The organism is Lentzea sp. HUAS12 (assembly GCF_024125735.1).
Lineage (GTDB): Bacteria > Actinomycetota > Actinomycetes > Mycobacteriales > Pseudonocardiaceae > Lentzea > Lentzea albida.
This window is the reverse complement of record NZ_CP099738.1, coordinates 9,595,676-9,676,823: the sequence shown is the minus strand read 5'-3', so window position 1 is coordinate 9,676,823 and position 81,148 is coordinate 9,595,676. Positions and strand designations below refer to the sequence as shown.

Sequence of the window (81,148 nt, the reverse complement as noted above, 5' to 3'; positions counted from 1 at the left end):
GATCCAATCTCCGTTTCCGGAGAGTTTCACTCGGGGCTGGTGTTTCTGAAGCTTATTTGGTCTTGCTCGCCGGTGTCAAATCCGCCTCTGAGAGGCTTTTGTCTTCCGGCTTTGTGGTCAGGCCCGTTCCGGCTTGTTTTCCGGCCCGTGTCGCTCTGACTTGGAGAACATTACACGGGGCACTTTCGATCTCCAAATCGGGGGGTCCCCTAAGCGCCGGAACCGCCGCTGACCTGCATGTTCGTCACCGAGAAGACCGGGTGGCGGTCGGCCTCGGCCTCGAACGCCGAGACGGCGTCGCCGACCTTCGCGTCGAAGAAAGGCCTAGTCACGGGCTCCTTGCGCACATAGGCGGCCAGCACGGGCGCCGCGACGGACGCGGAAACCTCGTTCAAAACGACTTGACGTGACCTGCGTCCCCTTCGCAGGACCGCCGACCCGGCCGCCCGTGCGTTGTGCACCCAGTCCCGAACGCCGTACGGCGCGACGAGCCACTCCTGGCCGTCGTGCTTCATCAGACGAATCGGGATCGTCCGCTCCGCACCGGTGCGACGGCCTCGGATCGTCAGCAGCACGTAGTAGGAGGGTCCGATGCCCAGCGAAACGGCACGACTGATCACGACGTTGCCGACACGGCGGACGAGGTGCTGACGGTAGGTCCTGGCCACAAGGTCAATCATGGACCTCGTGATGTTCGACGTGGTGGTGATTGGCGGAGGTCCCTCCGGCCGTGCGCTCGCACGTGCCTGTGCACAGGAAGGACTGCACACGGCGATAGTCGACCGCCGTCCAGAACGTCCGTGGACGGCGACGTATGGCGCGTGGGCTGACGAGCTCCCACCGGACACTCCGGTGAAGACGACGAGCACGACTGTTCGCGCGTACGTGCGAGAGGAGCACCGGATCGAGCGCACCTACGTCATCTTGGACAACGCACGTCTGCACGAACTGCCGGAAGAGGTCACCGTCCTCCAACGGCCGGAGCCGGCCCGTCACACGTTCAACGCCACAGGCGCGCGCAAGGGCCGTGCCGAGCAGACGGCCGTGGGGACGGTCATCGAGTCGGACAGCACCGAAACCACGTTGATGGACTGGCGCGGCGACGGCGAGACGTTCCTTTACACGGTCCCCCTGGGCGATAACCGCCTTCTGGTGGAGGAGACGTGTCTGGCGCGTAGGCCTGGAATGCCGTTGAGCGAGCTCCGCGAACGCCTGCACGCACGGCTCGAACCCAGCGCCGAAGAAGAACGCGTCCGGTTCCCCCTCGACGCACCCCGCGCAGGCGGGGCGTTCGGCGCGGCGGCCGGCATCATCCACCCCGCGACGGGTTACAGCGTCGCCACGGCACTGCAGCTCGCCCCGCGGGTGGCCGAGGCGATCAAGGCGGGCAAGGACCCGAAGCACGTCATCTGGTCCCCCAAGGCGCGCCTCGTGCACGCGATGCGCAAGCACGGCCTGGAGGTCCTGCTCCGCTTCGACGCCGAGGAGACCAAGGACTTCTTCGAGGTGTTCTTCGGGCTCGCCCCCGAACTGCAGCGCGCCTACCTCTCCGGCCGCGAGGACTTGACGGGCAACGTCAAGGCCATGAACACGTTGTTCCTGACCGCTCCGGCACACCTCAGGTGGAAACTCTTCTTCTAGCGAACTCCCAGCGTGCACGCTGTGTCACCGAGCGCAGCGCCGGTGTGGCCGGTGGCCGCCAACATCGTGAACAGCTGGTGAACCCGCTTGGTGCGGGTCGTTCGCACCGGCACGATCGAAGGCGTGCCCGCATTGCTGGATGACGTCAGGTTCGCCTTCCAGCCGCTGTTCAACCTGAACACCGGGGGCGTCGTCGCGATCGAGGCCTTGGCCCGGCCGCACGACGGCAGCGTGCAGGATCTGCTCCAGGCCGCCTTCCGCGCCGGCCTGCTGGCGAACGCCGACGTCGGACTCGCCTGCCGCGCCATCCGGTCCGCGGCCGACTTCGACCTGATCCTGCCGCTGCACGTGAACCTGCTGGCGATCACGGTCGCGGACAAGCCCGAGGTCATGAGCCCGATCTACGGCGCTCTGCGCGACGCGGGCCGCTCGCCGGACAGCGTGGTCGTCGAGATCGGCGAACCGTACTCGCGTGCCAACCGCGCACGGCTCGCCCGTGGCATGCAGACGTTGCGGAACAACGGTTTCCGCATCGCGCTCGACTGCGTGGGCGAGGGCGACGTGCCGCTCGGGCTGCTGACGAGCGCCTCGCCGGACTACGTCAAGCTCGACCGCGAGATCGTCCGGTCGCTGCCCGACAACGCCGCGCGGGGCGCGCTGGTGAAGTCGTTGGTGCACCTCGGCGAGTACACGGGCGGCCAGGTCGTGGCCGAGGGCGTGGAGACCGAGGCCGAGCTGACCTACCTGCGCAAGCTGGGGGTGGGGTACGCGCAGGGCAGGTTCCTCGCTCCCCCGCAGCGAAGACCGGCGGTGAACGCCCGCATCGCGCCCGAGTCGGTCACCGAGACCGGGGAGATCCGCCGCGCCAGCACGGGTCCCCGGATCACGGCCTTCCTGCACCCCGCGACGGTGCTGCCGGAGAACGCCACCAGCGAAGAGGTGCGCGAGGTGTTCGCGACCCAGCCGTCGGTCACGGGTGTCGTGCTGCTCGACGACGAGGGCCGCCCGAAGTGGTCGGTGGACCGCAACCGGTTCCTGCTCGCGGTCACCGGGCCGTACGGGCACGCCCTGCACGCCAAGAGGGAGGCCGCACGGCTCGCGGACAAGCCGCACGTCATCGGCACCGAGTCGTCGGCGCTCGACCTGCTGGACGTGGTGGCGGGGGCGAACCGCGAGCGCACCAACGACGACCTCATCGTGGTGGACCACAACGAGCGGTGCATGGGCGTCGTGCGCGTGGCGGACGTCGTGCGCGGTGTCGCCGAGCTCAAGGTGGAGCAGGCGGCGGCGCTGAGCCCGCTCACCCGGCTGCCGGGTAGCGACGTCATCTCGGACGAGGTGGACCGGCGCATCGCGTCCGGCGAGATCTTCGCGATCTCGTGGTTGGACGTCGACGGCTTCAAGCTGGTCAACGACACGGTCGGGTTCGCGGCGGGCGACGACCTGATCCGCGAGATCGGGCACGAACTGGCGGACCTCGCGCACGCGTTCCCCGGCGTGCAGGTCGGGCACGTCGGTGGTGACGACTTCCTCCTCCTCGCGGGCCTCGACGAGACGGTACCGCTGAGTGCTCGTTTGCTCGACAAGCCGTACACGGCAGAGGGACGACACGTCACCCTCTCTCTTGCGACCCTTATCTGTGCCCCGGGATCAGTGGGCTCGTATCGCGAGGTGTCGCGGTTGCTGGCGCCAGTGAAGGAGCACGCGAAGTCGCTCGCCGGGTCCAGCTGGGTCATGGGCCGGCCGGGCACCGAACGACGTGACGTGCTGCGTGGAGTCGAGCAACGCGCGGTGAGCTGACAAGTACAACCGAACGCCTGCTGTGCGGCGCACTGATCACTCATAGCATCGGGAGTGCTACTCAGTGCACTGGAGGTTCGGCGTGCAGGTCGGCAGCAGAACTCAATCGGTACCCGCGCAGCGCAGAAGCATCGACGGACTCCTCACCGTTGGCGTGGAAGAGGAATTCGTGCTCGTCGAAGACTCCACAGGCCATTTGGCCAACCGTGCCAACGAAGTTCTCGCCGGCGCCGACTCCTTCGAGATCGACCTGCAGCCGGAAATCGCGCAATACCAGGTGGAATCGGCCAGCGGCGTGTGCACGGACATGGCGGTGCTGCGCGACCAGCTGGCCGTGGCGCGCAGGGCGTTGATCGAACGGGCGGCGCGGCACGACGCGAGGCTCGCCGCGACCGGGACGCCCGTGCTGGGCCTCACGATGCCGACCCCGTTGACGAACTCCCCGCGCTACCACCGGATGGCGCAGGAGATGGGCGCGCTCACCAACGACCTCGCGATCTGCGGCTGCCACGTGCACGTCGGGTTGCCCGACGACGAGTCGAAGATCTTCGTGAGCAACCACCTGCGGCCGTGGCTGCCGACGTTGCTGGCGCTGGGGGCGAACTCGCCGTACTGGCTCGACGGCGACACGGGCTACGCGAGCTGGCGTTACGTGGTCTGGAACCGTTGGCCCACTTCGGGTGCGCCACCGCTGTTCGACTCCGCCGCCGAGTACTACGCGGCACGGGAGGAGATCGTCGCGAGCGGCGCGGCGATGGACGCCGGGATGCTGTACTGGGACGTGCGGCTCTCCGCCAACCACCCCACGCTCGAACTGCGGGTCTCCGACGTCGCGCCGACGGTCGAGGAGGCCGTGCTGATGGCGGCGCTGGTGCGCGGGATCGCCGCCACCGCACTGAGTTCGGGCACGGCACCGCTCAGGTTGCCGCCGCACCTGCTGAAGGTGGCGATGTGGCGTGCCGCGCGCGACGGCCTGGAGGGCTTCGGCATCGACCCGGCGACCGGCTCGCCCACCCCCGCGTCGTCGATCGTGGCGTCGTTGCTGCGGTGGATCCGGCCGGCGCTCGAGCTCGCGGGCGACTACGAGCTGGTGACCACGGGCATCGACCGGCTGCTGCTCGACGGCACGGGCGCGGTGCGGCAGCGCAGGGCGTTCGCGCGCCGCGGCAGGCTGGCCGACGTGGTGGCGTTCCTGGTCGCGCAGACGTCACCGGTCTGATCTGCGCCCCGGTCCGCGCGGGGGGATGCTGGGGTCACGGGCCGGAAGGAGGACGTTGTGACTACAGCGCGCGACATCATGCACCCCGGCGTGCGGTGCGTGGACGAGGACGCGAACCTCGTCGAGGCCGCCCGCCTGATGCGGGACCTCGACGTCGGATCCCTGCCGATCTGCGGCAAGGACGACCGGCTGCACGGCATCATCACCGACCGCGACATCGTGATCAGGGCCGTGGCGGGCGGGCTCGACCTGGCGACGACGAAGGCCGGCGAGTTCGGCTGCCACGTCCACTGGGTCGACGCGTCGGACTCGATCGCCGAGGTGCTGCGGACCATGGAGGACAACCAGATCCGGCGGGTGCCGGTGATCGAGGACCACCGGCTGGTCGGCATGGTGTCGGAGGCGGACCTGGCGCGGCACCTGCCGGAGGACCGGCTGGCGTCGTTCGTCGAACGGGTCTACGCCTGAACGCCGTGCTCCAGGTAGCGCGTCTCGCCTGATTCCCTCGCTCGCAGCGCTTCGGTGACGCGGCGCGCGAGCCTGGGGATCAGGCGTTCCCGGGCCTGCTCCGGCGTCACGAACTCGTAGGACCTGAGTTCCTCCGGTGGCAGGCGGATGGGGTCGTCGGCCGTGAGCAGGCCGCCTTCGAACACGAACAGGACGCGGTCCTCGCCGTCGCGTGGCGCCCAGTCGGCCACGAGCAGCCGGCCGGGCTCTCTGGTGAGGCCGAGTTCTTCCTCGATCTCGCGGCGGCACGCTTCGCGCGGGGTCTCGCCGTGTTCGACCGCACCGCCCGGGATCTCCCAGTACGGCTTGTAGGTCGGCTCGACGAGCAGGACGCGCCCCGCCTCGTCGAAGAACAGGGCACCGGCACCGGAGAGCGCTCTGCTGCTGTGGTCCACGGTTCCTTTGTACGGCTCAGAACAGGGTCGCGGGCTCGACCGGTTCCGGCTCGGGCAGCGGATCGAGCTCGGGGACCAACGCGCGCACGTCGTCGTGGAAGCGGCGGGCCAGCGCGGGCGCGTCATCGTTGTTGGGCGTGTGCATGAAGAACGTCGGCGAGAGGCCTTCGCGGAGCCAGCCCGCGACCACCTCGGTCCACGGCTGCCACCCCCGCACCGTCTCCTCGACGGAGTCCCTGCCGAGGTACCGGACGACCGGCCGATCGGTCAGCGCGCGTGTCCGCCGCGGCATCCTCGGCTTCCTGGCCCACGCCTCCGCTTCGCCCTCGCTGGACGGCGGGCTCTGGAACAGGACCTCGGTGTCGAACGGCACCCACTCGGCGCGCGCGTCGTCGAGCGTGGCCTCGAGCAGTGACGTCGAGCGCGCGTCGGTGAAGAAGTCGAGGTGGCGCACCTCCGCGGCACGCCGGCGATCGGCGGGCAGTCTGCGCAGGAACCGGCCGAGGGCCTCGACGTCGTTCGGGCCGAACGACGAGGGCAGCTGCGTCCACAGCACGGCCCGCTCACCGAGGGGTTCGATCGCGTCGAGGAACGCCCGCATCTCCCGCTCGACCCCGGCGAGCCGGAGTTCGTGCGTGACGACCTTCGGCACCTTCACCATGAACCGGAAACCGGGGTCGACCTGCTGCGCCCACATCTCCACGGTGCCGCGGGCGGGGGTCGCGTAGAAGGTGGTGTTGCCCTCGACCGCGTTGCACCAGCCCGCGTAGGCCCGCAGGCGTTCCTTCGGCGGCAGGGGCTGCGGCAGGAACCGTCCGGGCCACGCCTTGTGGGTCCACATCGCGCAGCCGACGTGCAGACGTGCCACTCCACCCACTCCCGTCGGTCGTGGGTCCAATCTACTTCACTGGTTCGTGTGCGAACGTTGGTCGTCCCGCCAGGACTTGAACCTGGGACCTACCGCGTATCAGACGGACGCTCTCACCGGACTGAGCTACGGGACGTGAGTGGAAGACGAGGGTGTCGAACCCTCCAGGGCGATCTTGCAAGGATCACCTGCGCGCCGGCGCGTCCCCCGATTGAGTTGTGCAGTGCCGCGGGCAGGATTCGAACCTGCACTGGACGCGTTCTGAGCGCGTTGCCTCTTCCGTTGGGCTACCGGGGCGTGCGGATCCGGGGAGTCGAACCCCGACTGTCATGGCCCTCAACCATGTGCCTCTGCCTGTTGGGCTAGATCCACTTTCGGGACGAGCGGTCGGAGGGCATCGAACCCCCTGCTTCGGTTTGGAAGACCGACGTGTCCGCCGAGTTCACCACGACCGCATTGTTTTTCGGGCAGCACCGATGGAAGGAGTCGAACCCTCGGGAAACTGTTTTGGAGGCAGTTCCGCTTCCCAAGCTCACCGGCAGGCAAAAAGAAAACCGCCCACGTTGTCCGTGGGCGGCTCCGAGGTCATGACCTGGGGATCAGGTCATGGCGTGGAGCCCCACGCCACCGCCAGCAGACCGCCGGCGATGAGGGCGAGAATTCGCCATCCCGCGAGCTGCGCCTTGGTGAGCATGTCTTCCTCCGGTTGATCTCTGTCGTTCGTTGTTGGGACCAAGCTATGCGAGGGCCGCCGGGGGTCGCAACGCATTTAATCGAGTTCACCGGGATGTTCCAGATAGTGGATTTGTGTTTCGATGGTGGACATGGCGGGTAAGAGCGCGGGGGCGCGTCATCCACTGCTGGCGGCGTTGCTGGCCGAGCGCGAACCCGCCTTCACCGGCGACGTGTCGTGGCGGGGCGGCGCGATGCCGTTGCGGCTCAGCGCCCACACCACGCCGGCCGACCTGCCCGACGAGCTGGTCACGTCGGTGAGGTGCGTCGTGCGGGTCGGTGAGCTGGTCGTCTTCTGCGAGAACCCCGACGGCGGGCATCCGCTGCCCGGCGGCAGGCGCGAGCCCGGCGAGTCGCACGCGGACACGGCCGCTCGTGAGGTGCACGAGGAGACCGGGTGGCTGCTCGAACGCGACAGCCTCCGCGTCCTGGGGTGGCTGCACTTCGAGCACCTGGCCCCGCGCCCGCCCGGCTACGCGTACCCCTACCCCGACTTCCTGCAGGTCGTCTTCCACGGCACGGCGACCCGGCGCGACGGCGGCCCCGGCTGGGTCGACACCGACGGGTACGAGCAGAGCTCCCGGTTGGTCAGCCTGGCCGAGGCACGTGCGAGCACCTCGGACTCCCTGGCGGCGCCGGTGTTCCTCGACCTGCTCTGAAACGACGAACGGCGCGCACCCCGAAGGGTGCACGCCGTTCGATCCGACTCAGGGGTCAGACGGTGAAGCCCAACGCGCGCAACTGCTCGCGGCCGTCGTCGGTGATCTTCTCCGGGCCCCACGGCGGCATCCACACCCAGTTGATGCGGAAGTCGCTCACGAGACCGCCTCCCGTGCCGCCGGTGAGGGCAGCGCGGGTCTGGTCCTCGATGACGTCGGTCAGCGGGCAGGCCGCCGAGGTGAGCGTCATGTCGATGGTGGCGACGTTCTTGTCGTCGATGTGGATGTCGTAGACGAGGCCGAGGTCGACGACGTTGATGCCGAGCTCGGGGTCCACGACGTCGCGCATCGCTTCTTCCACGTCGTCCAGAGCGGCGACGTCAGCCTTGGGCTCGAAGACCGGCATGCCTTCGGCTCCCCGGACCACTTCTTCGGTGCTCATGCTGCTCCCTGGCTTCGTGCTACTGCGTCCTTGAAGGCCATCCAGCCCAGCAGCGCGCACTTCACGCGCGCCGGGTACTTCGCGACACCGGCGAAGGCGATGCCGTCCTCCAGCACGTCCTCGTCCGGTTCGATCTGGCCGCGGCCCTGCATCAGCTCGACGAACGCGTCCAGCTTCTGAAAGGCCTCGCCCACGGGCTTGCCCACGACGAGGTCCGTCAGCACCGACGTCGAGGCCTGGCTGATCGAGCAGCCCTGGCCGTCGTACGAGACGTCGGAGACCACGTCGCCGTCGAGCTTGACCCGCAGCGTCACCTCGTCGCCGCAGGTCGGGTTGACCTGGAACGACTCCGCGTCGAACGGGTCGCGCAGGCCTCGGCCGTGCGGGTTCTTGTAGTGGTCCAGGATGATCTCCTGGTACATCTGCTGGAGCTGCATCTCAGGCCACCCCGAAGAACTTCTGCGCCTCGCGGACGCCGTCGACCAGTGCGTCGACCTCGTCCAGCGTGTTGTACAGGTAGAACGTCGCGCGCACCGACGACTGGGCGTTCAGGCAGCGGTGCAGCGGCCACGCGCAGTGGTGGCCGACGCGCACGGCGATGCCCAGGCTGTCGAGCACCTGGCCGGCGTCGTGCGGGTGGACGCCCTCGATCTCGAACGGCACGGCGCCGCCGCGGTCCACGGCGTCGGCCGGGCCGATCAGGCGGACGCCCTTCACCGCCGACAGGCCTTCCAGCGCCGCCACGGTCAGCGCGTGCTCATGGGCGTGGATGCGCTCCATGCCCACGATGCTGAGGTAGTCCACCGCCGCACCCAGACCGACGGCCTGGGACGTCATCGGCGAACCGGCCTCGAAGCGCTGCGGCGGCGGGGCGAACGTCGAACCCTCCATCTTCACCAGCTCGATCATCGAACCGCCGGTGATGAAGGGGGGCAACGCCTCCAGCAGCTCACGCCGTCCGTAGAGGACACCGATGCCGGACGGGCCGAGCATCTTGTGGCCGGAGAACGACGCGAAGTCGACGCCCAGCCGGTGGAAGTCCACCGGGCCGTGCGGAACGGACTGGCACGCGTCCAGCACGGTCAGCGCGCCGACCTTCCGCGCGGCCGCGACGAGCACGTCGACCGGGTTGATCACGCCGGTCACGTTCGACTGGTGCGTGAACGCCACGACCTTCGCCCGAGGCGTGATCACGCTGTCCACATCGGACAGGTCGAGCCTGCCGTCCGGGGTCAGCTCGAACCACTTCAAGGTCGCGCCGGTCCGCGCGGCGAGCTGCTGCCACGGAACGAGGTTCGCGTGGTGCTCCATCTCGGTCACGACGATCTCGTCGCCGGGGCCGACCACGAAGCGCTCGGCCTCGGGGCCGGACGTGGCGGCGTTGCCCATCGCGTACGCCACGAGGTTGAAGCCCTCGGTGGCGTTCTTGGTGAACACCAGCTCGCCGAAGTCGGCGCCGACGAAGTCCGCGATGCGCTGACGCGCACCCTCGTACGCGTCGGTCGCCTCTTCCGCCAGCTGGTGTGCACCGCGGTGCACAGCGGCGTTGTGCTGCTGCAGGAACGCCTTCTCGGCGTCCAGAACCTGCGTCGGGCGTTGCGAGGTGGCGCCGGAGTCCAGGTAGACCAGGCGCTTCCCGTCACGAACGGTGCGAGACAGGATCGGGAAGTCCGCCCTCAGGGCGGTGACGTCCAGTGGTGCTGCGGTGGTGGTCACAGCGCCTCCTCTCAACCGCTACAACGCTAGGAAATGGCTGCGGCTTCCGTCTTGCCGGTGTACTTCACGTAACCCTCGGACTCGAGCACGTCGGCCAGCTCGCGGCCACCGGACTCGACGATCCGGCCGTTCGCGAAGACGTGCACGAAGTCCGGCTGGATGTACTTGAGGATCCGGGTGTAGTGCGTGATCAGCATGACGCCGACCTCACCGGAGGCCTTGTAGCGGTTGACGCCCTCGGACACGACGCGCAGCGCGTCGACGTCCAGACCGGAGTCGGTCTCGTCGAGGATCGCGACCTTCGGCTGGAGCAGGCCCAGCTGCAGGATCTCGTGGCGCTTCTTCTCACCGCCGGAGAAGCCCTCGTTCACCGAGCGCTCGGCGAACGCCGGGTCGATGTCGAGGTCGGCCATCGCGCCCTTGACCTCCTTGACCCAGTGGCGCAGGGCGGGGGCCTCGCCGCGGACGGCGGTGGCGGCGGTGCGCAGGAAGTTCGACATCGAGACGCCGGGGACCTCGACCGGGTACTGCATGGCGAGGAAGAGGCCCGCGCGGGCGCGCTCGTCGACGGACATCTCGAGGACGTCCTCGCCGTCGAGGGTGACGGTGCCCGAGGTGATCGTGTACTTCGGGTGCCCGGCGATCGCGTAGGACAGCGTGGACTTGCCGGAGCCGTTGGGGCCCATGATGGCGTGCGTCTCGCCGGCCTTGATCGTCAGGTCGACGCCCTTGAGGATCTCCTTGGGAGCGTCCTCGCTGACGACCGAGACGTGCAGGTCCTTGATCTCAAGGGTGGCCATGACTTGCCGTTCTCCTGGTGGTGTAGCTAGAAGTCAGTTCGTGGTGACGGTGACGTCGACGAAGACGTCGCCGTCACGGATGTCGACGGCGTAGACGTCGACCGGTTCGGTGGCGGGCGGCGACGAGGGCTTGCCGGTCTCGAGGTCGAAGCACGACCCGTGCAACCAGCACTCGATCCCCTTGCGGGAGACCTCGCCCTCGCTCAGCGACACCGCGGCGTGCGAGCACAGATCCGCGAGCGCGTGCACCCGCTCGCCCTCGCGCACCAGGACGACGTCGACGTCGTCCACAGTGGCCGCGAAGGGCTTGCGGTCGTCCAGTGAGGACAGTGCACACACCTTGATCACGCGCCGACCGCCTCGAGCTCTGCCTCGATGGCGGCCTCGAGGCGCTCGCGCACCTCGGGGACGGAGATCTTCGCGATCAGCTCCTGGAAGAAGCCGCGCACGACGAGACGTCGTGCCTGGTCCTCCGGAATGCCGCGCGCCTGCAGGTAGAACAGCTGCTCGTCGTCGAACCGGCCGGTGGCGCTGGCGTGGCCCGCACCCTCGATCTCGCCGGTCTCGATCTCCAGGTTCGGCACCGAGTCGGCGCGCGCGCCGTCGGTGAGCACCAGGTTGCGGTTCAGCTCGTACGTCTCGGTGCCCTCGGCCGCCGCGCGGATCAGCACGTCGCCGATCCACACGGTGTGCGCGCCATCGCCCTGCAGCGCGCCCTTGTAGACCACGTTGCTGCGGCAGTTGGGCTGCGAGTGGTCGATGAACGGGCGGTGCTCCTGGTGCTGGCCCGCGTCGGCGAAGTACAGACCGGCCAGGTCGGCGTCGCCGCCCCTGGCCGCGTACTGCACGACCGGCGTGATGCGGACGACGTCGCCGCCCAGCGTCACCACGGTGTGCTTGACCGACGCGTCGCGACCGAGCTTCACGTGGTGCTGCGAGACGTGCACCGCGTCGTCGGCCCAGTCGTGGATCGCGATCACCTGGAGGTGCGCGCCGTCCGCGACGACGAACTCGACGTTCTCGGCGTACGCGCCGGAGCCGCGGTAGTCGAGGACCACCGTGCCCTCGGCGAACTGCGAGGCTTTGACGACCACGTGGCCGTACGCGACCTGACCCTCGCCCGCACCGGTGACGGTGACGGTCGTGGGCTCGGACTTCGCGTCGCCGGGCAGCGTCACGACCGTCGCCTGCGAGAAGGACGAGTACGCCTGGGCCGCAACGCGGTCACCGGGGACGCCGGCCTTGCCGAGGCGGTCGTCGTCACGACCGACCGTCTCGACGGTGACACCGGCGGCGGCGTTCACCTCGACGGCAGCGGAACCCGTTGCCGCAGCGCCGGAGTGCAGACCGGCAAGACGCTTGAGAGGCGTGAAGCGCCAGATCTCCTCACGGCCGCCCGGGACCTCGAACGCGTCCACGTCGTAGGACGTGAAGTGCTCTGCGCGCGAGGCGACGGGAACGACAGCTCCGTGGGAGTGAGGTTGAGTCGACAGGGCGGCCATGTCAGCCGACGGCCCCTTCCATCTGCAGTTCGATCAGGCGGTTCAGCTCGAGGGCGTACTCCATGGGCAGCTCGCGCGCGATGGGCTCGACGAACCCGCGCACGATCATGGCCATGGCCTCGTCCTCGTTGAGGCCGCGCGACATCAGGTAGAACAGCTGGTCCTCGGAGACCTTCGAGACCGTGGCCTCGTGGCCCATCGCGACGTCGTCCTCGCGGACGTCGACGTACGGGTAGGTGTCCGAGCGGCTGATGGTGTCGACCAGCAGCGCGTCGCACTTCACCGTGGACTTCGAGTGGTGCGCCCGCTTGTTGACCTGGACCAGGCCGCGGTAGGACGTGCGGCCACCGCCGCGCGCCACCGACTTCGACACGATCGTCGAGGAGGTGTGCGGGGCCATGTGGACCATCTTGGCGCCGGCGTCCTGGTGCTGGCCCTCGCCCGCGAACGCGATCGAGAGGACCTCGCCCTTGGCGTGCTCGCCCATCAGGAAGACGGCCGGGTACTTCATGGTCACCTTGGAGCCGATGTTGCCGTCGACCCACTCCATGGTCGCGCCCTCTTCGGCCTTGGCGCGCTTGGTGACCAGGTTGTAGACGTTGTTCGACCAGTTCTGGATCGTCGTGTAGCGGCAGCGGCCGCCCTTCTTCACGATGATCTCGACGACGGCCGAGTGCAGCGAGTCCGAGGAGTAGATCGGCGCCGTGCAGCCCTCGACGTAGTGCACGTAGGCACCCTCGTCGACGATGATCAGCGTGCGCTCGAACTGGCCCATGTTCTCGGTGTTGATCCGGAAGTAGGCCTGCAGCGGGATGTCCACGTGCACGCCCTTGGGGACGTAGATGAACGACCCACCGGACCACGTCGCGGCGTTCAGCGCGGAGAACTTGTTGTCACCCGCGGGGATGACGGAGCCGAAGTACTCCTTGAAGAGCTCCGGCTGCTCCTTCAGGGCCGTGTCCGTGTCCAGGAAGAGGACACCCTGCTGCTCCAGGTCCTCGCGGATCTGGTGGTAGACGACCTCGGACTCGTACTGGGCCGCGACACCGGCGACGAGGCGCTGCTTCTCCGCCTCGGGGATGCCGAGCTTGTCGTAGGTGTTCTTGATGTCCTCGGGCAGGTCCTCCCAGCTGGTGGCCTGCTTCTCCGTGGACCGCACGAAGTACTTGATCGAGTCGAAGTCGATCCCAGAGAGGTCAGCGCCCCAGCTCGGCATCGGCTTGAGGTCGAAGAGCTTCAGCGCCTTCAACCGGTACTCGAGCATCCACTCGGGCTCGCTCTTCTTCGCCGAGATGTCGCGGACGACATCCTCGCTGAGGCCTCGGCGGGCGCTCGCGCCGGCAGCGTCCGAGTCGGCCCAGCCGAACTCGTAGTTGCCGAGAGACGCAATGGTCTCTTCCTGCGTGAGCGGAGACTGCACCGTGGTGGGCGTGCGCTGCTCGGCAGCGGCAGTCATGCGGGCTCCCCTCCATCATCTGGGATGAGCTTTCCGGCAGAGCCGGGTTGAACGTTCGGGATGTGCGTCGTGCACACGGCGTGGCCGCGGGCGATCGTCGCGAGGCGCTGCACGTGGGTACCGAGGAGGTTCGCGAACGTCTCCGTCTCGGTCTCGCACAGCTGGGGGAACTCGGCTGCGACGTGGGCGACCGGGCAGTGGTGCTGGCACAACTGCTCACCCACCCCGACGTTGCGAGCCGATGAAGCGTAGCCCTCCCTGGTCAACGCGGCTGCGAGGGCCTTCGCCCGTTCGGCGGGCGTGACCTGGGCCACGATCGCTGAACGGTGCCGGTCCACCAGTGCGTCGACGCGGCTCTGCGCGAAGGCGCGCACAGCCTCTTCCCCACCCGTCTGGGCGAGGAACCTGATCGCGGCGACCGCGAGGTCGTCGTAGGCGTGGCCGAACCGGGCGCGTCCGGCATCCGTCAGCAGGAAGAGCTTCGCGGGACGACCTCGGCCACGTTGGGTCTGCCGGGGCGCGTCCCTGGTCACCGCCTCGCCGTCCGCGAGCAGCGCGTCTATGTGACGACGCACGGCCGTGGGGCTGATGCCCAGTTCCTCCGCGACGGCTGCCGCGGTGACCGGGCCCTGCTCCAGCAGGAGCCTGGCGACGGCACGCCGAGTCTTGCCGTCGTGCTGCGGCACGGCGTCAAGGTGGGTCTCGGCGTTTTTCACAACACCAGTGTTGCGTATTTCGCCGGAGGTCGCAAAGATCGCGGTCACAGGGTGACCTGACTCACGGCTGAACGTGGCTCGATACCCTGCCCACATGCCCACGAACGGCGGAGCCGTGACTCCGGAGAGCGACCTCTTGAACGGCCGGGAGCGTCGCCAGCTGGACATCGTGCGTCGCTGGGGCACCATCGGCGCGCTGCTCCTGACCGTGGGCTCGCTGGGCGGCGGCGCCGCCCCCATCTACTCCCCGCTCTACGGCGTGCCCGTTCTGGGGCTCTTCTCCCGGATGCCCAGCGTGGCGATGGGTGTCGTGTGGACCGGCATCTTCATGATCGTGTCGGCCTGGCTGGCCCTCGGCAGGTTCGTCAAGCCCGGCAGGCCGAGGCTCATCTCGCGCGGCCAGATGGACCGCACGCTGCTGATGTGGACCGTTCCGCTGGTCTTCTGCGTGCCGATGTTCTCCCGCGACGTGTACTCCTACCTCGCGCAGAGCGAGATCGCCGCGCGCGGTCAGGACCCGTACGAACTGGGTCCGGCGACGGCGCTGGGCGTCGACCACGTGCTCACGCGCGGTGTGCCGAACATCTGGCGGGAGACGCCCGCGCCGTACGGGCCGCTGTTCCTCGCGTTCGGCCGGCTGACGGCGATGCTGACCGGCGACCACGTGGTGTCCGGCGTGTTCGTGCACCGGCTGCTGGTGCTGGTCGGCCTGGGCATGATCGTGTGGGCGCTGCCCCGGCTCGCGGCCCGCTTCGGGGTTCCTCCGGTGGGCGCGCTGTGGCTGGGCGCGCTGAACCCGCTGGTGCTGTTCCACATCGTCATCGGCGTGCACAACGACGGCCTCGCGCTCGGCCTCATGCTGGTCGGCTTCGAACTGGCGATGCGCGGGCTGGAACCGTTGAAGTGGTCGTGGATCGCCTTGGGCTCCGGGGTCATCGTGTGCGGCGCGATGGTGAAGATCCCCGCGATGGCCGCTCTGGGGTTCCTCGGCGTGCTGGTGGCGCGCAAGCTCGGCGGGCAGTTCAAGCACCTCGCGCTGGTGGCCGGGATCATGGCGGCGATAGCGGCGGCCGGGGTGGTGGTGATCTGCCTCGGCACCGGGTTCGGGTTCGGCTGGGTCGAGACGCTGAACGTCGCGTCGACCGTGAAGTCGTGGATGTCGCCGCCCACCGCGCTGGGCTTCCTCGGCGCCGGCACGGGCATCCTGCTCGGCCTCGGCAACCACACCGAGGCGATGATCTCGCTGACGCGCCTGCTGGGGCAGGCGGTGTCCGTGGTGATCACGGTCGTGCTGCTGTGGCGCAGCTTCAAGGGCCGGATCAAGGCGATGAACGGCCTGGGCGCGGCGCTGGGCGCGATCCTGGTGCTCGGGCCGGTGCTCCAGCCCTGGTACGTGCTGTGGGCGGCGCTGCCGCTGGCCACGGCGGTGGTCGGGCCGAAGTTCCGGATGTTCGCCATGGTGACGTCGGCGATCATCGCGGTCATCCTGCCGCCGACCGGGTCCGCGTTCGACGGGCGCGCGTACACGGTGCCGCAGGCCGTCGCGGGCGCTGTCATCACGTTCGCCGTGTGCGTGCTGATCGCGCGCAAGCGGGTGGGGCCGTTCCTCAAGTCCGACCCGGCCGGTGGCGGGCACGTCTGACAGCAGTAACCCGAAACCTCCGGCGGACGAGAAATGGTCAGAGGAAGATCGTCGCCGGAGGGGGGTGACGTGGCATGTCCGAGCAACCCATGTCGCGCGAAGAGGTCCGGTTCGCCGTCGTGCTCAACGGGGGCGTGAGCCTCGCCGTCTGGATGGGCGGCGTCGTGCTGGAGCTCGACCGGCTGACCAGGCCCGGATCGGTGTACCAGCCGCTGCTCGACCTCGTCGGCTGCACGGCGCGGGCGGACGTCATCGCGGGCACGTCGGCCGGGGGCATCAACGGAGCCGCGCTGGCGTTGTCGCAGGTCAACAGGAACGCCGACCTGAGCCGCCTGCGGGACCTGTGGGCCGAGCAGGGGCGGATGGAACAGCTGCTGCGGACCCCGTTCCGCGGCTCGCCGGCGTCGTTGCTGAAGGGCGACGAGTTCTTCCTGCCCCGCCTGCAGGAGGCGCTGGCCCGGCTCACCACCGACTTCGCGCCGACCGAGCCGAACGAGCGCCCGATCGACCTGCGGATCACCACCACGCTGCTCGGTGGCGTCCCCACGACCACCTACGACGACCTGGGCCAGCCGCTGTCGCAGTCGGTGCACCAGGGGTCGTTCTCGTTCCGCCGCGACCCCTACAAGTGGGTCTCCGAGCACACGCGTGACGACTTCACGCCCGACGTGCTGAACGACCGGGTGCTGCAGCTCGCGCTGGCGGCGCGGTCGAGCGCCAGCTTCCCGTTCGCGTTCGAGCCGAGCTTCATCCCCGTCGGTGGCCAGGCGACGCCGGACCGCCCGGACATGGCGGACGTCGCCAGCTGGGCGGGCGCCGGCGACCGCAGCCGGTTCGCGGTCGACGGCGGTGTCCTCGTCAACACGCCGACGAAGGAGGCGCTGGAGGCCATCGACCGGATGCCCGCGGACGGACCGGTGCGCCGCGTGATGCTGCTGGTCTTCCCGCACGCCGAGCCGCTGGGCACCGAGCCGGTGGCGGACATGCCCGGCAAGGGGCTCACGACCGTGGGGTCCGGCGGCAAGCTGCTGGGCGCGATGTCCAGCCAGGCCGGCAGGACCTACGTCGAGAAGATCGAGGAGCACAACCGCCGGGCCGCGAGCAGCCGGGGTGGCCGGATGGCGTTGCTGGAGCGGCTGCACACCGCCGGTGACGACGTCGTCGGTGAGGTGTACTCGTTGGCGGACAAGCTCTTCGGCCACTACGAGGACGTCGAGATCCGGCTCGCCGCCCGTCAGGTGACGGCGCAGCAGTTCGCGCTGCCCAAGGGGAACCCGGCGAACTGGTCGTTCGAACGGGCGCGCCGGGCCGCGGAGACCGCGCAGCGCAAGTGGAAGGCGCTGCACGGCGTCCTGCCGTACGTGCCGGGCGTGCGGCTGCCGGGCGCCGTGTGCCGCGAGGACGTGGGCTGGGAGTGGGGCATCACGATGGCCGAACGCCTCGGGGCGTCGGCGCTCGACCTGCTCAAGCGGCTGGTGTGGGTGGTGCCGGAGGAGCACGCCGAGCAGATCACGCGGGCGCGCCGGGAACTGCACCAGGTGCGCGCGGAACTGCGCAGGCTGCGGGAGGAGCTGTTCGACTGGAAGCCGTCCGACTCGCTCGGCGAGACCTACTGGACCGGCAGGCTCGCGAGCTACCACGAGCACATGGTCGACGGGCACGTCGGCCTGGAGGTCCGGGCGCAGGTCGGCGAGATCGGCCGGATCGTCGGCGAGGCGCAGCGGGTGATCGGCGGGCTGGACGAGCACCGGATGAAGCTCGGCGGGCTCGTCTGCTGGCACGCCCTGCTCGGCGCGCCGGCGGTCGCGTCCGAGGCCGGTCTCGACGACGGCGAGCGGTGGCTGTCGCGGATGCTGGCGCTGGAGATCGCCGGGACGTGCCTGTCCGACGACGCCTCGACCGGGATGGACACGCCGGTCGAGCTGGTGCAGGTGTCGCTGCAGACGCGCAACGCGTTCGCGCGGCAGTCGATCACCGCCGACGACAAGGCGGGCGGGGCGTCGCTGTCGCGCTTCTCCGGTTTCCTGAAGCGGTCGTGGCGGGTCAACGACTGGATCTGGGGCCGTCTCGACGGCGCCACCATGTTGTGCCGCGTGCTGTTCGACCCGCGCCGGCTGCGGCGCATGGACCTGCTGGGACGCCCGGCCGGTGACACGCGCACGGCCGATGCCCGCGCGAAGGCCGTGGTCGACGAGGTGGTGCGGTCCATGTTCGGGCTGGAGCTGCCGGTGCAGGTCGCCGCGTGCGCCGAGGAGGCCCGCGTCGAGCTCGCCGGCATCTACGAGACCGAGAACGAGCTGTCGCCGTCGTCGATGAAGCTCGCCGAACTGGCCGCGTGGGGCCTGCACTGGCGGATCATCTGCGAGGAGCTGCCGCGGCTGCGGGCCGCGATCATCGCCGACCGCGGTGACGGCGCGGACAAGCGCTCGCGGGGTGAGCTGTTCCTGGAGGAGCACGCGGACCTGTTGCGGCGCCTGGAGAACCCGGCCGAGCACACGGTCACGCTGGGCATGAGCGCGCTGAACGCCTTCGACCGCGCGGGCATCGGCCGCGAGCCGCTGACCCAGGAGGCCGCGTCGGACCAGATGATCCGCACGGCCGCCACCGCCGCGGCCGTCGCCGTGACGGTGGCCGACTCCGAACGCTCCGGGCTCGCCGCCGTCCGCCCCGTCACGCGGGTGGTGCGCGGCGCGGCCCTGCTCCCCTACTGGACGATCACCGGCCTGACGCGCGGCGGCCGGCTCGCGCAGTTCCTGGGACTGCTGGGACTCGCGGTCGGCGGCGCGCTGGTCGTGATGGCGATGTTCGGGATGCTGCCGGCGTGGGCCGCGGGTCCCGGCGCGGCGTTGGGCGCGGCCGGTCTGCTCGGCGCTTTCGGTTACGCGGCTTTGCGAAGCGGCACGATGCTGCACGGCCTGGTGTTGCTGTCGCCTGTGATCCCGTTGGGGGCCATAGCCGTCGACCGGCTGCCCGGTGACCGCGCGGAGATCACGACCGGCACGATCACCGTGGCCGGTGTCGCGTTCGTGGTGGCGGCGTTGCTGGTGCTGGGTTCCCTGCCGTCGCCGATCCGCACACCGCTGGCGGTGCTGGCCGACTTCCGGCCGCTCGAGATCGTGCGGCGCCGCTGGAAGCAGGCCGCCGTGGTGCTGGTGGTGGCGGCGGTGGCGTGGTCGGTGTGGCGGTTCGGGTTGCACACCGAGCCGTGGCTGGTGATCCCGGCGTCCGTCCTGTGTGGAGCGTTCGGGATGTGGATGGCGCTGACCGGTGGCAGGTCGCTCCAGCGGTGGCGCCGGGTCGAGGGCGTGTGGGGCACGGAACGCGCCGAGCCTCCCGCCGCGGCCACCGCGGGCTGGGCCGTCATCTACGGCATCGGCTACCTCGTCGTCGCCGACGTGCTGCTGGTCGTCGGGCCGCGCGGGTGGGGCTGGCAGGCGGTGATCGGCACGGCGCTGGCGTTCGGCCTGACGTTGCTGCTGATCACGCCCTGGTACGTGCCGCGGCGGGAACGCCGCCGGCTGCGCGACCAGTTGGTGGACGAGGCGATCCCGGCTGTTTATCCGCCGGGGTGCGATGTGGCGGCCGTGTTGAGGGAACGGCTGGAGGGGCACGCTTCGCTGTACCGGTTCCTGGTGGAGGGTGAGGGGGAGCACCCGGAGGAGTTGACGCTGTCGCCGGCAGGGCTGGCGGTGGCTCGGAGGATCGAGGCGAAGCTGTCGTGAGGGCCGACGCGACCCGCAACATCCAGGCCGTGCTGCGCGCGGCAGCCCGTGTGTTCTCCACGGACCCCCTCGCACGGATCACCGACGTCGCCGCCGCGGCGGGCGTGGACAAGCGGACCGTCTACCGCCGGTTCGACTCGCGCGAGGACCTGCTGCTGGCGGTCTACCGCGCACGGCTCGACGAGCTGGAGGCGTTGATCGACGAGACGCTCGTCGACCGGCCGGTCCGCGAGGCGCTGCCGGCGTTCTGCGAGCGCGGCATCCGGCTGAGTCGCGACTGGCCCGTCGACGTCCGCGCGGCGACCGATCCGGCGATCCGGTCGCGGCGCGAGGAACTGGACGCGCGAATGGACGACTTCCTGCGCCGTGCCGAACGGGAGGGCGTGCTGGCTCCCGGGCTGCCCACCGGGTGGTCCTTGCGGACGTTGCAAACGCAGCTGCACACGGTCGCGCAGGAGATGCCCGCGCTGGAGCCTGCCGAGGCCGCCGCGCTGGTGGTCAGGACGTTCCTGCACGGTGTCGGCGCCGTGTGACGAGGGCCATGCTCGCCGGCGGGCATTTTTCCGCCGCACCGGACGTCTTAAGTGTCACAAGTTGTGACACTTAAGGAGCTGGATCATGTCGAAGACGTGGCTCGTCACCGGGGCGTCCCGGGGGTTCGGGCGCAGGATCGCCGAGGCGGCGGCCGAAGCGGGCGACCGGGTCGTCGCCAGCGCCAGGAACCCGCGGCAGCTCCAGGACCTGGTGCTGCGGTACCCGGACCGGGTGCGCGCGGTGGCGCTGGACGTCACGGATCCCGAGGCCGCCCGCCGCGCGGTCGAGGAGACCGTCGAGGCGTTCGGCTCGCTCGACGTGGTGGTGAACAACGCGGGCTACGCCGACAGCGCGCCCATCGAGGAGATGTCCGAGGCCGACTTCCGCGCCCAGGTGGAGGCGAACCTGTTCGGCGTCGTGAACGTGACCCGAGCGGCGCTGCCGGTGTTGCGCAGGCAGCGTTCCGGCACCTTCGTGCAGTTCTCGTCGGTCGGCGGGCGCGCGGGAGGCACACCGGGCATGGGCGCCTACCAGACGGCCAAGTTCGCGGTGGAGGGCTTCTCCGAGGTGCTGGCGAACGAGGTGGCGCCGTTCGGCGTGCGGGTCGTGATCGTCGAACCGGGAGCCTTCCGCACCGACTGGCAGGGGTCGTCGATGGTCCGGCACGAGGTCGGCGCGGACTACGAGGAGACCGTCGGCGCGATCAACCGGTTCCGCGACGAGACGGACGGCAGGCAGCCGGGCGACCCGGTGCGCGCGGCGCGAGTGGTCCTCGACGTGGTGGGGTCCGACGAGCCGCCGCGCAGGCTGGTGCTGGGTGCCGCGGCGGTGGAGACGGTGCTGGCGGCGGAGGCCCGGCGGACGGCGGAGACGCGGAAGTGGGCCGCGGTGAGCGCGTCGGCGGACTTCCCTGCCGACGAGAGCTGAGAGCGGTCCCCGGAACGTCCGCTCACGGCACCGGCCCGGCCGCACGTCGCGACCGGACCGGTACTTCACCCCGCGGCTCCCCCGAACCGTCGAACTCCCCCTCAGGCCGCCAGCGCGATGACCGGCACCGGCTTGCCCATCGCCCGCGAGTACAGCGCCTCGAACCGCTCCAGCGTCGTCCCCAGCGCGTGGTGCGAGATGATCTCGCTGCTGGCCGCCCCCATCCGGGCCCGCATCGGCTCGTCGTGCACCAGCGTGTGCAGGCGCTGCGCCAGCTGGTTCACGTCGCCCGGCTCGAACAGCCAGCCGTTGCGGCCCGGCTTCACCAGGTGCGGCAGCGCCATGGCGTTGGCGGCGATGACCGGCTTGCCCGCGGCCATGGCCTCCATGGTGGCGAGGCTCTGCAGTTCGGCGACGCCGGGCATGACGAACAGGTCGCAGCGGGCGTAGGCGTCGAGCAGGTCGTCCTCGGACACGAAGCCGTGGAAGCGCACGCGGTCGGTGATGTCGAGGTCGCGGGCCAGCAGCTCCCACTCCGCCTTGCAGGTGCCGTCGCCGACGATCTCGCCGAACGCGCCGGGCACTCGGGCGAGGGCGCGCAGGAACTCGTCGACGCGCTTCTCCTCGTCGAGGCGGCCGACGAACAACGCCGTCGGGCGGTCGTTGTGCGTCACCGAACGCTGGTACCGCGCGATGTCGATGCCGCACGAGACCGGCACGGCGGTCTGCGGGAAACCGCTGTCGTGCAACAGCTGCACGGCACGCGGCGTCGGGGCGGTCACGACGTCGGCGCGACCGAAGACGCGGGCGAGGTCGCGGTAGGCCCACTTGCGCGCGAGGCCCTGCAGGAACGACGGGACGTGCGCGTGGCTGAAGAGGTTCTCCGGCATGAAGTGGTTCGTGGCGAGCGTGGGGATGCCCTCGGCCACCGCCGCGTTCAGGACGAACCGGCCCACCACGAAGTGCGCCTGCACGTGCACGACGTCCGGCTTCAGGGCCTTGACCAGCTCGGCGGCCTCCTTCGAGGCCTGCCACGGGAGGCAGAAGCGGAAGTCCGGGTAGAACGGCAGCCGGTGCGACCGGAGCCGGTGGACTGTCACCCCTGGGATCTCCGTGGCGCGGGGCGAGTCCGGGGCGATGACGTGGACGTCGTGGCCTCGCGAGGCGAGACCGACCGCCAGGCGCTGCGCGAAGCGCGCGGCACCGTTGACGTCCGGCGGGAACGTGTCGGCGGCGATGACGACGCGCAGGGCGCTGGAGGTGTTCACGGGAAGCTCCGTTCGGATGTGTTCACGAGGTTGGCGAGCGAGTGCGAACACGCCGCACACCGCGGCGAGGGCGCAGGCGAACAGCAGGACACCGGTCACGAGGGACAGGTGGGCCGCTTCGCCGAGCAGGAAGATGCCGAGGCCCACGGCGACCAGCGGGTCCACCACGGTCAGGCAGGCGACGGCGAGATGAGGAGGGCCGCCCGCGTAGGCGTGCTGGACGAGCCAGCCGCCGACGGCGAGCGAGAGGGCGATGCCGAGCACGGACGCGAGGTGCGAGAGCCCGAAACCGCCTTGCTGCACGGACTGGGAGACGGCGCGCATGAGCACGGACACGTAGCCGTATGCGACGCCACCGGCTGATGCGAACGCCACAGCGCGGATGCGTGCGTTGGACGTAAGGGCCGCGATGACGCCCGGCACCGCGATCAGACCGAGAGTGACGAGTCCGGCCGTGAGTTCGACGTCGGGCACGACCTTCGTGGCGGTCGCACTGCCCGAGGCGAAGAACACGAACGCACCGACGCCCACGGTCGTGAGCAGGATCGCCGGCAACTCGCGGAAGCGGCGGTCCATCAACGCGGTCATGCCGATCGCGAGCACGCCGATCGGCTGCACGACGGTCAGCGGTGCCATGCCGAGAGCGGCCGCGTGCACGCCGGCGCCGGCGACCAGCAGCGCGAGGCCGCCCAGCCAGCGGGGTTGCCGCAGGACGCTGGCCCGCGCGCCGTTCGAGGCGATCGCGTCGTGCTGCAGGCGGGCCGCGAGGGCGAAGCACACGGCTCCGAGCACGGCGAGCGTGATGGCGAGCAGTGTCATGACGTGCGCCTCACCTGTAGTGCCGCGATGGCGAAAAGGAGTACGTAAAGAGATGCGAACAAAACGCGTTCCGTAAGTCCGCGCGCCTCGAAACCGCCGAAGGAAACGTGGCTGACGAGAAACGCGGCGGACGAGATCGTCGCCGTTGTTGCGATACCGAGCAGGGCCGGAAATTGACGGGCGATGAGCACTCCCGCGGCCGGAAGCGCCACGAACATCACCGCGCCGGCGTACCGGTGGATGTAGCCCGACATCGTGGTCGGCGCTCCCGTCGGGTCGGTCGGGAAGATCGTGGCCACGGTCAGCCCTGCCGACCAGATGCCGATCAGCCACTGCGCTGACCTGCCTACACCCCGCAGGTTGACGGCGAGCAACGCCGAGACGGCCGCGAGGCTAAGAGACGTCGCCGCCAGCCAGCCCGTGCCGTTGTCGACGAACACGTAGTCGCTGATGACGTCCGAGACCGGGCTCAGCTGACCTGCCGACACGACATGCAGGTAAAGAATCGGGACCAGTGAGAACACCAGTCCCCCGACCACCAGACCTCGTCTTTTCGCCCCCGCTTCGACCACGGGAAAAGTCTCTTGTGAACGAGGTGATCAACCAATGGGGAACTCCCCCGAGGGGACCCTGAGGTGTCCCTGAGTCACCGGGGTAGGGCCAGCCCCACCTTTTTCAGCTCCACTTCAGGAATGGGCCGAATGACCCAACTGCGTGCGGACCGCCCCGACCGCCTAGGCTTCGTGCCTGTGAGCCCGAATCCCCAGCCTGCGGTGGAAGTGTCGGGGCTGGTCAAGAGGTACGGCTCGAAGACCGCCGTCGACGGCCTCGACCTCGTCCAGCAGCCCGGCACCGTGCTAGCCCTGCTCGGGCCCAACGGCGCGGGCAAGACGACGACGGTCGAGATCTGCGAGGGCTTCCGGCAGGCCGACGACGGCTCGGTGCGCGTGCTCGGCATGGCGCCCGGCTGCGAGGCCCTGCGCCCCCGCATCGGTGTGATGCCGCAGGGCGGTGGCGGTTATCCCGGCATCCGCGCCGAGGAGATGCTGAACCTCGTGGCGGCGTGCGCCGCCAACCCGCTCGATCCGAAGTGGCTGATCGAGGTCCTCGGGCTCGGCGGTGCCGCGCGCACCCCGTACAAGAGGCTCTCCGGCGGCCAGCAGCAACGGCTTTCGCTCGCGTGCGCGCTGATCGGCCGGCCCGAGCTCGTGTTCCTCGACGAACCGACCGCGGGCATGGATCCGCAGGCGCGCCGACTGGTGTGGGACCTCGTCGCCGCGTTGAAGGACGACGGCGTGGCCGTGCTGCTGACGACGCACCTCATGGACGAGGCCGAGGCGCTGGCCGACGACGTCGTGATCATCGACGAGGGCCGCGTGGTCGCGCAGGGCTCCCCCGCCGAACTGACCGCGCACCGGGCCGACGACCAGCAGTTGCGGTTCCGCGCCCGGCCGGGTCTCGACCTGTCGTTGCTGTCCGCCGCACTGCCCGAGGGGCTGAAGGTGCGCGAGGCGACGAAGGGCGCGTACGTCGTGGAGGGGCTGATCGACCCGCAGGTCGTGTCGACCGTCACGTCGTGGTGCGCGCAGCAGGGTGTGCTGGCCGAGGAGCTGACGGTGGCCAAGCGCAGCCTCGAAGACGTTTTCCTGGAGCTGACCGGCAGGGAGCTGCGCTCGTGACCACCTTCGCTCCCGGCACGTTCAAGCCCGCGCCCGGCCGCGGTTCGCTGCCGCGCATGCTCTTCGTGCACGCGCGCACCGAGGCGATGCTGACGTTGCGCAACGGCGAGCAGATCCTGCTCACCGTGATCATCCCGCTGGCGTTGCTGGTGGCCCTGTCGGTCATGTCGGTGATCCCGATGCCCGAGCCCCGCGTGGGGTCGGCGACGGCCCGGATCTTCGCGCTGGCGATCATCTCGTCGGCGTTCACCGGGCAGGCCATCGCGCTGGGCTTCGACCGGCGTTACGGCGTGCTGAAGCGGCTCTCCGCCTCGGCGCTGCCCCGCTGGCTGCTCGTGGCCGGACGGGTGTGCGGCGCGCTGGTCGTGGTCGCTTTGCAGATCTTGTTGCTCGCCGTCACGGCGTTGGTCCTGGGCTGGCGCTTCCCGCTTTCAGGGCTGCCGTGGGTCGTGCTGCTGATCGTCCTGGGCACGCTGACGTTCGGTGCTCTCGGCGTGCTGCTGGGCGGGGCGCTGCGAGCCGAGATCGTGCTGGCGCTGGCGAACATCATCTGGTTCGTGCTGCTGATGGTCGGCGGGGTGGCTTTGTCGGTGCCCGTCGGGTTCGTGCACCTGTTGCCGTCGGCTGCTTTGGCCCAGGCGCTCGAAACGTCTGTGGTGCACGGCACGGCACCCGGTGTGGGCCCCGTCGCAGTGCTCGTGGCCTGGGGTGTTGTGGCGGGCGCCTTGGCGACCCGGACGACGAAGCTGACATAACGGCGCCTACCATCAAGGCGTGTCGAAGCTGACCGCCTTCCTCGTGTCCTGGCAGCGTGCGTTCGCGATTGCCGTCGTCATCGCGCAGGCCGGAATCGCGGTCACCGGGTCGATCGTCCGCGTGACCGGCTCCGGTCTCGGCTGCCCGACGTGGCCGCAGTGCTTCGAGGGCAGCGTCACCCCCGTCGAACACCCCGAGGTCGCGACCCTGCACCAGTGGGTCGAGTTCGGCAACCGCACGCTGACCGGTGTCGTCGGCATCATCGCGGCCCTGTGCGTGCTCGCGGCGTGGTTCCACCTGCCGCGCCGCCGCCGGGTGCTGGTGCTCTCGCTCGTGCAGCTCGTCGGCGTGGCCGTGCAGGCGGTCGTCGGCGGCATCACGGTGCTGACGGGCCTCGCCTGGTACACCGTGTCGATCCACTTCCTGATCTCGATGGGTCTCGTGTGGATGGCCGTGCTGCTGGTGAGCTCGCTGTCCGAGGGCGACGGTCCCGCCCGGCTCAGGGTGCCGGCGCCGTTGATGAGGCTCCAGGTCGTCATGGCCGTCGTGCTGGGCGCCCTGCTGCTCGCGGGCACGTGGGTGACGGCTGCCGGGCCGCACGCCGGTGACGCGTCGACGCCGCGCCTGGACGTCGAGGTGGCCACCCTCGCGCAGATCCACGCGGACCTGCTGTTCCTGTTCCTCGGCCTGCTGATCGCGATCGGGTTCTTCACCCGCACCCGCACCTACTGGACGCTGGTCGCCGTCGTGCTCGCCCAGGGCGCGCTCGGCATGGTCCAGTACTGGACCGGTGTGCCCGAGGTCCTCGTCTCGATCCACGTGCTCGGCGCCGGGGCCGTCGTCGTCGCCACGGCGGCACTGTGGACGTCCTCGCGCGAACGCACGCACGTCGTCGAGGTGCCTTCCGACGACGATCAGGCGCTCAGCAAGGCCTGAGCCTCGCCCTGGTCGTTGTGGCCCGCCCAGTTCGCGGGCGTGGCCTCGAAGTTCACGTCGGTGATGGTCCGGTCGGCGCCCGCGTCCAGCAGGACCCGGATGACCGGCAGGTGGCCGCGTTCGGCCGCGAGGTGCAGCGCCGTCACGCCCTCACCGTGCATCGGGCCACCGAACGTCGTGCGCTGGTTGGGGTTCGCACCCAGGTCGAGCAACGTGCGGGTGGCCTTCTCGAGCCCGCACCAGGCGGCCCACGCGAGCGCCGTGCCGCGGTAGACGTCGGCGTCGATCCTGGCGCCGCGCTTGAGCAGGTCGCCGAACACCTCGGTGCGGTCGTTGCGGGCGGCCCACGACAGCGCCTCGTCGAGCACCTCCTGCGGGTCGTTCGTCGGCCACCAGCGCGGAAAACCGCTGTGCGGCCGGTAGTAGCCGCGCTTCGCCTCCGGCTCGGCGGCGAGGTCCAGGTCCCCCAGGCCGGCCGCGGTGCGCAGGTTCGGCGGCTGGACCCCGTGCCGCGCCAGGAGTTCCGCGGTCTTCGCGTTGCCCCAGAACAACGCCACGGTGAGCGGCGTGCCACCCTCGCCACGGGCCTCCAGGTCGGTGCGCGCACCTTTGGCCAGCAGCAGTTCGGCCAGGTGGGGCTGGTCCGCGTACGCGGCCTGGTGCAGCGCCGTCCAGCCGTGCACGTTCTGGTGGTCGACGTCCGCGCCCGCGCTGAGCAACACCTCGACGAGCCGCTCGTCGCACTTGGCCGCCGACAGCCCCAGCAGGTCGTTCCCGTTGGTGCCACTGGCCTTCACGAGCCACGGGTCGCGCGTGACGATCGCCTTGAGCTCACCGGGGTTCTGCATCTCGATGGCCTGGTAGGCGCGGGCGAACGGGCGCGGCTTGCGGATGTTCGCCCTCAACGCCCGCCAGTCCTCACAGCCGTGGGCCTGCGCGAGCACGATGTGCGCGCCCTCGTCCGTCAGCGGGACGTCGTCGAAGACCTCCAGCGCACCCGGCACGCCGTCCCACGCGGAGGCGAGCAGACCACGGGCTCGCTCCTCGTAGTACTCGATGTCATCGCGAAACGGGTGCCACATGGCACCACGCTACTTCGGTGAGGCGGGCCTGCGCTCCCACAAAGCGGGCAGTTCCTCCGAGAGCCAACCGTAGAGCCTGTCGACGGTCTTGAGACGCTGCGCGCGCTCGGGATCGCCGCTGAGCAACCGCATGCCGTCGTCGGTGAGGACCTGCACGCTGGCGATCGCGGTGAGCTTGCGCTGGATGAACTCCGTCCAGGCCTTCTCGTTGATCCGGTACTCGGCCGCCTGCCGCCCGCGCCGCGTCCGCTTGGTCACCAGGCCGACGTTGACCAGGTACTTGAGGTTCGTGCTGATCGACCCGCTGCTCGCCTCGAGCTCCTGGGAGAGTTCGGCGGCGGTGCGCTCGACCGGCTGGCACACCAGCAGGTAGCCGAGGATGCGGCCACCGATCAGCGGGATGCCCTCCTCGGCGAAGTGGGCCGCGAACCGCTCGATCCAGGCGGACAGCCTGGTCTCCCGCCCGACGCTCATCAGCGATCCCTTTCGGTCGACACTGAAGCCATCGTAGCGATCTTGTCAACGACGCCGTGCCGAACGATATGGACGGCGCCGGACGGCACCGCGCGTTCGTCTTGGCGTTCAGACGTTTCCGGTGAGCTTCACGCCGGCGAGGAAGAGCTCCCAGGACTCCGCCGACACCGGCAGGTGCGTGGCGGGAGCCTTGCTGTCCCGGACGCCGACCCCGTGCCCCACCTCGACGCAGTTGTTCGCGGTGCTGCTGTAGCTGCTCTTGCGCCAGTCGATCATTGGAGGCCCTCCAAGATGTTGTCGATCACCGCCCTCGATTGTTCCCGATCGAGAGCAACAGCGGCGAGACGCTTTATCCGATCCATGTAGAGGGCGATGGTCTCCTTGTCGTCGAAGAACAAGCCGCAGTTCAGGGTGTCCTGGAAGATCAGCGGCGGGAATTTGGGGAACTTCATCAGCCGGAAGTCACCCGCCGCACCCGCGTGCATCCCGATCGACCGCGGGACGACGTGGATGTTGATGTAGGCCCGCACCGACATCCGCATCAGATGGGCCAGCTGTTCACGCCAGACCTCCTCGCCACCTACGGGCAGCAGGAGCGCGTGCTCGTGCACGTAGAACGTGAACGTCCGGCCCGGCCTGAGGATCTCCGCTCGTGCGACCCTCGCGGCCACAACCTTCGGGATGTCGTCCTTCTCATGGGGCCCGGCCTCGGTGACGGCGTAGGCGTACTCGGGGATCTGCAGCACGCCTGGAACGACGGACATCGTCCAGTCGATGATCTCGTCGGCTTCCTTCTCGTGTTCGATCAGCGTGCGGAGCTGGTCCGGGACGCCGTCCTCGGGGAAGAGGATGAACCCCTTCTCCCCCGCCTCCAGGAACAACGCCATCAGGTGCCGCCGCTCGGCCAGTGACAACCTGCAGTAGGCCAGCAGCACCTCGACCTCGTGCGCGGTGACGCCGCCTTTGCCGTTGACGAGGTCGGACAGCTTCGACTCGTCCCAGTCGAGCTCTTCGGCGAGCTTGCGTTGCGTCAGGCCGGTCTTGGCGATGGCGGCGCGGAGGCCGTTGCCGAACTCGCGGCCCACGACGTTCGACTCTCTTTTGGGCATGGCGAGAAACGTAGGAGCCGAATGCCTTCCAGTTCTATCGTTTCATCTCAAAAAGCCCTGAAAGAGGCCTGCTTGGAGAATGTCCAAGCGACCAGACAGGCGTGAACGCCTTGTCAGCGGCGGCTACTGGTGAGATCGGCAGGATCGAACGTCACAGACACCGTGCTCGTGACTGCCACCGTCCCGGCAACACCGGCTGCCAATGTCGCGGTCAGCGAGTAGGCGCCAGCGTCGAGCTGATAGCAGTAGATGGTCGGACCCTCAACGTCGGCTGTCTCCACCCGCCAGTAGCGCTCCACACCAGCTGCGGCGAACGCTGCCGGCTTTTCAAGCCTGTCGTTCTTCTTCGTCGATGGGCTGACCACCTCGACGACCAGCACCACATTGCGGACATCAACGGAACCGGTGTCGAGAAATTCCGACGTCACCACGACATCAGGGATGTAACCGAGGTTCCTGCCGACGCGGACTCCGATCGCGGTCAACGCTTCCATCCCCTCCCGCGCCACTGCGGCGTCGAGAAGAGTCTGGAGGCGGTCCGCCACCCGCTGATGCCTCATGGCCGGAGCGGCGTTCACGACGAACCGTCCGTCGACCAGCTCGATGCGACGGCCTTCTTGCGGATCAAGGCTCTCCCAGTCGTCCAGGGTGTAGCCGTCCAGACGCCGCGCAGTGGTCACTTCATCACCCCTAGCCTGGCCTTCTGACACCGGTCGACCCACAGTTCCAGTCTGACACGTGTGGCGGCCGATGCCCCAGCCACCGAGGGCGACGCTAGACAGCGAACGGCCCCGAGTGCCAGTCACTCGGGGCCGAACAACCAGAAGGTGTGAGCGCTTGGACCAGGTCCAATTCAGCAGACGGGCGCGAGCGGGGTCGTCTCGTCGGGCCCCGCCTTCCGGCGCCACCGGTCCAGCTTCGCGTGCTCGGTCAGCGAGATCAGCGCCTCCCGCACGGACAGCTTCACCCGCGGGTCGCAGTGCAGCACCGGCACGTCGGGCGAGATGCCCATGCCGTGGATCACGGCCTTCACGTCACCCCGGACGGAGGCGTGCACGTTGTTCAGCGCCAGCACGTACGGGATGTTGTGGTCCTCGAAGTACCGCATCGCGTCCACGGAGTCCGCCGGGCGCATGATGTCGAACAGCACGACGGCGCCCACGGCACCGCGCACCACGTCGGTCCAGCCCGCGCGGGCGTCCTGCCACTGCGGCGCCACGAACAGGTGCAGGGCGAGGCCCGGGTCGAGCCACACGCGTCCGAACTGGATGCGGACCAGTTCCGTCACGCCGCCCGCGCGCTCCGGCGCGAGGGAGCTCATCGTCAGGAGATCGCTCTCCACGATGGACCTGATGAAAGTGCTCTTGCCCACGCCGAAGCCACCGGCGACGACAACCTTGGCCGAGGTCAGCTCCCGACCGGGGGGCCCGGGGGGCCCGAATTCGGGAAATCTAGAGCCGACGTAGTCCACTAAGCACTCTCTCCATCAACCCGAGGTCCGGCGTGTCACCGCCCGCGGAAGCGGTCTGGTGCACGTCCACCAGACCTCGTTCCGCCATGTCGCCGAGCAACACCTTCACGACTCCCAGCGGGAGTCGCATCAGTGCCGCCACTTCCGCGACGGATCGCGGGGTGTGGCACAGCTCGATGACGCGTTGGTGCTCCGCCTGCAAGATACCTGTCGACTGCCGACTCTGATCATTGGCGGAGACAAGTGTCTCGATCTCGAGGTTGATGTTCGACCGAGTGCGCCCGCCCGTCCAGGCATATGCACGAACGATCGAGGCGTCGGACGGCTCCGGGAAGACGGGCTCGAACGCCGGCACCTCGGTCCGCGGCACGACGGGGGTCGTGTCCCGCTCCGGCACCTCGTCCGGCGTGCGCGTGCGCTTGCGGCCCGAGTCCAGGGAGAACCCGTTCATCAGGTCGGCGAACGTCTGCTCGGCGGGCGTTTCGGCCCGCCTCCGCCGTCGGGGCGCGTCAGAGGACGAACTCATGGATCACCTCACGCTGTGCAGCTGCGCTCGCAGTTCGGGGGTGAGGATCTGGCCCACCTGGTCGACGACCACGGTCATCTCGTAGGCCACTTGACCGACGTCGCTGTCGGGGGCGGCGAGAACCGCCAGACAGGACCCGTCTCGAATGGACATGAGGAGCATGATCCCGTAGTCCATCTCGATCACGGTGCGCAACACTCCGCCACCTTCGAAGCATCGTGAGGCACTCAGCGTGAGCGCCACGACGCCCGAGGCGATGGCGGAGAGCTGGTCCGCGCGCTCGGGAGGCAGACCTGTCGACTTGGTGAGCAGCAGGCCGTCGACCGAGATCACGATGGCATGGGCGACACCGGCCACGCGATCGGTGAAGTTCGTGATCAACCAGCCGAACTGGTCGACCGGACGCGACTGCGGCGTGCTCATGCCTTCTCCCCGTTGTACTGGCCGTTCCCCTGGCCTTTTCCGTTCCCGCCGCCACCGAGCGGCGCCTGGCGCAGGCCCGTCTGGTAGCTCGCGAGAAAGCCCCGTGCTCGTTCCGGATCGCGCTTCGGGCCCGTGGCGGGACGCGCGACGGTCCCCGGTCGTTCCGCGAGATCGGGGAGCAGGTTCTTGCGCGGTGCCCGTTTCGGCAGCCCGGCGTCGGTCTCACCGGCGTCCGTCACGGGGTCTCCGGCCTGCTCCCACACGGTTCCGCCGGGCTTCTTGCCGAACCAGGATGCCACTACTGACGGTGACGACGTTGGGGAGGGTCCGAGGTTGGGCCCTGCCGACGAACGGTCGCCGTTGACCGATTCGTCCGAGACTCCGCTGCCGGCGAACCAGGAGGACGTCGTCTCACTCGGCGATTCGGCCGGCACACCGTTGTGCTCGGCCGCGGCGGAACGGGGGGTGCGCTGCGGCAGCGACTCGTCGATGGCGGCGCCGCGGAAGGACGTCCACTCGGCCGACTCGCGCGGCTGTTCGATGGCCGGGGCGGGCACGGCCGGCGGCGCCAGGTTCGGCGTCTTCACGACGACGTGCGGCTGCTTGGCGATCGGCTGCTTCGGCTGGGGCAGTGCGGCGTGGCGCGGCTGCGACGGTGCCGGGGCCTCCTGGTTCGACCGGGCGAGCTCCGCCGGCACGAGCACGAACGCGCGCAGGCCCTCCCGGCCCTCCCCCGCGCCGCGCAGCCGGACGGTGATGCCGTGGCGGCCCGCGAGCCTGCCGACGACGAACAGGCCCATCTGGCGCGACACGGGCACGTCGTCCTCGGTGCCGGACGAGAGCCGCTCGTTGGCCTCGGTCAGCTCGGCCGGGCCCATGCCGATGCCCTGGTCGGCGACCTCGACGAGGACGGAGCCCTGCTGGTCGAGCCGGGAGCCGATCACGACCTGCGTGGTGGGCGCGGAGAACGCGGTGGCGTTGTCCAGCAGCTCCGCGATCAGGCGCACCAGGTCGCTGGCCGCGTAGCCGACGACCTCGACCGACGGCGTCGACTTCACCACGACGCGCTGGTAGTGCTCGATCTCCGACGCGGCGGCGCGCAGCACGTCCGCGAGCGGGACGGGCTGGCTGAACCGGCGCGCCATGTCCGTGCCGGACAGCACCATCAGGTTCTCGTTGTTGCGGCGCATGCGCGTCGCGAGGTGGTCGAGCTTGAACAGGTTCGCGAGCTGCTCGGGGTTCTCCTCGTGGCGCTCCAGCTCCTCCATGAGCTTGAGCTGGCGCTCGACGAGGCCCTGCGAGCGGCGCGACAGGTTGACGAAGATGTTCTTCATGCCCGACCGCAGCGACGACTGCTCGACGGCGGAGCGGATGGCCTGCTCGTGCACGGCGTCGAACGCGCGGGCCAGCTGGCCGAACTCCTCGACGGAGTGCACCGGCACCGGTTCGATCTCGGTGTCCGGCTTGCGGTCGGCGCGGATCGCGGCGACGACCTCGGGGAGGTGGTGGTGCGCCACGTCGAGGGCGGAGCGCCGCAGCTCCGACAGCGAGCGCAGCAGGTAGCGGCCGATGACGAAGCCGAGCGTGCCGGCGATCAGCAGCATCGCGAGCAGCACGACCGCGGCGGCGCCCGCCTTGTTGGACGTGTCGTCCTGCAGCGCGGCGGCGGTGTTCGCGAGCTCGTCCTGCAGGCCGCGGCCGACCTGTTCCATCAGCCGCGCTGTGGCGCCGGACGACTTGTTCCAGTCGTCGACGGCGATGCCGAACTCCTGCGGCGGCTTGGGCTGGCCGGGGCGCGTCGCCGGCGGCGGGGTGCCCTCGGGCTGGGTGAGCGCGCGTTCCACGAACGCCGTGCGCAGCGCCACGCCGGCACCGGTGACGGTCTGGTCGTAGGCGCGGCGCTGCTCGGTGGTGCCGATGGCCTGGAAGTCGTTGAGGCGGTCCTGCAGGCGGATGTCGGACTGCTCCAGCGCGCGGATCTCGGGGCCGAGCAGCTTGCCGCGGCCGATCCCCGCCAAGACGAGCGCGTGCTGCAGTGAGACCTGCTCCTGCGCGATGACCATGTGGTGCAGGGCCTGCGCGGTGCCGGAGATGGCGTCGTCGTTGAACTGGCCGACGAGCGCCTGTTCGAAGTCCAGCAACGACTTCACGACCGCGGTGTAACCGGTGGTGCCGCCGGACGGATCGCCGCCGTCACCGCCCTGGACGACCTTCTCCCGCAGGTTCTTGAGCGTCTCCAGCTGGCCGCCGAGCTCGAGGAACCGCTGGCGCGCGACGTCGCTGACGCCCTCGGTGCGGTCGACGCGGCGGCGCACGGTCGCGGCGGCGTTGTCGGTGGCGCTGATCTGGTTCTGGTACGCGCCGACGCCGGAGCCGCTGGTGGCGCTCTGCGCGGCGAGCGTGCGTTCCTGCTGGACGCTCGAGATCAGGGGCGCGAGATCCGCCCTGAGACGAACCAGGCCCTGCATCTGCACGTAGTTGTCGGACCGGTCGACGTAACCGGAGATCTGCATCGCGCCCGCGCCGACCGCGACGGCCACCGGGACGGCGAGCACCACGCCGAGCTTGACGGGCAGGCGCCAGTTGCGCCAGTCGCTGATCTTTCTCCACTCGACATTCACGAAATGATCCCCAAGGCGCGCTCGAAGTGCCTCACTATCGGCTACCTCCTGGCCTGGCGAATCCCCGCGAGTCGATGTCCCCGCAGCTCGATATCTCCATCAGCCGTATCGGGTGTGAGCGGATAGTAGGCCAGAGAGCGTGACGCGACAACGACCTCGGGCGTGCACGATCGATCACCCAGGGTGACGAGCGACCTTTTGGGGTGGTCCTGCAGGTTCAGGGGATTGACTCGCCGCCACGCGTGGTTACGCTTGCGCCTCCCACCCCCGGACCGGACGCGCTGAGTGCGCGGAGCCTCGCCGGGCAACTCCCCGTAACGAATGCGAGCGGTTGATGACGAAGGCGCTGCCCTCCGTGTCACGCCCGGCCACCCCCGGTTTCGCGACCTTTGAAGAAGAGCCCCGTCACGCTTTGCTCATAGACGGTGACGGTGAGCCTGATTACGGCGCCATCCAGACGAGTGAGGATTTCCTCAACCTGAAGCGGCGGGTGAAGCGTTTTATTCTCCCGGCAACACTGGTGTTCCTCACTTGGTACATCACCTTCGTTCTGCTTTCCGCTTACGCCGCCGACTTCATGAGCACTCCGCTGTTCGGAACGGTGAACGTCGGCTTGACGATGGGATTCCTCCAGATCGTCACCACCATCATCATCACAATGGCGTATGCGCGTTACTCCAAGAGGAAGCTCGACCCGCAGGTCGACAAGGTGCGCGCACTCGCGGAAACCGACGAGGAGCTCGCGTGACCGGGGCGAACACCGCGATCAACCTGACCGTCTTCGGCGTCTTCGTGCTGCTCACGCTGTACGTCGTGTACCGGGCGTCGACGCGCAATGTCAGCGCGTCGGACTACTACGCGGCGGGCAGCAGTTTCACGGGCACGCAGAACGGCATCGCACTCTCGGGTGACTTCCTGTCCGCGGCGTCGTTCCTCGGCATCTCCGGCGCGATCGCCGTGAACGGTTACGACGGCTTCATGTACTCGATCGGGTGGGTCGTCGCCTGGCTGATCGGCCTGATGCTGATCTCGGAACGACTGCGCAACACCGGCCGCTTCACCATGGGCGACGTGATGGCGTTCCGCATGCGCCAACGCCCCGTCCGCGCGGCCGCGGCCAACTCGACCCTCGTGATCTCGCTGTTCTACATGATCGCGCAGATGGCGGGCGCCGGCGGCCTCATGGCGCTGCTGCTGGACGTGCACAGCAAGGTTGGCCAGGCCATCATCATCGCGGTCGTCGGCATCGTCATGGTGCTGTACGTGCTGGTCGGCGGCATGAAGGGCACCACGTGGGTGCAGATCATCAAGGCCGTGCTGCTGATCCTGTCCGTCTCGCTGCTGACGATCTTCCTGATCGGCAAGTTCGGCTTCGACTTCTCCTCGATGCTCGACCGCGCGACGCAGCGCTCCCCTCTCGGCGAGGCCGTGCTGTCGCCGGGCGTGAAGTACGGCGCCACGGACCTGTCGAAAATCGACTTCATCTCGCTGGCGCTGGCGTTGGTGCTCGGTACCGCTTCACTGCCCCACGTGCTGATGCGCTTCTACACGGTGCCGAACGCCCGTGAAGCGCGTAAGTCCGTCGTCTGGGCCACGTGGATGATGGCGATCTTCTACTCGTGCACCCTCGTCATCGGCTTCGGCGCGATGGCACTGGTCGGCACGGACAAGATCACCAGCGCGCCCGGCGGCGAGAACTCGGCCGCACCACTGCTCGCGTTCCAGGTCGGCGGCACCGTGCTGCTGGGCATCGTGTGCGCCGTGGCGTTCGCCACGATCCTCGCCGTCGTCGCAGGCCTCACCCTCACCGCCTCGGCCTCGTTCGCGCACGACGTCTACGCCAACGTGATCAAGCACGGCGAGGCCGACCCGCGCGACGAGGTGCGCGTCGCCCGCATCACCGCGATCTGCGTGGGCGTGCTCGCGATCGTCGGCGGCATCGCGGCGAACGGCCAGAACATCGCCTTCCTGGTCGCACTCGCCTTCGCCCTCGCCGCCTCCGCGAACCTGCCGACGCTGCTGTACTCGTTGTTCTGGAAGCGTTTCAACACCCGCGGCACCCTGTGGAGCATCTACGGCGGCCTCACGTCGTGCGTGCTGCTCATCATCTTCTCCCCCGCCATCTCGGGCTCGAAGTCGTCGGTGTTCCCGGACGCCGACTTCGCGTTCTTCCCGCTGTCGAACCCCGGCATCGTGTCGATCCCGCTGTCGTTCCTGGCCGGGTTCCTCGGCACGGTGCTGGGCGGGGAGAAGGCGGATCCCGGCAAGCAGGCGGAGATGGAGGTGCGCGGGTTGACCGGCATCGGGTCAGGTCTGCGCTGAACGAGGGCCGTTCGGCCTCTCCCCTCGTGGATCTCTCCGGCTGATACTGGATCGTCTGCGAGGGGAGGTGCGGTCGATGGCGCCCGTGGACGGATACCGCCAATCCCTGGCCGGCCACTCGCACGGCGGCGGCGGCCAGGAGTGGGCCGTCTTCTGCTCGAAGTGCCGCAACGAGGTGCTCCAGATCGTCGCGCCACTACCGAACAGGTTGTCCCGGCACACCTGCGGAGGTCAGCTCGACGCAGTGCCCGTGTTGGTGTGCGGTTCGTGCAACGCGCGAATCGCGTTCTTCTCCGGGGAGACACTGCGCAGCTGCCATGCCGGCCGGCACGAGCCGCAGCCCTCGTACGAGCAGAAGGCCGGCTGATGTGGCTCGGATCTTTGCTGACGTCCAGTGCCGAATCGCTCGGCAGGCTGGTGCTCGTCAGCCTCATCCCGAACTCGGTCCCCGCGGTGTTCGTCGTGCTGACGGTGTCGGCGGGCAGCTTCAGCGGTTCCAGTGACTGGTACGGCCTGCGCAGCGACCTGAGGCCGGACACCCTGGCCGTCGTCCTCTTCGTACTCGCGGTTGCCCTCGTCACCGCTGTGGTCCAGCCGTTCCAGATCCGGGTCCTCCGGGTGCTGGAGGGTTACTGGGACGGATGGGCCGTGACGGCGCGCATCGCGCCGGTCTTCGAGGAGTTCCAGCGTCGCAGAAGGCGCGAGCTGCGCCGGACCGCCGGCCGGCAGCCTTCGGACGAACCGACCTCGGGCTCGCTCCACGAACTGGTGCGGCATCGTCGGACAGCAGCGCGCTTCGAGGCGAAGAAGCGCCGCGCGGAGCGGAGACTGCAGCGGTACCCGGCCAAGGAACCCGTCGAGCCCCGAAAGGGGTTCACCGCGCTCAACCTGAGGGACATCCCGGTTCTCCCGACTGGGCTGGGAAACGCGTTGCGCGCGGGCGAGACCTCGGGCGGTGAGCGGTACGGACTCAACACGCTCAGCTCGTGGCCACGGCTGTACCCGCACTTCCCCGAGTCGTTCGCGAAGGGTCAGGCCTCCGTCAGGGATGCCCTCGACGCGGCGGCCAACCTCTGCCTCAACTTCTTCGTCACGACGATCATCGGCGTCGTCGCACTGCACGACGAACCCCGCGCGTACTGGATCCCGGCGGCGAGTGCTGTGTTGTGCGGTCTGTCCTACATGGGGGCGATCGCCGCCGCGACCGAGTACAGCACGTTCATCAAGACCGCCTACGACCTCTACCGGTCCGAGCTGCTCAAGTCCGCGCGCTTGCCGCTGCCGAAAGACCCGGCCGAAGAGCTGGCAACCTTCATGACGTTGTCGGACTTCTACTCGAAGGCCGCGACGGACTTCGGAAGTGCACACGGACTGGCGCTGATGTCGTTGCAGAGCATCGCCTACGACAGCGCGAAGAAGGACGAGATCGTCATCGTCGACAAACGGAAACGAATCCGCAGAAACCCATGACGTGCAACAAAAGCGTCGGTGTGCCGTCCTTCGGCTCCTCCCGAGGCCCGGAGCTGGACACCCGGCTCAGCAGCACGCCCTGACCTTGGAGTTCGACGCGCCACGTCTTCGGCACGACCAGCCTCACCACGCCGAACACCGCCGTGAGCTCCACCTCGACGTCGGTCGCCGCCTCGTCCGCATTGGTGAGGTCGACCCTCACGTCGCCGAGCACGGCTCGTGGTCGCAGCACCTCGGGAAGCACTCCGTCCAGGTCGACCCTGCCGGTCGAGAGCACGCGCGTCAGCGATCTGCGAACCCGAGCACCGACCGACGAGAGAAGCGACACCCCGGCCAGGACGACCAGCAGGGGCAGCAACCAGTCGAGTACCACGGACGACGCCACCTCCGCGCGCAGTGCCAGCGCGGTCAAGGCAACCACGCCGAGCAGGCCGGGCGCCAGCAGCGACTCCACGTGGAAGAGCGATCGAACCAGGTTGAGGCACGCGAGCCCGAGCAGGATCCACGGCCAGTACCGGCCGACGAAGGTCCAAGCCTGGCCGAGCCGGCGAGCGGTGTCGCCCACCATGAAGGCGCCGATCGCGATCAGCGGCAGCCCGAACCAGATGCGCGCGCGGAGTTCCCGCGCCGTGTCAACGGAGATCTTCGCGCTCACCGCACGAGGGTATGCCCCGCCGGTTCTGTCCAGGGGATGGATCAGGTCTGCGCCAGCAGCTCCTCCACTGCCCTGTTGAACACCTCGGGACGTTCCAGGTTCGGCATGTGCGCCGCTCCCTCCACCACGACCAGCGTCGAACCCGGAACCCGCTCGTGCATGTACTCGGCATCGCCGACGGGCGTGTACTCGTCGTCGCTGCCGACGATCACCAGCGTGGGCACGGTGATCGTCGCCAGGGTGCCGGTGTGGTCGGGACGTTCGGCGCGGCCCCGCAACGCCGCCGCCGCGCCTTCCGGTGGCGCGTTGTGCATGAGCCGCGAGACGAACTCGCCGACGGCCGGGTTGTGCGGCGCCACCATCTTCCACCGCACCTCGGTGGCGTAGCCGGACATGCCCTCGCGCAGCAGGCGGTCGGCCATGTCGTTGCGGGCGCGGCGGCCTTCCTCGGTCTCGGCCTGGGCGAACGTGTCGGCGAGGACGAGGCCGCGCAGGCGCTCGGGGAACGTGCGCGCGCACTCCAGCACGATCTGGCCGCCCATGGAGAGGCCGCCGAGCACGAACCGCTCGACGCCGAGGTGGTCGAGCAGGGCGGCTAGGTCGGACGCGAACGTGGAGAGCGGTGTGGTGCCGGGGACCACGGTGGTCTCGCCGTAGCCGCGGAGGTCCGCGGCGATCACGCGCCGGCCCGTGCGGCTGAAGTGCTCGACCTGCGGGTGCCACATCGTGCGGTCGAACGGGTGGCCGTGCACCAGCACCAGCACGTCGTCGCCGGCGCCTTCGTCGTCGTAGCCGATGGTGATGCCGTTGACGGTCGCGGTGGTCATGATCCGACCGTAACCAGCGGTTCTGCTCGGTACAATCACAACATTGCTCTCGGTGCAATGGGGGTGCCGTGGAGGACTACCGGCGGATCGCCGACGCCGTGGCCGCCGACATCGCGGCCGGGCGGTTGCGGCCCGGTGATCGGCTGCCGCCGCAGCGCGCGTTCGCCCGGCGGCGGCGCATCGCCTCCTCGACGGCGGCTCGGGTGTACGGCGAGCTGGCTCGGCGCGGGCTGGTCGTCGGCGAGGTCGGGCGCGGGACGTTCGTGCGGGCGGCGGGGGAACCTGCCTTGGCCGATCCCGGTGGCGCGCCCGTCGACCTGCAGCTGAACTTCCCGGTGCTGCCCGAGCAGGCCGCGCTGCTGTCGGCGAGCCTCGCCGCGGTGCTGCGCCCGGACGTGCTGGCGGAGGCGTTGGGGGCGGGCGGGGCGACGGGCACCGCTGCGGCCCGGACGGCTGCCGCCGGCCTGCTGGCGCGCACCGGGTGGCGGCCCTCGCCGGAGCGGATCCTGGTCACTGGCAACGGGAAGCAGGCGCTGGCGGCGACGATCGCGGCGCTCGTCCCGGTGGGCGGGCGGCTCGGGGTGGAGGCGTTGACGTATCCGGTGGTGCGCACGATCTGCGCGCGGCTCGGGGTCGCGGTGGTGCCGTTGGAGATCGACGAGCACGGTGTCGTACCGGACTCCCTGCGCGCGACGGCGGTGCGGGCGGTCTACCTCCAGCCCGTGCTGCACAACCCGCTCGGCGTCACGATGCCCGCGCACCGGCGCGCGGAAGTCGTCGCGGTGCTGGAAGAACTCGACGTCCCGCTGATCGAGGACGCCGTGTACACGTTCCTGAGCGACGATCCCCCGCTGGCCGCGCTCGCCCCGGACCGCACCGTGCTGGTCGACAGCCTGTCGAAGCGGGTCGCGCCGGGGCTGACACTCGGTTTCGTCGTGCCGCCGGCCCACCTCTTCGACGAGGTCGCCGCGGCCGTGCGGGCCGGCGGGTGGACGGCGTCGCGGTTCGCCGTCGAGGTGGCGGCGCACCTCATCGCGGACGGCACGGCGGCCGCCGTCCAGCAGGCCAAGCGCGCGGATGCGATGGCACGCCAGCGACTCGTCGCCGAGAAGCTCGACGTGCGCGCCGATCCGCGCTCGTACCACTGCTGGTGGGAACTGCCGCCGCCGTGGCGGGCCGACACGTTCACCGCCGCGGCGGCACGGGAGGGGATCGCCGTCACGCCCGCGGCGGCGTTCGCGGTCGGTGCGGCCCCCAACGCCGTGCGGCTCGCACTGGCCTCGCCGCCGGTGGACCAACTGGGCGCGGCGCTGGACGTGCTGGCGCGCATCTCCCGCGGCACACCCGACCTAACTTGAGGCGGCCGCCTGGATCGCCTTGCTGAACCGGGACGCTGCCTCGTCGGTCGTCAGCTTGAAGCCCAGCGACGGCTCGGTCAGCTCCAGTTCGAGCAGCAGCGGTTCGCCGTCGCCACCGGTGACGACGTCCACGCGGGCGTACAGGAAGTCGCTGCGCCGCAACGACAGCAGCGCGGCGGCAACGTCGAGGACCTGCTCCGCGAGCGCCACCTGCCGCTCGGACGGTTCGATGCTGCCCAGCCGTTCCTCGACGTAGAGGCCGGACTCCGCCTCGGCGAGGCCCTGCGCGAGCATCGGTCCTTTGTGGAACGAGTGGGAGTACTCGCCGGCGAAGAACACCAGCGCCGTCTCGCCGTGGACGTCCACACTGGACTGGTAGGGCTGCACCAACGCCTTCACGCCCAGGGACTCCAGGTGCGCACGGGCTTCGGCGTGGTCGGTGAACCGGCCCGCGCCGCGTGATCCGGCGCCGACCGCGGGCTTCACCACGAACTCGCCGTCCGGGAAGGCGGGCTCCTCGCCCGGCCGCACGACGGTGGTGGGCACGACCGGGACGCCGCGGGCGGCGAGTTCGGCCATGTAGGACTTGTCGATGTTCCAGCGCACCACCGGCAGCGGGTTCGCGAGCGCCGGGACGGCGGCGCACCACGTCAGGAACTCGTCCAGGTGGTCCGGGTAGTCCCAGGTCGTGCGCAGGACGACGAGGTCGGCCTCCACCGGCGTGCCCCAGGGCTGCCACGCCACGTCGACGCCGTCGCGCGCCAGGGCGGCCACGAGCGCTTCCTCGTCGCCGTCGCCGGAGGGCAGGCGGTCGCACGAGGCGAGCACCACCCTCATGACTGCATCTTGGCCATCTTGCGCCGGTGACCAGGGCCGATCTTGGTGGCGGCGGTCGTCTCGCGGTCCCACTCGGCCTGCTCGACGTTGTCGGCGGCCTCGACGGCGTTCGTGGCGGACTCGACGTCCTTCGCCATCACGTCGCCCATGGCGCCGTCCGCGCCGACCAGCACGATCCGCGCGCCGGCCCGGCCGATCGGCTCGACCACGGCCCTGACCGCCGCGTCCGGCTTGCCGTGGGCCTTCACGAACTCGGCGATGCGCTTCTGAATGGTTTGATCAGACACCCCCACACTCTAAAACCAGCGGGTAACTTCAGCCGGGTGACCACCGACACGCTGACGACGTTCCTCTCGTGGTACTTCGACCACCACCCCGCGCACGCCGCGGGGGTCGGCTCGCTCGAGCACCACTCGACGTTCGGGGACTTCTCCGCCGCGGCCTACGAGCAGCGGTCCAGGGAGAAGGAGGGCTGGCTCACGCGACTGGAGGCGTTGCCGAGGTCGGTGGACCGCGACCTCGCCGTGTCGGTGCTGCGCGGGGCGTCGGCGATGGAGGCGTGGCCCGGCTGGCGGCGTGACCCGCACGAGTACTCCGGGGTGATCTTCTTCGGCCTGCTCGGGCCGTTCCTGCACCGGCTGCTGCCGGAGGAGGACCTCGTCGCGTCGACCGTCGCGAAGCTGCGCGAGGTGCCGTCGGTCCTCGCGGCCGCCGAGGCGAACCTCGACCCGTCCCTCGCGTCGTCCCTTGTCGTGCTGCGCACGCTCGGGCAGGTGCGCACCGGGCGCTCGTTCCTGCTGGACCAGCTGCCGCTGCAGGTGTCGACGCCCGAACGGCGCGCGACGCTCGTCGAGGCGGCCGGCCCCGCGGCGGACGCGTTCGACCGGCACGCGGTGTTCCTCGAGGACCTGGCGCTGCGGGCGTCCGGGGACTGGAGGATGGGCGAGAAGCTCTACTCGACCCTGTTGCAGGACAAGGAGTTGCTCGGCTACGGCGCCCCGGAGCTGCACCAGCGCGGGCAGGACGCCTACGCCTCGCTCGAGGCCGAGCTCATCGAACTGGCGGGTTCTCCGGACTGGCGTTCAGTGATGAGCGCGTTGCAGGACGACCACCCGCCGACGATGGAGGCGATGCGCGCCGAGTACGAGGCGGAGACCTCACGGGCACGCGCCGCGTTGATCGAGCACTCGCTCGTCACGATGCCCGAGGGCGAGGACTGCCAGGTCGTGCCGTCACCCCCGTTCCAGCGGGCGCTCATGGCGGTCGCGAGCTACCTGGGACCGCCGCCGCTGACGCCGAAGCGGACCGGCTACTTCTTCGTGCCGTTCACCCCGGACGGCGCGGACGACGAGCAGGTCACGCAACGCCTGCGCACCAACGCGCGGTCGCAGCTGCCGACGATCTCGGTGCACGAGGCCTACCCCGGCCACCACTGGCACTCGGCGTGGCTGGCGGCGCAGGGCGACGCGCACCCGTTGCGCAAGGTGTTCCGCACGTCGTACTTCTCCGAGGGCTGGGCGCTGTACTCGGAGAAGCTGCTGCGCTCGGTCGGCTACTACACGACTCGCGGCGCGTTGATGGGCCACGTCGAGGCGCGGCTGTTCCGGGCGGCGCGGATGATCGTCGACACCTCGTTGCACTGCGGCGACATGACCCCGGCGGAGGCCGAGGAGTTCATGGTGGCGCGCACGGCCCTGACGCCGGGCACCGCCACGGGCGAGGTGAAGCGGTACTGCGCGTGGCCGACGCAGGCGCCGTCGTACCTGACCGGGGCGTTGGAGATCGACCTGATCCGCGACGACTACCTGGCGGCGGGACTGGGGTCGTTGCGCGACTTCCACGACAGGATCGCGGGGTCCGGCGCGCTGCCGCTGGGGCTCGCGCGCCGGGTCGCGCTGGGCGAGGAGTAGGTGGGTGTGGTCGGGGAAGGTCCCGGCTTCCCCGACCACTCCTCTAGGCCGCCCTGTAGGCGTTGCCCGCCGCCGTCAACGCCGTACCCGTCGAAAGTCCCGTCGGGCTGGTCTTCGTGGACAGCGTGAACCACGAGTAGCGCTCCACGAAGGACAGTCCGTCGAGCATCCTGGTCGACGCCGTGATGAACGCCGTCTGCTGTTGCTGGCTCGGGTAGACGGCGCGGCCGGAGCGCCAGTCGATCAACGCGTACTCGGTGAGCCAGATGGGCTTCTTGTAGCGGTTGTAGACGTTGCGCAGGTACGACTCCAGGTGTCCGGTGGCAGCGGAGGAGAAGTCCTGGCCGTACCAGTGGATCGGGATGAAGTCGACGCGCAGGTTGCGGGCCTTGGCGCCGGCCATGAACCGGTCGAGCCAGCCGCCCGCGACGTCACCGCCGAACGCGACGCCGGGCGCACCGAGCCTCAGACCCGTGTTCTGCAGGCGTGGCCACAGGTCGAGGGCGCGTTCGACGGTCATGTTCGCCTGGCCCGCCATGTCCGGTTCGTTGAAGCCCAGCAGCTGGCGGCCGTTGGCCTTGGCCGCGTTCAGGTCGGCGTCGGTCACGTTGCCCGCGCCCCAGATCATGGGGACGAACTCGGCGTTGCTCTGGATGCCCCGGCGGTCCGAGGCCCACGTGTAGTACCAGCGGGAGTCGAGTGCGGTCATGGCGGCACCGGCGGGACCGGGGTCGTCGGCCGCGTTCACGCCCTTCTTGGCGGAGGCGGCGTGCGATGGAAGCGCTCCCATGAGGAGCAGACATGCGATCAGCAGCAGGGTTGTTTTTCGCATGGACCGGTCTTACCAGTGACGTGTGGCCCGTGTCGCTACGGGAACTCCGCCAGACGTGTCGAGCGGGACCGGCCTGGCGCGCCCATGCTGGAACGGTCCCATCCGCTGGGACCGGGAACATCGGGGGCGCGACCCCGGTTGACGGGGTGAGTCGATCTAGGAGGACAGATGCCCAAGGCAGTGGTGGTGCGTGCGACCGGTGGGCCGGAGGTGCTGGAGCACACCGACGTGCCGTCGCCCGTGCCCGGTGACGGCGAACTGCTGGTGAAGGTGGCGGCGGCGGGCGTCAACTACATCGACACCTACCAGCGCAGCGGCCTGTACCCGATCCCGCTGCCGTTCACGCTCGGCCTGGAGGGCGCGGGCGAGGTCGTCGTCAGCAACTCCCCCGAGTTCGCCGTCGGCGACAAGGTCGCGTGGATGTCCGTGCTCGGCAGTTACGCGAACGAGGCCGTCGTGCCGGCGGCCGCCGCGGTGAAGGTGCCGGACGACCTGGACGTCGAACTGGCCGCCGCCGCACTGCTGCAGGGCATCACCGCGCACTACCTCGTCCACTCGACGTACGTCGTGAAGGAGGGCGACCGCGTGCTGGTGCACGCGGCGGCCGGTGGTGTCGGGTTGCTGCTGACGCAGTGGGCGAAGGCGAAGGGCGCCACGGTCGTGGCGACGGTGTCGACGGACGAGAAGGAGGCGCTGGCCCGCGAGGCCGGTGCCGACGAGGTGCTGCGGTACGGCGACTTCGCCTCGCGGATCGAGAAGGTCGACGTCGTGTACGACGGCGTCGGCGCGGACACGTTCGACCAGTCGCTCGCGTCGCTCAAGCCGCGCGGAACGCTGGCGCTGTTCGGCGCCTCGTCCGGGCCGGTGCCGCCGGTCGACCCGCAGCGGCTCAACTCGGCCGGGGCGGTGTTCCTGACGCGGCCGGCGACCGGCTGGTACACGCTCACCCGCGAGGAGTTCGAGGGGCGGGCGAACGACCTGTTCGCGGCGATCGCGTCCGGGGAGCTGAACATCCGGATCGGTGGCCGGTACAAGCTGGAGGAGGCGGCGCAGGCGCACACCGACCTGCAGTCGCGGAAGACGACCGGCAAGCTGCTGCTCCTGCCGTGAGCGCGTGAGAAAGGCCCCCGATCGTTTCGCGCGGTCGGGGGCCTTCGAATTCGTGGGGGTCAGGCGGCGGGGCTGACCTTCACGCCGTCGATGACGAAGACGAGCGTCTCGTTCGCCTTGATGCCCTGACCGCCCTTGCCGTACCCCTTCTCCGGCGGCACGACCAGCAGACGGCGGCCCTTCTCCTTGAGCCCGACGATGCCCTCGTTCCAGCCGTCGATGACCGGTGCCTGGCCGACGTTCTCGACGTCGAACGGCGCACCGCGCTCGAAGGAGCTGTCGAGCACCTTCTTGTCGGAGAACGTGGTCAGCTGGTAGTTGACCGTGGCCGTCGTGCCGGCCTTCACCTCGGCGCCTGTGCCGGGCACCAGGTCCTTGATGACGAGCTCGCCGGTGGGCTTGCAGTTCGGGATCTCGACCTTGGGCGCCGCGCCGAAGTCGCCGGTGACCTTGAAGTCGTCGGCCTTGCAGGGGGTGGTGGGGGCGGCGGTCGACGACCCGCCCGCCGAGGGCTGGGCCGAGCCCGCGCAGCCGGTGAGGCCGGTGGCCGCCGCGAGCGCGACAGAAGCGATGAGCAGGACGTTACGCATGGTGGGTGAGCGTATTCGGACGCGTGTGAGCGGCGTGTAGCAGGCCGCGCGCGAGGCCGGTCGCCTCTTCGGCCTGGCGGACCAGCGCGGTGACCGGCCGAGCGGGCTAAGACGCGCGACAGGGGTGCGTTCGGGTGGGTGGGTCACCCTCATCCGACTCGCGCAGGAGCGGCGGCGACAGGGCGTCACCGAAGAGCACGAGTGCGGACCGGCGACTGCGCTCAAGGGCGGTTATTCCGGTCCTGAATGTCGCACGAATAGCAGCTTCCTTATCTTTAGACCGACGCGTACAGTAACTCCGCGCACTTGATCGGACACCGAGAGCATTCGTCCGTTCGGGTAGCGACCAATCTGGTGATCCAGGAGGTGGAGACACGTGTCCGCGGAGGCCGGAGGCATCCGCAGCAACCTGATCCAGGAGTTGTTCTGGACTCGGACCGGGTTGCTCCTCCTCATACTCGTCGTGACGTCGGGTGCGTCGCTGGCCATTTCCAGTCAAATGGATTCCGGTACAGCTAGAAACCTGCTGACCGCACTGGGTACGGGCACGCTCATTTCGGCGGTGGTGAGCTTCACGCAGACGCTGATCACGTCGAAAGCGGCGCAGAAGGCGTTGCTCGAACCGGTCATCGAGGAGAGCCGCAAGGCGCTCAAAGAGCTGACCGAACAGTATCGGGCGCTCGACCGCGAGTTCTTCCCCAGTCACGTGTTCGAGCCGACGGCCAAGCCGGACCCCGAGTTCAACCAGCTGATGATGCAGGACCTCGAACGGACGCGGCTGTACTGCTTCCGCGGGTTCGCCGGGCGCTACGCGGCGGGAAGAGTGCTGCTCAGCCAGACGGAGTGCGAGCTCAGGGCCGTGCTGGCCGACCCGCGCGACGACAACGCGATCAGCGGCCGGGCGCGGTACCTGCTGCGCAACGAGGGCGCGGACGGCGACTACGACGAGATCCAGGAACGGCTCAAGGAACAGATCCGCATAGGACTCGTCGGGCTCTTCGCCGCCCGCAGCCGGTGCACGCGGATCGACGTCACCATCGTTTCGGATCCCCCGCTCGACCGCCTTGAGTTGTTCGACGACTCGGCGTGGCTCACGCTCTACAGCAACACGGCGGGAGTGCTCAGGCCGTATCCGCGCACGCTCCGGTTCACCGAGAGCTCCTTCCTTTACGCGATGGAACGCGCGGAGTTCCTGCGCATCAGCAATTCCAAGGCCGGCTACCACTTCGCCATCACGCCGGGGACCACCCGCGACGACTTCGCGGCGTTGTTCGAGAAGATCACCGGCGAGGCACTCACCAAAGACGGCTTCACGGAACTCGAAGGCAAGTTCCACGCATTCCGTCGTGAATTCTCCGCATCCGCTCAGTTGAGGAGCTGATCGATCTTGCTAGCCGAGTTCACCGGGTTGTCCGCGCTCGAGGAGCTCGCCGCCCGGGTGAAGCGCGCCGAATTCCCCGTGGTCGACCACTGGGCCGATGTGGGCACGTGGTTCACCGACTGGGCGGCCCGGCCCGAGCTGCGCCGAGAGTTACGCGCGTACATCGACGGCCTCACGCCCCAGCAAGCGACCTGGGTGATCGCGCACTCGCGTGAGACGACGACGCACTACGCGTGGTGTCTCAGAGACGAGGTCGACGAGCCGTTCACGTTCTGGCTGCACGAGTACAAACCGCTGGCCGACTGGCGCGCCGGCTACGCGGACTCGGTGCACAACCACCGCTACCACTTCTGCACCACCATCCTGAGCGGCGCCTACCTGCACGAACGCTTCGACGCCCGGCTCGGCGTCGGCGGCCGCTCGATCGTCGGCACGGAGCTCACGAACCGCACCCAGTGCACCGAGGGCACCACCGGCATGTTGCTCGCGCACGAGTTCCACCGCATCCCGCGCGCGGCGGACGGGACCATGACGTTCCTGGTCAAGTCCCGTGCCGTGACCCCGTGGAGCCTCAGCTACGACCCGGACACCGGCATCAGCCATCGGCACGTGCCCGTCGAGGACCGCCTGGAGGAACTGACGAACCACCTTTAAAGCCCCCGCGACACGCCTACCATCAGCCCACCTGGTCGGGAGGGCTGATGATGCGTACGCGCACGAGGATTCCGAGGTCTGTCATCGCGGACGTGGAGCACCGCGTGAAGCGGCTGTGCGAGGACCTGGCCGCCAAGCTGCAGTTCCACGGCTGGCACCACGTCAGCTTCGTCCGCGACAAGTCCGTGCACTTCGCCGAGCGCAACGGCGCCGCACGCGACGTCGTGGAGGTCGCCGCGCTGGTGCACGACCTGAACTACATGGTCCGCCGCAACTCGCTGCCGACGGACGGCGCGGCACTGCGCCGCAAGACCCTCTTCGTCGCCGGCGTCCCGCTGGGCGACATCGAGTGGATCGAGAGCATCGTCGTCGAGGCGGAGATGCGCACCCGCTCGCGCGACATCTCGCTGGAGGCGCAGGCGCTGTCCGACGCGGACACGCTGTTCAAGGCGCTGCCGGTGACGCCGGTCGTCCTGGCGCACAAGTACCTGCAGGAGAACGGCATCACCCTGCGCGAGCTCGCGCACAAGATCGTGGGCGAGCAGGTCGGCAAGGCCGACGAGGGCTACTACTTCTACGACGCGGAGGCCGCCGCGACCTACACGAAGTGGGCCGAGGCGAACCTCGTGCTGTGGAAGTGCATCGTCGAGTCCCTGGACGACCCGTGCGTCGAGGACCTGCTCACCAAGGTGGTGTCCTGATCGTCGAGGTCACCTGAGGCGCAGGTCGGCGCCCGCGTGCAGGGCGTAGGCGAGGCCGAGGACGTTGCCGCGGCCGAGCATCTCCCAGCGCGTGCGCCGCAGCGCCTCTCCCGCCGGCACGCCCCCGGCGAGCCTGGCGAGCAGCATGCCGCTCACCCAGCCCGCCATGCCCTGGTCGACGGGCACCTCCGGGCAGACCACCCCCGCGGCCCCCGCGCCGTTGACGAACGCGTCCACGAGGTGTGCGGCGGGCGACGTCGTCACGACCAGCGGGCGGTGGGGCCAGCCCTCGACCTCCACGGGTTCCAGGACGCCTTCGCCGTAGACGAGGTGCAGGACGTCCGCGCGTTCCTCCGCCAGCGCGCCCGCCAGGTCCGGCGGGCCGACGTAGGCGGAAGAGAACAGGTGCGGCGGCAGGAACGACATCAGCTCGGCCACGTGCCTCTGCGTGAGCGCCCGGTCCAGGCCGGGGTCGACGGCCACGGCCACCTGCACCTGGCGGTCGGCCGGGGCGACCTGCCACGCGAGCGGGCCCGCCGGTTGTTCCAGCACGCGCGAGAGGCCCCAGAAACCGAAGGGACACAGCACGTTCCCGCTGTGGTCCGGTTCCGGGCAGACCGGCGGCACCTCTCCCCCGGCACCGAACGGGCCGAACCGCGAGACCGACGCGCAGAGCCGGTACGGGCCCTCGGTGAACGGCAGCTCGTAGACGTGCGCCCACGGCACGCGCGTCGCGCCCACCACCGCGATCCCGCCGCCGCGCCGGGCGGTCGTGCCGTCCGGGAAGAGGTGCGCGTGCAGCGCGGCACCGCGCACCGCGAACGCGGCCAGGTCCTCGCAGAACGCCGGAAAACCCTTGCCGTACCAGGGGTCCAGCCCGGTCACGGGAGGCGGGCCGCCGCCCGCGGGAAGGCTGGTCCACCACGGCTCGCCGTCGGCGCAGACCAGTGCCCGTTCGCCCAGCACCAGGACCGAGGCCGCCCGCGAGGACAGCGGACCGAGGTCGGCGAACGTCCGGGAGAGCCGCGTCCTGGGCAGCACCCGCGCCTCACCGCCGCCGACCGGCAGCACGACCTGCTGCACGTGCACCGGCACGGCACCGCGGTAGACGACCAGCTCACCGGACCACGGCACGGCGGCGTAGGGCGTCGTCACCGGGAAGCTCACCCACGGTGCGGCGCCGTCGGCGGGCAGCACGAACGACTCCGACCGCACCTCACGCCCGTTCATCGCCAGAACGGTCCGCAGCTCGAGGTCGCACGGCAGCACGGGACCGGGTCCGACGCGCACCCACACCTCGTACTCGCCGCCGGGACGCAGCGCCCCGGCGATGCCCTCGGTCGCCCCGGGGTGCGCGACCACGACCGACACGGTCCGGTCCACGACCGCGGGCGGAGGGGCGGGCAGGGCGGTGTACGTCATCATCCGGCGGCGTTCCAGTTCGCGGAACTGCCAGACGGCGTCCTCGACCCGCGCCTCACCCGGTCCGCGCGGCACGGCGAGCACGGTGTGCGGTGAGCTCCAGCCGACCAGCACCGACGCGGCGTCCAGGCCGGACACCCAGGTGTGGATGGCGGTGAAGAGCACGACCGGCCGGCCGAGGCCGCGCAGCGAGGCGACCACCGGCGCGGTGTCCCAGGAGCGCGTGTCGTGCAACGCCACCACGTCGCCGGGGACGTCCTCGAGCGACGGCAGCGCCGAGGCCGACGGGAAGTGCCGGAGGTCCAGGACGGCGAACTTCAGCACCCGCACCTGCGTCGGCACCGAGGAGGTCCCGGCCGCTCCGACCGGCAGACCGGCGCCGACCTGTGCCCAGCCGCCGGGATCGGTGATCACGACCAGCGAGCGGCCCGGCGTCAGGGCCGCGACGAAGTCCAGTGGCGAGCCTTCACCACCGGTGACGGTGAACTCGACGGGCGCCACAGCCGTACGCCTGGAGGTGCAGCTAGAACGGCCAGCCAAGCACCGGCAACCCGACCACGGCGTCCACGGCGAGACCGCAGAACACGAGCATCAGGTAGAGGTTCGACATGTGGAAGAACTTCATGGTGTTCGTGGAGCCGCCGCGGCGCACGACGTTGTGCAACTTGTGCGCGAAGACGGCGAACCACACGCCGGACAGCGCGGCGATCGCCACGTAGATCCACGAGGTGACCGGGGCCAGGGCGAGCGTGCAGACGACGGTGATCCAGCTGTAGATCACGATCTGCCGCGTCACCTGCTGAGCTGTGGCCACCACGGGCAGCATCGGCACGCCTGCTCGGGCGTAGTCCTCCTTGAACTTCATCGCGAGGGCCCACGTGTGCGGCGGGGTCCAGAAGAAGATCACGCCGAACATGACCAGCGCGGGCCACTCGACGGTGCCCGTCACCGCGCTCCAGCCGATGATCACCGGCATGCAGCCCGCCATGCCGCCCCAGATGATGTTCTGCGACGTGCGGCGCTTGAGGACCAGCGTGTAGACGAAGATGTAGAAGAGGATGGTCGCCACCGCGAACGCGGCCGACATCAGGTTGACGAAGATCCACAGGAACGCGAAGGAGAAGACGCCGAGCACGATGCCGAAGATCAGGGCGTTGCGCGGCGGGATGGCGTTGTGCGCGAGCGGCCGGGCCGCGGTCCGCTTCATGACCGAGTCGATGTCGGCGTCCACGAAGCAGTTGAGGGCGTTTGCCGACCCCGCGGCGAGGGTACCGCCGGTGAGAGTGCACGCGATCAGCCAGAGAGGCGGCAGGCCGTGCTGCGCGAGGAGCATCGCGGGGATCGTCGTGATCAGCAGGAGCTCGATGACCCGAGGCTTGGTGAGTGCCACATAGGCGCCAACAACCTGGCGAGGCGTCCGGTTGGGAGCCTCGAGGACGGCACTCATCGCGTGAACGCTCCTCGTGTTGCAAGTGGTGGGAAATCCAGCGACTGATGGTAACCGCGCGAAGAGTTCACAGCCCGTTCGGGTGCTGGTGTGCCCCGCCACACATGTGCCTGGGAGCTTTGGGAGCACCTTCCGAATCTTCCAGGACTAGGCTGGCCGGAGGACGTGGGAGAGATGCGGGTGAGGCTCTTCGGGATCGATTCCGAAGACGCGTCGCACCCGCCCTAGCGACAAAGTTTGGAGCTGTAAGTCCGTGACCGTCACCGACGACATCAGCCGGCTCACCAAGGCCGATCTGCCCGACGACTGGACCGAGCTCGACAAGCGCGCCGTCGACACCGCGCGCGTGCTCGCGGCGGACGCCGTGCAGAACGTCGGCAACGGGCACCCCGGCACGGCGATGAGCCTCGCCCCGCTCGCGTACACGCTGTTCCAGCGCGTGCTGCGGCACGACCCGGCGGACCCGGACTGGATCGGCCGCGACCGGTTCGTGCTCTCCGCGGGCCACTCCAGCCTGACGCTGTACATCCAGCTGTTCCTGTCGGGCTACGGCCTCGAGGTCGACGACCTCAAGACGCTGCGCAAGTGGGGCTCGAAGACCCCCGGCCACCCCGAGCACGGCCACACGAAGGGCGTCGAGATCACGACCGGCCCGCTGGGCTCCGGTCTCGCCTCCGCCGTCGGCATGGCCATGGCCGCCCGCCGCGAGCGCGGCCTGTTCGACCCGTCGGCCGCGCCGGGCGAGAGCCCGTTCGACCACCACATCTACGTGATCGCCTCCGACGGTGACATCGAGGAGGGCGTCACCTCCGAGGCCTCGTCGCTCGCGGGCACGCAGCAGCTGGGCAACCTGGTCGTCTTCTACGACGACAACAAGATCTCCATCGAGGACGACACGACGATCGCGCTGTCCGAGGACACCGCGAAGCGCTACGAGGCCTACGGCTGGCACGTCCAGGTCGTCGAGTCCGGCGAGAACGTCAAGGGCATCCTCGAGGCCGTCGAGAAGGCCAAGGCCGTCACCGACAGGCCGTCGTTCATCCTGCTGCGCACGATCATCGGCTTCCCGGCGCCGAACAAGCAGAACACCGGCGCCGCGCACGGTGCCGCGCTGGGCGTCGACGAGGTCAAGGCCACCAAGGAGATCCTCGGCTTCGACCCCGAGCAGACGTTCGAGGTCGCCGACGAGGTCCTGGCGCACGCCCGCGAGGTCGTCAAGCGCGGCGAGCACGCCAAGGCCGAGTGGCAGAAGAGCTTCGACGCGTGGGCCTCGGCCAACGCCGAGAACAAGAAGCTGCTGAACCGCCTCGTCGCGCGCGAGCTGCCGCAGGGCTGGGACGCCGACCTCCCCGTCTACGAGGTGGGCGGCAAGGAGGTCCCGACCCGCAAGGCCTCGGGTGAGGTCATCAACGCCCTGGCGAAGCACCTGCCGGAGCTGTGGGGCGGTTCGGCCGACCTGGCCGAGTCGAACCTGACCACCATCAAGGGCGCGAAGTCGTTCGGTCCGGCGGAGATCTCCACCGGCATGTGGAGCGCCGACCCGTACGGCCGCGTGCTGCACTTCGGTGTCCGCGAGAACGCCATGGGCATGATCCTCAACGGCATCGCGCTGCACGGCCCGACCCGTCCGTTCGGTGGCACGTTCCTCGTGTTCTCCGACTACATGCGTCCCGCCGTGCGCCTGGCCGCGATCATGCAGGCCGCCGTCACGTACGTGTGGACGCACGACTCCATCGGTCTCGGTGAGGACGGCCCGACGCACCAGCCGATCGAGCACCTCGCCGCCCTGCGCGCGATCCCGGACTTCGCCGTGGTCCGCCCCGGTGACGCCAACGAGACCGCGTTCGCGTGGAAGGCCGTCATCGAGCAGCTCGGCCCGGTGGGCCTCGCGCTCTCCCGCCAGAACCTGCCGATCCTGGAGGGCACGAACGCCGAGGGCGTCAAGCGCGGCGGTTACGTGCTCTTCGGTGACGACGACCCCGAGGTTGTGATCATCGGCACGGGCTCCGAGCTGCAGATGGCGGCCGAGGCCGGAAAGGTTCTGCAGGGCGAGGGCGTTGCAGTGCGTGTGGTGTCGATGCCTTCCCTCGACTGGTTCGAGAAGCAGGACGCGGAGTACCGCGAGTCGGTCATCCCGTCCTCGGTGAAGGCGCGCGTCGCGGTCGAGGCCGGCATCGCGCAGCCGTGGTACCGCCACGTCGGCGACGCCGGCGAGATCGTGTCGATCGAGCACTTCGGTGCCTCGGCCGACTACCAGGTCCTGTTCAAGGAGTTCGGCTTCACGACGGAGAACGTCGTCGCCGCCGCCCGCCGTTCCCTTGACAACGTGAGGGGTAAGAAGTGAGCAAGCCGAATCTCGACGCCCTGTCCGGCGCCGGAGTCTCCATCTGGCTCGACGACCTGTCCCGTGAACGGCTCACCAGCGGCAACCTGGACGAGCTGATCCGCGACTGGAACGTCGTCGGCGTGACGACGAACCCGACGATCTTCGCGGGCGCCCTGTCGAAGGGCGAGTCCTACGACGAGCAGGTGCGCGAGCTGGCGTCGCGCGGTGCCGACGTCGAGGCGACCATCCGCGAGGTCACGACGACGGACGTGCGCAACGCGTGCGACAAGTTCCGCGACATCTACAACTCGACGAACGGCGTGGACGGCCGCGTCTCCATCGAGGTCGACCCGCGCCTCGCGTTCGAGACGGACAAGACCGTCGCCGAGGCGCAGGACCTGTGGAAGACCGTGGACCGGCCGAACCTGCTGGTGAAGATCCCGGCCACCGAGGCGGGCATCCCGGCCATCACGAAGGTGATCGGCGAGGGCATCTCCGTCAACGTGACGCTGATCTTCTCGGTCGAGCGCTACGAGAAGGTCATGGAGGCCTACATCGCGGGCCTCGAGCAGGCCAAGGCGAACGGCCACGACCTGCGGTCGATCCACTCGGTCGCGTCGTTCTTCGTGTCCCGCGTGGACACCGAGGTCGACAAGCGCCTCGACAAGATCGGCACCGACGAGGCGACCGCGCTCAAGGGCAAGGCCGCTCTCGCCAACGCGTGGATCGCCTACGGAGCGTTCGAGAAGACGTTCCAGGGTGAGCGCTGGGAGGCTCTCAAGGCGGACGGCGCGAACGCGCAGCGCCCGCTGTGGGCCTCGACCGGCGTGAAGGACCCGAGCTACTCCCCCACGCTCTACGTCGACCAGCTCGTCGTGGACGGCGTCGTGAACACGATGCCGGAGAAGACGCTGCAGGCCGTCGCCGAGGCGGGCAAGATCACGGGTGACACGGTCACCGGTCGTGCCGCAGAGGGCCAGGATGTGTTCGACAAGCTCGCCGCCGTGGGAATCGACCTCCAGGACGTGTTCGTCGCGCTGGAGACCGAGGGCGTCGAGAAGTTCGAGAAGTCCTGGGAAGAGTTGCTCGAGACGGTGAAGAACCAACTGGCTCAACTGAAGGGCTGATCACGAAGTGACCTCCGTCGAAATCGTGAGGTCACCGAACGCCGACCAGGTCAGCACGATCGCTGCTGACCTGGTCGCGGATTCGGTGCCGAGCAAGCTGACCGCGCAGGACCCGACCCTGTGGGGGCCGGAAGCCGAGTCCGAGGCGAGCATCCGCCTCTCGTGGACGACGTTGCACGAGACGTCCCGAGCACTGCTCCCGGATCTCGTGGCACTGCGCTCCGAACTGCACGCCGAGGGCGTCGACCGCGTCGTCCTCGCTGGAATGGGTGGCTCGTCGCTGGCCCCCGAGGTGATCACGCGGACCGCGGGCGTGCCGCTGGTCGTGCTGGACACCACCGATCCCGCCCAGGTGGCCGACGCTCTCGCCGGTGACCTCGAGCGCACGGTGATCGTGGTGTCGTCCAAGTCCGGTGGGACCGTCGAGACCGACAGCCACCGCCGGATCTTCGAGAAGGCCTTCACCGACGCGGGCATCGACGCCGCGTCGCGCATCGTGGTCGTCACCGACCCCGGCTCGCCCCTGCAGAAGGCGTCCGAGGAGGCGGGCTACCGCAAGGTGTTCCTGGCCGACCCGAACGTCGGTGGCCGGTACTCGGCGCTGACGGCGTTCGGCCTGGTGCCGTCCTACCTCGCCGGCGCGAACGTCGAGGAGCTCCTCGACGACGCGGCCGAGGTCGCGAAGCTGGTGTCGCAGGACTCCCCCGAGAACCCCGCCGTGGTGCTGGCGGCGATCTTCGGTGCCGCGCACGCGCACGGCGCCGAGAAGATCGTCTTCGCCGACACCGGCTCGGGCATCAAGGGCTTCGGCGACTGGGCCGAGCAGCTCATCGCCGAGTCGACGGGCAAGAACGGCACCGGCCTGCTGCCGGTCGTCGTCGAGGGCCCCGGCGCTCCCGGCTTCGTCGACGCGCGCTCGGACGCCACGACCGTCGCGATCGGACCGGCCACCGGTTCCGCGAACGTCGCGGTCGAGGGCAAGCTCGGCGCGCAGTTCCTGCTGTGGGAGTACGCGACCGCGCTCGTCGGCCGGGTGCTCGGCATCAACCCGTTCGACCAGCCCGACGTCGAGGCCGCGAAGAAGGCCTCCCGCGCGCTGCTCGACGCGCCGGCCGTCGCCGCGACGGTTCCGTCCTTCGTGGACGGCCCGGTGCAGGGCCACGGCACGGACTGGGCACCGCGCAAGGTCCACACCGTCGCGGAGGCGCTGGCGGCGATCGTCGAAGTGGCGCCCGACCACGGCTACATCTCGATTCAGGCGTACCTGGACAGGATCGACGACGCGTCGTTCGAGCTGCTCCGCCCGGAGATCGCGAAGAGGACGCACCTGCAGACCACGTTCGGCTGGGGTCCGCGCTTCCTGCACTCGACCGGCCAGTACCACAAGGGCGGTCACCAGAACGGCGTGTTCATCCAGATCACCGGCGAGTCCGGCGACGACCTGGAGGTGCCCGGCCGTCCCTACACGCTGGCGCAGCTGCAGCTCGCGCAGGCGCTCGGCGACGGTCAGGTGCTGGCCGAACACGGTCGCCCGGTGCTGCGCCTGCACCTCGAGGACCGCATCGCCGGCTTGGCCCAGCTCGTCGAGGCAGTCCAGGAGGACGGCTCGTGACCACATCCGCCCAGTGGCACAACCCGCTGCGGGATCCGCGCGACAAGCGCATGCCCCGCATCGCGGGCCCGAGCGCGCTGGTCATCTTCGGTGTCACCGGTGACCTCTCGCGCAAGAAGCTCATGCCCGCGATCTACGACCTCGCGAACCGGGGTCTGCTGCCGCCGGGCTTCGGTCTCGTCGGCTTCGCCCGCCGCGACTGGGCCGACCAGGACTTCATGAAGGTCGTGCACGACGCCGTCAAGGAGCACGCGCGCACGCCGTTCAACGAGGCCGTGTGGCAGCAGCTCGCCGAAGGCATCCGGTTCGTGCAGGGCACGTTCGACGACGACGCGTCGTTCGACAACCTCGCGTCGTGCCTCGCCGCCCTCGACTCCGAGCGCGGCACGGGCGGCAACCACGCGTTCTACCTGTCGATCCCGCCGGGCGCGTTCCCGACGGTGGTCAACCAGCTCAAGCGCGCGGGCCTGGCGCAGGCGCAGGGCGACCAGTGGCGGCGCGTCGTCATCGAGAAGCCCTTCGGCCACGACCTGAAGTCCGCCAAGGAGCTCAACCGCACGGTCAACGAGGTCTTCCCCGAGGAGTCGGTGTTCCGCATCGACCACTACCTCGGCAAGGAGACCGTGCAGAACATCCTGGCGCTGCGGTTCGCGAACCAGCTGTACGAACCCATCTGGAACTCGAACTACGTCGACCACGTGCAGATCACCATGGCCGAGGACATCGGTCTCGGTGGCCGCGCCGGCTACTACGACGGCATCGGCGCGACGCGCGACGTCATCCAGAACCACCTGCTGCAGCTGCTCGCGCTGATCGCGATGGAGGAGCCCGTCTCCTTCAAGCCGTCGGACCTGCGGGCGGAGAAGGTGAAGATCCTCTCGGCCACGCGTCCCGCGGAGCCGTTCGAGGAGACCACCGCGCGCGGCCAGTACACCGGTGGCTGGCAGGGCGGCCAGAAGGTCCCCGGTCTGCTCGAGGAGGGCGGTTTCTCGCCCGAGTCGAAGACCGAGACGTTCGGCGCGATCACCTGCGAGGTCAACACCCGCCGCTGGGCCGGGGTGCCGTTCTACCTGCGCACCGGCAAGCGCCTGGGCCGTCGCGTCACCGAGGTGGCCGTCGTGTTCAAGCGGGCGCCGCACCTGCCGTTCGACGACACCGCGACCGAGGAGCTCGGCCAGAACGCGCTCGTCGTGCGCGTGCAGCCGGACGAGGGCGTGACGATCCGGTTCGGGTCGAAGGTGCCGGGCAACACCATGGAGGTCCGCGACGTCACGATGGACTTCGGCTACGGCCACTCGTTCACCGAATCGTCGCCGGAGGCCTACGAGCGGCTGCTGCTCGACGTGCTGCTCGGCGAGCCGTCGCTGTTCCCGAAGAACGACGAGGTCGAGCTCTCCTGGGAGATCCTCGACCCGGTGCTCGAGTTCTGGGCGCGCAAGGACGAGCCCGCTCTGGAGAAGTACAAGGCCGGTACGTGGGGGCCGCCGTCGGCGGACGCGATGACGGCTCGGACCGGAAGGCACTGGAGGCGTCCGTGATCATCGACCTGCCCTCGACCACCACCTCCCAGATCAACTCGCGGCTGGTCCGGCTGCGCGACGAAGGCGGTGCGACGACCCTCGGGCGCGTGCTGACCCTCGTGATCGTGACCGAGGACGGCCAGCGCACCGACGCCGCGATCGACGCGGCCAACGACGCCTCGCGCGAGCACCCGTGTCGCGTGATCGTCGTGGCCCGCGGTGCCCGTCAGGCGGCTCCCCGCCTGGACGCGCAGATCCGCGTCGGTGGTGACGCCGGAGCCTCGGAGGTCGTCGTCCTCCGCCTGTACGGCGAACTGGCCAAGGAAGGCGCCTCGTGCGTCATGCCGCTGCTGCTGCCGGACACCCCGGTCGTGGCGTGGTGGCCGTTCGACGCGCCGGTGTCGCCGTCGAAGGACCCGATCGGCCAGCTCGCGCAGCGCCGCATCACCGACGCCGCGGCCGAGAAGAACCCGATCAAGGCCCTGGAGACCCGGCGTGCGCACTACGCGCCGGGCGACACGGACCTGGCGTGGACGCGGCTGACGTTGTGGCGCGCCATGCTCGCCTCCTCGCTGGACCTGCCTCCGTACGAGAAGGTCCAGGAGGCGGAGGTGACCGGTGAGTCCGACTCGCCGTCCACCGACCTGCTCGCCGCGTGGCTGTCGGACCGGCTGAAGGTGCCGGCGAAGCGCTTCAAGGCGACGTCGGGTGAAGGCATCGTGGAGGTGCGGCTCGTCCGCGCGTCCGGCGACGTCGACCTGCACCGCCCGGACGGCAGGGTGGGCACGCTGTCGCAGCCCGGCCAGCCCGAGCGGCGGGTGGCGCTGCAGCGCCGTTCGGTGCGCGACTGCCTCGCCGAGGAGCTGCGCCGTCTCGACCCCGACGAGGTCTACGCGGCGGCGCTGAAGTCGCTGTCGAAGGTCTCCAAGGGCCGGGCGCACGCCCCGAAGGCCGACGAGCCGGCCGCGGAGGCGCCTCAGAACGGTGAGGCCGCTCCGGTGGCGAAGAAGTCCAAGGCGAAGGCGAGTTCGTGAGCGATCCGCAAGTGGTGGTGCACCGCGACGGCGACCTGCTGGCCGCCGCCGCGGCGGCCCGTCTGGTCACCCGCATCGTCGACGCGCAGGCCGCCCGCGGCGTCGCGTCGGTCGTGCTGACCGGTGGCCGCACCGGCACCGCCGTCCTGGAGCACCTGAACCGCAGTGCCGCGCGGGACGCCGTGGACTGGTCGCGCGTCGACCTGTTCTGGGGCGACGAGCGCTTCCTGCCGTCGGGTCATCCCGACCGCAACGAGACGCAGGCCCGTGCCGCGCTGCTCGACCACGTGCCGCTGGACCCGTCACGCGTCCACGTGATGGCGCCGTCGGACGGCGAGTTCGGCGACGACCCCGAGGCGGCCGCCGCGGCCTACGCCGAGGTGCTGGCCTCCCTGGCCGGCCCGGAGGACGACGGCGTGCCCGCGTTCGACGTCTGCATGCTGGGCGTCGGCGAGGAGGGGCACGTGGCGTCGGTGTTCCCGGATTCGCCTGCCGTGCACGAGAAGGAGCGCACGGTCGTGGCGGTGCGCGACTGCCCGAAGCCGCCTCCGACCCGTGTCTCGCTGACGTTGTCGTCGGTGCGGCACGCGCAGGAAGTCTGGCTGATGACCACGGGCGAGGCCAAGGCCGAGGCGGTCGCCACGGCCCTGTCCGGAGCGGACGAGGTGGAACTGCCCGCGGCCGGTGCTCTCGGCCGGCACCGGACGTGGTGGCTGCTGGACACGGCGGCCTCCGCGAAGGTCCCGGCGTCGTTCAGGGCCTGAGTTCCCATCGGCCCCCAGGCTTCACGGCCTGGGGGCCTTCTTGTCGTGCAGCCTGCTGATGCGCTGCGCGCACGACGGGTGCGAGGCCAGCATCCGCGCCCTGATCCCGGCCCTGGCCCGCCGCTCGTCGTACCCCTGCCTCACCCACCGCTGCAACACCTCGAGCAGCATCGGCCCGTACCCGAGCTCGGCCGAGATCCGGTCCGCGTAGAGCTCCGACCGCCGGCTCGACAACGCGAGCAGCGGCGCGATCACCGGCACCAGCAGCACCCACGGACTGGCCACCACGGCCACCGCCGCCAGCGCCACGACCAGCAGAACGCTCGCGACGTAGGCCAGTTTCGTGCCGATCTTCCGCCCTGCGAGGAAGATCCCGAGCCCGACGAGCAGCGTGAGCCGCACCGCCGCCCGCGCCGGCAGCTCGTACCACCAGCGCAGCAACGAGATCCGCGTGTGCCCGGCGAGGTGGTGCCCGACCTCGTGGGCCAGCACCGCCTCGAGATGTCGCGGTGGAAGCGCGAGCGCCGCCGTCGACACCGCGACGACGTGCCCGCCGACCGCCATCGCGTTGATCTCCTTGGAGTTCTCGATCCGCAGCCAGTACCGCTGCGGCGCCACCCCGGCCGCCCCGCACACCTCTTCGAGCAACGGCTCCAGCACGGCGCGTTCCTTGTTCGTGGGCCCGCGCAGGTTCAGCGCGAGCACCGCGAGCACCCTGTCCACCGCCGGGAGGAACACGATCGCGCCGGACACCAGCCACAGCACCGGGAACAGCCACAACTCGTCCGGCGCGAAGGCCCTGCCGACGAGACCGACGATCAGCAGACTGCTCAGCACCGTCGGCACCCCGAGCAGCAACTCGAACACGGCGGACAGGTCGAAGCGTCGTCGGCGCACCGTCATCACCTCGACGGTCGAGCGTTCCAGCCGGTTCCCGTTTGTGTCCAGCCGATTCGCCCGTCCGCTCCAGCCGTGGTGGAGTGGAGAGGACAACCGAGGGGGTCGAGTTGCACATCCGAGAGGTGCTGGCCGACGACGCGCCGGCGATCCAGCAGATCAACCACGAGGCGCTGGGGTACGACTTCCCGCTGCCGGACACGCGCGCCCAGTTGGAGCGCATCATCAAGGCGCCCAACGTGGTCCTGCTCGTGGCCGTCGACGAAGCGGAGGTGCTCGGGTACGTCCAGCTCAGCGACTACGAGAACACCTACCACCGGCCGTTGAAGAACCTCATCACCCTGGCCACCTCACCGCGGCACCAGGGCCGGGGCGTCGGCAGGGCCCTGCTGGCCGCCGGTGAGGAGTGGGCCCGTGCCGACGGCGCCTGCGGGATCCGGCTGGTGACCGGGGCGAACCGGGTGCGGGCCAGGAGGTTCTACGCGGCCAACGGGTACGGCGTCCGCAAGGAGCAGACGAACCTCATCAAGTGGTGGGACTGACGGAAGTCACCCTTCGTCGCGGGCACGCCGTCGTGCGGCCGCCGCCACCTCCGGATCCGGGTCGTTCACCAGGCGCTCGTACGCCCTGCGCGGCAGGTCCCGGCGTCCCGCCAACGCCAGGCGCACCGCACGTTCCGGGTGCGTGGTGAGCCGGTACAGCAGCACGGGTGACGTCGCCGGCGACCCGGCCGCGGAGACGTCCGGGTCGATCACCTCGTCCTCGCACACGAGCCGGGCGTGTCCACCTCCACCGGCGAGGTGCTCCATCACGTGCAGCGGCAACGACGGGTTCGACGCCGCGGCCCGTGCCGTGAACTCGCTCCCCAGCATCCCGACGAGCTCGTCGACCGGCAGGTTCGGGTGCGCGGCGGCCAGGTACCGCGCCTGCGGATCTTCCAGGCAGAGCAGCAAGGTCTCGCCGGAGGCGTTCGGGTGCCGGGCGATCGCGCGGCGGATCTCCGCCGACGGTGCCCGCGAAGCCATGTGGTGCACCAAATCGGGCGGGCACAACGGGTTCAGCGCCGCGCGGGGGAACACCCGAAATCCGTGCCACGCGACCAGGTCCCGCAGCTGCGCCACCGTCGCCGACGGACCGGTCGCGGCGGCGACGACGGGATCGGGGTCGGCCACCAGGGCGGCGAGCAGGTCCGCGGGCAGGTCGGGTCGGGTGGCCACGAGCATCCGCACCGGTGCCTGCGGGGACGCGGCCAGCTCGCGCAGTTCGGCCGGGGTGGCGGAAGCGATGCGGGGCAGGTGCTCGGCGCGGGCGGCCGGGGCCAGTTCCCTCAACAGGTCGAGCGGGATCGCCGGGTTGCGCAGCAGGACGTGGCGCAGTGCGCGGGTGTCGGTCAGCCGGCGCAGGACGTGCGCGGGGACGGCCGGGTTCGCCGCCAGCTCCGCGAGGATGCCGGGTTCGAACTCCGACGCGAGGACCTCGTACACCTCCGCGGGCAGGTCGGTGCGCGAGGCGAGGAAGTAGCGGGAAGCGTGGTGGCGCAACAGGTCCACCGCGATCGAAGCGGGCGTGGCGGGGTTCGACGCGAGTTCGCGGGCCAGTGCGTCCTCCGTGCTCAGCGCGACCAGCACCGAAGGCGGTGTGTGCGAGTCGGCGGCCAGCGCGCGGCGCACTTCGGTGCTCGGGTGACGGCTCAGCGACTCGGCCACCGGCAGGGGCACCGCGTGGAACGTGACGAGTGCGGCGACGACCTCCGGCGCTTCGTCGAGGCTCAGGCGCTCGATCACGTCGGTGGGCAGCGAACAAGCCCACTCCGGGAGACTGGCCCGCACGGCGGGATCCGGGTGGAACGCCAGGGCCCGGGTCAGCGACGGATCGGCGTCGGGGTGGCCGGTCAGCACGAGGGCGACCGATTCGTCGGCGATGGGGACTTCCGCCGGATGGACCACTCCCTTCTGCAGCAGGATGTGCACGGCTGAAGGGTCGCCGTGAGAGAGCAGTGTGCGTACGTGGGATGCCGTCAGATCAGCGCGTCCGGCCAGTTCGGACGCCAACGACGGCATCGCGGCCAGGCGGTCGAGCAGGGTGCCGGGTAGCGCCGGGTTCGACGCCAGGCCCTCCAGTGCAGCGTTCACCGATCTCCCCGGTAACAAGGCAGGCATTCCCCCCGACAACGCGTATCATCCCCAATCGCGTTGAGTAGCGGGGGTTTTGTGGCTAACGGCAGTGCGAGGCGACGTCCCACGATCGGGATGATCACCGCTGGACCGCTCATCGAGCTCGCGGGTGAGCAGTGGCGCGGTGTGAGCGACGGCGCCCGGCACCACGGGTGCGACCTGGTCTGCTTCGTCGGCAGCGAGCTCGACCACCCGGATCCGCACAAGCGGCGGGCCAACACCGTCTACGACCTCATTTCGCCGAACCGCATCGATGCGCTCGTTGTGTGGACTACGCGCGTGGGGCAGCTCATCGGCTCCGAAGGCATGCAGGAGTACGTGAAGCAGTACGCGCCGATGCCGATCGTGAGTGTGGAGACGCCTCTCGCGCAATGGCCCACCATCCTGATGGACAACCGCAACGGGATGAAACAGGCCGTTGATCATCTCATCGAGGTGCACGGCAAGCGCCGGATCGCGTTCATCAGGGGCCCGCAAACGCATGCGGGCGCCCAAGAGCGGTTCTGGGGGTACGCGGACTCGTTGCGCAACCACGGGATCGCGTTCGACCCGGCCCTCGTGAGCATGCCCGGCTCGCTCATCTGGGAACCGAACCGCGCCACCGACACCGTGCGCAGGATGCTGTCGCGCGTCTTGGAGCCGCCGGACGCCATCGCCGCCGCGAACGACGACTACGCGACCGGTGCCGTGTCCGCGCTGGAGGAGCTGGGTTTCCGCACCCCGGAGGAGATCGCGGTCGTCGGGTACGACAACCACACGAACGTCCGCATGAACGACCTCACCACCGTGCGCGCACCGTTCCGCCAAATGGGTTTCCGCGCGGTGGAACTGGCCGTGGCGCTGGTGAAGGGCGAGCCCACGCGCCACCGCCAGACCATGCCGACCGAGCTGGTCGTGCGGCGCTCGTGCGGCTGCCTGCCGTCGGGGCTCGGCGACCACGCGCCCGCGCACGACCGGCTCACCATCAACGAGTCCGCGACCGCCTCCACGGTCGCCGACCACCTGCGCGACTCGCTCGGCCAAGCCTCCACGGCACTGCCGGACGGGTGGGCGGAGCAGCTCGTCGTGGAGCTCATGGCGGCCGGACGCGGTGAGGTCGAGGGCGCGGAGTTCCTGAAGCTGCTGGCCGAATACATCCGCTGGAGCGCGCGCGCCGGGTGCGAACCGGCGCAGTGGTGGCCACCGCTGTTCGACCTGCATCGCTTCGTGACGGCCCGCATCAGTGACGCGACGCTCATCAACGATCTGTGGCTGCGCGTGCAGTTGCTTCTGGGCGATGCGTTCGCCACGGACGCACGGTTCAAGTACCTCTCGCACGAACGTCACGACCAGACGGTGCGTGAGGCAGGCCAACGGCTCATCGCGTCGAGAGACGTCGACGAGCTGACGAACGCTCTCGCCGAAGAACTCCCGCGTCTCGGCATCCCCGGTTGCCACGTCATGGCGTACGACACTCCTGGCACGGCGCGCACACTCGTGCGGTACGAGCACGACGAAGTGAAGCCGCCACCGACCACCTCGTTCCCCACGATCAACCTGACGCCGTACCCGTTCCGGCGCACCACGCCGTTCAGCGCGCTCGTCGCCCCGCTCTACACCGACGAGGACCACCTCGGGTACGTGATCTTCGAGGAGGGCCCGCAGCCGGGCTGGATCTACGAGGCCGTGCAGCAGCAGCTCAGCAGCGCGTTGCGGAGCATCAGGCTGATGCAGGAACTGAAGGACGCCCGCGCACGGCTCGAAGAACGCGTCGGCGAGACGGAAGCGCAGTTGCGGCACGCACAGAAGATGGAGGCCATCGGCCGGTTGACCGGTGGCATCGCGCACGACTTCAACAACATCCTCACGGTCGTGAACGGCAACAGCGAGATGCTGTTGCGCCGCACCCTTCAGGACGATCCGAGACGCACGGCGATCGAGGACATAAAGCACGCGGGCGAGCGGGCCGCGAACCTGACGAGGCAGCTGCTCGCGTTCACCCGCCAGCAGGTCCTGCACCCGGAGTCGCTGGACCTCAGGGACAACCTGACGAAGGTCCACTCGATGCTGCGCACGCTCGTCGGCGAGAACATCGAGCTGCAGATGCACCTGCCGGACGGCGTCGCGCAGGTGTGGGCCGACGCGGGCCAGGTCGAGCAGATCCTGTTCAACCTCGCGGTCAACTCCCGCGACGCCATGCCCGCCGGCGGCACGCTGCGGATCGAGATCGCGAACAGGCCCCTGCGCGGCGACGACACCGGCCGGATCGTCGGCGTGCGGCCGGGCCAGTACGTCGTGATGCGAGTGCAGGACACGGGCTCGGGCATGGCACCGGACGTGCAGGCGCAGGTGTTCGAGCCGTACTTCACGACCAAACCGGTCGGCAAGGGCACCGGGCTGGGCCTGTCCACGGTGTTCGGCATCGTGCAGCAGTCCGGCGGCCAGATCGAGCTGATCAGCGCGCCCGGCGAGGGCACGACCGTCGAGGTGTACCTGCCGGTGCCGATCGAACTCAACGGCACACCCGAAGCCCCGTACGCGCGTCGCACCACCACGCACCAAGGCGTCGGCACGGTGCTCCTCGTGGAGGACGACGCGCAGGTGCGGGTCATGACCAGGCGCACACTGGAGACCGCGGGCTACGCGGTGATCGAGGCGGGCGACGGCCAGGAGGCGCTGCAGTTGGCCACCGCGCACCGCAGCACGATCGACCTGGTCCTCACCGACGTCGTAATGCCGAAGATGGGCGGTCCGGAGCTCGTGCGGCTGCTTCGCTCGACCGGTGCCGCGCCCGCCGTGATCTACGTGTCCGGCTACACGACCGACGAGGTGCTCGACGACGAGGTGCTGATCACCAAGCCGTACGTGGAGTCCGACCTGCTCGAACGCGTGCGGCAGGTGCTGGCGCGGTAGTGGTGCGGTCAGGCAGGTCCGCGACCACGCAGGTCAACGACCGCGCCGATGCGCCGTGGCGCCGCCCCACCCGCTCAGGAGGCCTGCGCGCGCCCGGACACCGCGAGCCGGACCGTCTCGTCCAGCGCCTCGATCCGGAACGGCTTCTGCAGGTACCCGGCGATGTCGTGCCCCGCGAACCGCCGCTCCAGCGACGCGCGGTCGTAGCCGCTCGTCAGCACGACGGGCACGGAGAGGCCCTCGCGCTCCAGCTGGGCGAGCACCTCCTCGCCGGACAGGCCGGGCATGCTGTGGTCGAGCAGCATCGCGCTGATCTCGGCGGAGCGCTCGCGCAGGACCGCGATCGCCTCGACGCCGTCGGTGGCCTGCAGGACGGTGAAGCCCAGCTCCTCGAGCAGGCTCACGGTGTACCTCCGCACGGGATCCTCGTCCTCGACCACGAGCACCAGCCCAGCCAGCGACATGCGGGCAAGTATGCCTGAAACGATTCGTTCTCTCAGCACCAGGTGACGGACTGTTTGCGGGAATTCTTCACGAACTGCTCCATCAGGATGACATGGTCCATTTGGATCACACCATTGGTCGAGGGTCTGCGCTAACCTTCGCGGCACCGCTGCCGCTCCACGCTGAGAAAGAGGCACCAGGAAAGGCCAACTTCATGCGCAAAGCGACGGCAGCAGCTGCTCTGACCGTGCTGTTCACATTGTCGTCAGCACCGGCGCACGCTTCGGCGATTCCTTCGGAGCGGGTGACGATCGACGTGGTGACGGTGAACGGTTCCGGGTGCAAGCAGGGCACCGCCGAAGTGGTCGTGGCACCGGACAACACGTCGTTCTGGGTGATCTACAGCGACTACCTCGCCCAGGCGGGCAAAGGGGCCGGTGCGACCGACTTCCGGAAGAACTGCCAGCTGACCTTGCAGGTCAACGTCCCGCAGGGCTTCTCGTATGGCATCGCGGAAGCGACCTACGGCGGCTACGGCTACCTGAAATCCGGCGCCACCGGGTACCAGTCGGTGAATTACTACTTCCAGGGCCAGTCGGCCACCACGACGTGGAAGCACACGTTCACCGGGCCGTTCGACGACAACTGGTCGATCACGCATCGAACCGAGTTCTCGGAGATCGTCTACTCGCCCTGCGGCGAGAAGAAGAATCTCAACGTGAACAGCTCCCTGCGCGTCGACAAAGGTACGTCGGACGCCAATGCGAACAGTTTCATGACGATGGACTACCAGCGCGGAGAAGTGCGCACCCTTCACCACTTCTCGTGGAAGCGCTGCTGATTCTTCACCACCAGGCCGCCGCCACCGAAGTCCCACCGCCGCCACCTCCCTGCGAGATGCGTTGGAAAGGTGCACCCATGCTCAACGCGGTTGCCGCTGCCCTGCTGGCCTCGGCCATCGTCATCCCGCCCGGCGCGCCGAACGAGACCCCGCCGCCCGGCCACATCACCATCGACATCGTCACGGTCAACGGCTCCGGCTGCCCCGCCGGCACGGCGGCCGTCGCGGTGTCCGAGGACAACAAGGCGTTCACCGTCACCTACAGCGACTACCTGGCCCAGGTGGGCGTCGGCGCGCGGCCCACGGACTTCCGCAAGAACTGCCAGCTCAACCTGCGGGTCAACGTCCCGCAGGGCTTCACCTACGGCATCGCCCAGGCCGACTACAGAGGCTTCGCGCACCTCGAGAGAGGCGCGTACGCCATCCAGAAGGCCAACTACTACTTCCAGGGCATGTCGCAGAACGACTCGGCGCAGCACCGCTACAACGGCCCGCACAGCGACGACTGGCAGGCCACCGACACGACCGAGGTCGCCGCGATCGTCTACTCGCCGTGCGGCGAGAAGCGGAACTTCAACATCAACACCGAGCTCCGCGTCTACCCCGGCACGTCCAACACGGCCACGACCACGAGTTTCGTGTCGATGGACTCCACGGACGGTGCGATCGACACGACCTACCGGTTCAGCTGGAAGACCTGCCCGTAGTGCCCCCCGGTAGCGCCTCTGTAGTGCTGTGACTACCGCACGCGCTCGCACGAGCGTGTGCGGTAGCACATATGTGAGCCAACAGCCGTACAGATTCGCGTGTGCGGGCGTCTTACCCCCTGACGGGGCAGGTCGGGGTAAAGGGGCAGCCAATGCCATCCGCCGCATACGCGCAGTACGGTGAGGGTCAGAAGGCTCACAGGGGAGGTCGGATCCTGACCACGACGCTGCTCCCGGCCAGACGGTCGGCGGAGACCGCGGCCGGCTCGCGCTGGCCGCTGAGTGGTGACTACCGGCAGGTCCTCGCCGACCTGGCGTTGATCTTCTTCGCCGTGCTCGACGTCTGGCTGTACGGGCTGTGGCTCGAGGCCGACCCGATCACGGACCTCCCGCCGATCGAGGACTACCAGCTGTGGCTCAACTGGCTCGCGGTCGGCGCGCTGGTGCTGCGCCGCCGGTTCCCGTTCCTCACGCTGGTGCTGACCATCCCCGGCTTCTTCGTCGGCTGGTCCCAGCTCGCCGCGATGATCGCCCTCTACTCCGTCGCGCGGCGCTACGTCGGCGGCTGGCAGACGGGTCTCGCGGCGGCCCTGGTGTGGCTGTGCCGGTTCGTCGCGTGGCCGTTCGAGGAGCTGATCGAACGACCGGCGTCGGGCCACTTCCACTCGGCGATCTACGGCTTCCTGGTCTCCGGCCTGCCGATCGCGATCGGCCTGCTGGTGCACGCCCGCCAGCAGCTGTCCGACCACATCGCCGAGCTCGCCGAGTCACGCGAGCGAGAGCGTGTGCTGCACGCGCACGCCATCCGTGCGGACGAAAGGGCAAAGCTCGCCCGCGAGATGCACGACGTCGTCTCGCACCAGGTCAGCCTCATCGCCATGCAGGCCGGCGCGCTGCGCATGGCCGTGGCCGACGCCGAGCACAAGCAGGTCGCGGGCACCATCCGCACGCTGTCGACGCGCACCCTCGACGAGCTGCGCCAGCTCGTGTCCGTCCTGCGCACCACGGACGACATCCAGCCCGGTGTCGACGAGCTGCCGGACCTGGCCGCCGACGCGGGCTTCGAGGTCACCATCCAGCTCAAGGGCCCGGTCGAGGACCTGCCCGCACCGGTGTCCGGCGCCGTCTACCGGACGGTGCAGGAAGCCCTGACCAACATCCGCAAGCACGCCGTCGGAGCCAGCGCGACGGTGTTCATCGACGCCCAGTACGACGACAACGTGCAGGTCGAGGTGCGCAACACCGCCCCGTCCAGCCCCTCGTCGTCGCTGCCCAGCGGCGGTCACGGCCTGGTCGGCCTGCGCGAGCGCGCCACCTTGCTCGGCGGCGAGTTCTCGGCGGGGCCGACCGAGGACGGCGGCTTCCTGGTGACGGCGTCGTTCCCGAGAGAACGCGTCATCGGCGAGTGAAGCGCCGGAACGACTTCTCGGGTGCCGCGCCGGTCAGTTCCAGCGGAACCGGTCGAGGAGAGCGGGAACGCCGGGCACCGGGGACACCAGGGACAGGAAACCGAACCCCAGCGCGGCGCCCACCACGTTGAAGAACAGGTCGTTCACGTCGGTCAGGTGGCCGCCGCCCAGGAGGTTCCCGGTGAGGAACTGGGTCAGCTCGATCGCCAGGCTGAACGCCGCCGCCACGGCCAGCACGCGCCACCACGTCGCCCTGGCCAGGAGCAGCGGAACGATCACCCCGACGGGCGCGAAGACCAAGACGTTCATCAGCGCGTCGGAGACGTCGTAGCCGTGGACCAGTCCGAAGTAGACCTTCCAGGACGGTTCGCTCTCCGGCACGTCCAGGAAGATCGGGAACACCGTGTTCGCCACGACTCCCGCGGCGTACACGCAGAGCGCGAGAGCGACGGCGGCACGAGGCGCTGTGAGGCGGTCACGTCTGCGCAGGTGCCACAGCAGGGCCAGGAAGACCACCGCCGCCAGGGGAACCACCACCGGAAGCACCGGTACCTCGCGAAACACTTCGCAACACATCCGTTCGTGAGCCGCGGCGCCAGATCTTGCCAGCGCCTCTGTCGGCACATGGTGCACGAGGCCACGAACATCCCCCGCAGGGGTCAGGGCCTCCTGGAGGCCAGTGACGCGCTCAGAGCCGCCGCCGCGCCGAGCACACCGCACGTGAGCCCCATCGACGTCGTCGGCTCGTGCTCGAGCAGCACCGACACGAGCAGCCACACGGCGACGCCGAGCGTGAACCCGAGCGGCACCGACGCGATCACCGCCGCCATCCCGGTCTGCCTGCGGCGCAACGCCCGCAGGTTCGACTCCAGGTAGGCGAACGCGAAGAGCAGGAGCAGCACCGACCCGGTGCCCATGAGGCTCAGCCACGGCGTCTGGTCCGACACGAGCAGCAGCTCCCGGCCGTCGATCGACGCCAGCACCGCCCCACCGACGATCCAGCGCGTGGCACCGGGCAGTTCGAACCCGGCCGGTCCGCGCCCGACGTCGGCCAGCTCGATGCCCGCCAGGCTCACGACGAGCCTCTCCCCCTGCTCCACGACGGGGTTCGCGAGGTTCGTGCTGATCTCGGGCAGCCCGCGGTCCGTGCCCGTGAACGGCACCACGGCCATCGCGATCAACGCGAGCGCGGCCACCAGCCACAGCGCCCACGGCGTGGACGGCGGCTTGATCACCTGGGCGGCGGGCACGAGCGTGCTGCTGCCGCTCAGCCGTGCGGCTGGAACGGGGTCCACGAGCGTGGCGCGGATCCGTTGTCCCGTCAGCGTCACCGTGTCGCGTTCGGGCACGGGCCGCAGCGACGGACGCGTCGATGACGCCGACACCTGCGGTGCGAGGTGCACGGGCATGCCGAGGCGCACGAGCCAGTCCGGTCCGAACAGGTGGCCGGCCGCGCCCGCCAGGTCGATCGCGAACGTCTCGGCGTTGCGGTAGCGCGCCTCCGGCTCCCGCGCGATGCTGCGCATCACCACGCCCGCAAGGGGTTCCGGCACCTTCGGCACCGGCCGCGGCTCCTGGAACACCCGCTTCTGGATCATCGCGATCGGACCGCCACCGCGTTCGAACGGCAGGTCGCCGCAGAGCAACTCGTAGAGCATCGTGCCGGTCGCGTAGACGTCCGCCGCGGGCGAGAGCGGGTTGCCCATCGCCTGTTCCGGCGCGATGTACGCGGGCGTGCCGAGCACCGCGCCACCGTGCGTCACGAGCGTCGCGCCCTCCGACACCACCTGGGAGATCCCGAAGTCCGCCACCTTCACCACGCCGTTGGAGGTGAAGAGGAGGTTCTTGGGCTTCACGTCGAGGTGCAGCACACCGGCCTCGTGCGCGGCGTGCAGCCCGGACAACGCCGCCAGCACGATGCCGCAGGACTGCTGGGCCGTCAGCCCGTCGCCCGCGAACCGCGACCAGACCGTGCCGCCGTCGAGCCGTTCCATCACCAGCAGGTGCTCGCCCTGCTGCCGGACGTAGTCGTAGACCGGCACGATGTGCGGGTGGTCGAGGCGGGCCAGCAGCCGTGCCTCGTGTTCGAAGCGCTCGCTCATCCTCGGGTCCTCGGCGACGGCGTGCGGCAGCCGTTTGATCGCCACGGGACGGCCCAGCCGGCGGTGCACACCGCCGTAGACGACGCCCATGCCGCCCTCGCCGATCTGCTCGCCGACGGTGTACTGGGGCAGGGCGGCGACCACACTGGACTGGTTCACAGCCGGAACCTCACGGTCTCCGCATCCACAGAGGACGGTTGCCGTTCACCCGGATGTGGCGTCACATAGCCAAGAACAAACGCGGCCGCGGCGGCGCCCACGATGAACGGGATCTCGGCCGTGGGCGACGGCGCCACGAGCCGCAGCACCGACAGCGAGATCACCGCGATGAGTCCCGTCCCGATGCCCGCGGGCAGGAACCGCATGGCCCGCTGCCACCGGTTCGGGGGAAGGCGCCGGCGGGCCAGCGCGATCAGCGCGCCCGCCCACGACAACGCCGTCAGCACCAGCACGCCCAGCCCGAACGCCCCGTAGACCGACCAGAGCGATCCCCGGATGTCCCCGGTCGTCTCGACCGACGCGATGCTCTCCCGTTGCGTGTCGACGACCTCGACCGTGACCGGGAGGAGACCGATCGCCTGCGACCCCAGGTCCGTGGGCTCCAGGGGGAACGAGCGGGTCTCGGAGCTGTTCGCGGCCACCTCGAACGGAACCGTTGTGTCGTAAGCGAAGAAGGTCAACGCCAGTGCGGTGCCGCTGATCCGCACGGTCTTCACGCGCTGCACGGTGCTCGTGTTGTTGCGGACCGTGATGGACACCTTGGCGGACCGCGACGGGTCCAGCACCAGGTTCCCTACTCCGACCGGCCTACCGTCCACATCGGCCTCGAGGATCACCGACCCGCCCTGTGCGGACGCCGCTGAGGGGAGCAGCATAATTCCGCACCACAGCAGTAAACCTGCACCGGCCATGCGACGTCTCACTAGCGCACCTTAGGTTCTGATCCGGGGAGAGGGAATGCGGTCTTTAGGCTTACTCGTGGCCATGATGGCCGGTGTTACGGTGCTGAGCACCACACCGGCGACGGCCCAGCAGCCGCCCTCACTGAGTGCGGCGCCGCAGCCTGCCACAGCGGGCGGCCCCGTGACCATGACCTGGGGCGGATTCGTGACCTGCCGCGGGGTGAGCATCGTCTTCACGCTCGACGGCACCCAGATCGCGACGGCACCGTCGGCGTCGAGCGGCTCGGTCGGGGCGACCGTGCCGTCGGGCACCAGCGCAGGCAGCCACAAGCTCGAAGCGCGCTCGACGAACACGAAGTGCGGTACGGCGGGCACCGCGCTGCGCGTCGTCCTGCCGCCGCCCGTCACCACGACGCGACCGCCCGTCACCACGCAGCCGCCCGTGACGAACCCGCCCGTCACCAACCCGCCCGTCACGACGCGTCCCCCGGTCGTCACCACCACGACGACCCCGGTGACCACCACGACGACGACCACGACCACGACGACCCCGCCGTCCTCGTCCACGACCAACGCGCTGACCAACCCCGGTGACGGCGTCCTGGTCCTGGACAAGGACAACATCCAGCCCGGCGACGACCTGACCGCGACCGGCACGGGCTGCCCCAAGGGCGCGAACGTGACGCTGAAGTCGCTCGGCCAGGACGTCGGCAGGACCACCGCGGACGAGAACGGCACGTTCAGCTCCCCCGTGCGGTTCTCGAACATCGAACCAGGCCGCCACAAGGTGCTCGCGGAGTGCGGCATCGTGCTGGCGGGCAACGTCGACGTGACGCTGTCGAGCTCGTCCGGCGGCACGACCAGCACGCTCGTGGTGCTGCTGTTCTTCCTGCTCGTGGGAGCGGCGATGCTACGCCGCCAGTTCTCCGGCCTGAGGCGCTGAAAGACGAACAACGCGAAAGGCCCCCTCTCCGCAGTAGAGGGGGCCTTTCGCGTTGTTCTCGAGAACTACCGAGCCAAGACCTACGGCTCTTCGCGCTGACGGCGCAGCTTGGCGAGAGCCTCTTCGAGGATCGCCTCGCCGTCCGCGTCGGAGCGCCGCTCCTTCACGTACGCAAGGTGCGTCTTGTACGGCTCGTTGCGCGGAGGCGCGGGTGGCGTCTGCTCGTCACGACCTGCCGGCAGGCCGCAGCGCGGACAGTCCCAGTTCTCCGGAACATCCGCGTCGACCGCGAAGGAAGGACGGGACTCGTGACCGTTCGCGCACCAGTACGACACCCGACGACGAGGCGCGGACTCGCCGCGCTCCGATTCGCCCATCGGGCCTGCGCCGACGCGGGTACCGCGAATCGCGTTACCACCGGACATCGACCGTTACACCCCCACCAAGTGGTTACCCCAAGCCCCTGAGGGCTTCTGCCGCTGAACGGAAGATCAGGCTCCGGGGAGCTTGATCAGCAGCCCGATGCCCACGATGGCGATGACCCAGATCGCGCCGACGAAGAGCGTCAGGCGGTCGAGGTTCTTCTCGACAACGGAGGAACCGGACAGACTCGACTGCATACCGCCGCCGAACAGCGAAGAAAGGCCGCCACCACGGCCGCGGTGCAAGAGCACGAGCAGCACCAGCAGCACGCTGGAGACGATCAACAGGATCTGCAGGAACAGGATCATTTCTTCCTCGCTGTCAGGCAGCCGACGCCACAGAGTACCTGTTCGACTGCCGAACGTGTGCAACCAGTGGGATTAGGGAGTACGTGCAGCGGCCACCCACTTTAGCCCCCGTGTCCGACGCTCAGCGGTGCATCGGAACAGCGGGCCGGGCGGGTGGCCGGAGCACGTGGTCAACTTAGGGCAGCGGCCCGCCGGCAGCCAGAGCGCACAGCTTGGTGAACTCGTCGGCCTGCAGGCTGGCACCGCCGACGAGAGCGCCGTCGATGTCCTTCTGCTGGATGAGCTCACCGATGTTCGACGACTTCACCGAACCGCCGTACAGCACGCGCACGACAGCGGCGGTCTCCTCGCCGTACTTCTCCGCCACGAACGACCGGACGGCCGAGCAGACCTCCTGCGCGTCCGCGGACGACGCGGTCTTGCCGGTGCCGATGGCCCACACGGGCTCGTAGGCGAACACGATCTTGGCGACCTGCTCGGCGGAGAAGCCCTTCAGGCCGTCCTCCAGCTGCTGGCGCACCAGCTCCAGGTGGCCCTTGGCCTCGCGCACGTCGAGCTTCTCGCCGAAGCAGAAGATCGGGGTGACGTCGACCTTCAGCGCCGCCTTGACCTTCGCGTTGACGATGGCGTCCGTCTCGCCGTGGTACTCGCGGCGCTCGGAGTGCCCGACGACCACGTAGTGGCAGCCGAGCTTCGCGATCATCGGGCCGGAGATCTCACCGGTGTAGGCACCGGAGTCGTGCTGCGAGATGTCCTGCGCGCCGTACTTGATCAGCAGCTTGTCGCCGTCGACCAGCGTCTGGATGCTGCGGATGTCGACGAACGGGGGAAGAACCGCGACCTCGACCTTGGCGAAGTACTTCTCCGGGAGGGAGAAAGCGATCTTCTGCACGAGGCCGATGGCCTCGAGGTGGTTGAGGTTCATCTTCCAGTTGCCCGCGATGAGCGGGAGCCGGGCTGCCATCAGGACTCCAAAACGCTGATGCCGGGGAGTTCCTTGCCTTCCAGGAACTCCAGGGACGCGCCACCACCGGTGGAGATGTGCGAGAAGCCGTCCTCGGGCAGGCCCAGCGCGCGCACCGCGGCCGCCGAGTCGCCGCCACCGACGACGGTGAACGCGTCGGACTTCACGAGGGCCTCGGCGACGGCACGGGTGCCGCCGGAGTAGGTCTCGATCTCGAAGACGCCCATCGGGCCGTTCCAGAACACGGTCCTGGCGTCGGCGAGCTTGGACGCGAACAGCTCGCGCGACTTCGGGCCGATGTCGAGGCCCATCTTGTCGGCGGGGATCGCGTCGGTGCCGACGACGTCGTGCTCGACGTTGCCGAACTCGGCCGTGACCAGCACGTCGACCGGCAGCACGAGCTCGACGCCGCGCTTGCCGGCCTCCTCGAGGAAGCCCTTGACCTGGTCGAGCTGGTCCTCCTGCAGCAGCGACGTGCCGACCTCGTGGCCCTGGGCCTTGAGGAACGTGTACGCCATGCCGCCGCCGATGAGCAGCTTGTCGACCTTGGACAGCAGGTTCGCGATGACGCCGAGCTTGTCGGACACCTTCGCGCCACCGAGCACCACGACGTACGGGCGCTCCAGGTCGTCGGTGAGCTTCTTGAGGACCTTCAGCTCGGCCTCGACGAGACCGCCGACGTACGCGGGCAGCTTCTGCGCCACGTCGTAGACCGAAGCCTGCTTGCGGTGCACCACACCGAAGCCGTCGGACACGAACGCGTCCGCGAACGAGGCCAGCTCGTCCGCGAGCTCCGCGCGCTCGGCGTCGACCTTCGAGGTCTCGCGGGCGTCGAAGCGGACGTTCTCCAGCATCGCGACGCCACCGTCGGTGAGCGCGCCGACCACGGACGTGGCGGACGGGCCGACGAGGTCGGAGGCGAGCGGGACCTCGGTGCCGAGCAGCTCACCGAGGCGAGCGGCGGCCGGGGCCAGCGAGAACTTGGGGTCCGGCTCGCCCTTGGGGCGGCCGAGGTGAGCGGTGACGATCACGCGGGCACCGGCGTCGGCCAGTGCCTTGATCGTCGGCACCGACGCGCGCACGCGGCCGTCGTCGGTGATCTTGTCTCCGTCGAGGGGGACGTTCAGGTCGGCGCGCACCAGGACGCGCCGACCCGCGACACCCTCGGCGAGCAGGTCGCTGAGAGTCTTCACTGACTGTCCGCCCCTGCTCAGATCTTGGAGGCGACGAGCTTGACCAGGTCCGCGAGGCGGTTGGAGTAGCCCCACTCGTTGTCGTACCAGCCGACGACCTTGACCTGGTTGCCGATGACCTTGGTCAGCGGCGCGTCGTAGATGCACGAGTGCGGGTCGGTGACGATGTCGGCCGACACGATCGGGTCCGTCGAGTACTTGAGGATGCCGGCCAGCGGGCCCTCGGCGGCGGCCTGGTACGCGGCGTTGACCTCCTCGACGGTGACCTCGCGCTTGAGCGTGACGGTCAGGTCGGTGGCGGAGCCGGTGGGGATCGGCACGCGCAGCGCGTAGCCGTCGAGCTTGCCCTTGAGCTCCGGCAGCACCAGGCCGATGGCCTTCGCGGCACCCGTCGAGGTCGGGACGATGTTCAGCGCGGCGGCGCGGGCACGACGGAGGTCGCTGTGCGGCGCGTCCTGCAGGTTCTGGTCCTGCGTGTACGCGTGGATCGTGGTCATGAGGCCCTGCTCGATGCCGAAGCTGTCGTTGAGGACCTTGGCCAGCGGCGCGAGGCAGTTCGTGGTGCAGGACGCGTTCGAGATGATCGTCTGCGACCCGTCGAGCTTCTCCTCGTTGGCGCCGATGACGACCGTCAGGTCCTCGTTCTTGGCCGGCGCGGAGATGATGACCTTCTTGGCGCCACCCTCGTCGACGTGCGAGCGGGCCTTGGTGGCGTCGGTGAAGAAGCCGGTCGACTCGACGACGACGTCGACGCCGAGGTCCTTCCAGGGCAGCTTGCCCGGGTCGCGCTCGGCGAGGGCCTTGATGACCTTGCCGTCGACGGAGATGCCCTCATCGGTGACCTGCACGTCGGCGTCCAGACGACCGAGGATGCTGTCGTACTTCAGCAGGTGCGCCATCGTGGCGACGTCACCGAGGTCGTTGAACGCGACGATCTCGATGTCGTGGCCGCCGGCCCTCACGGCGCGGAAGAAGTTGCGCCCGATCCGACCGAAACCGTTGACACCTACACGAACCGTCACGACTGACTCCTTGCGTTCAGCTTTGGCAGGAACGAGCCCACCCTATCTGCCGAACTGCGTCCCTGGTCACAGGGATAGTGCGTATCTCTTGATCGAGCCAGAAATATGGCCCCTGATTAGGCCGTTCGGCGGCGGAGCGCGCGGAGCATCCAGAGGTACGCGCTCAGTTCCTCCGCCGCCTCCGCGGCGGTCCGGCAAGCCTCCGGACCGGTGTCCCGCGCGTCGCGTCCGACGACGGCCGCGATGCGTGCGAGCCACTCGTCCACCACGGGGCGGTCCTGGGGAGGCACGATCGGGTCCTGCGGTCTGCTCTGCGCTGTCATCCCCCGATCGTCCCCACGGCCGGGAGGCGGCTTCAATACCCCGAAACAGCGGGTGTTACAGCCCGTTACGCACCCGGTACGGTCGAGGTCATGACGGCTGGTGCCACATGCGTGACGTGTGGAAACCCGCTCGCCGAGGCGGTTGCGGGCCGGCGCTACTGCTCGAACGCGTGCCGTCAGCGCGCCTACCGCGAACGCACCTCCGCCCGCGACGAGACCGCCGCACCCGTTCCGTCCCTGCCCGCACCCCTCGACAGCTTCGTGGGCCGGCGTGAGGAGCTCGCCGCGCTGGCCCGTCACGACGGCGACCGCCTCGTGTCGCTGGTCGGCCCGGCGGGGGCGGGCAAGACCCGGCTCGCGCTCCAGCACGTGAGCAGACGCGCTGATCAGACGTGGTGGACGGCGTTGGCGCCCGCGTCCGACGCCGTGCAGGCGATCCACGCCGCGGTCGGCGCTCACCCGGTGCCGCACCACTCCGCGCGGGACGCGGTGGTCGCCGAGGTCGAGCGGCACCGGCGGCCGTTGCTCGTGCTCGACAACTGCGAGCACCTGCTGGCCGACGTCGCCGGCGTCGTGGCGGAGCTGCTCGCCCGGTGCCCGCGGCTGCGCGTCCTGGTGACGTCGCGGGAGCCCCTGCGCCTCGCCGGGGAGCGGGTCTTCGCGGTCGGTGAGCTGGACCTGCCGCCCGCGGACGCCGACCTCGCCGAGGCCCTGCGGCACGACGCCGTGGCGCTGTTCCGCGACCGCGCCGCGTCGGTGGACCGCTCGTTCGAGGTGGACGCGTCCAACGTCGCCGACGTCGTCGCGGTGTGCCGTTCGCTCGACGGCATGCCGCTGGCCATCGAACTGGCCGCGCGACGCATCACCGTCCTGTCCCCCGCCGACGTCCTCGCCCGCCTGGGCGACCGCCTCGCGTTGCTGACCGGGCCGCGCGCCGCCGACGACCGGCACCGCACGCTGCGGACCGCGATCGGCTGGAGCTACGACCTGCTGACCGAGGACGAGCAGGCCGCGTCCCGCCGGCTCGCGGTGCTGGGCGTGCCGTTCGACCTCGGGGTGGCGAGCGCGGTGTGCGGCGTCCCCGACGCCCTGGAGCTGCTGAGCAGCCTCGAACAGAAGTCGCTGCTGGTCGTCGACCGCGTCGGCGGCCACACGACGTTCCGGCAGCTCGAATCCGTCCGCCTCTACTGCCACGAACGCGCCATCGCGTACGGCGACATCTCTCTCGTGGCCGACCGTGTGGTCGAGTGGGTGTGTTCGCTCGTGGAGCCGGAGATCTCGTCGTTCTTCCCGTCCCCGCCCGTCGTGCTGCGCCTGGACCGGAACGTGGGCCTCCTCGCCCTGGCCGCGACCAGAACCGCGGAGACCGGCGACTGGTCCCGCCACGCACTCGCGGTCGTCGCGATGGCCTGGACGTCCACCCCGCGCGGTCCCCGCGGCGCCCCCACCGAACTGCTGCACCGCGCGCTGTCGCAGCACCTGCCGCCGGAGTACCGCAGCGTCCTCGCGGTGCTGGCGGCGATGCACCACCGGACACGCGGCGGCTGGCACGCGACCCGGCGGTTCGCCGAGGAGTCGCTGGCGATCGAACGCGCCGACGGCCGCCGCCCCGGCACCACGGCCCGCGCCCTGGAGGTCCTCGCCTCCGCCGAGGCCCACACCGGCGACCCGTCCCTGGCCTGGGGCCTGTTCGACGAGGCCGCCACGCTGCTGCACGACCCGGACGACAAACTGGCCAGGGCCATCCTCCTGAACTCCTACGGCTGGACCCTGCTGCAGCACGGCTGCGCCGACCGCGCGGCACCGCTGGTCCGCGAGGCCCTGACGCTCATCCGCCTGGCAGGACTCCCGCACATGCTCAACCCGGTCCTGCACACCGCGGGCGCGATCGCGTTGGCGCGCAAGGACCACGCCGAGGCCGTCGAGGTGTTCCGCGAGGGCCTGGAGGTCGGCTCGGAGCACCCCCTCGACCAGTACTACGACCTGGAGGGCCTGGCGCTGGGCCTGCTGGGCGTGGGCTCTGACGACGAGCGCGCCCTCTCGTTGCTCACGGCCGCCGCCCTCGTCCGCACCCGTTACGACTTCCGCGCGGAGCCGTACTGGCAGGCCCTGCTGGACGACGCCCGCGCCGTCTGCCGCGACAGGCTGAGCGCGGCCCGCGTACGCGCCGCCGAGTCGACGGGCGAGCGCATGTCGTTGACACAGGCCATCTCCTACGCGCTGACCGCACAACCGCTCGCCGACACCGGCGGCGTGGTCTCCGCCCGCGAACTGCACGTGGCGACGCTGGTGGCGGAGGGGCTGACCAACCGGCAGATCGGGCAACGGCTGGGCATCTCACCGCACACCGTGGCGCGGCACGTCACGCACGCCCGGTCGAAGCTGGGGCTGCGGTCGCGGGCACAGCTCGCCGTGTGGGCGGGGCGGCAGACGCCGGAGGGCCCGTAGGCGTCGGCGCTCCGGCCGGACCGCCCTTCAGCCTCAGCCGGCTCGACCGCACACGCCGTCACACCTCGGCTTCGAGCATCTCCGCCGTCACCGCGGACTCCGTGTCCGGCAGCCCCAGGTCCTTGGCCCGCTTGTCCGCCATGGCCAGCAGACGCCTTATACGGCCGGCGACGGCGTCCTTGGTCATCTGCGGGTCGGACAGCTGCCCGAGCTCCTCCAGCGACGCCTGCCGGTGCGCGAGCCGCAGCTGGCCGGCGGCGGCCAGGTGGTCCGGGGCCTCCGGGCCGAGGATCTCCAACGCGCGCGCCACCCGTGCGGCGGCCGCCACCGCGGCACGGGCCGAGCGGCGGAGGTTCGCGTCGTCGAAGTTCGCCAGGCGGTTCGCGGTGGCGCGGACCTCGCGGCGCATGCGGCGCTCTTCCCACGCCATGACGCTGTCGTGCGCGCCGAGCTTGGTCAGCATCGCGCCGATGGCGTCGCCGTCCCTTATCACCACTCGCTCGGCGCCGCGGACCTCGCGCGACTTCGACGAGATGCCCATCCTGCGGGCCGCGCCGACCAGGGCCAGTGCCGCCTCCGGGCCGGGGCAGGTGATCTCGAGCGACGAGCTGCGGCCCGGTTCGGTCAGGGAGCCGTGCGCCAGGAAGGCGCCGCGCCACGCGGCTTCGGCGTCGCACACGCCGCCGGACACGACCGGGGCGGGCAGGCCCCGCACCGGGCGGCCGCGCGGGTCGAGCAGGCCGGTCTGGCGCGCCAGACCCTCGCCGTCCTTGACCACGCGCACGACGTAACGGGTGCCCTTGCGCAGGCCGTTC

Annotated in this window: 78 protein-coding genes and 4 tRNA genes (1 of these 82 only partly in view); 35 read left to right on the top strand and 47 right to left on the bottom strand. The window is 69.7% G+C overall.

The window, feature by feature from the left end; all coding sequences use genetic code 11:
- Positions 1-209: 209 nt before the first annotated feature.
- Positions 210-680 (bottom strand): nitroreductase family deazaflavin-dependent oxidoreductase, encoded by a 471-nt coding sequence (locus tag ND450_RS45670; protein ID WP_253324107.1) that lies wholly within the window; start codon positions 678-680, stop codon positions 210-212.
- Between ND450_RS45670 and ND450_RS45665 the strand changes: the two genes are divergently transcribed.
- From ND450_RS45665 to ND450_RS45650, 4 genes are all read left to right on the top strand, one after another.
- Complete coding sequence (locus tag ND450_RS45665; protein WP_371927609.1) at positions 679-1,641, top strand: lycopene cyclase family protein; 963 nt, start codon at positions 679-681, stop codon at positions 1,639-1,641. The two genes, ND450_RS45670 and ND450_RS45665, sit on opposite strands and share 2 nt — an antisense overlap.
- Before the next feature lie 123 nt (positions 1,642-1,764).
- Positions 1,765-3,441 carry a GGDEF domain-containing protein gene (locus ND450_RS45660; RefSeq protein WP_253324106.1) on the top strand — a complete coding sequence of 559 codons (1,677 nt, stop codon included), beginning with the start codon at positions 1,765-1,767 and terminating at the stop codon, positions 3,439-3,441.
- A gap of 64 nt (positions 3,442-3,505) precedes the next feature.
- On the top strand, positions 3,506-4,660 hold the full coding sequence (locus tag ND450_RS45655) for a glutamate--cysteine ligase (RefSeq protein ID WP_371927608.1): 1,155 nt from the start codon (positions 3,506-3,508) through the stop codon (positions 4,658-4,660).
- 57 nt (positions 4,661-4,717) lie between these two features.
- Positions 4,718-5,128 carry a CBS domain-containing protein gene (locus ND450_RS45650; RefSeq protein WP_253324104.1) on the top strand — a complete coding sequence of 137 codons (411 nt, stop codon included), beginning with the start codon at positions 4,718-4,720 and terminating at the stop codon, positions 5,126-5,128.
- Here ND450_RS45650 and ND450_RS45645 read toward each other — a convergent pair.
- From ND450_RS45645 to ND450_RS45620, 6 genes are all read right to left on the bottom strand, one after another.
- Positions 5,119-5,562 carry an NUDIX hydrolase gene (locus ND450_RS45645; protein ID WP_253324103.1) on the bottom strand — a complete coding sequence of 148 codons (444 nt, stop codon included), beginning with the start codon at positions 5,560-5,562 and terminating at the stop codon, positions 5,119-5,121. The two genes, ND450_RS45650 and ND450_RS45645, sit on opposite strands and share 10 nt — an antisense overlap.
- Before the next feature lie 16 nt (positions 5,563-5,578).
- A complete protein-coding gene (locus ND450_RS45640) occupies positions 5,579-6,403 on the bottom strand; it encodes a DUF72 domain-containing protein (protein ID WP_089914158.1) in 825 nt (274 codons plus the stop codon).
- A gap of 85 nt (positions 6,404-6,488) precedes the next feature.
- Positions 6,489-6,566: transfer RNA gene (locus tag ND450_RS45635), tRNA-Ile, on the bottom strand.
- Positions 6,567-6,654: 88 nt separating this feature from the next.
- Positions 6,655-6,727: transfer RNA gene (locus tag ND450_RS45630), tRNA-Leu, on the bottom strand.
- Between the two features lies 1 nt (position 6,728).
- Positions 6,729-6,802: transfer RNA gene (locus tag ND450_RS45625), tRNA-Leu, on the bottom strand.
- 10 nt (positions 6,803-6,812) lie between these two features.
- Positions 6,813-6,885 (bottom strand) — tRNA-Gly (locus ND450_RS45620).
- Positions 6,886-7,254: 369 nt separating this feature from the next.
- Here ND450_RS45620 and ND450_RS45615 point away from each other — a divergent pair.
- Positions 7,255-7,821, top strand: coding sequence for an NUDIX hydrolase (locus tag ND450_RS45615; protein WP_253324102.1), 567 nt, complete (start codon positions 7,255-7,257; stop codon positions 7,819-7,821).
- A gap of 55 nt (positions 7,822-7,876) precedes the next feature.
- Here ND450_RS45615 and ND450_RS45610 read toward each other — a convergent pair whose 3' ends face one another.
- From ND450_RS45610 to ND450_RS45575, 8 genes are read right to left on the bottom strand one after another with little or no spacing between them, the layout of a single operon-like run.
- Positions 7,877-8,263: a metal-sulfur cluster assembly factor gene (locus ND450_RS45610; protein ID WP_089912772.1), complete on the bottom strand. Its 387-nt coding sequence runs from the start codon at positions 8,261-8,263 to the stop codon at positions 7,877-7,879.
- Positions 8,260-8,700: a Fe-S cluster assembly sulfur transfer protein SufU gene (gene sufU, locus ND450_RS45605; RefSeq protein WP_253324101.1), complete on the bottom strand. Its 441-nt coding sequence runs from the start codon at positions 8,698-8,700 to the stop codon at positions 8,260-8,262. The genes ND450_RS45610 and sufU overlap by 4 nt, the downstream gene beginning before the upstream one ends.
- A 1-nt stretch (position 8,701) precedes the next feature.
- Positions 8,702-9,979 carry a cysteine desulfurase gene (locus tag ND450_RS45600; RefSeq protein WP_253324100.1) on the bottom strand — a complete coding sequence of 426 codons (1,278 nt, stop codon included), beginning with the start codon at positions 9,977-9,979 and terminating at the stop codon, positions 8,702-8,704.
- 26 nt (positions 9,980-10,005) lie between these two features.
- Complete coding sequence (gene sufC / locus ND450_RS45595; RefSeq protein ID WP_089912782.1) at positions 10,006-10,779, bottom strand: Fe-S cluster assembly ATPase SufC; 774 nt, start codon at positions 10,777-10,779, stop codon at positions 10,006-10,008.
- A gap of 33 nt (positions 10,780-10,812) precedes the next feature.
- Positions 10,813-11,127: a non-heme iron oxygenase ferredoxin subunit gene (locus ND450_RS45590; protein ID WP_253324099.1), complete on the bottom strand. Its 315-nt coding sequence runs from the start codon at positions 11,125-11,127 to the stop codon at positions 10,813-10,815.
- The gene (sufD, locus tag ND450_RS45585) at positions 11,124-12,281 is read right to left on the bottom strand and encodes a Fe-S cluster assembly protein SufD (protein WP_253324098.1); all 1,158 of its coding nucleotides are present in this window, start codon (positions 12,279-12,281) and stop codon (positions 11,124-11,126) included. Before sufD ends, ND450_RS45590 begins: the two co-directional genes overlap by 4 nt.
- Before the next feature lies 1 nt (position 12,282).
- The gene (gene sufB / locus ND450_RS45580) at positions 12,283-13,737 is read right to left on the bottom strand and encodes a Fe-S cluster assembly protein SufB (protein ID WP_253324097.1); all 1,455 of its coding nucleotides are present in this window, start codon (positions 13,735-13,737) and stop codon (positions 12,283-12,285) included.
- Positions 13,734-14,423 carry a metalloregulator ArsR/SmtB family transcription factor gene (locus ND450_RS45575; protein ID WP_342716652.1) on the bottom strand — a complete coding sequence of 230 codons (690 nt, stop codon included), beginning with the start codon at positions 14,421-14,423 and terminating at the stop codon, positions 13,734-13,736. The genes sufB and ND450_RS45575 overlap by 4 nt, the downstream gene beginning before the upstream one ends.
- Positions 14,424-14,547: 124 nt before the next feature.
- Here ND450_RS45575 and mptB point away from each other — a divergent pair, with 124 nt between their 5' ends.
- The 4 genes from mptB (at position 14,548) to ND450_RS45555 (ending at position 21,278) form a co-directional block, all read left to right on the top strand.
- Complete coding sequence (gene mptB / locus ND450_RS45570; protein WP_253324096.1) at positions 14,548-16,095, top strand: polyprenol phosphomannose-dependent alpha 1,6 mannosyltransferase MptB; 1,548 nt, start codon at positions 14,548-14,550, stop codon at positions 16,093-16,095.
- A 74-nt stretch (positions 16,096-16,169) separates the two neighbouring features.
- Entirely contained in the window at positions 16,170-19,817 is a 3,648-nt protein-coding gene (locus ND450_RS45565) for a patatin-like protein (protein ID WP_253324095.1), read from the top strand.
- Positions 19,814-20,350, top strand: coding sequence for a TetR/AcrR family transcriptional regulator (locus ND450_RS45560; RefSeq protein WP_253324094.1), 537 nt, complete (start codon positions 19,814-19,816; stop codon positions 20,348-20,350). The genes ND450_RS45565 and ND450_RS45560 overlap by 4 nt, the downstream gene beginning before the upstream one ends.
- 85 nt (positions 20,351-20,435) lie before the next feature.
- Positions 20,436-21,278, top strand: coding sequence for an oxidoreductase (locus tag ND450_RS45555; RefSeq protein WP_253324093.1), 843 nt, complete (start codon positions 20,436-20,438; stop codon positions 21,276-21,278).
- A gap of 101 nt (positions 21,279-21,379) precedes the next feature.
- Here the strand turns inward: ND450_RS45555 and ND450_RS45550 are convergent, their stop codons facing one another.
- Together ND450_RS45550 and ND450_RS45545 are read right to left on the bottom strand one after the other, a co-directional pair.
- Positions 21,380-23,365, bottom strand: a complete 1,986-nt coding sequence (locus tag ND450_RS45550) for a glycosyltransferase (protein WP_253324092.1) — start codon at positions 23,363-23,365, stop codon at positions 21,380-21,382.
- Positions 23,362-23,937 (bottom strand): DUF998 domain-containing protein, encoded by a 576-nt coding sequence (locus ND450_RS45545; protein ID WP_089912813.1) that lies wholly within the window; start codon positions 23,935-23,937, stop codon positions 23,362-23,364. The genes ND450_RS45550 and ND450_RS45545 overlap by 4 nt, the downstream gene beginning before the upstream one ends.
- 201 nt (positions 23,938-24,138) lie before the next feature.
- Between ND450_RS45545 and ND450_RS45540 the strand changes: the two genes are divergently transcribed.
- The 3 genes from ND450_RS45540 to ND450_RS45530 are packed head-to-tail and all read left to right on the top strand — an operon-like array spanning position 24,139 to position 26,736.
- Positions 24,139-25,044, top strand: a complete 906-nt coding sequence (locus tag ND450_RS45540; protein ID WP_245786053.1) for an ABC transporter ATP-binding protein — start codon at positions 24,139-24,141, stop codon at positions 25,042-25,044.
- Positions 25,041-25,799: an ABC transporter permease gene (locus ND450_RS45535; protein ID WP_371927606.1), complete on the top strand. Its 759-nt coding sequence runs from the start codon at positions 25,041-25,043 to the stop codon at positions 25,797-25,799. The genes ND450_RS45540 and ND450_RS45535 overlap by 4 nt, the downstream gene beginning before the upstream one ends.
- 19 nt (positions 25,800-25,818) lie before the next feature.
- A complete protein-coding gene (locus ND450_RS45530) occupies positions 25,819-26,736 on the top strand; it encodes a heme A synthase (RefSeq protein WP_253324090.1) in 918 nt (305 codons plus the stop codon).
- Here the strand turns inward: ND450_RS45530 and ND450_RS45525 are convergent.
- The 9 genes from ND450_RS45525 to ND450_RS45485 form a co-directional block, all read right to left on the bottom strand.
- Positions 26,715-27,818: an ankyrin repeat domain-containing protein gene (locus ND450_RS45525; protein WP_253324089.1), complete on the bottom strand. Its 1,104-nt coding sequence runs from the start codon at positions 27,816-27,818 to the stop codon at positions 26,715-26,717. The two genes, ND450_RS45530 and ND450_RS45525, sit on opposite strands and share 22 nt — an antisense overlap.
- Positions 27,819-27,827: 9 nt before the next feature.
- The gene (locus ND450_RS45520) at positions 27,828-28,292 is read right to left on the bottom strand and encodes a GbsR/MarR family transcriptional regulator (protein ID WP_089912827.1); all 465 of its coding nucleotides are present in this window, start codon (positions 28,290-28,292) and stop codon (positions 27,828-27,830) included.
- A gap of 108 nt (positions 28,293-28,400) precedes the next feature.
- Positions 28,401-28,568, bottom strand: coding sequence for a DUF397 domain-containing protein (locus ND450_RS45515; protein WP_253324088.1), 168 nt, complete (start codon positions 28,566-28,568; stop codon positions 28,401-28,403).
- A complete protein-coding gene (locus ND450_RS45510; protein ID WP_253324087.1) occupies positions 28,565-29,401 on the bottom strand; it encodes a helix-turn-helix transcriptional regulator in 837 nt (278 codons plus the stop codon). The genes ND450_RS45515 and ND450_RS45510 overlap by 4 nt, the downstream gene beginning before the upstream one ends.
- Before the next feature lie 113 nt (positions 29,402-29,514).
- Positions 29,515-30,081, bottom strand: coding sequence for a Uma2 family endonuclease (locus ND450_RS45505; RefSeq protein ID WP_253324086.1), 567 nt, complete (start codon positions 30,079-30,081; stop codon positions 29,515-29,517).
- A 173-nt stretch (positions 30,082-30,254) separates the two neighbouring features.
- Entirely contained in the window at positions 30,255-30,773 is a 519-nt protein-coding gene (locus ND450_RS45500) for an ATP-binding protein (RefSeq protein ID WP_253324085.1), read from the bottom strand.
- Between the two features lie 79 nt (positions 30,774-30,852).
- On the bottom strand, positions 30,853-31,398 hold the full coding sequence (locus ND450_RS45495) for a DUF742 domain-containing protein (protein ID WP_253324084.1): 546 nt from the start codon (positions 31,396-31,398) through the stop codon (positions 30,853-30,855).
- A 3-nt stretch (positions 31,399-31,401) separates the two neighbouring features.
- Positions 31,402-31,821, bottom strand: coding sequence for a roadblock/LC7 domain-containing protein (locus ND450_RS45490; RefSeq protein ID WP_089912836.1), 420 nt, complete (start codon positions 31,819-31,821; stop codon positions 31,402-31,404).
- Positions 31,818-34,442, bottom strand: a complete 2,625-nt coding sequence (locus ND450_RS45485; RefSeq protein WP_253324083.1) for a nitrate- and nitrite sensing domain-containing protein — start codon at positions 34,440-34,442, stop codon at positions 31,818-31,820. The genes ND450_RS45490 and ND450_RS45485 overlap by 4 nt, the downstream gene beginning before the upstream one ends.
- A gap of 334 nt (positions 34,443-34,776) precedes the next feature.
- On the opposite strand from ND450_RS45485, the gene ND450_RS45480 reads away from it, so the two are divergent.
- From ND450_RS45480 to ND450_RS45465, 4 genes are all read left to right on the top strand, one after another.
- Positions 34,777-35,190: a DUF485 domain-containing protein gene (locus ND450_RS45480; RefSeq protein ID WP_253324082.1), complete on the top strand. Its 414-nt coding sequence runs from the start codon at positions 34,777-34,779 to the stop codon at positions 35,188-35,190.
- A complete protein-coding gene (locus ND450_RS45475; RefSeq protein WP_253324081.1) occupies positions 35,187-36,764 on the top strand; it encodes a cation acetate symporter in 1,578 nt (525 codons plus the stop codon). The genes ND450_RS45480 and ND450_RS45475 overlap by 4 nt, the downstream gene beginning before the upstream one ends.
- Before the next feature lie 76 nt (positions 36,765-36,840).
- Complete coding sequence (locus tag ND450_RS45470; RefSeq protein WP_253324080.1) at positions 36,841-37,131, top strand: hypothetical protein; 291 nt, start codon at positions 36,841-36,843, stop codon at positions 37,129-37,131.
- Positions 37,131-38,234 carry a hypothetical protein gene (locus tag ND450_RS45465; protein ID WP_253324079.1) on the top strand — a complete coding sequence of 368 codons (1,104 nt, stop codon included), beginning with the start codon at positions 37,131-37,133 and terminating at the stop codon, positions 38,232-38,234. The genes ND450_RS45470 and ND450_RS45465 overlap by 1 nt, the downstream gene beginning before the upstream one ends.
- On the opposite strand, the gene ND450_RS45460 is transcribed toward ND450_RS45465, so the two are convergent.
- Positions 38,194-38,889, bottom strand: a complete 696-nt coding sequence (locus tag ND450_RS45460; RefSeq protein ID WP_253324078.1) for a hypothetical protein — start codon at positions 38,887-38,889, stop codon at positions 38,194-38,196. The two genes, ND450_RS45465 and ND450_RS45460, sit on opposite strands and share 41 nt — an antisense overlap.
- 41 nt (positions 38,890-38,930) lie before the next feature.
- Complete coding sequence (locus ND450_RS45455) at positions 38,931-39,716, bottom strand: alpha/beta fold hydrolase (protein WP_253324077.1); 786 nt, start codon at positions 39,714-39,716, stop codon at positions 38,931-38,933.
- A gap of 68 nt (positions 39,717-39,784) precedes the next feature.
- On the opposite strand from ND450_RS45455, the gene ND450_RS45450 reads away from it, so the two are divergent.
- Complete coding sequence (locus tag ND450_RS45450) at positions 39,785-41,074, top strand: PLP-dependent aminotransferase family protein (RefSeq protein WP_253324076.1); 1,290 nt, start codon at positions 39,785-39,787, stop codon at positions 41,072-41,074.
- Here the strand turns inward: ND450_RS45450 and ND450_RS45445 are convergent.
- The gene (locus ND450_RS45445) at positions 41,066-41,911 is read right to left on the bottom strand and encodes a hypothetical protein (RefSeq protein WP_253324075.1); all 846 of its coding nucleotides are present in this window, start codon (positions 41,909-41,911) and stop codon (positions 41,066-41,068) included. The two genes, ND450_RS45450 and ND450_RS45445, sit on opposite strands and share 9 nt — an antisense overlap.
- Positions 41,908-42,198, bottom strand: a complete 291-nt coding sequence (locus tag ND450_RS45440) for a hypothetical protein (RefSeq protein ID WP_253324074.1) — start codon at positions 42,196-42,198, stop codon at positions 41,908-41,910. The genes ND450_RS45445 and ND450_RS45440 overlap by 4 nt, the downstream gene beginning before the upstream one ends.
- Positions 42,199-42,234: 36 nt before the next feature.
- Between ND450_RS45440 and ND450_RS45435 the strand changes: the two genes are divergently transcribed.
- Positions 42,235-43,821 (top strand): DUF885 domain-containing protein, encoded by a 1,587-nt coding sequence (locus tag ND450_RS45435; RefSeq protein WP_253324073.1) that lies wholly within the window; start codon positions 42,235-42,237, stop codon positions 43,819-43,821.
- A gap of 43 nt (positions 43,822-43,864) precedes the next feature.
- Here ND450_RS45435 and ND450_RS45430 read toward each other — a convergent pair whose 3' ends face one another.
- Positions 43,865-44,653: a glycoside hydrolase family protein gene (locus ND450_RS45430; RefSeq protein ID WP_253324072.1), complete on the bottom strand. Its 789-nt coding sequence runs from the start codon at positions 44,651-44,653 to the stop codon at positions 43,865-43,867.
- 168 nt (positions 44,654-44,821) lie between these two features.
- Between ND450_RS45430 and ND450_RS45425 the strand changes: the two genes are divergently transcribed.
- Complete coding sequence (locus ND450_RS45425) at positions 44,822-45,763, top strand: quinone oxidoreductase (RefSeq protein WP_253324071.1); 942 nt, start codon at positions 44,822-44,824, stop codon at positions 45,761-45,763.
- 59 nt (positions 45,764-45,822) lie between these two features.
- Here ND450_RS45425 and ND450_RS45420 read toward each other — a convergent pair whose 3' ends face one another.
- Entirely contained in the window at positions 45,823-46,353 is a 531-nt protein-coding gene (locus ND450_RS45420) for an FKBP-type peptidyl-prolyl cis-trans isomerase (protein ID WP_253324070.1), read from the bottom strand.
- Between the two features lie 376 nt (positions 46,354-46,729).
- On the opposite strand from ND450_RS45420, the gene ND450_RS45415 reads away from it, so the two are divergent.
- From ND450_RS45415 to ND450_RS45405, 3 genes are read left to right on the top strand one after another with little or no spacing between them, the layout of a single operon-like run.
- Entirely contained in the window at positions 46,730-47,734 is a 1,005-nt protein-coding gene (locus tag ND450_RS45415) for a hypothetical protein (protein WP_089912867.1), read from the top strand.
- A gap of 6 nt (positions 47,735-47,740) precedes the next feature.
- Entirely contained in the window at positions 47,741-48,388 is a 648-nt protein-coding gene (locus tag ND450_RS45410; protein WP_253324069.1) for a hypothetical protein, read from the top strand.
- 47 nt (positions 48,389-48,435) lie between these two features.
- A complete protein-coding gene (locus ND450_RS45405) occupies positions 48,436-49,089 on the top strand; it encodes an HD family phosphohydrolase (protein WP_177229654.1) in 654 nt (217 codons plus the stop codon).
- 9 nt (positions 49,090-49,098) lie between these two features.
- Here ND450_RS45405 and ND450_RS45400 read toward each other — a convergent pair whose 3' ends face one another.
- The gene (locus ND450_RS45400) at positions 49,099-51,012 is read right to left on the bottom strand and encodes a hypothetical protein (RefSeq protein WP_253324068.1); all 1,914 of its coding nucleotides are present in this window, start codon (positions 51,010-51,012) and stop codon (positions 49,099-49,101) included.
- A 22-nt stretch (positions 51,013-51,034) separates the two neighbouring features.
- A complete protein-coding gene (locus ND450_RS45395; protein WP_089912875.1) occupies positions 51,035-51,958 on the bottom strand; it encodes a heme o synthase in 924 nt (307 codons plus the stop codon).
- 253 nt (positions 51,959-52,211) lie between these two features.
- Here ND450_RS45395 and tkt point away from each other — a divergent pair, with 253 nt between their 5' ends.
- Genes tkt through pgl form a run of 6 tightly spaced genes read left to right on the top strand, consistent with a single transcriptional unit; the run spans position 52,212 to position 60,341 of the window.
- Positions 52,212-54,302 carry a transketolase gene (gene tkt, locus ND450_RS45390; RefSeq protein ID WP_253324067.1) on the top strand — a complete coding sequence of 697 codons (2,091 nt, stop codon included), beginning with the start codon at positions 52,212-52,214 and terminating at the stop codon, positions 54,300-54,302.
- Positions 54,299-55,411 carry a transaldolase gene (gene tal / locus ND450_RS45385; RefSeq protein ID WP_253324066.1) on the top strand — a complete coding sequence of 371 codons (1,113 nt, stop codon included), beginning with the start codon at positions 54,299-54,301 and terminating at the stop codon, positions 55,409-55,411. Before tkt ends, tal begins: the two co-directional genes overlap by 4 nt.
- A gap of 25 nt (positions 55,412-55,436) precedes the next feature.
- Positions 55,437-57,023: a glucose-6-phosphate isomerase gene (locus ND450_RS45380; RefSeq protein WP_253324065.1), complete on the top strand. Its 1,587-nt coding sequence runs from the start codon at positions 55,437-55,439 to the stop codon at positions 57,021-57,023.
- Positions 57,024-57,073: 50 nt separating this feature from the next.
- Entirely contained in the window at positions 57,074-58,561 is a 1,488-nt protein-coding gene (gene zwf, locus ND450_RS45375) for a glucose-6-phosphate dehydrogenase (RefSeq protein WP_253328162.1), read from the top strand.
- Positions 58,558-59,577, top strand: a complete 1,020-nt coding sequence (gene opcA, locus ND450_RS45370) for a glucose-6-phosphate dehydrogenase assembly protein OpcA (RefSeq protein ID WP_253324064.1) — start codon at positions 58,558-58,560, stop codon at positions 59,575-59,577. Before zwf ends, opcA begins: the two co-directional genes overlap by 4 nt.
- Positions 59,574-60,341, top strand: coding sequence for a 6-phosphogluconolactonase (gene pgl, locus ND450_RS45365; protein ID WP_253324063.1), 768 nt, complete (start codon positions 59,574-59,576; stop codon positions 60,339-60,341). Before opcA ends, pgl begins: the two co-directional genes overlap by 4 nt.
- 21 nt (positions 60,342-60,362) lie before the next feature.
- Here the strand turns inward: pgl and ND450_RS45360 are convergent, their stop codons facing one another.
- On the bottom strand, positions 60,363-61,238 hold the full coding sequence (locus ND450_RS45360; protein ID WP_253324062.1) for a M48 family metalloprotease: 876 nt from the start codon (positions 61,236-61,238) through the stop codon (positions 60,363-60,365).
- A 110-nt stretch (positions 61,239-61,348) separates the two neighbouring features.
- Here ND450_RS45360 and ND450_RS45355 point away from each other — a divergent pair, with 110 nt between their 5' ends.
- Entirely contained in the window at positions 61,349-61,780 is a 432-nt protein-coding gene (locus ND450_RS45355; RefSeq protein ID WP_253324061.1) for a GNAT family N-acetyltransferase, read from the top strand.
- Positions 61,781-61,786: 6 nt separating this feature from the next.
- Here ND450_RS45355 and ND450_RS45350 read toward each other — a convergent pair whose 3' ends face one another.
- Positions 61,787-63,370: a hypothetical protein gene (locus ND450_RS45350; protein ID WP_253324060.1), complete on the bottom strand. Its 1,584-nt coding sequence runs from the start codon at positions 63,368-63,370 to the stop codon at positions 61,787-61,789.
- A gap of 117 nt (positions 63,371-63,487) precedes the next feature.
- Between ND450_RS45350 and ND450_RS45345 the strand changes: the two genes are divergently transcribed.
- Positions 63,488-66,304: a substrate-binding domain-containing protein gene (locus ND450_RS45345; protein ID WP_253324059.1), complete on the top strand. Its 2,817-nt coding sequence runs from the start codon at positions 63,488-63,490 to the stop codon at positions 66,302-66,304.
- A gap of 74 nt (positions 66,305-66,378) precedes the next feature.
- Here ND450_RS45345 and ND450_RS45340 read toward each other — a convergent pair whose 3' ends face one another.
- Positions 66,379-66,768 (bottom strand): response regulator, encoded by a 390-nt coding sequence (locus ND450_RS45340; protein ID WP_177229656.1) that lies wholly within the window; start codon positions 66,766-66,768, stop codon positions 66,379-66,381.
- A 92-nt stretch (positions 66,769-66,860) separates the two neighbouring features.
- Here ND450_RS45340 and ND450_RS45335 point away from each other — a divergent pair, with 92 nt between their 5' ends.
- The 3 genes from ND450_RS45335 to ND450_RS45325 all read left to right on the top strand — a co-directional run bounded on the left by ND450_RS45335 (position 66,861) and on the right by ND450_RS45325 (position 69,705).
- Positions 66,861-67,589: a DUF4360 domain-containing protein gene (locus ND450_RS45335; RefSeq protein ID WP_253324058.1), complete on the top strand. Its 729-nt coding sequence runs from the start codon at positions 66,861-66,863 to the stop codon at positions 67,587-67,589.
- Between the two features lie 77 nt (positions 67,590-67,666).
- On the top strand, positions 67,667-68,296 hold the full coding sequence (locus ND450_RS45330; protein WP_253324057.1) for a DUF4360 domain-containing protein: 630 nt from the start codon (positions 67,667-67,669) through the stop codon (positions 68,294-68,296).
- A gap of 152 nt (positions 68,297-68,448) precedes the next feature.
- On the top strand, positions 68,449-69,705 hold the full coding sequence (locus tag ND450_RS45325; protein WP_253324056.1) for a sensor histidine kinase: 1,257 nt from the start codon (positions 68,449-68,451) through the stop codon (positions 69,703-69,705).
- A 33-nt stretch (positions 69,706-69,738) separates the two neighbouring features.
- On the opposite strand, the gene ND450_RS45320 is transcribed toward ND450_RS45325, so the two are convergent.
- From ND450_RS45320 to ND450_RS45310, 3 genes are all read right to left on the bottom strand, one after another.
- Positions 69,739-70,242, bottom strand: coding sequence for a VanZ family protein (locus ND450_RS45320; RefSeq protein ID WP_253324055.1), 504 nt, complete (start codon positions 70,240-70,242; stop codon positions 69,739-69,741).
- A 122-nt stretch (positions 70,243-70,364) separates the two neighbouring features.
- Positions 70,365-71,966: a serine/threonine-protein kinase gene (locus tag ND450_RS45315; RefSeq protein WP_253324054.1), complete on the bottom strand. Its 1,602-nt coding sequence runs from the start codon at positions 71,964-71,966 to the stop codon at positions 70,365-70,367.
- On the bottom strand, positions 71,963-72,682 hold the full coding sequence (locus tag ND450_RS45310) for a hypothetical protein (RefSeq protein ID WP_253324053.1): 720 nt from the start codon (positions 72,680-72,682) through the stop codon (positions 71,963-71,965). Before ND450_RS45310 ends, ND450_RS45315 begins: the two co-directional genes overlap by 4 nt.
- 109 nt (positions 72,683-72,791) lie before the next feature.
- Between ND450_RS45310 and ND450_RS45305 the strand changes: the two genes are divergently transcribed.
- A complete protein-coding gene (locus tag ND450_RS45305; protein ID WP_253324052.1) occupies positions 72,792-73,652 on the top strand; it encodes a hypothetical protein in 861 nt (286 codons plus the stop codon).
- 80 nt (positions 73,653-73,732) lie between these two features.
- Here the strand turns inward: ND450_RS45305 and ND450_RS45300 are convergent, their stop codons facing one another.
- From ND450_RS45300 to ND450_RS45275, 6 genes are all read right to left on the bottom strand, one after another.
- Positions 73,733-74,077: an RNA polymerase-binding protein RbpA gene (locus tag ND450_RS45300; protein ID WP_089912928.1), complete on the bottom strand. Its 345-nt coding sequence runs from the start codon at positions 74,075-74,077 to the stop codon at positions 73,733-73,735.
- 66 nt (positions 74,078-74,143) lie between these two features.
- Positions 74,144-74,383, bottom strand: coding sequence for a preprotein translocase subunit SecG (gene secG, locus ND450_RS45295; protein ID WP_030478109.1), 240 nt, complete (start codon positions 74,381-74,383; stop codon positions 74,144-74,146).
- Positions 74,384-74,558: 175 nt separating this feature from the next.
- Complete coding sequence (tpiA, locus tag ND450_RS45290; RefSeq protein ID WP_253324051.1) at positions 74,559-75,347, bottom strand: triose-phosphate isomerase; 789 nt, start codon at positions 75,345-75,347, stop codon at positions 74,559-74,561.
- Positions 75,347-76,540, bottom strand: a complete 1,194-nt coding sequence (gene pgk, locus ND450_RS45285; protein WP_253324050.1) for a phosphoglycerate kinase — start codon at positions 76,538-76,540, stop codon at positions 75,347-75,349. Before pgk ends, tpiA begins: the two co-directional genes overlap by 1 nt.
- 17 nt (positions 76,541-76,557) lie before the next feature.
- The gene (gap, locus tag ND450_RS45280) at positions 76,558-77,562 is read right to left on the bottom strand and encodes a type I glyceraldehyde-3-phosphate dehydrogenase (RefSeq protein ID WP_089912934.1); all 1,005 of its coding nucleotides are present in this window, start codon (positions 77,560-77,562) and stop codon (positions 76,558-76,560) included.
- Between the two features lie 116 nt (positions 77,563-77,678).
- Entirely contained in the window at positions 77,679-77,885 is a 207-nt protein-coding gene (locus ND450_RS45275; protein WP_253324049.1) for a hypothetical protein, read from the bottom strand.
- A gap of 90 nt (positions 77,886-77,975) precedes the next feature.
- Between ND450_RS45275 and ND450_RS45270 the strand changes: the two genes are divergently transcribed.
- Positions 77,976-80,333, top strand: coding sequence for a LuxR C-terminal-related transcriptional regulator (locus tag ND450_RS45270; RefSeq protein ID WP_253324048.1), 2,358 nt, complete (start codon positions 77,976-77,978; stop codon positions 80,331-80,333).
- A gap of 58 nt (positions 80,334-80,391) precedes the next feature.
- Here ND450_RS45270 and whiA read toward each other — a convergent pair whose 3' ends face one another.
- Positions 80,392-81,148, bottom strand: partial view of a DNA-binding protein WhiA gene (gene whiA / locus ND450_RS45265; RefSeq protein ID WP_030478101.1) — the 3' portion only. It continues 230 nt past the right edge of the window; the window shows 757 of its 987 coding nt (coding positions 231-987); its start codon lies off the right edge, out of view; it ends in the stop codon at positions 80,392-80,394.

Bases quoted from the DNA above. Each gene is read 5' to 3' on its own strand.
- ND450_RS45335 (WP_253324058.1), top strand. From the start codon at position 66,861: ATGGTCCATTTGGATCACACCATTGGTCGAGGGTCTGCGCTAACCTTC.
- ND450_RS45665 (WP_371927609.1), top strand. From the start codon at position 679: ATGGACCTCGTGATGTTCGACGTGGTGGTGATTGGCGGAGGTCCCTCC.
- sufB (WP_253324097.1), bottom strand. From the start codon at position 13,737: ATGACTGCCGCTGCCGAGCAGCGCACGCCCACCACGGTGCAGTCTCCG.
- ND450_RS45465 (WP_253324079.1), top strand. From the start codon at position 37,131: ATGTGGCTCGGATCTTTGCTGACGTCCAGTGCCGAATCGCTCGGCAGG.
- ND450_RS45325 (WP_253324056.1), top strand. From the start codon at position 68,449: ATGCCATCCGCCGCATACGCGCAGTACGGTGAGGGTCAGAAGGCTCAC.
- ND450_RS45610 (WP_089912772.1), bottom strand. From the start codon at position 8,263: ATGAGCACCGAAGAAGTGGTCCGGGGAGCCGAAGGCATGCCGGTCTTC.
- ND450_RS45445 (WP_253324075.1), bottom strand. From the start codon at position 41,911: ATGAGGGTGGTGCTCGCCTCGTGCGACCGCCTGCCCTCCGGCGACGGC.
- ND450_RS45555 (WP_253324093.1), top strand. From the start codon at position 20,436: ATGTCGAAGACGTGGCTCGTCACCGGGGCGTCCCGGGGGTTCGGGCGC.
- ND450_RS45455 (WP_253324077.1), bottom strand. From the start codon at position 39,716: ATGACCACCGCGACCGTCAACGGCATCACCATCGGCTACGACGACGAA.
- ND450_RS45345 (WP_253324059.1), top strand. From the start codon at position 63,488: ATGATCACCGCTGGACCGCTCATCGAGCTCGCGGGTGAGCAGTGGCGC.
- tpiA (WP_253324051.1), bottom strand. From the start codon at position 75,347: ATGGCAGCCCGGCTCCCGCTCATCGCGGGCAACTGGAAGATGAACCTC.
- ND450_RS45275 (WP_253324049.1), bottom strand. From the start codon at position 77,885: ATGACAGCGCAGAGCAGACCGCAGGACCCGATCGTGCCTCCCCAGGAC.
- ND450_RS45425 (WP_253324071.1), top strand. From the start codon at position 44,822: ATGCCCAAGGCAGTGGTGGTGCGTGCGACCGGTGGGCCGGAGGTGCTG.
- mptB (WP_253324096.1), top strand. From the start codon at position 14,548: ATGCCCACGAACGGCGGAGCCGTGACTCCGGAGAGCGACCTCTTGAAC.
- secG (WP_030478109.1), bottom strand. From the start codon at position 74,383: ATGATCCTGTTCCTGCAGATCCTGTTGATCGTCTCCAGCGTGCTGCTG.
- ND450_RS45405 (WP_177229654.1), top strand. From the start codon at position 48,436: ATGATGCGTACGCGCACGAGGATTCCGAGGTCTGTCATCGCGGACGTG.
- ND450_RS45420 (WP_253324070.1), bottom strand. From the start codon at position 46,353: ATGCGTAACGTCCTGCTCATCGCTTCTGTCGCGCTCGCGGCGGCCACC.
- sufD (WP_253324098.1), bottom strand. From the start codon at position 12,281: ATGGCCGCCCTGTCGACTCAACCTCACTCCCACGGAGCTGTCGTTCCC.
- sufU (WP_253324101.1), bottom strand. From the start codon at position 8,700: ATGCAGCTCCAGCAGATGTACCAGGAGATCATCCTGGACCACTACAAG.
- ND450_RS45510 (WP_253324087.1), bottom strand. From the start codon at position 29,401: ATGCCCAAAAGAGAGTCGAACGTCGTGGGCCGCGAGTTCGGCAACGGC.
- ND450_RS45525 (WP_253324089.1), bottom strand. From the start codon at position 27,818: ATGTGGCACCCGTTTCGCGATGACATCGAGTACTACGAGGAGCGAGCC.
- ND450_RS45300 (WP_089912928.1), bottom strand. From the start codon at position 74,077: ATGTCCGGTGGTAACGCGATTCGCGGTACCCGCGTCGGCGCAGGCCCG.
- ND450_RS45490 (WP_089912836.1), bottom strand. From the start codon at position 31,821: ATGAGCACGCCGCAGTCGCGTCCGGTCGACCAGTTCGGCTGGTTGATC.
- ND450_RS45310 (WP_253324053.1), bottom strand. From the start codon at position 72,682: ATGCTGCTCCCCTCAGCGGCGTCCGCACAGGGCGGGTCGGTGATCCTC.
- sufC (WP_089912782.1), bottom strand. From the start codon at position 10,779: ATGGCCACCCTTGAGATCAAGGACCTGCACGTCTCGGTCGTCAGCGAG.
- ND450_RS45470 (WP_253324080.1), top strand. From the start codon at position 36,841: ATGGCGCCCGTGGACGGATACCGCCAATCCCTGGCCGGCCACTCGCAC.
- ND450_RS45670 (WP_253324107.1), bottom strand. From the start codon at position 680: ATGATTGACCTTGTGGCCAGGACCTACCGTCAGCACCTCGTCCGCCGT.
- ND450_RS45550 (WP_253324092.1), bottom strand. From the start codon at position 23,365: ATGACACTGCTCGCCATCACGCTCGCCGTGCTCGGAGCCGTGTGCTTC.
- ND450_RS45330 (WP_253324057.1), top strand. From the start codon at position 67,667: ATGCTCAACGCGGTTGCCGCTGCCCTGCTGGCCTCGGCCATCGTCATC.
- ND450_RS45395 (WP_089912875.1), bottom strand. From the start codon at position 51,958: ATGAGTGCCGTCCTCGAGGCTCCCAACCGGACGCCTCGCCAGGTTGTT.
- zwf (WP_253328162.1), top strand. From the start codon at position 57,074: ATGCCCCGCATCGCGGGCCCGAGCGCGCTGGTCATCTTCGGTGTCACC.
- ND450_RS45480 (WP_253324082.1), top strand. From the start codon at position 34,777: ATGACGAAGGCGCTGCCCTCCGTGTCACGCCCGGCCACCCCCGGTTTC.
- ND450_RS45495 (WP_253324084.1), bottom strand. From the start codon at position 31,398: ATGAGTTCGTCCTCTGACGCGCCCCGACGGCGGAGGCGGGCCGAAACG.
- ND450_RS45515 (WP_253324088.1), bottom strand. From the start codon at position 28,568: ATGATCGACTGGCGCAAGAGCAGCTACAGCAGCACCGCGAACAACTGC.
- ND450_RS45640 (WP_089914158.1), bottom strand. From the start codon at position 6,403: ATGTGGACCCACAAGGCGTGGCCCGGACGGTTCCTGCCGCAGCCCCTG.
- ND450_RS45615 (WP_253324102.1), top strand. From the start codon at position 7,255: ATGGCGGGTAAGAGCGCGGGGGCGCGTCATCCACTGCTGGCGGCGTTG.
- ND450_RS45270 (WP_253324048.1), top strand. From the start codon at position 77,976: ATGACGGCTGGTGCCACATGCGTGACGTGTGGAAACCCGCTCGCCGAG.
- ND450_RS45565 (WP_253324095.1), top strand. From the start codon at position 16,170: ATGTCCGAGCAACCCATGTCGCGCGAAGAGGTCCGGTTCGCCGTCGTG.
- ND450_RS45430 (WP_253324072.1), bottom strand. From the start codon at position 44,653: ATGCGAAAAACAACCCTGCTGCTGATCGCATGTCTGCTCCTCATGGGA.
- ND450_RS45520 (WP_089912827.1), bottom strand. From the start codon at position 28,292: ATGAGCGTCGGGCGGGAGACCAGGCTGTCCGCCTGGATCGAGCGGTTC.
- ND450_RS45340 (WP_177229656.1), bottom strand. From the start codon at position 66,768: ATGTCGCTGGCTGGGCTGGTGCTCGTGGTCGAGGACGAGGATCCCGTG.
- ND450_RS45305 (WP_253324052.1), top strand. From the start codon at position 72,792: ATGATGGCCGGTGTTACGGTGCTGAGCACCACACCGGCGACGGCCCAG.